This window comes from Serratia sp. CoH_134_PS_4, from assembly GCF_058190535.1.
The window spans coordinates 113078-228420 of sequence record NZ_JBXWKI010000008.1; the positions used below are offsets into that span (position 1 = coordinate 113078).

The following is a 115343-nucleotide window of genomic DNA, read 5'->3' on the forward strand; positions in this document are numbered from 1 at the left end:
TAAGGTCATTATTCTTATCTTATCCGTTTTACTTTATTGGCTGTTTTTTAACTGATTAATTCTTTATTTAACCTAAATCCTTTAGTGTCAAAATCTGTTGCTCAGGGCTGAGGCCATCCTGCTGGTAATATTGATAAATCGAGGTTTGGTAGCCATCCCAGTTATAGAGCGTTTTTGGCGCGGCACAGCCGGCCAGCAGGGTTGCTGCAACCAGCACCCCACCCATTCTTTTAGTTATCATTTTTCTGCTTCTATTCCGTTAGTTAGCAGGGCGCCATGCGCCACTTTCGATACCGGCAACCAGGTTATTGACCGCTTCACGGACTGCCAGATCCAGAACTTTGCCGTTGAGGGTGGAATCGTAGCTGGCGGTGCCACCGAAGCCGATGATTTCACGGTTGGAGAGCTGGTACTCACCGGCACCCTGAGTGGAGTAAACCACTTCTGAGGTCTGTACGTTGACCACGTTCAGGTTGACCTTGGCATAGGCCACCTGTGTTTTACCGCGTCCCAGAATGCCCCACAGCTGGTGATCGCCCACTTCTTTGCGGCCGAACTCGGTAACATCACCGGTGATCACGTAATTGGCGCCTTTCAGCGTCTGGGTTTTGCCCTGAATGCCCGCTTCGGTTTTCAGTTCATCCATATTGGCGCGATCCAGGACGTTGAAACGACCGGTCTGCTGCAGATGAGTGATCAGGATAGTTTTGGACTGGTTACCTAAACGGTCGACACCATCAGAGAAAATGCCGTTCATATAGCTGGAACGGTTATCGAATTTGCCGACGGAGATAGGGCTGCGTTGACCTTGGTAGCTGGTGTTGTAAGACGCCACTTTTGGGACGTCCAGAGAACGCGAGGATTCTGTGGCACACCCGGCCAGCAGGCTGACAGAAAGGGCGACTGAACAGATAACGAGTGATTTATTCATTGAGGTGCAATCTCTCCATGATGATAAAACAGCGCAAGACAAACCGCCTTACGCCCAGGGTTTAAACAGGCGGGGGAATCACTGCGACTATTTAAACGCCGTGATCCTGCCATGGATGTGTAACAAAATACAACTTAATATCGACATATTGGTTGTCATCGTAATTTTAATAACTCATTTAAATACAATGAATTGAGTAAGGTCATTATTCTTATCTTATCCGTTTTACTTTATTGGCTGTTTTTTAACTGATTAATTCTTTATTTAACCTAAATTAATTGGCTTTTTATTTTTTCAATTTAGCTAAATGAAGAAGGTAATTCTGCTGACGCTATCCTCTGGCCCTTGCCGTCGTGCCTGATCGATATTTATCCCCGAACAAATATCCGTTATGGTAGTGAAAATTAGATAACACTATCAACTAAGCGGTGGGTTTCACTGCCCGCCGAGACAGGAAGATTGACTATGGACATCAGAGATTTCAGGGCATTGTCACGCAGTCTGGTCAGAGAGCTGGGCATGTTGAATAAACAAAGTAATGGGACGCGTTTTTCGCCGTTGCAGATCCACATTCTTATTGAGATCAGCACGTTGCCGCTGGGCGTTACCTGCCTGGCAACCCGGCTGTGTATTGATAAGGCCAGTGCCAGCCGCGCAGTGCGCAGTCTGGTTGCTGCCGGCATGATTGAGGCCGTGGATTATCCCCATGATAAACGGCATAACCTGAACCAACTCACCAAACTGGGGCGCAAAACGCTGGCGTCGATTGATGCCAATGCCGACGGTTTTATGCAGGACGCCTTGGCACAGCTGGACGACGATGAGCTGGCAGACACGACCGCGACGATGAAAAAGATGGCTGCGGCATTACGCAGTGCTCGTAAACAGCGTGATGCCGCTTTACGGGTTCGCCCGATAACCGAGGCAGATGATGCAGCGATGGCGGGTATTATTTGCGCCGTATTCCGTGAATACGGCATGGACAAAATGGACGGTGTAAGCCTGCACGATCCCGATCTGGATCGTTTGACGGGCGTTTACCGGGATAACGGTGGCAAGTATTGGGTGCTGGAACAAGAGGGGGAAGTGGTTGGCGGGGTTGGCATCGCACCTTTGGCGGGGGGAGATGTGGGTTACTGTGAGTTGCAAAAGCTGTTTTTCAAACCCAGCGTACGTGGGTTGGGTATGGCGCGCTATATGGTGGTACAGGCGCTGAAAGCCGCGCGAGCAGCAGGGTTCCGTTATTGCTATCTGGAAACCACGGAACAACTGAAGGAAGCACTGGGATTATATCATGCGCTGGGTTTCACCTTGTTGACGGAGAAACGCGGTAACACGGGCCATCACGGCTGCAATATCTATATGCTCAAGAACCTGCAAAGCGACTGATGTTCGCATTATCCGTAACGTGTTTCAGCGCAGTGCATTTTCGCCGCCGACAAAGCAGTCTTCGTCCAGCGTCACGCTGGCGATTTTATGCACCGGCCCGAGCATGGTGACGTCAAAGTCGTCGCTGATCCCAATCTGTAGCTGGCCGCCGGGCATATGTACGCTAACTTTATCGCCAACCTGATTCAGTTTGCGCATCACGCTGGCGGCGGCACAACTGCTGCTGCCAGAGGCCATGGTAAACCCGGCGCCACGTTCCCAAATGCCGATGCGCAGCGTATTGCGATCTATCACTTCCACCAATTGCACGTTGGTTCGCTTGGGAAACAGCGGATGATGTTCGATCTGTGGCCCCAGTCGGTGAACCTGAGCCAGATCAAGCCGGGCGACGGGAACCACGCAGTGCGGGTTGCCCATCGACACCAAAGAAACCTTGACGCTTTCGTCAGCTAATTGCAGCGGGTAGTTGAGAACTTCAGGCAAGTCGATCAGTGCCGGCAAGGCTGCCGGTGCAAAATTGGCTCGGCCCATTTCCACTCGAACCTGGTGTTTATCCTCGCTGACCTGGCAGCGTACGTCGCCGCCTGCAGTGTGTACCAAAAACGGCAGGTGGCTGACGCGACCAATATCGAAAAGATAACGGGCGTAAATACGCAGGCCATTGCCACTTTTTTCCGCTTCGGAACCGTCCGGATTAATAATGCGCAGCGTAGGATTTATGCGGTCTCCGCTGTCTATGAGCAAACCGTCCGAGCCTATACCGTAATGGCGATGGCACAGTATACGTATCTGTTGGTCAGTCAGCCGTGCGGCAACTGAATGATGACATACCAAATAGTCATTACCCAGGCCCTGATATTTGTGGAATAGCAATGGTGTCATGGACGTTGTTGGGAGGTTGTTATGGGGGCGTGTTTACAGACTACAACAGATCTTGAAAGCAGGGGGAAAAAACAAAAGGCGGCCAAGGCCGCCTCTTTGCACAATTGCCGAATCAGCAATTAATTGTAGATGATCGCAGTACCGTGCAGTTTGTTGTCGCCGGTTGTTGAGATGATCTGGAATGATTTAGCGCCGGCTTCATCTGCTTTGGCTGCCAGCTTGTTTTCCAGGCTGGTCAGGTCGGAAGCACCACTGACGGTAACCACCCCGACTTTTTGCAGATCTGTCGGTTGAGCGTTAACCAGGTCGGCGGCGAAGCTGCCGAAAGAGGCAGAAGCAAGTGCGATAGCAGCGATGGTGATTTTCAGGTTTTTCATGGTCTTATTTCCTATCTCAATATTCTGTACGATGTTTTTTCGTTGGGTCGTTAAATTAGTTAACGATCGATAATTTAATGTTAGACGCCTGTTCGGCGATTTGCAACTATTTTTTTAATGTTCGTTAATTAATTTTTTTTTAGGCTTCTTCCGCCAAGAGGTCGGTTACGATCGTCTTGGCAGTGAATTACGTCTAACTTGCTGTTATTGATAGATTACTGCGGTTCCGTGAAGTTGGTTATTACCCCCGGCACCAATGATGCGGAATGATTTAGCGCCAGCTGCATCCGCTTTGGCCGCCAAACTGGCTTCCAGTGAGCTGAGATCGGAAGCGCCGCTGACGGTAATCACACCGGATTTTTGCTGATCCGCCGGCTGGTTATGGACCAGGTCAGCGGCGAAGCTACCGAAAGAAACCGAGGCCAGAGCAAGAGCTGTAAGAGTCATTTTTAAGTTTTTCATGATGTTATTTCCTATTCTAGGTGCGTAAACTGGGTTGATTACTCTGTGTCGTTATGATTACTTAACGATCGATAATTAAATGTTAATCGCTTCTCGACGGGAGCGCAATATTTTTTTATAATGATCGTTAATTTAATTCGTAAGCCCTGCTGCGGGGCAGGATAAGAGAGGGTCTATGAGTATCAATGAAGACGTCTGTGCCAAAAAAACGCGTGGCAGACCGAAACAGTTTGATCGTGACCGTGCGCTCGATAGCGCACTCGATCTATTCTGGCGGCATGGTTATGAATCGACGTCGCTGTCCGATCTGGTTGAAGTGACCGGGGCCAAAGCGCCGACGCTCTATGCGGAGTTCGGCAACAAAGAAGGGCTGTTCCGCGCGGCAGTGGAACGTTATCTGCAAAAATACACCACTTGCACCAATCAGCTGTTGGAGCGGGATCTGCCGGTCGCTGAAATCGTTGAAGCCTATGTGCGTTCTTCGGCTGAAGTATTTACCGACCCGGATACGCCTTCCGGCTGCTTTATGGTGTGTGCGTCTGCGGCACTGTCGTCGTCGTCTGATGACGTCGCCGAGATGCTGCGTAAAAAACATCATTCGAATGAAGCCAGCCTGCGCGCGTGCTTTGACCGCAAGGTGCAGCAGGGGGAGTTGTTGGCGAAAACCGATACCGCGTTGTTGGCCAAATATATCGTTTGTACTGTCGAAGGGATGTCCGTTCAGGCGCGTGAAGGGGCAAGCCGTGAGGATTTATTCCGTTTGCTGGATGCATTGATGCTGGTGTGGCCGCGCCTGAGTCAGGTGGGCAATAAAGTCTAGGGCAGGGCGGGTGTCATTCAACAAGGCGAAAGGCCGCATTACTGCGGCCTTTGTGTGTATTACTGGTTAACGGGGATCACGGCGCCTTGGTATTTTTGGCGGATGAAGTCCTGAATCGCTTTGGAATGCAGCACGTTTACCAGTGCCACAATCTCTGGTTTGTTAACGTCGGCTTTATGTACGGTGATGATGTTGGCATAAGGATTGTTTTCACCGCTTTCGACCGCGATTGGATCTTTGGTCGGATTCAGCCCGGCATCGATGGCGTAGTTGGCGTTAATCACTACCGCATCCCCTTCATCGTTGTTGTACATCTGCGGCAGCAGCGCCCCTTCCACGTTTGCCAGGAACTTCAGATGTTTTGGGTTTTCCACCACGTCGGAGATACGCGCATCCACCTTGCTCACGCCCGGCTTCAGCTTAATCACGCCTTCCTTCTCAAAGATTGACAGAATTCGCCCCTCTTCTGCCACGGCGTCACGCATGATGATTTTGCCGTTGTCTGGCAGATCCTTCAGGCTTTTATACTTCTTGGAGTAGATGCCGATAGGTTCGATATGGATGGCACCGGCGCTGACAAAGTCGTAGCTTTTATCACCGGCATGGTCCTTCAGCACCGAATTCAGATAAGGCACATGCTGGAAATAGTTGGCGTCAATGTCGTGGCTGGCCAGCGCGGTGTTTGGCAGGATGTAATCCTGGAAAGGTTTGATCACCAGATCAATGCCTTCCTTCGCCAAAATCGGCTTCGCTTGCTCGAGGATTTCCGCGTGGGGCACATTGGATGCGCCGACCACCAGCTTGGTTTCCGCCGCTGCACCAAAAGACGCCAGTGCGGTCAGAGAGGCGAAAGCCAGCATCATCATTTGCTTTTTCATCATCATTATTCCCTGGTTATTTATCGTTTATCGAGCGTTGTTGTAATGGTGTCGCCGATGAATTGGATAACGAAAACGATCAGCAGGATCGTCAGCGTTGCCACCAGCGTTACGTCACCGTGATTGCGTTGAAAACCTTCCAGATAGGCCAAATTACCCAGACCGCCTGCACCAATCACCCCTGCCATCGCGGTATAGCTCACCAGCGCTATCAGTGTGACGGTAATGCCGGAAACCAATGCCGGAGAGGATTCCGGCAGCAGCACGCGGAAGATAATGGTGCTGGTTTTAGCGCCCATGGAGCGGGCCGCTTCGACGACCCCTTTATCCACTTCGCGCAGGCCAATCTCAACCAGCCGCGCGTAGAATGGCGCTGCGCCAACAATCAGCGCCGGCAGCGCAGCATCGGCCCCCAAAATGGTACCGATCAGCGTCTTGGTAAATGGGATCAGCAACACGATTAAAATGATGAATGGGATAGAGCGGAACACGTTGACCAGTACTGAGATTAGCGAGTAGACGACGCGGTTTTGCAGCAGTTGCCCACGAGAGGTCAGGAACAAAAGCACGCCCAATACAATCCCAAGCACCAGCGTTGCCAACCCGGCAATGCCCGTCATGTACAGCGTTTCCCAGGTGGCGCTCAGCAGTTGGTCAATACGCAGGTGAGGGAACAGTGATTCAATCATGTTTAATGACCTCAACGGCGATTTCTTGTGTCTTCAGTAAGTTCAACATGCTGTCGATTTGCAGACAGTTGCCTTCGGCGTGGATATACAGCTCGCCAAAGGACCCATTCAGGGTTTGGCTAATTTTGCCGTGCAGGATGTTAATGCTCACCCTGTAGCGCAGGATCACCTCTGAAATCACGGCCTGATGGGTTTGTACGCCGACAAACGTCAATTTGAAGATTGCGCCTGGCAGATGTTTAGCGAGCAGGGGATTGAAGCTTTCCTCGGTCTCCTGATACTGCGAAACCTGCCTGACGAACTGTTGGGTAATCAACTGCTGTGGACGGGTGAAAACATCGATCACTGGGCCTTCTTCGACGATGCGGCCATTTTCCATGACGGCTACGCGGTGGCAGATTTTTCGTACCACGTGCATTTCATGGGTGATCAGCACAATAGTCAGGTTGAGTTTGCGGTTGATATCCAACAGCAACTCAAGAATCGCATCGGTAGTCTGGGGATCGAGCGCCGAGGTGGCCTCATCGCACAATAAGACCCCTGGGTTATTGGCCAATGCGCGGGCAATGCCGACCCGCTGTTTTTGTCCGCCGCTCAGCTGTGACGGGTAGGCATCTTCACGGCCTTGCAGACCCACCAGCGCAATCAGTTCTGCCACACGCGGCTTAATCTGTGCCTTGGGCACGCCGGCAATTTGCATTGAGAACGCGATGTTCTGGCTAACGGTGCGCGACCACAACAGATTGAAGTGCTGAAACACCATACTGATTTTCAGCCGCGCCTCGCGTAACGCGTTGCCTCTGGCACCGGCGATATCGAAACCGTCGACCTGAATACTGCCACTGGTGGGGGATTCCAACCCGTTAAGCAAACGGATGAGGGTGCTTTTACCTGCACCGCTATAGCCAATAATGCCGTAGATTTGCCCGGCTTCTACCGCAAGGCTCACATCATCCACCGCGACAACGCGGCCCTGTGTGCTATCAAAAGTTTTGCAAACGTTCGAAAGAACGATCATAGAGAAGCGAATCCTTATTAATACATCACAGCATTCCGCCTGGAACGCGTAACACCGGACAGGGTTCGGTTTCTGGGGATAAGGGCAGGCGGGACGTCTGTTGCTGGTGAATACAGGGCAATCCTACCGGGGGTTGATAGTGACAGGAAGAATGTAAATTCTATTAGTTATTCTGATTTGATATATAAAATGATGAGCAGAAGTGATGGGAAAATGGCGGCCAGAACGCACGCTGACCGCTTGGAGTTATTTAACGTTTGGTCAGTTTCATGTGCAGTAACGGGAAAGGATTACCCTGACCGTCGAGCGCAGAGCGACCGGTAATTTCAAAACCGTAGTGGCGGTAAAATCCGCTGGCCTGCGGGTTTTGCTCATTGACGTCCAACTGCAATTCGTTATGCAACGATTCCGCGTGTGTCAGCAGCGCTTTACCAACGCCTTTGCCACGCTGCTCGGCATCGATAAACAGCATCTCTACCTTGTTGCCATCAAGCCCAATAAAGCCGCAAGGATGGCCTGGCCTATCTTCCGCCACCCAAACGTTGACCGAGGGCAGATAGTCGTTGAGTACCAACGGGTAAAGTTGAGCGATGTTTTCTTCAGTGAGAAAATGGTGAGTGGCGCGCACCGACCGCTGCCAAATCTCCGCCAGTTGCGCATTATCTTCCGCTGCGCGTGCTCTGATAGTGATCATAGAAATCCCCATGATTGAACCCACTTATTTTAAACGCGCCCCCACAGTTTGGCGACGGTCAGGGCGATAAAAGCTTCCAGTTTGGCTGACTGCCGCCGTTCCGGCAGATAGACCAAATGCATCGATCGCGGGTGTGGCCAATAGTCGGGTAACACCTGTATTAATCGGCCGGCGGCGATATCGTCATCCAGCAACATGTTGGCATGTAACACGACGCCAAAACCGGCTAACGCAGCGCGGCGCACCCCTTCGCCAGAGTCCATCCGCAGACGTGGCCTGACCGGCACGCTGACTTCCCCGTGTGGCCCCTGTAATCGCCAAACGTGGTTGCCCTCCCACTGGCTGAAACCGAAACAGCTGTGCGTACTAAGCTGTTCAGGCCGCGTTGGTACGCCGTGCTGTGCCAAATAGTCTGGCGAAGCTGCCAATGTCATGCGGTAATCGGGCAAGGCTCGTGCGACCAGGCCGTCATCCGCTACTGGCCCAATGCGAAACGCGGCTTCGTAACCTTCCTCAATCAAGTCCACTTTGCGATCTGATAGCACCACTTCGGCTTCTACTTCCGGGTGCTGCTGGAGGAATTCGGTCAGGATTGGCGTTAAAACGCGGTTGCCAAAGGTGACGGGGGCACTGATGCGCAGCAGGCCACTCGGGGAACTCAACAGGGCTCGTGCACTTGCTTCGGCGGCGTCGGCATCGGCCAGCAGGCGACGGCAGCGTTCATAGAACACCCGGCCGGCCTCGGTCAGCCCTTGCCGGCGGGTGGTACGGTTGAGCAGCGGTGCATTCAGCCGTTGTTCCAGGTGGCGGATATGTTTGCCTACCATGGTTGGGGAGATAGCCATCTCCTCGGCGGCGGCGACAAAACTGCCTTTTTCCACGACGCGAACAAACACCGCCATGCTGGTTAACCGGTCCATTATAAACCTCGGGTGTTTTCTGAATGCGCTGTGGGCCACTGTGCTTGATTATAGCGCTTTGCGATAATCATTCTATCGACCGTCAGTGCGTTATTGGCGGAAATTTCCCGGAGCAGCAACATGCATGCATTAGCGTTTGAACAATTTGGCGGGCCAGACGTGCTCGAATACCTTGAACTGCCGACGCCTGCGGTACCGGCGGGTGCTGTCCAGGTGCGAATGGGGGCTGCCGGGTTGAATTTTGCTGACATCTACCGTCGCAAGGGCAATTACGTGCTGCACGGCAATCCGCCACATATTGGCGGTTACGAAGGTGTGGGCACCATTATTGCCGTGGGTGAGGGTGTCGAAGGTTGGCAGATCGGCGAGCGAATCGGTTTTGCCGATGTGCCTTTCTGCCATGCTACGCGCATCAATGTGCCGGTAGAACATGCATTACGGCTGCCGCAGGCGCTAAGCGACGTAGAAGCCGCGTCTATTTTGTTGCAGGGACTCACGGCGCAGTATCTGATAAATGACAGCGTGCAGGTTAAGGCAGGCGATCGCGCGCTGGTGCATGCAGCGGCGGGGGGCGTTGGGCAGATCCTGACTCGCATGCTGGTTGCACGCGGCGCGCAGGTTTACGCCCTGGTGTCTTCAGCACATAAGCAACAGATTGCGATGAATAACGGCGCAGCGGCGGCCTTCACCTATCAGCAAGACTGGGTTGCACAAATTGCCGCATTGAGCGACGGCGGCGTGGAGTACGGTTTTGACTCGGTGGGTATCACGTTGCAACAGAGCATTGACGCACTGCGCCCCGGTGGCCGAGTGGTGACTTTTGGCATGGCGGGCGGCGAGGCACCGGCAATTTCGGCTTACAGCTTGATGATGGACTCCAAAGGCGTGGTCGGTGGCGATCTTTGGACATATCTCAACAGTGGCGAAGCGCGGCGTGAACGTGCCGAGCGCTTGTTCAGCAGTTGGCAGAACGGCGAATTTGCTGTGCCGCATATCGAAACCTTCCCACTGAGCGACGGGGCCGCGGCTCATCGCCGTCTGGAGGACCGTAGCTTTGCCGGCAAAATTGTCTTGCTCAACGATCGCGACCCGCAGAGTTAAAAGCGCCTCCCCACGACGTGCTACACTGACCGCCGAAACGTAAGCGGGGTCAGCGGAATGGAAGTCATACGCGCAGCAATAGAAAAGCAGGTAATCAGTCTGACCGGGCTGGCACTCGGCGGTATCGATTTTGAGAATCCGCCGGGCGATCCGGGCCTGTTTGGGCCACAGTCGGTCATCTGGCGGGTGCACAGTGATTTCACCTCAATGCTGTGCGGCGGCGTCAGCGCCTTATTGTTGCAGATGCTGCACCCCTTGGCGCTGGCCGGGGTGTGGGATCATTCCAACTTCCGTGACGATATGCTTGGACGTTTGCGCCGCACCAGCCAGTTTGTTTCCGTCACCACCTTTGGCCCTACCGCAGAGGCCGAACGGCTGATCGCCAAAGTGAAAGCGATTCATCTGAAGGTCAACGGAATTAGCAGCGATGGCAGGCCCTATGCCGCCAGCGATCCTGACTTGCTCACGTGGGTACACGTGGTGGAAAGCAGCTGCTTTTTGGCCAGCCATTTGCGCTACCGCAACCCTCATCTTCCTCGCGATCAGCAAGACCGTTATTACGGTGAAACGGCGCGCGTAGCCGCTGCCTTGGGTGCACGCGATATTCCAACCACCTGTGTGGCGGTGGAGGACTACCTGCAACGGATGCGGCCTCAGTTGGTGTGCGATGAACGCACGCGGGAAGTGGCGCGCATTCTGCTGGCCGCCCCGGCACCGAGCACGCTGGCACGGCCTTTTGGTGCCCTGGTGATGCAGGCAGGCATCGATCTATTGCCGGATTGGGCGCAACGGCAGTTTGGTTTTGAACCCGGTGTATTGCGCCAGCGGTTGGTGCGCGTCGGTACCGCGGGCGTCGGTAAAGTGCTGCGGTCCTCAATGCGCAACGGGTCCTATCAGCGAGCATTACGCCGAATTGGCCGGTCTGTCTGAGCCATCACACCCTATAATTGTCATCAAGAATCCCAGGTTTAGGACCACTTTTGAGACTTTTACGGGTGATCCGGCCGTTAATGCGCTTTACACTGGGCATAAGCCAATTTCCATTTTATTTAGCGTGCAGCAATTATTCTGCACCTCGACCCTATTTGAGGTTATATGAACGAGTCACACGTACTTGCTGAAGTCAGTAATGAGAACCAGACGCTGGTGGCGGTGGTTCAGCAAGATCATCGGGCTGCCTATTTTTATATTTATCCCTCAGAACAAGAAAGCGAACGTTTTCAGGTGCGTGCGTGCTGGTTACGTAACCTGGCGGCGGCCCCGCAGCAAGAAGACAGCGCAGCGCTGGCGCTGGGTCAGCCACCGATGCTGGCGGCCGAGTTTTGCCGTAATCTGGAAGGCGAAGCGCCATTGAATCCAGAAGGATTGATGGTGGTCTGGACAGAGAGTGATGACGGTGCGGCGCTGTGGTATTACGGTCAATTGTTGGCGGTGATCCCCGGCTGGAGTCTGTATATCGACCATTCGGTGTGTTATTCCGCCAGCTGTATCAAAGAGAGCCCGTTGGCTTATCCACTTGGCTCCGCGTCGACCAATACTCAGTATGCGCTGGCGGAAAATACCCGTCAGTTCTGGCGTAGCTGGCAGCGTGAAGAAGGCAATCCGTGGCCAAAAATGCAGAGCGATTATCAGGCGCGTTACGAGCAGCATTTTGGCCCTTCGGTGAAATACTATGCCATCGATCAGGGCAAATGGCCGCCGATGGCCATTACTCAGCATGAACGTGAGGGTATCTACTATTTTCTCACCATGGGCGTCAGCATCCGGCCGATGCCGTGGGTGGAAATCCTGTTTAATGACGACGCGTCCCGCTATCGCCGTATGGAAATGGGCATCGCCATCGATGGTCAATACATGAACGAAGAGAATGCGGTACAGATGGCCAGCGCATTGGCCGGGTTTGCTCATGCGCCTTGGGCGAAAATTACCTGGTTTGGTGAAGGGCATACTCTGGAGTCTGACGTCGCGCCGCAGGGTTATGAGGGCTACGTGCTGTCTTCGTCGTTTTATCCGTACAGCGAGCATCTGAGTTTGCCTAAGCAGTATGGTGACCCGGTCAATATTTTCTGGGCCAGCCCGGTCTTTGAGGCGGAGCGTTTGTTGGCGCATGCCACGCCGAATGGGGGCCATGAGTTGGTGAATAAGCTGCGTGAGCAGGGGGTTGACCATATCTTCCGCCCGCGCCAACCGGTATGCTAACTTCCGATTCTATTCACGGGGGTTATCATGAAGTCAGCGCTGTTGATTATTGATGTGCAGAAAGGGCTGTTTACGCCGCCGCCGGCAGATGCCGAGGCCACGATCGATCGTATTAACACCTTAAGCGCCAGTGCCCGCCAGGCTGGCGTCCCGGTTATTTTCATTCAGCATCAGACCGCAGGCGATGAATTGGCTCATGGCAGTGAAGCCTGGCAGGTTGACCCGCGCTTGCAGGTGAACGACGCCGACCATCGGGTGGCAAAAACCACGCCGGACTCATTCCTGCGCACCGGGCTTGGCCCACTGTTGGTTGCCAATGGCGTGTCGCATCTGGTTATCTGCGGTTATTCCACCGAGTTTTGCGTAGATACCACCACCCGCCGCGCGGCAGGATTGGGGTATCCCGTTACCCTGGCGGCCGATGCGCATACCAGCCATGACAAAGCGCATGCCACCGGCCAGCAGATTCGCGATCATCACAATGCCACCCTGTCTGGCATCAAAAGTTTCGGCGTACTGATCGACGCACTGCCGACGGCAGAAATTCGTTTCTGACTGCTTTTAAGCTCCCTGGCATGCTTCGGTTATTGACAACATTTATACCGGGGCGTACCGTAAAAACATGAATATACCGATGCACTCTACTTGCAGCCAGTCCTGGTGGCGCCTCTTCTAAAGGCGGCACGGGTATTCACACCTCTTTTAAATGCCGCCGGTTCTGGCGGCATTTTTATTGCGTTGATCCGGTGGTGTCTTTACTTTCAGGAGCAATGCAATGAGCTACACCATTCTGACCGGCGACCGCCCAACCGGATCTCTACATTTAGGCCACTATGTCGGATCGCTGCGCCAACGCGTTGAGCTGCAACATCAGCATCAGCAAACGGTATTGGTAGCCGATTTACAGGGGCTGACCGATAACGGCAGCGATCCGCAAAAAATCAGCACCAACGTGCTTAATCTGGTGGCTGATTACCTGGCTGTCGGTATCGACCCGCACAAAACCACGATTTGCCTGCAATCTGCACTGCCGGCGCTGGCCGAATTAACGATGTATTACCTCAATCTGGTCAGCGTGGCGCGGCTGGAACGCAACCCGACAGTAAAAAGTGAAATTATCGAAAAAGACTTTTCCCGTAGCCTGCCCGCGGGCTTTCTGGTTTATCCGGTCAGTCAGGCGGCAGATATCACGGCTTTTGGCGCCACCCATGTTCCCGTCGGCGAAGATCAACTGCCTATGCTGGAGCAGACCAACGAAATTGTGCGGCGTTTCAATCGTATTGTCGGCCGAGCGGTATTGACGGAATGCCAGCCTTTGCTGAGTAATGTGAGCCGCCTGCCGGGCTTGGACGGGCAGGGCAAGATGTCAAAATCGCGTGGCAATACCATCACCCTGGGTGCCGATGCCGACCAGGTGCATAAGGCGGTAATGAGCATGTTTACCGATCCAGGCCACCTGAACGTCAAGGATCCTGGCCGGGTTGAAGGCAATATGGTGTTCACCTACCTGGATGCTTTCTGTGAAGATACGGCGTTGGTGGCAGAGCTGAAAGCGCATTACCGCCGTGGTGGGTTGGGGGACATGAAAATCAAACGCCTGTTGGAAGATTGTCTGCAAAGCCTGCTGGAGCCGATCCGCACCCGACGCGCAGAATACATGGCCGACAAGGGGGAGTTGCTGCGCATTCTGCAACAGGGCACCCAACGTGCCGACCAGGCCAGCCGACAAACGCTGGGACAGGTGAAGGCCGCGTTGGGGCTGGATTTCTTTACGCTGAATTGAACATTCCCCCCTCGACAATAAGAGGGGGGGTCAGGCTGCCTCCTCAACAATCGGGTGTTTAACCACGAAGATATAAGACAGTGCACCGATGACGGTGAAGCAGGAACACAGCGTGAGCGCCAGACTGAAAGAGTGAGTGGTATCCAGGATCCAGCCGGTGACGACCGGCGCGAACGAGGCAAAGATAAAGCTGGCGAAGTTTTGAATGCTACCCACTGAGGCGGTCATACGTGAAGTGACCGCGACGTGGATCAGGCCCCAGCAGGAGGTACCGGCAAAGTGGATGCAGAACAGCGCCATGCCGATTAATAACACCGCACTGTAGGTCGTGGTGGCTTGAGCAACGACGGCGGTAAAGGAAGCGGAAAGCAGCATGCCTGCGACGATGCATATTTTACGGCTTTTAAGCGGAACCATGCCGCGGCGCACCAGAAAATCGGTGACGAAACCATTCGACAACATACCGGCGGCACCAAACAGAAAAGGGATGGCACTCATCAGCCCGGTGCTTTTTAGATCCAGATGATAGGTGGTTTGCAGATAGCCCGGCAGCCAGGCCAGGTATAGCCAAGCGGTATAGTTGATGCCGCTAAAGCCAATCATCATGCCCCACATGGTGCGGTTCCTGAATAGCGCCCGCCATTCGCGGAAGTTCATCGGCTCAGGCCGTGTTCTGACGCTGCCGGCGTTCAGATAGGCCTGTTCTTGAGCGCTCAGACTGACGTCCTGTCGGTTGCGGTACAACATGTACCAGCCTATCGACAGTGCGATCCCCAGCACGCCGATAGTGATAAACATGCCGCGCCAGCCGAAGGCCAACATCATGGCTGTCAGGATCGGCGGGCTCACAGCCAGCCCAATGGTTGAGGCGGCATTGAAAATCCCCATGGGCATACCGCGATCTTTGATGTTGAACCAGTCATTGATCACTTTCACCCCACAGGGGTTCATCGGCGCTTCACCTATCCCCAACCCGATACGCACCCAGATAAACTGCGTGAAGTTATGGATCATGCCGGACAGCGTTTGGAACACCGACCAGACAAACATGCCAATGCCCAGCATGATACGCGGGCCTTTTCGGTCCAGTAAGAGGCCGCAGGGCAACTGGGCGATACCGTAGGCCAAGGAAAATGCCGATAGCAGTAAACCAATTTCGGTCCCGCTCAGGCCCATTTCTTCCCGGATGGTGGAGTTCGCCACTGAGAGCGAACTGCGGTCAAGAAAGTTTATTATTGCGGCCATAAATAACAGGATCATGGCCGTGGTTTGAATTTTTTTTATTTTTGCTGAGCGAACCAGCATTCCTTCAGGTGGCATCGGAATTATGTGGTCGGAATAGGTTTCGGGCTGTTCCTTTCCGGTAGTTATCGTATTACTTCTTTCCATTCAGTCCTCCAGAATTTCGCATTAATAATATTTATTATTCCGGGTGTTCCCCTGGACAGTATTTTAATGAAGGCATTAGCAGGTGGTCGGCAGTAAGCCTAGAGGGCGAAATATTTTGGTGGGCTGTTTTGTCACGGTTCCGTGCTGCAGTTACTACTTTGCTGTTCTTTATCGGTTCTAAATGGCGTAGTGATGCTTTTTATTAATAAAAAACATCACGGTTTGTCATGGGAACGTTTGATTGATTGAACGGATCATCGACTGCTTGGCCGTATCCAGATGGCGATGCAGGCCGTTGATCGCCTCTTGATCATTGCGGCAGATAAGTGCACTGAGAATGGTCATATGTTCTTCAATCGCCACGATATTGCGTTGTTTAAGATCGGTTTCATCCCATTGATAATGGAAGTGGAAAATCACCGAAATGATCTCCAAAGATTGATTGAAGAACGGATTATTAGCGGCTGAGAGAATCAAGCCGTGAAAATCGCGATCCAATTGGGAGAACAGGCGGTAGTTGTCGCTGATGTTTTCCCGCAGCTGGCGGTGGCGGCTCAGCAGCTCTTTCGCCTGCAACCAGCGAGCATCCTGTGCCGGAAGGTTGATAAAGTGGGACAGAGCGTGCGTTTCCAGCATCTGCCGTAGTTCAAAAAGTTGCTCGGCATAGCGCTGGTCAAACTTCTTCATGCTCCATTGCCCGCGCTTGACGCTATCGATCAGATTATACCGACTAAAATGCAGCAAAAATTCCCGCACCACCACAGGACTCACGTTGACTGCACGCGATAGCTGGAGTTCGGTGAAGGTATCTCCGGCACGGAGTTGTTTCTGATTGATCATCTGATAAAACGCTTTTTCGAACCTTTGGCCTTGTTCGTCCAGAGAGGCTCTTTGGCAGTCGAAACCGTCCTCTGCTGCAGGTTGGCGCAAAATGACGTAGTCATCGCCCACCTTTTCCAGTACGCCGCGCTGGAAAAAATGCGTTAGCGTATGGCGCACCGTGGTGCGGCTGATGTTGTACATTTCGGCCAGGGCTGCCTGAGAAGGAAGCGGAGAGCGCAGGTGACCATTATTGATACCGTCGATCATCTGGTTAACGACATTGTGGCGCAGGTTTTGGGTTCTGCTCATGGTGAGTCTCGGATGTTTTTTATCTATTTAAAACCAATTTAAAGCGGTTTATTTTGTACTGCCTCACAGATTTTCTTTCCGGCTTAATATCGCAGGGGCTTTTTGTTTAATAACGTTCCCAACGATCTAAGGGGACGCCATGAAAACAATGAAGGTATTAGTGTGTGAACAGCCCAAAAAATTAATTTATCAACAACGCCAGACACCCGTACCTGCGGATACGGAGGCGGTGATAAAAATGATTACCGTCGGTATTTGTGGAACGGATATTCATGCCTGGTCTGGTCATCAGCCCTTCTTTAGCTATCCGCGGGTTTTGGGCCACGAAATATGCGGTGAAATTGTTAGCTTGGGGAATAAAACCACAGGTTGGCGACTGGGGCAGCGTGTCGCGGTAATACCGTATCTTTCGTGTCATCATTGCGGTGCTTGCCTGAGCGGCAAAACCAACTGCTGTGAGAATATTTCGGTGATTGGGGTGCATCAGGATGGTGGTTTCAGCGAATACCTCAGCGTGCCGGTAAATAATCTGCTGGCGGTGGATGACGTAGCGCCAGAGGCGGCAGCGCTTATCGAGCCGTTTGCTATCAGTGCGCACGCGGTGCGTCGTGCCACTGTGGCGCCGGGTGATCATCTGCTGGTGGTGGGGGCCGGGCCTATCGGGTTGGGGGTGGCGGCGATTGCCAAAGCCGACGGTGCACGGGTGGTGGTCGCCGATACCCGCGATGAACGGCGCCAGCATGTCGAACAAGCATTGCAACTGCCCACATTGAACCCGCTGGATGAGCGGTTTGAAACGGCATTGCGCGCGCAGTTCGGCGGTATGCTGGCGGCTAAAGTGATTGATGCGACCGGGAGCCAACAGGCAATGAATAATGCCGTTAACCTTATTCGCCACGGTGGCAGCATCATCTTTGTCGGATTGTTCAAAGGGGACCTGCAGTTCCCAGATCCTGAGTTCCATAAAAAGGAAGCCACCCTGATGGGCAGCCGCAATGCGACCGAAGAGGATTTCGTCAAAGTCGGCCGCCTGATGGCGGCAGGGAAGATCACCGCTGAAATGATGTTGTCCCATCACTTTGATTTTGACGGCCTGGCACAGGCTTACGAAGCGCAGGTGATCAACAACCCTCAGCTCATTAAGGGGGTCATTCACTTTTAATCGTCCAATCGGGAAATGGCGTTATGCGTCATTTCCTAGCCATAAAACCATCATCCCGTTGTCACAAAGTTATTCGTTAATAGGTGCCCATAATGATTAGCCACTGAAACCAGAGAAATCATATGGCTCAGGCACTGTTAAAACTTGCACCGACTGACTTTCCAGGGCAACAACCGATCCCCTCTCGCAAGGTGTTATCGGTAAAAGGCTTAGGTAAAGCGTATAAATCTCAGCAACAGGTGCTGGACGATATCAACTTCGACCTGCACGCGGGTGAGTTTGTGGCGGTGATCGGGCGTTCCGGCGCCGGTAAATCCACGTTGCTTCATACCCTGAACGGGACGATCCCTTCGAGCTGTGGTGAGATGCTGCACTTTGAAGACGACGGCATCGCGCAGGATATCGCTCAGCTTTCCGCCCGTCAGATGCGTCAGTGGCGCGCCCGTTGCGGCATGATCTTCCAGGACTTCTGCCTGGTACCGCGGTTGGATGTAATGACCAACGTGTTGTTGGGCCGTCTGAGCCACACCTCTACCCTGAAATCCTTCTTTAAAGTGTTTGATGACGCCGACCGTGCACGCGCTATCGAACTGTTGCAATGGCTCAATATGCTGCCGCATGCATTACAGCGTGCCGAGAACCTGTCAGGTGGCCAGATGCAGCGCGTGGCTATCTGTCGTGCGCTGATGCAAAACCCCAAAATTCTGCTGGCCGATGAGCCGGTGGCGTCACTCGATCCGAAAAACACCCGTCGCATTATGGATGCGCTGCAAAAAGTCAGTGAAAACGACATTGCGGTCATGGTGAACCTGCATTCGGTCGAGCTGGTGAAAGAATATTGCACCCGGGTGATCGGCATTGCCCAGGGCAAGATCGTGTTTGACGGGCACCCTTCGCAATTGAACGAACGGATACTGCACCAGTTGTATGGCGAGGACGCCAATCAGATCCATTGAGTATTTATTCACTTTTACCTTTACCTTTACACACACAAGGCATCGTAATGAAAAAAGTATTGAGTCTGACCACCCTGATGGCCGGCGCGATGATGGTCTTTAATGCGACGGCAGCGGACGCCCCTAAAGTACTGAACCTGGGGATTCTCGGCGGGCAAAACGCCACTCAGCAGATCGGTGATAACCAATGCGTGAAGCAGTTCCTGGATAAGGAACTGAACGTGGATACCAAGCTGCGCAACTCTTCTGACTATTCCGGTGTGATTCAGGGCCTGCTGGGCGGCAAGATTGACCTGGTGCTGAGCATGTCACCGTCGTCATTTGCGTCGGTGTATATCAAAGATCCGAAAGCGGTGGACATTGTCGGCATCGCGGTTGATGACGTTGATCAGTCACGCGGTTACCACTCGGTTGTGATCGTTAAAGCGGGCAGCCCGTATAAAAAACTGGAAGACCTGAAAGGTAAGGCGGTGGGGTTCGCCGACCCGGATTCCACGTCCGGCTTCCTGATCCCAAACCAGGAATTCAAGAAACTGTTCGGCGGCACGGTCGACAACAAATACAACAACACGTTCTCTAGCGTCACCTTCTCTGGCGGCCATGAGCAAGACGTTCTCGGTGTGTTGAATGGTCAGTTCGAAGGCGCAGTGACCTGGGCGTCGATGATCGGCGACTACAACACCGGTTACACCAGCGGTGCATTCACTCGCATGATCCGTATGGATCATCCAGACCTGATGAAACAGATCCGGATTATCTGGCAGTCGCCGTTGATCCCCAATGGCCCGATCCTGGTCAGCAACGCGCTGCCGGCTGAATTCAAAGCCAAAGTTGTTACTGCGATCAAGAAGCTGGATAAAGACGACCACCAGTGCTTTATCAAAGCGATGGGCGGCAAACAGCACATCGGCGACACCACGCTGGCGGAATACCAGAACATCATCGATATGAAGCGTGAGCTGACTAAAGGCGACCGTTAATACTGCCGGGGTTCGGCCTGTCTGAACCCCGTTGAATAACTCACGTCGGAAGCCAATACCCAATAGATTTCACATCGCAGGTAGGCGGCAACTGAGTGAGGCCTCAGGAGCTTGGCCTCACCAAGTGACTGGGGTGAGTGAAGGCAGTCAACACCCCTGCGATTTGAAAGATGAAGGGTATATTTTGAATAAAGATTTTGCGCACTATTACCAGCAAGTCCGCAGTAAACAAAAACGCGAGACGTTGATCTGGTCGCTCGGTCTGGTGGTGCTCTATCTGGGTGCCGGCAATATCGCCGAGTTCAATTTGCACACCGTCTGGGTGTCTATCCCTCATTTCTTTGATTACCTGGCAGAAACTATTCCAACATTGCATTGGTCGTCGCTGTTTGCCGATAGCCATACCGAAGGGTCATTTGCCTACTGGGGCTATCGACTGAACATCCAATTGCCGCTGATTTGGGAAACGTTGCAACTGGCACTGGCGGCGACCATCCTTTCCGTACTGGTGGCCGGCGTATTGGCATTTCTGGCGGCCAATAACACCCATAGCCCAGCAACGTTGCGCATGGCGATCCGTACGCTGGTGGCATTTTTGCGCACCATGCCAGAATTAGCCTGGGCGGTTATGTTTGTCATGGCCTTCGGCATCGGTGCCATTCCGGGCTTTTTGGCTTTGGCGCTGCATACTATCGGTAGCCTGACCAAACTGTTTTATGAGTCGATTGAAACGGCATCCAACAAACCCGTACGCGGTCTGGCAGCCTGCGGCGCGACGCCGCTGCAACGCATGCGTTTCGGCATGTGGCCACAGGTGAAGCCGGTATTCCTGTCTTACAGTTTTATGCGGCTGGAGGTTAACTTCCGTCAGTCGACCATTCTTGGACTCGTGGGGGCGGGCGGCATCGGTCAGGAACTGATGACCAATATCAAACTCGATCGCTATGACCAGGTCAGTATGACGCTGTTGCTGATTATCGTGGTGGTTTCGTTGCTGGATTACGCCTCCGGTGAGCTACGCAAACGGGTCGTGGAGGGGAAAAAATGATGTCAGCACCAAGCATCTCGGCTGAAAAGCTGCAGACACTCAAACAAGAACACCCAGAGATTTTCTCACAGCAACGCCGTTACCTGCGTACTGTTGGTATCATCGCTGCGGCTATCGTTTTGTATTATCTATTTTTCTTCCAGTTTTTTGGGATCTCCTGGCCGCAGTTTATTAACGGTTGCCAACAGCTCGGCCGCTACTTTATGCGTATGTTCGTTTGGCATGATTTTGTTAATTGGCCGTTTATGTACTATTTCCAGCAAATCTTCATCACTATCGGCATTGTGTTCGCCGGGACGATTACCGCGTCATTGATAGCCTTGCCGCTGTCGTTCTTTGCTGCGCGTAACGTGATGTCGACGCCATTGCTGCGGCCGCTCTCCGTGGTGGTACGTCGTCTGCTGGATATTCTGCGCGGTATCGACATGGCAATTTGGGGGCTGATTTTTGTACGCGCCGTCGGCATGGGGCCGTTGGCCGGGGTGCTCGCGATCGTGATGCAGGACGTTGGGTTACTCGGCAAGCTGTATGCTGAAGGCCATGAAGCTGTGGAGAAATCCCCAAGCCGGGGCCTGACGGCAGTCGGTGCCAACGGTCTGCAGAAACACCGTTACGGTATCTTTACCCAGTCGTTTCCCACTTTCCTGGCGCTCAGCCTGTATCAGATTGAATCCAATACCCGCTCCGCAGCGGTACTGGGGTTCGTTGGGGCAGGGGGTATTGGTCTGGTGTATGCGGAGAACATGCGCTTGTGGAACTGGGATGTCGTGATGTTCATCACCTTGATCCTGGTGGTCGTGGTGATGATTATGGATAAAGTGTCCTCGATTCTGCGTAATAAATACATCATTGGCGAAGATATTCCGCTGTATCAGCAAAAAAGCCAAATCGATTGAGAAACCCCGCTCTGATCCCTATACTGCCGCACATATTCAACTGTGCGGCGCTACCCGTCATACTTGAAGCTGCCTCTTTGTGGCTGCATTTGTGCGCCCCAGTCACATAGTTATCTATGCTCCTGGGGACTTACAAACTTGCCGCCGCGATGCAACTCCAATTATTTTGGGTATAGGTGTATTTTCATTTCACACTGCGCGCAGTTCTTCCGGTTTACAAGCTAAAGGCAATTCTATGATCAACAATGACGTGCTGCGCAGCGTGCGCTACATGCTGAGTATTAACGACGCGAAAATGGTTGAGATTATCAAATTGGATAATTTCGACGTTGCTGTCTCGGCGATGGGTGCTTACGTCATCAAGGAAGGTGAGCCCGGTTTTGAAAACTGCCCGGACGACGTCATGGCGCATTTCCTGAACGGTCTGGTGTACTTCAAGCGCGGTAAAGATGACAAATTCCCTGCGCCGGAGGTTGAACTGCCGATTACCAACAATTTGGTGTTGAAAAAGCTGCGCGTGGCGTTTGAGTTGAAAGATACCGACATGCATGAGATCTTTACCGCCGTTGATTTCCGCATCTCCAAGCCGGAACTGAGCGCGCTGTTCCGTAAAGAAGGCACCAAAAACTTCCGCCCGTGCGGCGATCAGATGCTGCGTTACTTCCTTAAAGGCTTAGCGCAACGCCTTCGCAGCGTATAATCCTGCCCTGGCTTGCCGATCCCCAGGCAAGGCAGGGGCGCTGCCTATCGCGCCCGCATTCCAACGCCAACAATCTGTTGGCGTTGTGGTTTTAAACAGACACTTAAATGCGCTTTAGTGCCTTAAAAGCTGCTCCAATTTTCATCATTATCCTCAGCAATCGCTTTTACCTTAGGTGCGACAATCGCCTGTGGCTGAATGCGAGTCACTGAAGGGGTAGGCGTAGAGAGTTTGAAAAGAGACACGGTTTGGTTTAATTGATTGGCTTGATCTTCCAGTGCGCTGGCAGCGGATGCCGATTGTTCAACCAGCGCGGCGTTCTGTTGAGTCACCTTATCCATTTCGTTAACTGCCTGCGCAATTTGCGCGATTCCACGGCTCTGCTCCTCAGACGCATTTGAGATTTCCTGCATGGTTTCTGTCACTTGACCAATGGCAGTAACAATTTCCGTCATGGCGCCACTGACGTTCTCCACCAGATCGTTGCCTTGATCGACGCGTAGCACGGAGGTGTCAATCAGTGTTTTAATCTCTTTGGCAGCCTGGGCACTGCGTTGTGCAAGGTTACGAACTTCGCCGGCAACAACGGCAAAACCGCGGCCTTGTTCACCCGCACGAGCCGCTTCGACTGCCGCATTGAGTGCCAAAATATTGGTTTGGAAGGCGATGCCGTCTATGACGCTGGTGATATCGCCAATTTTGCGTGAGCTGTCGGCAATATCGCTCATGGTGACGACCATTTTACGGGTGATCTCGCCGCCATTGACCGCACTTTGCGAAGCGCGTTTCACTAGCGAGGTGGCAGCGCCGGCACTCTCTGCGTTGTTCTTCACCGTAGCAGAGAGTTGTTCCATGCTGGCTGCCGTTTCTTCCAGTGAACTTGCCTGTTCTTCAGTACGGCTTGAAAGATCGTTGTTACCGGCGGCAATTTCTTGCACACCGGTATAAATGTTTTGCGTTCCTGCACGGACGGCACTGACCGTATTTGCCAGCTCGTTACGCATATTGACAAGACCCTGCATCAGAGTGCCAATTTCGTTATTTCCACTGGCATTGATTTTAATTGCCAAATTACCCCGTGCAATTTCGGCCTGGTAATCGATAATCTGATTAATTTTGTTCAGTACATATTTTCTGATCCAGACCAATACAGCCCCGGTCAGCAGAATAAAAATTAAAATAAACGTAAGCGATAAAGGCACCATTTGGCGGTAGCTGGCCTGTGCCGCCGCAGCTGCCGGCGTAATAATATCGTTGGCCACGTAGGCAGACGTATCGTCAAGTGCGGACATAAAGTGCGTCGCCGAGCTATTGTGCATAACGGACTGGAAACGGGTGAGATCACCGGCTTCCAGACTGATAATTAATTGAAGCAGATCGTCGCGCGCTTTGTCATACAGTGTCTTTACGTTTTTGGTCCGCTCGCGATCGCTCTGGTCAGAAAGGGGGAGCTGATAAAACTGCTCCATCAGTTTATCAACGTCTGTAAGACGTTGACGCAGTTGGCCAAGGGATTTTTTTGCATTGCTGTTTTGCGGTTGCATACTGAGCATCAGTGCGTCTTTAAGCACCTCTTCGCGGATCTCGGTAACGGATGCGTAGACATTATCCATTGCCATAATTTGATTAAAGCCAGAAGATATTTGCGTAAGGCGATTATTTGTACCTGAAGCATCCAGAATGCTCCACACGCCGGAAAATATCTGAATAATACAGAATAGGGTTAAAATTCCCATTAATCCGTGGGAGATTTTTAATCGTTCAAACATAGCACAACCTGAAAATTTCAATTGAATGTCAGTGCAGCAAATAGCGTTCTTTTGCCGCGGAAAGTGCTGTTTGTTTTCGGCAGGCTGAGATAAAACTTTAACGATTAATCATATTCTGATTCTGGCAATGTTTTTAACTTTCCGTTTTTAATTGAAACATAAATATAACACCTCTTGGCGTGAGACCTATTATCCAAAAAAAATATGTGCAAGTGGCAGTGATATCACGCAGAAAACGGCACTGAAATGCGGCGAAAGCGCGTGTCCCTTGATCCTTCACCGTTATTAATCCTGTTTCTATTTCTGTACGGGTCATTCGGGGAAAGCGTCAGACATTTTCCCCTTATAACAGGCTAGTCAGGGGCGGTGGGGGCAGCTGTAGACCCCCCCAGTAACTGCTGCGCCAGCGCTTGTGCATGTTGTGCCACTTGGGGTAACCCCATCAGCTCACCGAAACGGCCACGGGCGGCGGGGCCGACGACGTAAAGACGATCGTTGCTCTGATGCTGGCGGTTAATCGGCCGGGAGCAGGCATCGACCCAAATGCCTAATGCCAGCGGATCGGGCTGGATGACCCCTTCAGTGGTGAGCTGCTTTAGCAAAGCATCACTTTGCAACAGCGCGCCGTGCGCCGGGCCGGTTGTGACAATCAGCTTATCCACCACGCGCGTTTGTGTTGTTACATGGCCACGCGCTTTTAGGGTCAGGGCAAGGGCAGCGTTATCCACGGAGACGTGTTTTAGGTTGGCGGCCAGCACCTCGAGTTGCCCTTTTTGCTGCATGCCTGTCAGCACATCGCTGACCTGTGGCGCGATGCGATAACGATGCACGTCCCACCATGGGCGCAGATGGCGCAGAAAACGCCGTTGCTCTTGCAGTGACCACTGCTGCCAAATCTGCTGACCGTTAAGGCGAATGTCATCCAGCACCAATTGCCAGGGCTGATGGTCTGCATTGGCCAGCATGACTTCCTGCCGGACTCGTCGCAACCACCCACGGGCCGTCGCTGCTTGCAGACGTCGGTAATCAAGTTGGCGAGCGGCATAGTCACCGCTCAGGTTTGGACGGGGGAGCTGACCGCGGCGTGAGAAAGCCAGAATCGGTCCACGATGCCCCTGCCGATGCAGCGAGGCAACCACATCGGACATGGTCAAACCGGTGCCGATGATCGCGACCCGGTCATTGTTTTTCACCTCCGCCAGGGCTTCCGTCAACCACGGATTGGCGATCAATCCTGGATGATCTTTCAGCGCCTGTTGAAGCTGTTTCGGTACGGCAGGTGGTGGGTGGCTGATGGCCAGCACCACGTCATCCGCAGGATAGGTATTCCCGGAAGCCGTCAGCACGACACCATGACGCAATGCCACCGCGTACTCCTGGACGTGGACGATCTCTACCGCAGAGCGGGTTAGCGCGCTGGCCAGTTTTTCGGCGATGTAACGGCCAAACTGCCCCCGCTGCGGATAGACGCTGCCGTCCGGTCTGAGCGCCTTTACATCCTGCGTGAAGGCCTCAGAAGCACGGAACCAGCGATCGAAATCGCCTTCTTCCTCGGCGGAAAGCTGCATGCGCGCGGCGGGGACGTTGATGCGGTGTGCCGGATCGCGGGTGCCGTAAGCAACCCCCTGTGCCAACTGGGCGCGAGGCTCAATAATCACCACCTTTAGCCCGGCCGTCCCCTGGCGCACCAGATGGATCGCCAGCGCGGTACCGCTAAAACCGCCACCGATGATAACGATGTGTCGATCAGCCATGACTGGGCACCGGATGCTGTTGGCGCTCCAACTCACGCACCAGCGGGATCACTTCACGGCCAAAGAACGCCACCTCTTCCTGGAAGTGCAAAAACCCCAGTAGCATCAGATCTACACCCGACTGTTTCAGTTCGATGATCCGTTCTGCAATTTGCTGTGGTGTGCCAATCAGGTTGGTTTTGAATCCATCGTTATACTGCACCAGATCCTCCAGCGTTGATTTAGCCCAGTTACCTTCTCCCTCTGGCGAGGCGCTACCGGCATTTTTAACCTCGGATTGAAAACCTTTCACCGCTTCGGGATTGGCATGATCCAGGATGTCGCGCAGTACGCTGTGTGCTTCCTGCTCAGTTTGGCGGGCAATAACAAACCCATTCACGCCGATCCTCACCTTGTGGTGGTTTTCTGCGGCCTTGAGCTGAATATCCTCAACCTGCAGGCGGATAGCCTCTGGCGTATTGCCATTGGTAAAATACCAGTCAGAGACCCGTGCCGCCATATCGCGCGCGGCTCTTGAGCTACCACCCTGGAAAATTTCCGGTTGTGGGTCAAGCGGTTTCGGTTTCAATGAATAGTCGCGAAAGCGGTAAAAGTCGCCGGCAAAGGTGAAGCTCTCTTCCTGCCAGATGCCCTGCAGGCAACGGATAAACTCCTCAGAACGCAGATAGCGTTCTTCATGATCCAGCCAGGGTTCACCAATGGCTTTGAATTCGCCGCGGAACCATCCACTCACAACATTAATCGCAATACGCGCGTTGGACAGGTGGCTGATGGTCGCGATCTGCTTGGCCGCCAGCGTCGGATTCCACGGCCCTGGCAGCAGCGCGGCAATCACCTTGAGCTTCTCGGTCGCGGCCAGCAAATCTTGGGAAAACGTCACCGACTCATGTTGGTTATCGGCGCCATAACCGGCGGTAAAGCGGATCTGCGTCAGGGCATAGTCAAACCCGGCGTGCTCGGCAATTTGTGCAAGCTTACGGTTATAGGCGGCATCCCAGTGGGTGCGCTGAGGGATCTGGCTGATCACCAGCCCGCCTGACACGTTAGGTACCCAGTAGGCGAACTTAATTGGCTCATTACTCATAGTTTGCTCCTCAGTTTCACTGTTTCACCGGACGACGATCGCCACCGATGGTCTCGCCAAATGGCCCGGTGTTGACCCTGCGCTGACGTTTCGCGCTGTTGCCTGCCAGGGGTAATAGCGGCATCACCAGTTCGGCAAATCGATGCGCTTCTTCCAGGTGCGGGTAGCCCGAGAAAATAAAATGGGTGATGCCCAATGCCTGATATTCACGGATGCGCTCTGCAACCTGTTGTGGATTACCGACCAGTGCTGTACCAGCGCCGCCCCTTACCAGTCCTACACCAGCCCACAAATTGGGCGCGATACGTAAACTCTCTTTCGAACCGCCGTGCAGAGCACTCATTCTGGCCTGCCCGGTAGAATCCATGCGTGAGAAGATTTTCTGCGCGGCTGCGATGGTGTCATCATCCAAATGGGCAATCAGTTTGTCGGCCGCTGCCCAGGCTTCCTCTTCGGTTTCCCGTACAATGACGTGCAGACGAATGCCATACTCCAGCGTACGGCCCCGCGCTTGTGCCCGTTGACGGACCACGGCAATTTTCTCTGCCACTTGCTCAACCGGCTCTCCCCAGGTCAGATAGGTATCAATCTGGTTCGCCGCGACTTCCAGTGCGTCTTCAGAAGAACCGCCAAAAAACAGCGGCGGCCCGTTTTCTTGCACCGGCGGGAACAACACCTCAGCACCTTCTACCCGCAGATGCTCCCCCTGGAAATCGACTTTTTCTCCCTTTAGCAGGCGGGAGTAAACCGACAAAAACTCACGGGTAACCTGATAACGTTCGGCGTGGCTTAGGAAGATGCCATCGCCTTTGTTCTCCACGGGATCGCCACCGGTGACCACATTGATCAACAGACGGCCTTCTGAAAGGCGATCCAGCGTGGCGGCCATGCGTGCGGCCAGGCTCGGGGGTTGCAACCCAGGGCGCACGGCGACCAGATAGCGTAGGCGTTTGGTGAGAGGGGCGAGTGCGGCAGCGACCAGCCAGGCATCCTCGCAGCTTTTGCCGGTGGGGATCAGCACGCCGTAATAGCCCAGACTGTCGGCGGCCAGCGCAACCTGCTGTAAATAAGGTAAATCTACTGCTCTTCCGCCTTCTGTTGTTCCCAGATAGCGGCCGTCACCGTGGGTGGGTAAAAACCAGAATACGTTGATGTTGTTCGCCAGCTCTTCGCGCATTATCCATTTCCTATATAACGATATCTCAATTTATTTCATAGAATGTTTAATCTTGGTTATAAACAGATAAGCAGGAAGCATGCCAAAAACAGATTCCTATTTTTGTGTTATTTATCAGATTGTTAATTTTTTCATTGGGCCGGAATTATGCTGCAAATGCAGCAGTGGTTGGCGCTTTGCTGCTGCATTTGCAGCAAAGCGGGCATTTCACCCCTCGTTATCCCTGGCGTCTGAGGGTATGGTTTCCATTCAACTTCCTTAAAGGTCACCAGCATGCAAGCCTCCGGCCCGCGGTTAATCGATCCTGCTTCTATCGCCTTCCAAAATGTTTTGGATCGATTGGCTCCGACAGATGCCACAGTGCTTATCGTTGGCGAAACCGGCACGGGCAAAGAGGGGGTGGCGCGTTATCTTCATCATCACAGCCCGAGACGTGATGGCCCCTTTCTGGCGGTGAACTGTGGGGCCCTGACCGAGAGCCTTGCCGAGTCGGAACTGTTTGGCCATGAGAAAGGGGCTTTTACAGGGGCCGTTGACCGCCATCAAGGGTGGTTTGAGGCGGCGGAAGGCGGCACGCTGCTGCTGGATGAAATCGGTGAATTGAGTCTGCCGTTGCAGGTAAAACTGCTGCGTGTTTTGCAAGAACGGGAGGTGACCCGTGTCGGCTCTCGCCGGCCGGTAAAGGTCAATGTCCGGGTCGTGGCCGCCACGCATGTGGATCTGACTAACGCCATCCGCGAACGCCGCTTTCGTGAAGATCTCTATTATCGGCTGAATGTGGCTGCGGTTGCTCTGCCGCCATTACGCCAGCGGCGCGGGGATATTCCACTGTTGGCTGAGCATTTCCTGACGCTATACGCACGGCGGCTGGGGCGGCTTCAATTGCGGCTCAGTGAAGAGGCACTGGCAACCTTAATGAACTATTCATGGCCAGGGAATATCCGCGAGCTGGAAAACACCCTGCACAATGCGGTCCTGCTAAGCAAAGAGCCACTGATTACGCCACAGCAGCTAAGGCTGAGTGCTGAAAACGTCGGTTCACAGATTTATGGTGATGATTCACTGGATGTGTTTCTTCGCCAGCAGCTTGAGGGCAATGACAGCTCTCTCTATCAGAAGGTGCTGGATTCGCTGGTGCGCAATGCTTTTGAACTGAGCCAGGGCAATCAGTTGCAAGCGGCGACGCTGTTGGGGATAAGTCGTAATACGTTGCGTACCCATTTAGGGCATCTTGGTCTGATTAAGGCCAGGCGTAGTGCAAAAGGCGGGCGACCAAGCCCCGCCCCGCGTGCCGGTAGCAATGAACGCGAGCTGCGTATTGGCTATCAGAAATTTGGAAACCTGGGGATCCTCAAAGCACGCCAGTCGCTGGAGGCCCAGTTTGCTGACAGTGGAGTGAGTGTGTTGTGGAGTGAGTTTCCTGCCGGCCCTCAGTTGCTGCATGCCCTGGCTAACCGCGACATCGACTTTGGCACCACCGGTGAGGTTCCGCCGTTATTTGCGCAGGCCGGCAACAACCCGTTGTTATATGTTGCCTGGGAACCCGCAGCGCCACAAAGCGTGGCATTGCTGGTGGCTCACGATAGCCCGATCCAGACTCTGGACGATCTGCGCGGGAAGCGGATTGCGGTCAACAAAGGCTCCAACGTCCATTATCTTTTGCTGCAACTGCTTGATGAGGCAGGGTTGACGCTGGAAGACGTGCGGGTGGTCTACGCACCGCCTAAATACCCGCTAACCCCCAGCGATCATCATGCTGTGGATGCCTGGATGATGTGGGATCCCTTGTTGAGTGATGCCGAGCATGGTGGCCAGTTTAGGGTTATCGCCAATGGCGTTGGGCGGGTGAGCAACTATCAGTTTTATCTCGCGCACCGTGACTTTGTCAGGCACTCTGCCGATCTACTGCATGGGCTGATGGCCGCGTTGGAACACACCGGCCACTATATTGACGCCCACCGTGATGAGGCGGCGGCACTGTTATCGGTTGAATTGGGGTTGGCGACGTCTTCGCTCACCCATGCTTTGGCCCGTCGTAGCCATCAAACCCGTCGGATGGATTTGAATATTATTCGCCAGCAGCAGGCCATCGCCGACCGTTTTTATGCTCTGGGGTTGCTGCCACGGGCAATTAACGTTCGCGAGGCCGTCTGGCAATGATGTGGTCATGCTTATCAGAAGAAAAGACGCAAAATGACGTTCAGTTTTACACTGTCTCTCTCTGGTTTTATTGAGGCTAATGTTATTCATTTATACTGAAGCGCAGGGATATATTATCAACAATACGTCTGTTTTTGTTGTGTGGTGGCTCAGCCATGCCTCGCTGTTCGTTCTTACGATAATTCCCGGTTAATTTCTCATGGTCAGTGATATGAAAAACCACTGTGAGGAATTAAAAAATGCCAACTATCGCGCAATCAAAATCACTTTATACGTTGCCAAGACCGGAATGGTTAGATGCAGCGGGAATGAGTAAAGGGATTGGTCACGATCGTCAGCATCTGGGGATTATTCTCCCTGCGGGGCAGGTGTTGCGCGTACGCCAGACTAATACTGCATTTACCGCGAAGCTAAAGCTGCGTTTGTTAAATGATGATAATAAAACGGAGGCCGAATTCAACGTGGGTAGCGAGTGGGTTGAAGCACGTGTCAATGCCGTCTCGGTGCCTTTTATTGATACGCCTTATGTCGCGGGCGCGCCCGCCGTGGAGTTCGACTCCCCAGAGACGGCCAAAGCCTTACCAGTCTACCGCAAAGGTGAAAATGAAGCGGCATTTTTTGCGCGTTGGGATGCGCAGGATGCCGAATTTTCGCTCGTTGATTCCGAATATGCCACGCTCTTGGTCCCTAAAGTCAGTAAAAATGATTTGAAGTCGTTGGGAGAAGCAAAAAATATTGACGGCCTGATCGCCTATGACGAACGTATCTTCACATTTTATAATGCGCTGGCAGGCATTTCTTTTGAGGCTGAAGAAGATTCGAGTCGTAATATAAAAAACAGATATTTTATTAAGGCTGATAAAAATGGAGCAGGCGCAGCGTATTATGGGGGCAGTTGGACCGCAGAAAGTACCCCGTCAGTCAGCAGCTTCTGGTTGACGGCGAAAGATAATAACTGGGGTAGCCTGCATGAAATTGCCCACGGCTACCAGGGGCACTTTAAGGGCGATAAATTTTTTCCCACCGGTGAAGTGTGGAACAATATTTATGCCGCCTGTTTTCAAAGTGTGATGTTGGGTGTACGTAAATACCAAGAAGGCTGGCTGTATAATTACGGCAATATTCTTTCTGTTGAATAGCAAATTACCGACTATATCATTCAGGCTAAACCGCTCAATCAGTGGGATCTGCGTTCTAAACTGTATTTTATCGTATTGATGGTTGAGAGGGCCGGGCACAACGCCTTCGCCGCATAAAATAAATAACACAGTGCTGTTGATTAAGGCGTAATCGCAAGATTGCGCCTTTTTTCTTTCTGTCCCTGCAGCATGTTGTTGTATGGGCCACCAGCCATCAGCATCAGATTGTGATCGCACCGCCTGCCCAGTTACTTTGTCATGGTTCGTTCAATGTTGATTATAACGTAAACCATAAGGAGTCACTCAATGACTAGAATTTCAAGAGAAGAACTATTGGTTAAAGCAAGCACTGCTGCTATTGACGATAATAACGTCAGCCAATCTGATTCAATACAGGGGACAATTGATTCGTATAAACAAACTGAAGCAGCAACCAATAAGAATGAAGAAATGTTAGGAGATAATATGAAATTAGTAAGTGATGACAGTGGATTACCTGATGAAATTTTAGAGTATACGCCTGAACAGTTTGGTGCTGTAGGTGATGGTGCGTCTGATGATAGTATCCCTTTAAAAACGTTGTTAGCTAAAGTTGCTATTGAATCTGCTAAATCTATAAACAAGATCCAGATTAGAATGGCAAATACTTATAGATTGACTTTGGGGGATTTGTGGCAACCATTACAGATTCCAAGTAACTGTCATATTTATGGTGGTGGTGAAATTCATCTAGATGATGATACACCTCAAATAAGTATTTTTAACACGGTTGAACAATCTAATTTTATTGTGGAGGATTTAAGAGTAACGAGAAAGATTACAGAGAAAGATGCTGATCCTATTTGGTGGTATGCTACTCGTGCTTGTACAGGTATGGCTTTCTTGAAATGTGAAAATTTCACTGTGAGAAATTGTGTTATCAGTATGCATACTGATGCCTTAGGTCTTTCTGATTGTACTTCTGTTACCATCGAAAATAACCTTTTTAAAGATTTAGGCGAAGAGCCTATGGCTATTCGTGGAGGTCGCTACATCACGGTGCAGAATAATGAAATGACTAATCACCAAGGTGATGGCATTCTTCTTAAAACTGGTGTTAATAGAGATGCATACGACATTTTTATTATAAATAATCACATTCATGATGGGCATAAGCCATCTAAACCAGCAGGTGCTGGACATACTCAAAGAGGCGGTGGGGTGACTTTAAATAATGAAGTTACTGGAACGCTTTATTCATTTACTAATCTGACAATTGCTAATAATCATATTGTTAATACTAGCTATGGTGTTTCACTATGCGGTATTAGTGATGTTAGTATCTCTAATAATTACATAAAAACTATTGAGAGGTTTGGTATTCAAATTGATTACTCTCTAGTAAATAACCCGACAAAAATTAAAACTCAGAACTCTAGGATTGTTGGGAACCATATTGAAGATACCATTGAAAATGGTATAGACTATCATGGTGACTCTAATATTTCTGTAACTGAATCTGTTATTTCTAATAACTTCTTGAGCTCTTGTGGTACGTCGGGTACTTCATCTTTTAATGGTATTGCAGCAACTGAAGCTACTATTACTGGTAATGTTATTAATAACTGTAAGGTTGCTTTGTTTACAAATAGTTGTGTTATCACCGGAAACAAGATTACAGACTCCGGTCTGACCACGACTCAGATATGGATTAAACTATATGGCGAACGCACAGTATTCTCAGGAAATAAAATTTCTGACTCTGGATTTGGTTATATCAGGTTCTTAAATGGGGCAAATTCCATTATTGAAGGGAATGTTATCCAACTAGCTTCGCCTATAAGAGCACTTGAATTAGGTGGTGCTTTTAACGAAACGACTATCATTGGCAAGAACTCTTGGGATTGTGCTTTTAAATCTATCACTTCTACCATAGCGGGAGTGGTTGGCAATAGACTAATTCAATATACATTTCCGAATGAGGGGGTTACTCAAATTACTCCTCAGATGTTCGGAGCTAAGGGGGATTGGGATGATACAACGGGCGTAGGGACAGATGATACTCAAGCATTTAAAGATGCTATCACATACGCAATTAATCGAGGCTACAAGAAAATCTATGTTCCTGCTGGTAATTATTATATTACAGATACTTTAAATCTGGGTGGTAGTAATTATACTGGAGACAAAGGGGTCGCAGTAGAAGGTGAAAATTGGATTAGTACAAAATTCTTCTTTAAGCCTACGTCCAACGATCACGCTTGTTTTGAGGCTAAAGGCGGCTCAGGTATTCACACAAATAGATATATAAGTGATTTAACTATTACACCGATTAAAGGTTATTTATATACGGGCATTGGTTATAGAATCAATGGTTCTTGCTTTATGAGGCATGAAAGGCTTCTTATTATGAAGTTTTTTGTTAATTTACATCTGTTGAATGGTTATGCTAGAGCATTCACTGAATTTGTAAGCTTCCATTCTTGTAGGTTCCATAGAGGTCTATCTAATATATTAATGGAGAGTAATGGAGGCGATGCATCCTTCCACGGAGTAGGTTTCCATGAAATTCAGTGTCAGATTAAAATTTCTGGTGATCCGGGTGATGGTGGTATAAACACAGATGCTGGTGTTGGTTTGGAGTTGAAAGGAAACACAAACAGAGCTAGATGGTACAATGGTTTCTGTTATATACATATGTTTGGTGGAGTTGGAGCTACAGCAATAAAAGTCACCAAGACTAACACAGATAATCTATTAGGTCAGTTTACTTGTGAAGGCGATACCATTCTTCAGAGTGATGGAAGTACCTTTGAGTTTAGAGGCGGTTACTATAATGTTAACAACACAACTTATAACGTAGCGGCAGAGCCGGAAAACGGTATTGCCGCGGCATTTGTGTTTGATAACATGATGAGCAATACTTTAAAGTTTACAAACTCATCAATCTCTGACATTGCCCCAAGGCAACTTCCTTGGTCTTTAGCCGATAGGGCCAGTAATGGCTCTTTTCCTGCTATTTTTCATGGGATAAAGGCTGACTCAGATAGCTTATTCTATGCGGCAAGGGGAGGTAATACTAACTATCATTACTTTGGGGGGATCTCTCCGGGGAATAACCTTCAAGGATTTGAACCAGGGATCAGGTTGGCTCAGGATGGGGCTTCTTTAATCAGCTTTGCTCCTAAGTTTACCCTCGGTGCTAATAACAATACTACCGCCAGTGGCGTGAATATTTCTCCTGCGGATATATCACCGCAGAAAGATATTGCTACTTCTTTAGGACAGCCTTTATTCAAATGGAATGGCTTATACACAAAGCAACTAACGGTCTCTGATACTGGTGTTTATCCGTCGGGAAATGGAGTTTACCCTATTGGTGGGGTAACTAATCAGTTCTCTTCTGGTCATATAAAGGTATTAAATATTTATGACTCTGCGAATGTTAACGGTAATCCAGTTGGCGTAAGAGTTGCGATTCCTGCGTCTTCGACAGCAAATGGTAAAGTGGGGCAATGGTCTGCCGACTCAGCGTTTTTCTATGTATGTACTGCGGAAAATACCTGGAGGCGAATTGCTTTAACTACTTGGTAAGGATATTTAACTAGATATGAATTAATAGGTGAGTGTTTGTTAAAATAACTCAGGTATAGCAGTTCACGATTGTATTAGTGATGTCTTAAATAAGTGATTAGGTTATGTGTGGATTCTATGCCTTGGACATGTACTCGATGTTGTGAAAATTATCACGAGGAATGCAATATGCCGACTTCCACCAAACCTGAGAAATGTTCTATATTGCCCCGGTCGGTATGGCTGGATACGGCAGGAATGAATAAGAGTATTGTCTACGAACGTCAAACTTGGGTGCAATGTTTACCGTCGACCTGATTAAGAAGAACCTTACCGTGATGTTGGGAGCAGGGATTGCCCACCATTATATCCTCAGACAGCGATTCCTTCACCAGCCTTGCAGATGAAGGAGGTATTGCGCAGGCAAGGCTAAAGCAAATCGCTGATTAAAAAACGGTGCAGTGGCAAAGATCACTGCACCGTTGTTCATATTATTCACCAGCAGCAGGCGATAGCCGATCGTTTTATGCCTTTGGACTATTGCCACCCGCGATGAAAGTCCGCGAGATAGTATGGCAGTAAGATTTTCCCTTTAGGCTCTATACCCTGAGGTCTAACCTAGGATGCATCACGTACCAGAATATTTGTTGGCGGATGCAGACTGATGCAGATCTGCTTTCCTACTGGTGTTTGCCGGTATTCGTTGAGTATGGTGCGGATGTCGTCGTCCAGATAATTAATCCCTTCGCAATCGATAATCACCGTGCTGTTGGACTGCCCAACTGCGGTTTTGACCAACAAATGATTAAGTGATGTCATGGTATGGCTCCTTGGAAGGGGGTTAGCAGCGAAACAGAACGGTACTGACGCGCAGGCCACCGCCGTTACCGCCGCCGCAAGTCAGTAAGTTAATGGCTTGCGTCGTGTTGTTTGGCAAGGGCATCCAGTTGGCTTGTCTCATCGTCGGGAGATACAACGTTGCGTGACAATGAAACAGAACAATTTTGTGGTTAATTCAACGCGCTCAGGTTGCGACACAACAAACACTAAAATAGAAGCGTTGCTGCACCTTTTTTGCTCGCCAGTTGTGCGTCGTTGGTGCAGGTTTTTTAATCTTTAGCCATAAGTTTCAATTATAACTTATTGGAATCAGCCAATTAAAAATTGGCACGCCAGTTGCTCTGGTGAATCCCATCTTGTGTACTAGATGGAATTCAGCCAATGACCCAGTCTGTTAACCTGCGCGGTTTCACCCTTACTGAATGGCAGCATCATTATCACACCCACTCGGCTGGCGAGCGGATGGCTTGTGTGCGAGCCACGTTGGCCGCATTGGTTGCGGGCCTGCCGACAGAGGATAACGCCTGGCTGTATCTTGCCGATGCGGCACAACGCGAGGCGCAATGCCAACGATTGGCGCAGCAGCTTGAAGCCGTTGCCGGCGATATTAGCCGCCTGCCGCTGTTTGGTGTGCCGTTTGCTGTCAAAGACAATATCGACGTTGGCGGCTGGCCGACGACCGCAGCCTGCCCGGAGTTCGCTTATCAGGCGGCAGCTGACGCTACCGTCGTCGCCAATCTGTGCGCAGCGGGTGCCATTGTTATCGGCAAAACCAATCTTGATCAGTTTGCTACAGGCCTGGTAGGCACCCGCTCACCGCATGGCGCGGTGGTTAACAGTTTCGATAGCCGCTATGTCAGCGGTGGCTCCAGTTCCGGGTCGGCCTCGGTGGTGGCTCGCGGTTTGCTGCCGTTCTCACTGGGTACCGACACGGCGGGTTCCGGGCGTGTGCCGGCAGGGTTCAACAATATTGTTGGCCTAAAACCCACCAAGGGATGGTTGTCGAACCGTGGCGTCGTCCCCGCGTGTCGGTTGAATGACACCGTCTCGGTATTTGCCCTGACAGTGGCGGACGCCGCGCTGGTGGCTGAACTGGCGGGGGGTTATGACCCTGCCGATGCTTACTCTCGCACTCATCCCCAGACCGCCCCGGCGGATCTTCCCGCTGCCCCCCGTTTTGCGGTGCCTGCCCAGCTTGAGTTTTTCGGCGATGTACAAGCCGAGCAGGCATTTCAACGGGCGTTGGTGCAGTTGCAACGCTGCGGTGTAACGCTGGAAAGGCTCGATTTTACGCCGTTTCGTGTCCTGGCAGAGCAGCTGTATTACGGCCCCTGGGTGGCGGAACGTACCGTCGCGGTCGAAGCCATGCTGAGCGCTGACCCGCAGGCCATCAACCCGGTGGTTCGCGGTATCGTCAATAACGGCCTGAAGTACAGCGCCTGTGATGCTTACAAAGCGGAGTATCTCCGTGCTGAATTAGCACGGCAGATCGGGCAACGGCTTGCCGCCTTCGACGCGCTAGTGGTGCCGACTTCACCGACCATCCGCACCTTAGCGGAAATGGAACAAGAACCGGTGTTGTTCAATTCGCAATTCGGGACCTACACCAATTTCACCAACCTGGCCGATCTGAGCGCACTGGCACTGCCAGCACCGATGCGTGATGACGGTTTGCCTGCGGGAATCACACTGGTCGCGCCTGCCTGGCACGACCGGGCGCTGGCAGCGTTCGGCCTGCGCTGGCAGCAGGCACAGGATCTGCCGCTTGGTGCGACAGATCGCTTGTTGTCTCCTTCTCAACCTTTGGCGTCATCGAGCCAGCATGTGCGTGTGGCGGTGGTCGGTGCGCACCTTAGCGATATGCCCCTGAATTTCCAGCTCACGCAGCGATCGGCGACCTTCGTAGAGCACACCACCACCGCACCTTGCTACCGCCTCTACGCGCTGGCCAATACTCAGCCGCCCAAACCGGGGTTGGTTAAGGCTGAGCAGGGGGCGGCCATCCGCGTCGAGCTGTGGGATATCCCGTTGGCACGCTTTGGCGAGTTCGTGGCGGAGATCCCCGCACCGCTGGGCATTGGCACGCTACTGCTGGCGGACGGACGTCGGGTGAAAGGCTTTATCTGCGAACCCTGGGCGCTGCAGGGCGCCATGGACATCACTGAATTCGGCGGTTGGCGCAACTATACCCTTCATCTTTCAAACCGTGGCGTTGTTGGCTGCGCAGACACACCCCAGTCACTTCCCTGAGTGAGCGTCTGGGGGATGTCCCTGTTTGCGCCTGGCCACAGCCTGAAAGCTATTGGGTATCGCTCTTTGGTCCTATGAGGAATACATCATGTTTACTACCGTATTAATCGCCAACCGCGGTGAAATTGCCTGCCGCGCGATCCGCACCCTGAAGCGTTTGGGGGTCATCAGCGTAGCGGTATACTCCGACGCCGATCGCAATGCGCCGCACGTAACAGAAGCCGATCTGGCGGTGCCACTCGGCGGCGAAAAGGCGAATGACAGTTACCTGTGCATCGACAAGATCCTGACGGCGGCGAGAGAAACTGGCGCGCAGGCGATCTACCCCGGCTACGGCTTTCTGTCTGAAAGCGCGGAGTTTGCCGAGGCTTGCGAAGCGGCGGGCATCGCGTTCATTGGCCCAACTGCGGCGCAAATTCGCGAGTTTGGCCTGAAACACCGGGCGCGTGAATTGGCGGCGGTGGCACAGGTGCCGATGACGCCAGGTACCGGTTTGTTGGGCAGTATTGAAGAGGCGATTAACGCCGCCAGAGATATTGGCTATCCGGTGATGCTGAAAAGCACCGCGGGAGGGGGCGGTATCGGCTTGACGCGCTGCGATGATGAAACTGCGTTGCGTGAAGCCTACGACAGTGTGAAGCGGCTGGGCGAGCAATTCTTCCGTGACTCTGGGGCGTTTATCGAACGCTTTGTCGATCAGGCACGCCATGTCGAAGTACAGATCTTTGGCGACGGCCAGGGCTGGGTGGTGGCACTCGGCGAGCGCGACTGTTCTTTGCAGCGACGCAACCAGAAGGTGGTGGAGGAAACCCCCGCACCGAACCTGCCGGCGGCGACCCGTCAGGCGTTACATCAGGCGGCGGTGGCACTGGGGGCCTCGGTCAATTACCGCAGCGCAGGCACCGTAGAGTTTATCTACGACGGTGCGCGCGACGAGTTTTATTTCCTTGAGGTGAACACCCGTTTGCAGGTGGAGCATCCCGTCACCGAGATGGTGACCGGGCTGGATCTGATTGAGTGCATGTTGCAGGTGGCAGCGGGTGACGCGCTGGATTGGGCGGCGCTGCAACGACCACCGCAGGGCGCGTCTATTGAGGTCCGTATTTATGCGGAAGATCCGCTGAAGAACTTCCAGCCTAGCCCAGGGGTTTTGACCGACGTGTATTTCCCGGCGTCTGTGCGGGTTGACGGCTGGGTGGCTACCGGCAGTGAGGTGTCAGCCTTTTACGATCCGATGATCGCCAAGTTGATTGTTCATGGGGACGATCGCCAACAGGCGCTGGAGAAAATGCGGGTAGCGCTGGATGCCACCCGGTTGCACGGCATTGCCACCAATTTGGATTACCTGCGGCAGGTGATCGCGACGGCCGAATTCCAAACCGGCAGCGTGTGGACCCGAATGCTGGACAGCTTCCGCTTCCAGCCCAGCAGTATTGAAGTGTTGCAACCGGGCACCTACAGCAGCGTGCAGGATTACCCAGGACGCCTCGGTTATTGGGATATCGGCGTACCGCCATCGGGGCCGATGGACGATTTTGCCTTCCGGTTGGCGAACCGCATCGTTGGCAACCACCCCAGTGCTGCCGGGTTGGAGTTTACCCTGCAGGGCCCAACCCTACGCTTCCATTGTGACGCCACCATTGCCTTGACCGGTGCCGACTGCCCGGCAGATTTGGACGGTGAAGCCTTGCCCTATTGGCAGCCGATAACCGTTAGGGCGGGGCAAGTGTTACGGCTTGGTCGTGCTCAGCACGGATGCCGCAGTTATCTGGCGGTACGCAACGGCTTTGACGTGCCGGTGTATTTAGGGAGCCGTTCGACATTCGCACTGGGGCAGTTTGGTGGGCACGCCGGGCGCACCTTGCGCGTGGCAGATATGCTGACGGTATCTCAGCCGGCGCTGGCGGCCTCTACCACTCCGGCACCGATCGCCGCACCGCAGGCAATGGATGACAGCCTGATCCCGCAGTACGGCAACGTGTGGAACATTGGCGTGCTGTATGGTCCTCACGGCGCACCGGACTTCTTTACCCCAGAATCTATCGACAACTTCTTTGCTGCCGAATGGCAGGTGCATTACAACTCCAACCGACTGGGCGTGCGCCTGTCCGGGCCGAAACCCGACTGGGCACGACAAGACGGCGGCGAAGCCGGGTTACACCCGTCCAACGTACACGACTGCGAATACGCTATTGGCGCGATTAACTTCACCGGCGATTTTCCAGTGATCCTGACCCGTGACGGGCCCAGCCTCGGGGGATTTGTCTGTCCGGTGACTATTGCCAAGGCTGAGTTGTGGAAGGTCGGTCAGGTGAAGCCGGGCGACCGCATCCGTTTTCATCCGATCGGTTTCAAACAGGCGCAATCATTGGAGCAGGCACAGCTCGGCAGTATCGAAGCGTTGGCCGCAGTGAAGGCCATTACTCTGGCACCGCCGGATCTGACACCGGGTATCACCGCGTCCGCCACGATTCTGGCGGCGTTACCGTCCACCGACAGCCGTCCCGCAGTGGTTTATCGTCAAGCCGGGGATGGCTACATTTTGCTGGAGTACGGTGACAACGTGCTCGATCTGGCACTGAGGCTGCGCATTCATCTGCTGATGCAGTCGCTTAAGCAGGACGCGATCCCCGGCGTCGAGGAACTGTCACCCGGCGTACGATCGCTGCAAATTCGTTACGACAGCCGCACCCTTGGCCAAGCCGATTTACTCCAGCGCTTGTTGGCGCGTGAAGAGACTCTGGGTGATATCAGCCAGTTGAAGGTACCGACGCGCACGGTTTATCTGCCGATGGCGTTTGAAGATTCTGCCACGCTGGGGGCGGTGGAGCGCTATCAGCAGACGGTGCGTTCATCCGCGCCCTGGCTACCCAACAACGTCGATTTCATTCAGCGCATTAATGGGCTTGGCACCCGTGAACAGGTGCGCGACATCATCTTTGACGCCAGCTACCTGATCCTCGGGCTGGGTGACGTTTACCTCGGTGCGCCGTGCGCGGTCCCGATCGACCCGCGCCACCGCTTGCTCAGTTCCAAGTACAACCCCGCGCGTACCCATACCGCCGAGGGCACGGTCGGCATCGGCGGCATGTACATGTGCATCTATGGCATGGACTCACCGGGCGGCTATCAACTGGTTGGCCGCACGCTGCCGATCTGGAACAAATTCCTCAAAAACCCTCAGTTCAACCCTGGTGAACCCTGGCTGCTGCACTTCTTCGACCAGGTGCGCTTTTACCCGGTCAGCGAACAGCAACTGGATGAACAACGCGAGGCTTTCCGTGAAGGGCGCGCTCAGATCCGCATCGAAGACAGCGTGTTTGATTTTGCCGAGTATCGCCGTTTCCTGGCGGATAACGCCGCGGATATCAGCGCCTTCCAACAGCGCCAGCAGCAGGCGTTTAACCACGAGGTGACGCGGTGGCAGGCTGAGGAAGGGGAAGCCGAGGCACAGCTGCTGCCGCCACAGGACGATGAAGAAGAGGTCGATGGGTATCTGGTGAGCGCCGATCTGAACGGCAACGTGTGGAAAATTTTGGTGGAGCCGGGCCAAACCGTGGAAGCCGGCCAGCCGCTGATTGTGGTTGAGGCAATGAAGATGGAGCTGGCGGTCACTGCCCCGCGTGCCGGCGTCATTAAGCGCATCAGTTGCCGGCAGGGACGGCCGGTGGGGCCGGGTGATGCACTGCTGTGGTTGGAGCATGCCAGCTAGCCATCTTTATTGATCGCGGGGCGTGGCACGCTGCGCCCGCAGAGAGGAATGTGATGCAAATCATTAATAGCCGCAGTAAGGCGCGACCAGAAGGGTTGGCGGAGCGCATCTATCTCCAGCTCAAGGACGATATTTTCGATTTCCACCTGCTGCCGGGGGACCGCTTTAGCGAAAACGAGGTTGCACAACGGATGGACGTCAGCCGTACGCCGGTGCGGCAGGCCCTGTTTTGGCTGGAGCGTGAGGGGTATGTCGAGGTGCATTTCCGCAGTGGTTGGCAGGTGCGGCCGTTCGATTTTGCTTACTTCGAAGAGCTGTATGACCTGCGCATTGTGCTGGAGTGTGAGGCAGTCAAACGCCTGTGCGCGAGACCTGCGGGGACAATGCCGCTGCAACTGGAGGGGCTCACCCGCTTCTGGATCGACGAGCCGCGGCTGGAAGACGGCAAGACGGTTTCGTTGCACGACGAGCAATTTCATATGGCGCTGGTGGACGCGGCGGGCAATGGCGAAATGGCGCGTATTCATCGCGACCTGACCGAGAAGATCCGCATTATCCGCCGGCTGGACTTCACCCAGACAAGCCGGGTTGAAGCGACCTACAACGAACATGCCGCCATTTTACGGGCGATCCTGCAACACCATACCGGGGAGGCGCAAATGCTGCTCACTAATCATATCGCCGTCAGCAAGGCTGAGGTACGAAAAATAACGCTGCACATGCTGCATCAGGCAAGGCTTCAGCAATAACCCCTCAGTCTTTCGTGCTGCGGCGGGTCATGCTGCAACTCGACATCAAGAGGGGCGTTTTTCTTAAAGAAGGTTGGTTTTCTAACATTCACCGGGAGTTTGAATATGAAACGTCGTCACTTTATAAAAGCGTTTGCGCTGTCTGCCACCATGGTCGGAATGGGAATGGCCTGGAGCGCACAAGCCGCCGACACCATTAAGGTCGGTATCCTCAGTTCGCTGTCCGGCACCATGGCCATTTCTGAAACGCCGCTCAAGGACGTGGCACTGATGACCATTGATGACATCAATGCCAAAGGCGGCGTTTTGGGTAAAAAACTGGAAGCGGTGGTGGTTGATCCGGCCTCCAATTGGCCGTTGTTTGCCGAAAAGGCACGTCAGTTGCTGAGCCAGGATAAGGTGGCGGCGGTGTTTGGCTGTTGGACCTCGGTGTCGCGCAAATCCGTGCTGCCGGTATTCGAAGAGCTCAATGGCCTGCTGTTCTACCCGGTGCAGTACGAAGGGGAAGAGATGTCGCCCAACGTGTTCTACACCGGTGCGGCGCCTAACCAGCAGGCGATTCCTGCGGTGGAATACCTGCTGAGCGAAGATGGCGGCTCAGCCAAACGCTTCTTCTTGTTGGGTACCGACTATGTGTATCCGCGTACCACCAATAAGATCCTGCGTGCCTTCCTGCATTCGAAAGGCATTCAAGATAAAGATATCGAAGAGGTTTATACGCCGTTCGGCTATAGCGACTACCAAACCATTGTCGCCAACATCAAGAAATTCTCTGCCGGTGGCAAAACGGCGGTGATCTCCACCATCAACGGGGACTCCAACGTCCCGTTCTACAAAGAATTGGCTAATCAGGGGATTAAGGCCACCGATGTGCCGGTGATTGCATTCTCGGTCGGGGAGGAAGAGCTGCGCGGTATCGACACCAAACCGCTGGTCGGCAACCTGGCAGCCTGGAACTACTTTGAATCAGTGGATAACCCGACCAACAAGCAATTCGTCAGCGAATGGCGTGCCTATGCCAAGGCACACAATCTGCCGAACTACGCGACCGCGGTGACCAACGATCCGATGGAAGCCACCTATGTCGGCATCCATATGTGGGCACAGGCGGTTGAGAAGGCCGGCACGACTGACGTTGACAAGGTGCGAGCCGCCATGGCCGGACAGACTTTCGCCGCGCCGTCGGGCTTTACCCTGACCATGGATGCCACCAACCACCATCTGCACAAGCCGGTGATGATCGGTGAGATCGAGGGCAACGGTCAGTTCAACGTGGTATGGCAGACCGATGCTCCGGTACGTGCCCAGCCGTGGAGCCCGTACATTCCCGGCAATGACAAAAAACCGGATTACCCCGTAAAAGGCGGTAAGTAATGCCTGGCCCCCCGTGATGGCGGGGGGCTGACTGAGCTATGCCCCATTGCGACGAGACATCTGATGAAACCTTTATCTTCAAACCCACTCAGGCATCTGTGGTTATTGCTGTGCTGCCTGCCCATGTTCGCGCAGGCGGGCCCAGCCGATGATTTTGTTGCGGCCAGCCGCACGCAGCAGGCCAAATTATTGCAGGCCTGGGCGATCGCGCCGGACGCTTCGCGCTTGCCGTTACTGCAGGCGCTGAAGCAGGAAAACGTGGTGGTCGACGAGGCTAAACATGCCTTTGCTCAGCAGGGCGATCGTTATCAGCCGTTGGACGGCTCCGCGGCCCCGACCGGTGTGCCAAAGAAAGTGTGGCTGAATAACCGCCTGCGCATTCTGATCGCCAACGCGCTGTCGGCCCACCGGTTGGTCAGCGAGGATCCTGCGCTGCGTTTGCAGGCGGCCCAGGCCTTGCAGCGTGAAGCGCAAAACGATCAGCTGCCGTTGCTGAGCCAGAGACTGGCACAGGAGAAAGACAGCCGGGTGCACGAGGCGTTAAGCATTGCGTTGGCTAATCTGCAACTTGCCGATAGCGATGCCGGGGTGCGCCTTAATGCGGTTCGGTTGCTCGGCAGTTCGGGCGATCCGGAAACCCAGACGCGGTTACAGGTAATGACTGACGCCACCCATGAGCCGGATGCCGCCGTGCGTGCCGAAGCGCTGAAAAGCCTGAGCAGCGTGAAACATCGGCTGATGTTAGGCGATCTGATCGGCCAGGCGTTTACCGGGCTGTCACTGGGGTCGATCCTGTTGCTGGCGGCGCTCGGATTGGCGATCACCTATGGCTTGCTGGGGGTGATCAATATGGCGCACGGCGAAATGCTGATGCTCGGCGCTTACTCGGCTTATCTGGTACAGGGGGCGTTTCAACAGTTCGCACCGCAGTGGCTGGCGCTGTATCCGCTGGTGGCCTTGCCGGTGGCGTTCGCTATCACCGCCGGTATAGGTATGGTGCTGGAACGCACGGTGATCCGCCATCTTTATGGTCGGCCGTTGGAAACCCTGCTGGCGACCTGGGGGATCAGTCTGGTGTTGATCCAAGGGGTTCGGGTGTTGTTTGGCGCACAGAACGTAGAGGTTGCCAACCCGGCCTGGCTGTCGGGGGGCATTCAGCTGTTGCCGAACCTGGTGCTGCCCTGGAATCGCATTGCCGTGATCCTGTTCGTGGTACTGGTGTTGGTACTCACCTGGCTATTACTGAATAAAACTCGCCTTGGCATGAACGTGCGCGCCGTGACGCAAAATCGCGCGATGGCGGCTTGCTGCGGCGTGCCCACCGGTCGTGTCGATATGCTGGCATTCGGTTTGGGTTCCGGTATCGCCGGATTGGGGGGCGTCGCACTGTCGCAGCTGGGCAATGTCGGGCCCGAGCTGGGGCAGGGTTACATCATCGACTCGTTCCTGGTGGTGGTGCTCGGTGGCGTCGGCCAACTGGCGGGTACCGTGGTGGCGGCCTTTGGTCTCGGTATCGTCAACAAAATTCTTGAACCGGAGATTGGCGCTGTGCTGGGTAAGATCCTGATCCTGGTGCTGATTATTCTGTTTATTCAAAAACGTCCTCAAGGGCTATTCGCCTTCAAAGGCAGGGTGATCGACTGATGAGCCAACCATTGACTGTAACCGGCGTGCAAAAGGCACCCCGGCTGGCGCTGGGCATCGGCGGGCTGGTATTACTGGCGCTGTTAATCATGCCGTTTCTTGCGCTACTGCCGGCGGATAATCCGCTGGCAATGTCCACCTATACCCTGACCCTGGTGGGCAAAATTCTGTGCTATGCCGTGGTGGCCGTGGCGCTTGATCTGGTCTGGGGTTATGCCGGGCTACTGTCGCTAGGGCATGGGCTGTTTTTTGCCCTCGGCGGTTATGCCATGGGCATGTACCTGATGCGTCAGGCTGCGGGCGATGGCCTGCCGGGGTTTATGGCGTTCTTATCATGGAATGAGCTGCCGTGGTTTTGGAGCGGTACGCAGTATTTCGCCTGGGCATTGTGCCTGGTCGTGCTGGTGCCTGGAGTACTCGCCTTCGTTTTTGGTTACTTCGCTTTTCGTTCAAAAATCAAAGGGGTGTATTTCTCCATCATGACCCAGGCGTTGACCTACGCCGGTATGTTGCTGTTTTTCCGTAACGAAACCGGCTTTGGCGGCAACAACGGCTTTACCGGGTTTACTACGTTATTGGGCTTTCCGATCACGGCGACCGGCACGCGGGTGGCGCTGTTTCTGACGACGGTGGTGCTGCTGGTGGCCAGTCTGGCGATCGGCTTTGCCCTGGCGCGCAGTAAGTTTGGCCGGGTATTGACGGCGGTGCGCGATGCGGAAAACCGCCTGACGTTTTGTGGTTACGATCCAAAGGGCTTCAAGCTGTTTGTCTGGACGCTGTCGGCGGTGTTGTGCGGGTTGGCCGGGGCATTGTACGTACCGCAGGTGGGGATTATCAATCCGGGCGAAATGTCGCCGACCAACTCAATCGAAGCCGCCATCTGGGTGGCGCTCGGCGGGCGCGGTACCTTGGTGGGACCCTTGCTGGGGGCCGGTATTGTCAACGGCGCCAAGAGCTGGTTCACCATGGCGATTCCCGAGTATTGGCAGTTCTTCCTTGGCCTGATGTTTATCGTCGTCACCTTGTTCCTGCCCAAAGGGGTTATCGGGTTACTGCGCAGAGGTAAGTCACAATGAATTCACTGCAAATGACTGACGAACTCTTTACCCAAGCGCTACCGGCAGATAAATACCGCCAGCAAACCGACCCGGTGCTGCTGCTCGACAAGATCAACGTCAGCTTTGATGGTTTTCGTGCGCTGAGCGACCTGTCGTTGCAGATTGGCGTGGGGGAATTGCGTTGCGTGATCGGGCCTAACGGTGCGGGGAAAACTACGCTGATGGACGTGATCACCGGCAAGACCCGCCCGGACAGCGGTAAGGTATTTTATGATCAAACCGTCGATCTGACCGCGCTGGATCCGATGCAGATCGCTCAGGCAGGCATCGGTCGCAAGTTCCAAAAACCCACGGTGTTTGAGGCGCTGACGGTGTTTGAAAATCTGGAAATTGCGCAGAAAACCCAAAAGTCGGTATGGGCCTGCCTGCGTGCCAGACTGAGCAGCGAACAGCGCGATCGTATCGACGACATGCTGAAAACCCTGCGGCTAGGCCACGAGCGGCACCGTCTCGCCGGGCTCTTGTCCCACGGGCAAAAGCAGTTTCTCGAGATCGGCATGTTGTTGGTACAGGAGCCGCATCTGCTGCTGCTCGACGAGCCGGCGGCGGGCATGACCGATGCGGAAACCGAGTATACCGCCGAACTGTTCCGCACGTTGGCGGGCAAGCATTCGCTGATGGTGGTGGAACACGACATGGGGTTTGTCGAAACCATTGCCGACCACGTGACGGTGCTGCATCAGGGCAGGGTCTTGGCGGAAGGTTCATTGGCGCAGGTACAGGCCGACGAGCAAGTGATCGACGTCTATTTGGGGCGCTAGGAGCAGCTATGTTGCAAGTAAACGAACTGAATCAATATTACGGCGGCAGCCACATTTTGCGTGGCCTGTCGTTTGACGCTCATGTCGGCGAAGTCACCTGCTTACTCGGGCGTAATGGCGTGGGTAAAACCACGCTGTTGAAGTGCCTGATGGGCTTGATCCCAGCCAAGAACGGCAGCATAAGCTGGCAGGGCGAGAACCTCAACGGCAAGAAGCCGCATCAACGGGTGCAGGCCGGCATCGCCTATGTCCCGCAAGGGCGGGAGATCTTTGGCCGTCTTACGGTGGAGGAAAATCTGTTGATGGGCTTAGCGCGTTTTTCTGGCGCTGAGGCGCGCAAGGTGCCGGATCACATCTATGAACTGTTTCCGGTGTTGTTGCAGATGAAAGATCGGCGCGGTGGCGATCTCTCTGGCGGGCAACAACAGCAGTTGGCGATTGGCCGCGCGTTGGCCTGTCGGCCACAGCTATTGATCCTCGATGAACCGACGGAGGGGATCCAGCCTTCGGTGATCAAAGAGATCGGCGCGGTGATAAAGCAGTTGGCGGCGCGGGGCGATATGGCGATCCTGTTGGTAGAACAGTTTTATGATTTTGCCGCCGAGCTGGCGGACCGCTATTTGGTGATGTCACGCGGCAGCATCGTACAACGTGGCACAGGCAGCGCGATGGAACATGACGGCGTCCGCGGGCTGGTGGCGATCTGAACGTCGGGGTTATTCGGGTTGGGTCACGGGAATGATGCAATATCCTGATGATCCTTACCGGCTGAGCATTATCCCGGAAATAGATAACATGTTTTCCTGTCGGTAGAGCGCAGAGGTCACTCGCTATTGATTCTATGCGCCTGCCAATTTCAGGTTATCGAATACATCGTGAATATGACTTAGGTCGTCTTCGGCGGCGGCTAACCCGTACCGGGTCAAACCATACACATAAATATCTTCCATATCGGCCAATGCTTTTGGCCTGATCGTTATTTTTCTGCACATCCTTTTGCTTTGCTTCGTATTCTTTCCATGAACACATCAGGATCCCATTCCACTGCGTGCCCGCTGTTTTCACCTTCGGCGATTAAACGACGCAGCTCTTCCAGCGTTGAGGCGGCGGTACGTTCACGCAGGGTGCGTACCGATTCACGGATAACTTCGCTGGGGGTACGGTAGTCGCCGCTAGCGACCAGACCTTCAACAAAATTACGCAGCTCTTCGCCCAGGTCCACTGTTAATGTTCTGCCCATGTTTTTCCCTCCGTTATTCTCTCAATCATTGCAAGATTAGTTCTTACAATATGCACGTTAAACCTGGAGAGCCTAAACTGCGGCAATACAAGGAACTCTTGGTTTTATAACCTCAGAAATTAAGGATAATGATGAACGAAATCACTGTGTCACGCCTGTCTTGCATCCTTCTGTCACTGTTCCCGGCTCTGTGGGGCATCTTCAGCCTGCTGAATAATACTGCGGGTTTCACCGATACGGCCCGCCATGCCGTGGGGCCGTTGCTTACCATGCAGGATACCTACCAGGTGCCCGGCCTGATGTGGCGTGCCGTCACTGCTCCCTGGGCCGGAATGCTCGGGTTGGTGTTTATCACGTTGCTCGAATCCCTGGCCGGGATAACGGCAACATTGGGCATTGTGTTGATGGTGAAACATCTGGGCCATTCTTATGCCGCTTTCGCCAAGGGTAAAGCCTGGGCGATGCTGGGCGCGTTGTGTGCCATTGCGGTGTGGGGGATCGGCTTTATGGTGGTCGCCGGCGACTGGTTTATGGCCTGGCAGGCTAAAGACAGCCCGCTGGCGGTGCAACTGGGTGCCTTGCTGTATATGGTGCCCAATACGTTGGCGTTGATGCTGCTGATGCTGCAACGTGATGCGCGTTAACCGGCGGGGGTGATTAAAACTGCGGCGAAATGCGCGAAAGTGTTGCCAAATGCTAACCTGCCGCAGGTTGTCACATTTCGTTCATAATTCTGTCCTAGCATAATAAACCTTAAATAAATTTATAATAAATCAACAAGTTAATTTTTAAGGGGTTACACATGAGCGATAAACCGCATAACGATCTGCCGCCGTCGGCAGAAGAGCAGGAGCAGCAACCGAGCAACCCGGCGCGTCGCCGTTTTCTTGCCGGCGCCACGGCGTTAGGGGTGGGGGCTTCTATTGCGCCGCTCGCCAGAGCGGCGGCTGACGGCAACAAAAACGTGCTGTTAAACACGCTACCCACCAATGCGCAAAACGCGCTGTTGCGACGACATGTGAAAAATGTGGTGGTGATCTACGCCGAAAACCGCAGCTTCAATAATCTGTTCGCCAATTTTCCTGGGGTAGAAAAACCGTTGTCGGCGCTCAAGCCTGAAGACTACCAGCAGCGTGATCGCGATGGTCGCCTGTTGGATTCGCTGCCGCCAATTTGGAAAGGATTGGTGCCAAAAGCGCAGGAGGTTGGGCATGTTAACTACAAAATCGACGAAAATGCGGTATTTACAACGCAATTGCCGAATCAGCCGTTTGTGCTGATCGGGCCGCAGGGCGAAAACCTGCCGCACGGTGTGGTGACGCGCGACCTGTGGCATGTGTTTTATCAGAACCAGATGCAAATCAACGGGGGCAAAAACGACAAGTTTGTCGCTTGGGCCGATTCTGGCGCCTTAACCATGGGCTATTACGGAGACGGTGCATACAACCTGCGGCTGTGGACCTTGGCTCAGGAATTTACCCTGTGTGATAACTTTTTCCAGGGTGCGTTTGGCGGCTCGTTCCTTAATCATCAGTATCTGATCTGCGCTCGCCCGCCGTTTTACCCCGAAGTGCAAAACTCGGTCGCCAAAGGGGGGGTTGCCCAGCTCGAAAGTGATGATGTGACGGACCCGCGTCTGAAACCGCTGAGTGATTCACCGGTCAGCGCCTCGTTTGGTATCCCCCTGTTTGGCAAGAGCCTGCTGACGCCGGACGGTTATGCGGTCAATACCATGGCGCCGCCGTACTGGCCATCCTGGACTCAAGACGAGAAAGACCCGACGCTGGCGGATGCCACGATGCCGAACGTCATGCCACCGCAGAAACACCCCCATATTGGCGACTTGCTGAGCCAAAAAGGGATCGACTGGGCATGGTATGCCGGCGGCTGGCAGTACGCGTTGGATAACCGTAAGGATCAGGGCGATTTCCCCGGTGCACCGGATTTTCAGTATCACCATCAGCCGTTCAACTATTTTGAAAACCTGGGGCCAGCTAACCCTCAGGCTCGCGAAGCGCATCTGCGTGACGGTGGTATTGGCGATTCTGTTGCCAGCAATAAATTTTTAGCCGCGGTGGAAGCGGGTACGTTACCGCCAGTGGCGTTCTACAAGCCCCAGGGCAACCTGAATATGCACGCCGGTTATTCTGACGTGGAAGCGGGCGATCGCCATATTGCCCATATCATCAACAGCTTGCGTAATGGCCCGCAGTGGGACAACAGCGTGGTGGTGATTACCTTTGATGAGAATGGTGGCTGGTGGGATCATGTGGCACCGCCGCAGGGCGATCGCTGGGGGCCTGGATCACGTATTCCGGCATTGGTGGTCTCACCGTTTTCCCGCAAGGGGTATGTCGATCATGAGGTGTACGATACCGGATCTATCCTGCGTTTAATCAGCCGGGTGTTCGATTTGCCGTCGCTCGATGGGCTGACCGAACGCGATAAGGCGATGGCAGCGCGCAGCCAAAAACCCTTGGGGGATCTGACCAGCGCGCTGGCGTTTCCTGGCTAGTCGTTACAGCGCTTTCGACATATACCAGATGCCAATGGAACCTTGGGCGCTGGTGTAACAGGTCTCGCCGCAAATGCTCAGCCCCTGGCGTTGGTAAAAACGCTGGGCGCTGGTATTGCGCTTTAGCACTTCCAGCCAGAACGTTTCTTGCTTACGTTCTCGCGCCCGTTGCTGAACCTGTTCAAAAAAACGCTGGCCATAACCCCGCCCGGCATATTCCGGCAAGAAATAGATCTTCTGTAGCTCTGCGCCAAGGGCTTGGGTAGGGGTCAGCAGGCTGTCGAAATTCAACCGCGCATAGCCCACCAGGTTTTCGCCTTCATACCCCAGCAGCCAGCACACATCCGGATCCTGTAGCGTTTTTTCGAGGGTTTCAACCGCAAAATCTTGCGCCAGAAAAGCGTCTAACTCCTCTTTGTGGTGCCAAAGTTCGCCAAAGTGGGCCTGATAAGTGCGGATACCCACGTCGCGAACCTGTGCTAAATCACCGCTCAACGCCTGGCGGATGCTGAACATGTAGACCTCTTTTGGGGAAATGAGTAACGGTTGCTGCCCTGAAGGGAACGGACTGCTCCTGATGAATATTTTGCCAACGTAAAACACGGGAGATATTTTTATCCCGCAGCGAGTATGACGTGAAAGGTCAAACACAACAAAAATTATTCAAGGTTAAGCGGGCGTTGCGAGCGTCAGACGCCATGTCCAACCGCAGCACGCCCGATGGGAAGACAATCACTCAGCAAGATGTTTCGGTGTTTCCCGCCTGAACCCCAGACCAATAATCCGCCCAAATAACCGCGGCAACCAGCGGCTATTACCGACGCGCATCATCAGGTTTTTCCCACCCTGCGCGCGGCGTTTTTTGGGCCTGCGTTGGCTCATTTTAATTTGCAGGAACTGTGTGGCTTTGGTGGGGAAATTGCGGCGGCGTTGCACACGCAGCAGGTGTTTTAACTGCAAGTTCTGATTGCGTAGCGGAGGAATAATGGCGTTGGCGGTAGCGACCGCATCCTGAATCGCCAAATTCACCCCGACACCGCCAATGGGGGACATGGCATGTGCGGCGTCACCAATACACAGTACGCCCGGTTTGGCCCACCGATCCAGCCGATCAATACGGATGCTCAAGAGTTTCACCTGATCCCAACTGAGGATCTCTTGCAAACGAAGGTCCTGGAAAGGGGCAACTTCGGCGATATGCAGCAAAAACTTGTCCAGTCCGTCCTGCTGGATCGTCTCAAAACTGCCTTTGTCGATTGAATAACCGCACTGCCAGTAGTCGCCTCGGTCGATCATGATGAAGTTTTGTTTTGGCCCGGTATGGCCCATCGACCAGGCGGGGTCACCGGGTTTTTTATCAAGCTTCATCCACAAGACGTCGCGCGGCGAGCCAAAAGAACGGCTGCTGAGAGCCGCCTGTTCGCGCACCACTGAATTGCGCCCGTCGGTACCTACCACTAACTGGCAACGCACACGGATCGGGCCATCCGGCGTCTCTGCCAGTACGCCGCAGACCTGGCCACGGTCGTACAACAGTTGGTGTACCTGAGCCGATGTGATCAGCGTGAACGTCGGAAACGCGGCGGCCTTTTCGGCCAGAAAATTGAGAAACTCCCATTGCGGCATAAAGGCGATAAATTTGCAGCGCGTCGGCAGGCGCGTGAAGTCCGCAAGTCGAATATCGCGCCCGGCGATTTCGGCGTGCAATGTTTCTGCACGTTGGTGAGGCAGTGCCAGCAGTTCTTCCAGCAGGCCGAGCTGGTGCATGATTTCTAACGTTGAGGGGTGAATGGTGTCACCGCGAAAATCACGCAAGAAGTCGGGGTGCTTTTCCAGCACCATCACGTTTATCCCTGCCCGTGCCAACAGATAGCCAAGCATCAGCCCAGCGGGGCCGCCGCCAACGATACAGCAGCGGGTGACATAAGGTGTAATCAGTGATGATGACATAGTGGCTGACCTCAAGGGCGGCATCGGGCAGGCCCTCATTGAAAACTTATCATTGATAATGATTATCAATATCAAATCTGGCTGTCAACCCGTGGCACAGTGTGGTCAAAGGGCATGGCAAGTATCACGATTCTCCTCAAAGCGGTTGACCGGGCGAGTATCCCACGCCATCTTTATCAGTGAAATCGGCATTACTTTGATTCATGGTTCTGAAAAACGGGATGGTCATGATGGGACGAGTCACCTTCGATCTCGACGATCTGCGCAGTTACGTCACGGGCATTGAGCTGGGCAGTTTCGCTAAGGCGGCGGAGCGGCTGGGGCGTTCAACCTCTGCGGTCAGCGCACATCTGAAAAAGCTGGAGCAGCAGATCGGCACGCCGATCCTGACAAAGGCCGGGCGCGGTATGGTAATGACGGAAGCCGGTGAAACATTACTGGGCTACGCCCGCCGATTGCTGGAGCTTAACGATGAAGCCGCCGCGGCGGTACGCGGGCTGGACCTGCAGGGGACGGTACGCCTGGGACTGCAGGAGGACTTCGGCGAAACCTTTTTGCCCCAGGTTTTGGGCAGTTTTGCCCGGGCGCATCCACGAGTGCGTATCGAAGCGCGCATTGCCCGCAATGCCGAGCTGATCGACTGGGTGCTGAAAGGGCAGTTAGATTTGTCGCTGGCCTGGGACGGGGGGATCAGCACGCCGTACCATCAGATGCTGGGGCAGCGGCAGATGCATTGGATAACGTCGCCCCATTTCGAACTGGCATCCTGGCGTCAGGGAGACGAGCCATTGCCGTTGGTGATGTTTGATGCCCCTTGTCTGCTGCGCAGCGCGGCGACGCAGGCCTTGGATCGCGCCGGCATTGCGTGGCGTATTGTCTTTACCAGCCGTAGCCTGAACGGTATCTGGGCGGCAGTCAGCGCAGGATTGGGGGTGACGGTACGCACCGATGCCGGGCTGCCGTCGGGTTTATCCCGTTTGCCAGCCGGTACGTTACCGTCATTAAACGCGCTAGGTGTGGTACTGCACCGTGCGGAAGATCACCCCTCGGGGGCAATCCAGCGCTTAGCGCAGATCGTGGCCGATCGGATCCAGAATTAGTCCTGTTCGATCGGCTGTTTGCCACTCAGTGCGCCCCATTCACTCCAGGCGCCGTCATACAGCTTCACCTGCGGTGCATTGAGCGATAACAAGCCGAAAGCCAGCACCGCCGCAGTGACGCCGGAACCGCAGCTGGTGATGATTGGGCCATTGATATTCACCCCTTTGTCGGTGAAGGTCTTGTTGAGGGCTTCCAGCGATTTGAAACGGCCATTTTCCAGCAGTTCCCCGTAAGGAATGTTGATGCTGCCGGGAATATGACCGCGGTGCAGGCCTGGGCGGGGTTCTGGCGCTTCGGCGTAAAAACGGGGGGCGGCGCGCGCATCAAGGATTTGCACTTCCGTGTTCAGCGCTTGCTCCACCTGCTGCATATTGACGACCGCATCGGCATTAAAACGGGCGTTGAACGTGTGCGGCGAACGCTGTGCAGCGCCGGTTTCCAGTGGCTGGCCTTGCGCTATCCAACCGTTTAAGCCTTCGTCCAGCACATAAACCTGTTGTGCGCCAAAGTTGCGGAAAGTCCACCAACCGCGCGGAGCAGAAAATTGATTGCCCTCGTCATAAAACACAATGGTCTGTTGTTCGTTGATGCCCAACTTGCCGACGGCAGCGCCGAATTCATCGGCTGTCGGCAGCATATGCGGTAAGTCGGTATGTTTGTCCGCGACGTTATCAATATCAAAATACACCGCGCCCGGTATATGGCCGCGTTCAAACTCGGCGAGCATGTCTTTTTTCGGCACCAGACCGACAGGAGACATTCTGACATCAACGACGATCAGATTTTCATCGTTGATGTGCTGCGCAAGCCATTGTGGAGTAACCAGAAACGGAGAGTTCATCGTTATTGTTCGCCTGTGGTGAAAACGGTTTTTCACTATACCCTAAATCATTGGCGTTGCATTGCGGCGCACAAACGCAGCCAACAAGCATGCAGCGGGGATAGACACCAGCCGCTTTGACGATGTGATCTATCAGTAAAAATTATCAGGCTGCCTCAGTGCGTAACGCGGCGACAATGGTGGCCAGCGTTGCATGGGAAGTCTCGCCGAGTGGGCCCTTCGCTTCGGCAACCCCATTCTCAGCCAGCAGCGTCTGGAGGCCGATCAGCCAATCGTAAATATAAAATGCCGTATTTCTTGCCGGCGTGGGCGCCAGCTTGGCTAGCCGCTGTTGGCTACCCCAGTTAACCGCCGGCTGCGGCGGTGGGGAAAAGATCGGCTGGCCGTGATTAATCCGGCTGACAGGGCGTAAAGCGGCCTCGCGCTGCTGGAAACCCAACCAGGTGACGAAATCCCCCAATATTGCTAACGCCTGGCTCACCTGCCGATCTTCGCCTTGTTCGGGTAGGGACCCGGCAGACAGCGCGCGTTCCAGCGATTCAGCAATTCCCAGCCGACAAGCGGCGGTGATCAATGCATCAACCAGTATCTCCAGATGCTGTTTCCCGACGCCCAGCAATATCCGCAATTGAGGATTATCGGGCAGGGTGCGCAGGTGGTTGACCCAATCGGCAAACACCCGTTGGGCAAAGGGGGAACCGCTAAGTTCTGTTGGCGCGGCGGGGGGGATATTCCCGTCGCCAAACAGATCGATCTCCTCATCGAACGGCGAAGCTGAGGTCACGGGTGCAGGTAAGATATGCTGTTGTTGCACGTACAGCTGACGCAGCGTGTTGGACTGCGGCAGCAGCCATTCGAGTAACTCGCCGTGAACCCCGGCTTGTGCCTGTAGCGCACGCAGTAGGTGTTGGGCGCGCTGATGCGTTAACTGCGGGTCTGTCTTGCGCAGCCAGTTGCCCAGCAAACTTTCCGTGAGTTCGCGTTGCAGCTCCTGCCGTTGTTCCAGGGCGCGGTCATGCTTCAATGTCGGACGTGCCTGTGCGGCCAGATAGGCCACCATGCGATGGCAGTCGCTCTCATCCACCGCCAGCAATGTGGCCCAGCTTTCGCCCGGCTCACCGACATAGCGTTGAACGGCATCATCTGGGCGTGGTTTTCCCTCTTGGCGTGAGTCGAAGGCTGTGATCGCCCAGATTAAGCCCGGCTTTCTGCGGGTGCGGACCTCTGTGTTTTCACCCTGGGTTTGTCTGACCCAGTAGGCCAGCGCGTTGCCCGCACGGCTGGCATCTTGCGGCGTGCTGGCGGCATCGGTAACCAGCAGCAGGTTGGCGTGCAGGCTATCGGCAGCGAGAATCAGCAGGCTGGCACGCTTTGCCTGCTGCATGCGTTCAGTCACCCCAGCACCAGGGCATCGGCTGCTGGTCGGCAGGTCAAGCAGTTCTACGTCGTCTGGCAACCCGGCGCCTTTCCTCAGCGGTAATGTTGTTGTCACTTCTGCTGCCAACCAGGCCAGACTCTTGAGTGCAATGCCCACGGTGTCACCCTTCTCCGTCAGTACGGTAAGTTTGTCCTCCGTGGGGGCTGTCATCATACCGGCATGCAGAATGCCGCTGTCTGGATCCAATACCTGACGAGATGCCTGTACTCGCTGACAGTGACCCAGATCGTGCAACGCATGCGCCAACTGCCGATAGTTGGCAGTCAGAACCGGATCCTCACCCCAAAGCGGCGCAAACAGCCTGGCACGTTCATCCACACTCAGATAGGGCGCCAGCAAGATGGCCTGTGGCCAGAAGTGTCTTTCCAGCGCCTGTTGCGCTTTGCCACCCTGGTGACGCAGGCTGTCCCACAGCGCAACCACCGCGTTGCTGTCCAGACCGTCGATAGCCATAGGCTGGCGGTGGCGCTCCAATGCAGCAAGGTGCGCGGCCATTGCACGCGTGTCCCCGTCTGCATGAAAACCGCCCATCACGGCGGTGCCGATCATCATGGCAATCAACTGCGCTTCATCAAGTAAGGAGATGGCAACAGGATAAGCAGGGGGCGTCTGGGTGCCGGAAGCGCTGTAACGCACCGTCAACGTAGCAGCGTCGGTCAAGGGGCTGGCGCCGGGAGCCAACGCCGCCAATAAATGGGCTTTGGCTGCGGCGTTGTGGCCATAAAGGCCGATGGCAACGCGATGATGCATAGCGCTGTCCAGTTGTCTGGCCCGGTTGTAACTGCGGCGTAGACGAACCGTCAGATTATCGGCTTCTCTGCTCAGCCGCGTGGATTGCTGCCGCGTGCTGGCAACCCAGTCAATCGCCTGAATGATGCTGTTACCCAGGCTGTTTATCGGCTCTGCTGCGCCGGAGGTGATAGGTTTCATCGTTGATAAATGCTCCCGCTGTCGATCCAATAATGGGTTGCGCCAGAGGCGCTGGCAGCCAAGGTATTAAGTTTTAATTGCAGATGATGAGCGGGAATAGGCGTTCCATCGGCTAAATGCGCCTGGGCGATGCTGACCCCTTCAGCGCCCTGTTCATCGCTGCCGGTAATTGCCAAGCGTAGGCTGATGACGGCATCGCCCGCCAGTTTACGCGCCAGCTGAGGGTCGGTGATGGTGAGGGTATACAGTGGCGACGCGGGCCAGCGTTCGTTATCCAACTGGCGGAACCCCAGGCGCAGGGGGCCACGAAGCTGGAAATACGTGTCGGGATCCAGCGAAAAGTCCGCGCAATCGAGATCGATATCGCGATAGTAAAGGTTATCGTCCGCCAGCATATTATTGCTATCCAGCATGCCCAGATGGCGAATGGTGGAATAGGGCTGGAAGTCCCCGACGTTAAAATAAAAACTCTCCAGACGCAGATCGATCGCAAGCAGGCACAGCATGGCCCCCACGGCGGCGGTTGATTTTGGGTTATCGATACGCCCACCCTTATTAAAGGGGTACCAACTGCGTGTGTGATATCCCTCGAGCGGCAAGATTCGGCTGGCAGGTAGCGGCTGCAGGTGACGCAATAATGTCTGAACCCCAGGGAAACGTGCCGGCCGGCCGGTCAGCAGCAACACATCGCAGGTGTATAACGCCACAACTTCGGCAAGCAGGCGCAGGCAGTGATTTATGCCGATCCTGTCAGACAGGAAGGCCGCGTGCAGGGCTCCCAGACGAATGACCAGTGGGGTGTGCAGAATATCGAAGTCAGTGGCCGAGGACTCGCGCTGAATCTCACCGTTGATAAAGGCCAGTACCTGTGGCGTCGGCATCTGTGGCAGCAACTCACCCAAACTGGTGGCGATTTCCGCATGGGCATCCAGGGGATCGTAATCCTCGTACGCACTAAGCAATGCACGCCCGGCAGGCATGAAAATTTGTAGCGTGGCCTGCTGACGCAGCGTGGAAAACCCATCTATACGGCCTTCATTGCCAAACAGCTTGTCCATTATTGCCGGTGTGGCGACGACGCCGGCATTTTCGACGGCCTGCTGTACAGCAGGCAAAATAAACAGCTGAATGATATCCAGCAAAATATCGTCACCGGCGATTTTAAATCCTTCGCGGAACAACAAACGCGGATTGATTTTAATGTTGTTGCCAACGCCATCATCCAGCGCGTATTGGGTGATGGCCAAATCGGTCGTGCCGCCACCGATATCAATGGAGGCGATACGCAGCATTTTTCCCGGTTGTGTTCCGGGTTCTGTTGGCCGGTCAGGCCTGGCCATTGCGGCAAAAAAGGCGTCGGTACGGCCGGCAAAATTCACCTGGGTTTCGTTATACAGATAAACCATCTGGCCACAGGTCGCCTCATCCCATTCCATGTGCACCTGAGGCACGGGGACACGGGTGTTGCCACCGTCGAATGGCGCATCCAGCGGGTGCCAACCCATGGCTTTCCATACCAGACCAATGGCTTCCTGCATGCGGCGACGGAAAATTTCACGCTCTGGTTTGGGCATCGCCGAAGGCAATGTCAGGATGATGCTACGCAACCGACGCGGTGCAGAGGTGTTCGGCATTTTAAGCCGCTGAGCGACGCTGTTGATTTGCATCAGCACCTGCGCCAGCAGTTCGGTCAGCATCAGGGTCATGACTGCACTGCGGCTATAATGGGCGGCAAATACCGGCAGCCGTGCCTCTACGGGCAACCCGGACAGCGGCAAACCTTCGTCGTTGATCAGTGACGTCAATGGCGCTGCGGCGGCCATGGGCTCTTGTTTGCCGTTAAAGCGCCAGCCGGGCGCATAGCGTTCTTCGTCCCACAGATAACGGCGCGGGCTGGATATTCCGGTGGTGCCTTCGGTACCTTCCCGTTGCTGCGCCAGTTGCATGGCTTCGTGGCCGACACGGGTAATCGAAGGCCAGATAAAGGCATCATCGCGTCCGCTTTGGAAGGAGAGATGCTGTTTGCCAAATGAGGCTTGGGCAAACTCGACCCGGCTTTCAAACAACGCGCTGTAAACGCAATGCGGCATGGACAATGAGCGCAATTGCAATTCATTGGTCTGCTTCAAACCGTTATTTTCCTGCGGATGATCTTCGACCAGCACCCCGCAGGTGTGGGAGTTCCCGACATCTAAAATCACGTCCACGTTAATCGCGGGCTGCTGTGGGGTTTCCCCGATGATTTTTATCCGTGGAACCGTTAGCTGGTTGCCCAGCATATTCAACACGTTGAGATAATGCGCCTGGTATTCGAAGGTTTTCAGCCCGGCGTATATCTCTGTTTCGGTGCGCGCCTCCAGGCTGGACGCACATTGCGTAAAGACCTCGCGCAGCCAACTGTCTACCCAGGTCAGATCGAGAAACTCGCCTAACTCATGGTTACGGTGGGTCAGTGAGAAGCTGAGCCCCGTATTGAGATCGCTTTCGCTTGGGCCAAGAGCCTCCTGTCCCGCCGGGACCAGTCGGGTATCAAAGGCAAACACGACCCGCAGCAGGTTGCCGTCCTGATCGGGCGCATCCAGTAAGACGATCTGCATCCGCGCCCAATTATCAGGCCCGGATAGAAATGCACCGGATGACGTGCAACGAGAGAAAGGCAGCGGCAGCCAGGTGTTATTCAGCAGTTGCAGCGATTGCTGCAGGGAAAAGCTGAACTCTGGACGTACCACCTCGGGAGCCTGCCCTGGCTGGGCGGGTAACAGGTATTTGCCCGTGTCGACATCCCATTGCAGGCGCAGAAGCGGGCCGCTTGCCGTCTGACGGACGAATTTGCCCGGAAAATCGGCATCCAATACCGGCGTCAGGGCAAAATCCATAAATTGGATGCCACTGTCCTGAATCAGCGTAATGGCTTGTTTGTAATCCACCAGGGGTGCCAACATCATTTACTCTCGCGCTTTAACGTCATGGGATAGACCGTGTCCGCATCGTAGCGGCCGGTGCACTCTGCAGGCCCGGTTTCGTTTTGCTTGCAGACGATTTCCGGTATTTGGTAGCGGCTGCCGTCGCTGCAGCGCGCTTTGGTGCGGCTATTGATTACCAGATTGCCAGACTGCATTAGCCCGGCTTCCACCGGTGTTCGGCAGGTGATGGCATCACCGTAGGTAATTCTCGCTGTCCCTTTGCCACCGTTCAGACGGTATTGCAGGCTAGGGCGTTTGCCTGTTAGGGGATCTTTCAATGCCACGGTGGCGCGCCACTGGCCATTGAGAAAACGCGTCGATCCGGCTTTGACGGCGTCAGCGGGCAGCACTAACGAATTCTTGTCTGCCGGCGGCAGGGCTACCGGGGCAGGCGGTGGCGGCATCAGCGTTGCATGGGCTAATGGGAGTTGCAGTTTGAACGCCGGGACGGCAGCGCGGACCGGCGATGCCGGTTGCTGCGCCACGGGAATGGGGCCGGGTAGGGCGCTCGGTGAGGTCATCCGATGGGCCAGCAGGGCAACCAGCATCAGCACAGGTAAAATCCACCCATAGCGGCGCCACTGGCGGCGTGGCTGTGCGGGTGTGACGGCCACCGATGGCACGACTTCTGGTGCAGGCACCGGCGTAGGTTTGGTTAGAGGTATCACTGTGGGTCGCGGTGTGGGGGCGATTGGCGTCGGTTTTTCTTCTGTCACGTCAACCGGGCGTAAGCATGCCAGAGGATCGTCCTGACACTGCGCGTGCGGCTTGATAAACCCCCAAAAGGTCAGCACCGGTTTACCCTCTACCAGATAGACATGCTGTGAGTCGGGGATTTGCATTGCTTTGGTCAGCAATGCGCCAAACAAACGGTGGCTTGGGTGCTCGGTGGCCTGTGTCTGGGCGATCAAGGTACGGAATGCTTCCAGGCTCTGTTCCAGTAGACGCACGGCCTGCGTACGTTGGGCATCACTCGCGGCCAGCCAAGACGTCACTTTCCCCGGAAAAGGAGAATACCAGTCAATGCGGGTGCCCGTTTCGTTCGGCTGCGGGATTGCCAGGCAATCGGCTGCTTGCTGCTGTTGGCGAATGCGCAATGTTTCTCGCAACTGCAATGCGCAGGCATAAACCGGTTGCCCATTCTCGCCCAATGCAAGCACATCATCTAAACTGCCACTGCGTAAAAAGGGTTTCACCACGGCAAAAAACCTTGTCCTGTTCTGCTAAAACGTGCAAACAGGCATGGTAACCCGCGGCGTGAGCGGTCAAACGGCTGAGGACAGGCGTAAAACTACGTTTCTTTTTCCTCTATCGCGCGAGTTCGCCGGTATTTACAGTGGTGGCCCCTTTTTTCTGCGGATCCGTTACGTCGACGATGATGGCACGGATCGTGGTTTTGCCTTGATTCACCATTGACTCCGGGGGAGACCGCGCTGAGGCTTATCCAGACAGAGGGAGAAATAATGTCACTGACTACCGACAACCACGACTTTGGCGGCGCCAAAATCGCGCTGCTATGCGGTGATAAGTTGCTCACTTACCAACGTGATGACAACGCGAATATTCCCTGGCCTGGCTGTTGGGATTTGCCCGGGGGTGGGCGTGAAGGCGATGAAACGCCATTGCAATGCGTGCAGCGGGAAACTCAGGAGGAATTTGGCCTACAGATTGATGCGCGGCAGGTGAAATGCCAGCAGTATTACGACGGCATTTTGGCTGGCTACCCTCCGACCTGGTTTATGTTGGGCGAAATTACCCCAGAAGACATTGCCGCCATTCGTTTTGGCGATGAAGGGCAACGTTGGCAGATGATGTGTATCGACACCTTCATCCATCACCCGCAGGGCATTTCGCATTTGCAGCAGCGATTAGCGCGGCATCTTCGGCGTTAAACCTGTTCCACCGCCTCAACGCGGGCGATCAATGCGTCGAGCTGATGCTCGGAAAACACCTCGATGCCATGTTGGCGTAGCAACTCGGCGGTGACGCCGCTACCGGGTTTGGTTTGCCCGCTGAAAGAGCCGTCGTAGATAAACTGACTGCCGCAGGATGGGCTGCCGTCCGTGAGTAAGGCAAAACGACAGCCGTGTCGCCGCGCCGTTTCCAACGCCAGATGCGCGCCAAGCAGATAGCTGTCGGTGACGTCCCCGCCGCTGACTTCCATGACCCGTGCTTGCTGAGCCAGCACCGTGGCACCTTCGGCAGCCGCCGTAATTTCTGCCGAGGGGCGCGGGGTCGAAAATCCCGCGGCCAGCTCTGGGCAGCAAACTACCAAGCGCCCTTCGCGCTGCCAGCGTTGCAGCGTGGAGTCGAATAAGGGTTTATTGGAACCGTTGTAGCGAACGTGAAAACCGGCCAGGCAGGCGCTGAATAAAATCTTTGACGGCATGCGATTTGTCTCTGTCACAGGGGCGAAAGCGCGGCACTGGCGGCCCACGCGCGCGGCTTTAACATAGCAGAATCTTCTCTCCGATGGCAGCGCCAACAAGACGTTCTCGGTTGCGCTTTTGACGCTGGCCGATCGTGCCACTGGCGCCCACGATGTACAGGCTCATTGCCTGTTCTCTTTGGCGTCGGCAACCCGTCGAGTGCGCCAGCGGTTGGGCGTTTGCTCTTCCCACTGCATAAAAGCGCGGCTGAACGAATTCAATTCTTCAAACCCCAGCACAAAGGCGATTTCACCCGGCTCCAGATCGGTCTCCGCCAGCAGTTGGCAGGCGGTACGGTGGCGGGTTTTGTCCAGCAGCTGTTGGTAGCTGTAACCCTGCTGTTGCAAGCGGCGCTGTAGCGTGCGCGCGCTGACATAGAGCTCCGCCGCCACACTGTTGACGCTGGGGCGCTGGCCACGCATGCTGCGGCCGAGTATCGCCATCACCTGTGTCGGCAAATCCTGCGCTTGCTGTGCCTGGCTCAGTTCGGCCTCGAGTCCGGGCAGCAATGTCGCCAGCATGTCCTGGTTATAGGTGATGAACGGCTGCTGCATGAGTGCACGATCAAACACCAACACATCCCGCGGCGCGTCGAAGTGAATGGGGCAGCCAAAGTAACGCGGCAGCGGTGAGGCCGCGTTGTGTCGCCGCGTCAGCTCGATGGATCGCGGGCGTATCAGCAGGCCGGTACCGCGGCGGCATAGGGTGATGATGGAGGCAAAGATGGCGTCAATCAACAGCGCCGGTGCGTGACCTTCGGCCATGATCCAGCGGATGTGCATACGCACACCGTCGCCATCTTCCGTCAAGGTCAGTTCCTCCGGGCACAGGAGTCGCTTGTAACGGGCGATTTTTTGTAATGCTTCCCCCAGCGTGGCGGAGTGCAGTGCAGCGGCAGAAGCAATATCATAATGCTCTGGCGCCACGTCGCCGCCGAGGCGCAGGCCGAATGAGTTGTCATCGGCCAACTGAGCGAGGGCGCGCCAAATATCAAAGAACTGTCGGGTGGACAGCTTTACCTTGTCACGTCGTGCGTTGAGCAGCCCAACCGGCAGGCGAGCCAGTTGGCACACCCTTTCGATATCGACGCCAAGAACCGCCAGACGGGCGAATAGCACGCTGGATAGGGGGATCTGATCGCTACTCATCGTTGCGGATGCCTTTTTGTTTTGGATGGTGCCACTTTAGAATAGGGTGGCACCGGGCGATAATCCGATGACGACATGGTTTAATCCGATCGCGCCAATGCAGTTTCAAGCATTGGAGAAGGTGCCAGCATCAGTTTTTGGATGGTGGCCCCTACCCGTTGTACGGCCTGCTCAATTTCTGCCGTCAGCTTGGGCGCATAGTTGAGACGTAGACAGTTACGGTATTTGCCGGAGGCAGAAAAAATACTGCCGACGGCGATCTGCACGCCCTGTTGCTCCAGATAGCGGTTCAGGCGCAGGGTATCAAAGTCTTCATCCAATTCGATCCACAACATAAAGCCACCGCGCGGTTGGCTGACGCGGGTACCGGGGGGGAAATACGCCATAATCCACGCGGTCATTACGTCGCGGTTTTGCTGATAACGCACGCGCATACGCCGCATGTGCTGCAAGTAGTGTCCATGACGGATAAAGTCGGCAATCGCCAACTGGGGCTGAGTGGCAGTGGAGCCGGTGCCGATGTATTTCAAGTGCAGCACGCGTTCCAGGTAGCGTCCGGGGGCAATCCAGCCAATGCGCAAACCCGGAGCCAAGGTTTTTGAGAACGAGCTGCACAGTAGCACCCGCTCGTCTTCATCGAAGGATTTCAGAGACGGCGGGCGCGGGTACTGATAGGCGAGATCGCCGTATACGTCGTCTTCAATAATCGTCACGTCATAACGCTGCGCTAACGTCAGTAAACGTTGCTTGCGTGCCTCAGGCATGATGTAGCCCAACGGGTTATTGCAGTTCGGTGTTAATAGAATGGCTTTCACCGGCCATTGTTCCAGCGCCAGTTCCAACGCCTCCAGACTGATGCCGGTGAGGGGGTCGGTAGGGATTTCCAGCGCCTTCATGCCTAACCCTTTCAGCGTTTGCATGGTGCCATGGAAGCAGGGGGAATCCACCGCCACAATCTCACCTGGCTGACACACGGCGCGTAAACCGGTGGAAAGGGCCTCATGGCAACCGGTGGTGATGACCAATTGGTCGGGGCTGATCTGACAGCCGGAATCCAGTAGCAGGCGGGCAATTTGTTCGCGCAGCTCCAGCACACCCTGAATGCTGTCGTAGAGCAGGCTGCGCAAATCGCCGTGGCGGCCCATGTGCCCCAAGGCTTTCATCAGCGGCTTCAGTGTCGGCTCACTGATATCCGGCATGCCGCGTCCGAGTTGTATCAAATCTTCGCGGGGCTTGTGACGGATCATTTCCAGCACCTGCTCCCATTGCGAAATATCCACGGGGCGTTGCACCGGGCGAGTGACGGCGGGCAATTCAGCTAATGTGCGGCGCCGGCGTACAAAATAGCCCGACTTGGGCCGCGCCTCCACCAGTTGGCTCTCTTCCAACAGGCGGTAGGCCTGTTGCACTGTACTGATGCTGACGCCGTGTTCCTGGCTCAGCGTGCGGACAGAGGGCAAGCGGTCGCCCGCCGGATAAAGACCCTGTTCAATGCGTTGGCTAAGGATCGCAGCCAGTGTGGCGTAGCGTGTCATACAGATGCCTAAAATAAGAATGGATGAGAAAAAACCGGTACAGATGACGTTAAATTAGACCATTCAGACAGACAGAGACAGCTTTTGTATGGAAAAAATACCGCGGACTTGAATCTGTATTGTTTTCTCCATGCCCAGCATCATGACTCCAGAGCAAACACGAAGGAGAATATGATGACGAGCTTGTCTGTTGACAGTATGCCAACCCACTCCCAGCCCCCTTTTTCCCGCTGGCGTCTGTATCTGCAACGCTATCGCACACGTCAGGCGCTATTGCTGTTGGACGACGTGCAGCTGGCGGACATCGGCCTGACACGTGCTGCGGCATGGCGAGAAGGCAGCAAGCCTTTCTGGCGGCGTTAGGTGCTGAAACTGCTCGGTAAGGCCTCATCGATTAACGTTCGCAAGGTGCTGTGGACCTGCCATGAACTGGCGTTACCTTTAACCCGGGAAGAGTGGGGAAGTGGTTTTCGCTCCACTCAGGAACCGGAATTTCTCGCACTGAACCCTAATGGGCTGGTGCCCGTGCTGATCGACGGTGAACAGGTGTTATGGGAGTCCAACACGGTTTGCCGTTATCTGGTGGGGCGAGAAGGGCGTCAGGATTTGCTGCCAGAGGCACCTGGTGCGCGTGCGGCTGTCGAAATGTGGATGGATTGGCAGGCGACGGATCTCAACAATGCATGGCGCTATGTGTTTATGTCACGGGTGCGCCAAGATCCCGGGTATCAGGATGCGGGTAGCCTTGCCGCCGCCGAACGGGAATGGAACCGGCTGATGGGCCTGCTGGATCAGCACCTGTCACGTGGCCGCCTTTATGCCGCCGGAGACGTTTTCACCCTGGCGGACATTGTGCTGGGGCTCTCTTTGAACCGGTGGTTAATGACGCCGTTTTCACGGCCGAGCTACCCGGCGTTGAATCGCTATTTTCAACGTTTGCAGCAGCGGCCTGGTTTTCTGCTGCACGGGGCCAACGGGCTGCCCTGATTCGGAATGAAAAGTTCATTTCAATCGGCCGGGTGAGTTTATGCTCACCCGGCTTTTCGTTGTTTCATCCCAGTCTGCAGCGTTTTATGAACGACATCACGATTATCATTTTTATTTTACCTCTCGCTTGTGATTGAAATTTATATTCCATATAAACGATTATCAGATGGTGCATTTCATTGTGTGCGCCGTCATATTATGGCTATGGATCATGGGAGAGGGCGATGAAACAGGTACGCGTTGGGTTAATTGGCACCGGCTACATTGGCCGCTGTCACGCTATTGCTTATGCGCAGGCTGCGACGGTATTTCCACTGAAAGGCGAATTGGTGCTGGAAATGCTGGCTGAGGTCACGCCGGCGCTGGCGCAGCAGCGCGCTGCGGAGTTTGGTTTCTCGCGTTCGACCGGCGACTGGCGGCAACTGGTGGCGGATCCGTCGATTGATGTGGTGGATATTTGCGCCCCTAACTTCCTGCACAAAGAGATGGCGCTGGAGGCCATCCGCCATGGCAAGCACGTCTATTCTGAAAAGCCGCTGGCACTGGATGCCGATGATGCCGCCGAAATGGTGCAGGCTGCCCGCGCCAAAGGTGTAAAAACGTTGGTGGGCTTTAACTACATGAAGAACCCGACCAGCCAACTGGCCCGGGAAATTATCGCCAGCGGTGAAATCGGTGAAGTGGTGCATTTTTATGGCACCCACAACGAAGATTATCTGGCCGATCCGCGTACGCCGATCGACTGGCATTGCCGCAAGGCCACTGCCGGGTTAGGGGCGCTGGGGGATTTGGCCGCACATATCGTCAATATGGCGCATTATCTGGTGGGCGACATTGTGGCGGTTTCCGGTGATATGCAAACCATTATCAGGCAGCGTCCGGATGCGAAAGACCCTTCGCTGATGCATGCGGTAGAAAATGAGGATCAGGCCAGTGCGTTGGTGCGTTTTGCCAGTGGTGCCATGGGCACGATCGAAACCTCACGTATAGCCTGCGGGCGTAAGATGGGGCTGACCTATGTGGTTACCGGCACCCAGGGGACGCTGAGTTACACTCAGGAACGCATGGCGGAATTAAAGCTGTATCGTCACGATGAACCAGCAGAACGCCAGGGGTTTAAAACATTGCTGGTCGGGCCCAAGCACCCGGATTATGCCGCCTTCTGTATTAGTGCCGGACACGGCATTGGGTTTAACGATCAAAAAACGGTAGAGATCCGCGATTTGGTTAATGGCATTGCTGCGGGTGATCCTATGTGGCCAGACTTTGAAGAGGGCTGGAAAGTCTCCTGCGTTTTAGATGCGATAGCCGCTTCTGCGGAACAGCGCCGTTGGCTGGACATTAACCGCGACTGATTGCCAGGCTCTGACGCTCACAGGTTGAGAGCGTCAGAGTTTATGAGGTTACTCAGTTAATTTGCTATCAACTTAATAAGCTATTAAGTTGATAGCTTATTGGCTTAGAAAGCAAAGCATGAGCAGCCAAGCGCCCCCCAGAAGGCATTCTCGTCTGAAATTGGAATGCTGGAACGGCGAGCCACGTCATGCTGATGTGCGTGCACACCGCATGGGCCACAGCATTGGTGCGCCTGGCTCAACACGCCGACTCGGCTTGCAGCGGACGGTGGCGCAGAACGATAATGCCCTGGCACCTGCGTTACCGGTGACCAGTCCGGCAATACCGGTATTGCCGGTGGCGCTAACGGCGAGAAGCTCCCGGCGGCATAAACCACTTTGCCGTCTACCACGGTCATGACCGATTCAATCCCTTTGATCAGCTCTTCCGGCACGCTGAAATAGTCTTGTGACAGCACGGCCAAGTCCGCCAATTGACCCACCTTAATCTGGCCTTTTTTACCCTGTTCAGTCGAGAACCAGGCGCTGCCTTGAGTCCACAGCATCAGTGCCGTCTCGCGATCCAGTCGTGCGTTGTCGTCGTACATCGCCATACCGCCGACAGTACGGCCAGATACCAACCAGTACAGTGCGGTCCACGGGTTATAGCTGGCTACGCGGGTGGCGTCGGTGCCCAGCCCTACTGGCAGCTCGGCTGCCAGCATTTTCGCTACGGGTGGCGTCTGTTTGGTTGCCTCTTTGCCGTAACGTTCGGCAAAATATTCCCCCTGGAACGCCATGCGATGCTGCACGGCGATGCCGCCACCCAGCGCTTTTACCCGCTCAATGTTGCGTTCGGAGATGGTTTCCGCGTGGTCGAAGAACCAGTGCAGACCGTTGAACGGAATATCGCGGTTCACTTTTTCGAACACATCCAGCATGCGGCTGATGGACTCGTCATAAGTGGCGTGCAGGCGGAACGGCCAGCGGTGTTCCGCCAGGTGCCGCACTACGCGCTCCAGTTCATCTTCGGTGCCTTCCGGCAGATCGGGGCGCGGCTGCAAGAAGTCTTCGAAGTCGGCAGCGGAAAACACCAGCATCTCCCCGGCACCGTTATGGCGGTAAAAGTCAGTGCCCTGGCCCGGTTTCAGCATGTCGGTCCACAGCTCAAAGTCTTCCAGCTCCTGTTTTGGCCGTTGGGTGAACAGGTTGTAAGCAATACGGATGGTTAGCTGCTTCTTCTCATGCAGTTCGGCGATCACCTCATAGTCATCCGGGTAGTTCTGGAAACCGCCGCCGGCGTCAATGGCGCTGGTCAGGCCGAGCCGATTCAGCTCGCGCATAAACTGGCGGGTCGAGTTAACCTGTTGCTCCAGCGGCAGTTTCGGCCCTTTCGCCAAGGTGGCGTACAAAATCATCGCATTGGGTTTGGCAATCAGCATGCCGGTTGGGTTGCCGTTACTGTCGCGCTGAATCTCGCCGCCCGGCGGATTCGGTGTGTCCTTGGTATAACCGACCACTTTCAATGCGGCACGGTTGAGCAGGGCACGGTCATACAGGTGCAAGATAAACACCGGCGTGTCCGGCGCCGCCTGATTGATTTCGTCCAGTGTCGGCATGCGGCGTTCGGCGAATTGGAATTCAGTCCAACCGCCGACTACCCGCACCCACTGTGGGCTTGGAGTACGCAGTGCCTGTTCTTTCAGCATGCGCAATGCATCGGCCAGCGAAGGCACGCCTTCCCAGCGCAGCTCCAGGTTATAGTTCAGGCCGCCACGAATCAGGTGCAAATGCGAGTCGTTGAGGCCGGGCACAGCCGTATGGCCGTGCAGGTCAATCACTTGTGTCTCCGGCCCTGCATGCTGCATGACCTCATTTTCACTGCCGACGGCGAGGAACTTACCGTCGCGGATAGCTACCGCGTGGGCGGTGGGCGCCTCACGATCGACAGTGTGAAATTTACCGTTGGTGATAATCAGGGAAGCACTGTTATTCATAACGTTCTCCGGGCAAGCCGCCTAACGACGGGTGAGCCATTGATGAAATACGCGAGTCACGATCGGCATCCAAAGGAAAACAACCAGGGCGACTACCGTGGCGTCATTGAGAAAATGGCCGGTCAGCGTGCCGTTTAATTGGGGGAGCAGCTTGCCCCAAAACCAAGGCACCAGATTGGTGGACGGGAAGATCACCAGCAGGGTGATTAAAAATTGCTTCCATTTGGCTGGTTGGCGCGTGTTGGCGCTCGGCGGTGTAAACCAAAACTCTGCACCTGGTCGAATTTCGATGTGGTCGTTTTCCAACAGCAGCGGCGACACTTCCTCGATATAGCGTTTGCGCAGCGGTGAGTTAACCCATAGCGATAAATTGTCGAGGTTGTCAAAACGGACTAAAACGGTATAGGCCTGTTCGCTACCGGTGGGGCGGATCACATTGACGCCGAGGTGGCCGGTGAAGGCGGCGGCCTCTGGCATAATGCGTTTCAGCCATGCCTCGTAGGCCTGTTCTTGCCCTGGCGCCAAACGATGAGTGATGACTAACGTGACATGCTGCGGGTGAGCCATAACAACCAACTCCAGAAAACCCCGGCGCAGGGCCGGGGTAGGATTTATTTCGCCACGCGCGCCGGGGCGTGATGCACCATGGTGTAAGCATAATCAACGCCCATACCGTAAGCGCCGCTGTGTTCGCGCACCAGCGCCATGACGGCGTCGTAAGTCTCTTTGCGCGCCCAGTCACGTTGATATTCCAACAGCACTTGCTGCCAGGTTACCGGGATGGCACCGGCCTGCACCATGCGGTCGATAGAACGCTCATGCGCATCGACGGATGTCCCGCCGGACGTGTCGGTGACGACATACACCTCATAACCGGCTTCGAGTGCCATCAGCGCGGGGAAAGTCAGGCACACCTCGGTCCAGAGCGCAGAAATAACCAGCTTTTTACGGCCGGTAGCCTCTACGGCTTTCACGAAAGCGGCATCTTCCCAAGAGTTCATGGAGGTACGCTCGATCGGGGTGATTTCAGGGTGTACCGCTAAAAGCTCGGGCCAGATATAGCCACTGAAGCTTTCGGTTTCGACAGAGGTAAAAAGGGTGGGAACATTAAAAATCTTGCCGGCTTTGGCTAAACCGACCACGTTGTTTTTCAGTTGCTGACGATCAATATTAGCCACGCCAAAAGCCATTTGTGGTTGATGGTCGATGAAAATTAGAGCGGAATTATCTTTATCAAGTAATTGAAACTTAGACATGATTTACCTTCCCAGTGATATTAGGGTTCAACAAAGGATGAATACAACGCCGATGAACCGCATGGTAGGCAGGGGCTGATTTCAAAGATAGCGCAGAATTTTTGCCGTCTTGTTAAGTTTTTTTATACACGGAGGGAAGCGGTGAGATTAAACCTGGAAGCGTTACTGATTTTGGATGCACTTGACCGGCATGGTTCCTTTGCGGCAGCGGCAGCAGTGCTGTTCAAAACGCCGTCAGCGTTGAGCTACATGGTGCAAAAACTGGAGAACGATCTTGAGGTCACCTTGCTTGATCGTTCAGGCCATCGGGCAAAGTTTACCGATACCGGCAAACTGATGCTGGAAAAGGGACGGGTGCTGTTGCGTGCGGCGCAGGATTTGGAGCAACAGGCGCGTTATGTGGAAAACGGCTGGGAAAGCGAGATTACGCTCGGTATTGACGCGTCTTTTCCATTTGAACGTATGTTGCCGCTGATCGAGGAGTTTTATCAGCAGCACCACCATACGCGCCTGCGCTTTAGCCATGAAGTGCTGGCGGGGTCCTGGGAGTCGTTGGTTTATGGGTGCGCAGATATTATTGTTGGCGCGATTTGTGAACCCCCATCGCGCGTAGGCTATGCTTTTAGTCAGCTGGGGAGATTGGATTACGTATTTGCCGTGGCGGCACAGCACCCGCTAGCGTTAATGGCAGAGCCTTTGCCGAAGGCTGAAATTCGTCAACACAGAGCCGTTGTGGTTCGTGATACCTCGCGCGTGAATGCGCCGCAGAATTTGAACATTCTTGAGGAGCAGGATCAGCTGACGGTCTTCGGTTTCGATGCCAAATTGCGGGCACAGCTTAGCGGCCTGGGTTGCGGCTATCTACCGCGATATCTGGCGGAACCCTACCTGAAAAGCGGTGAATTGGTAGCGAAACGCGTCGAATCTGAACACTGTAGCGACGTTTCTTATTTTGGCTGGCGTGAAAGTGCCACCGGCCTGGCGGTAAAATGGTGGCGTGAGCGCTTACAGCGATATGCCGATGCTGGGGGCGCATACCCGGAATACTGATTATTCACCTGTGGGTGACAGGACAAGGATGCAGAGACATGAAAACAGGGATGTGGCTATGGGTGGTGTTGCTGGCGGGCTGTGGTGCCGATCAGGGCACCCGCACTGCCGGTGTCATGCTGGAAACACCGGCTGTTGCAACGTTATCGACATCTTCGCCCCGCAGCAGTTATCCGGAAAGGATGCGCGTTGCTATCACCCAGGAAATGCAGTTACCCGGCAAATATAAATCCCAAACCTGTTCGATCAGCCTCCATCTGTTGCCAGATGGCTCACTGAAAGATTTTAAGGTGCTGAGGGGTGACGACGCGCTTTGCGCAGCGGCCAGTCAGGCGGTGCAACGCGCCAAACTGCCGAAAATGGCCAATGAGACCGAGTATGCACTGTTCAACCTTGTGGTACTGGATTTTATGCCCTGATGCGGTGAGCAAAGTGCGCGCAGAAAAGCCGGGTTATAAAATGCCTTTTTGCGCAAACGTGATACGCGTGGCCTCATTGAGATCGAGCTCAGGTATCTTGTCGGGGCTGACCCAGGCGATTGCCTGAAACTCTTCATTAAAGCTGATCTGCCGGTTGGCACTCACACAGTCGAAAATCAAATACAGCATGTAGATTTCCTCTGTTGTGCCATCTGAGTAGGTCTTGGTACGGACGTCATCCCTGAAGGTCCAGGGAGTAATCTGGGTGATATGCAGTGCTTCTCCCAGTTCTTCTTTTATCTCACGGCGGAGGGCCTGCTCGAGGGTCTCCCCTGGCTCCATACCGCCACCGGACAGTGCCCACTGACCGGGGAATACGCCCCGGTCGTCGGCCATTTTGCACAGTAAATACTCGCCCTTATTTTCTATAATTGGGCAGACGATGATCCGCTGACGCATGTCACCTCCTGATGTCACCATTTTTCATTAACTTATCAGATAGTGGCTTGTATTGAGCCATGATTCTTTCAGCAATGCCTGTGGGATCATGAAATTGCATTGAATGCGTAATAACGTGCTGATTTTTCACTTTGCTTTGCCGCTTTCGTTATTTTGAGCGTCCAGGCAGCTCGCTGATACTGAGCAAAATCTTATACAGCGAGCCCATGCATGTCCTCAGATAAACGTCATAGTCACTATTTGCATCCTGCCCAACGCGATTGGATCCAACAGCTTAATCAGCGCTGGTTTTGGCGTTTGGAGCTGCCAACCTGGGGGATTATGGCGGCGGTTTACGGCGGTTGGTTTGGCGTCGTGCAATACTGGCAGACAATGGGCCCCTGGCTTGGCACGCCGTTGCTGATTTTGCTGACAACCTGGTATATGTCGCTACAGCATGAGCTTATTCACGGTCATCCGACGCGCTGGCCGCGGCTCAATCAGCTTTTCGGCTTGCTGCCACTGGCGGTATGGTATCCCTATGGTCTGTATCGTGATTCGCATATTCAGCATCACCGTAATGAACATCTCACCGATCCACATGAAGATCCTGAAAGCTATTACGTTAGCCAAGCGCAATGGCAACGCTACCCACGGATTTTTCCGCTGTTGGCCAAGGTGCGTAATACGCTGGTCGGGCGCATTGTGCTTGGCCCTGCGCTGGACATTGCGGCTACCGGAATCACGGCGATAAAAACGATCGCTGCCGGTGAAATGCGCACATTGGTGATGTGGTTGGTGCATCTGTTATTGCTGGTGGCGGTATTGGGGTGGTTGCAACAGCATGGCATTGGCACGGTATTTTACCTGGTGGCGATCAGCTACCCGGCGCTGGCGATGACCAAGGTGAGATCATTTTTTGAACATCGCGCCGTGGACGCACCGCAGGCACGTTCTATTATTAATGAGGCGGCTTGGCCGTGGCGGCTGTTGTTTCTCAATCTGAACTATCATTTAGTTCACCATGATCTCCCCGGCTTACCGTGGTACGGTTTAAGGCAGGTGTATTTGGCGGAGCGCAGTGCATACCAGCAGCGTAGCCAAGGGTTTGTGGTTCAGGGCTATGGTCAGTGGGTGAGTGACTACGCGTTCACCCCGATCGACGTTGAAGTGCATCCGTTTTCCGTCGGCGAGCCGCCAAGGGAATCCCAGGGCGAAAACCTTGTTTGGTCGACGGAGACTTTTATTGTGCGATGGACGCGCGTTTCTCAAGATTTTCCAATCGATCTGGCCAAATAGCCGGACACTACACAACAAGAGGAAAAAGTATGGCAATCACTCCATCACGTGGTCGTGTCTTTGCGCTGGCGCTGAGTTTGCTCGCGGCGAGCGTCGGTGTGGCGCAAGCGGCCGATACGGTACGCGTCGGCTCTAAAATTGATACCGAAGGCTCATTGCTCGGGAACATCATCGTACAGGTGCTGGAATCTAACGGCATCAAAACCACCAATAAGTTGCAGCTTGGCACCACCAAAGTGCTGCGCGGGGCGATCACCTCCGGCGAAATTGACGTTTACCCGGAATACACCGGCAACGGTGCGTTTTTCTTTTCTGATGAAAAAGACCCTGCATGGAAAAATGCTCAGGCCGGGTTTGAAAAAGTGAAAAAGCTGGATTATGACAAGAACAAAATTGTCTGGTTGGACGCCGCCCCGGCCAACAACACCTGGACCATTGCTATCCGTCAGGACGTGGCGGATGCCAACCATCTGAAAACGCTTGCCGATCTGGGCAAGTGGATCAACGGAGGGGGCAAGTTCAAACTGGCGGCGTCGGCGGAATTTATCGAACGCCCAGATGCTTTGCCGGCATTCCAAAGTGCCTATGGCTTTACGCTGAATCAGGATCAGTTGCTGTCGCTGGCCGGGGGGGACACGGCGGTGACCATCAAGGCTGCGGCGGAACAGACATCCGGTGTGAACGCGGCCATGGCCTACGGGACCGACGGCCCGGTGGCGGCGCTGGGGCTGCAAACGCTGGATGATCCAAAGGGTGTGCAGCCGATTTACGCGCCAGCACCGATTATTCGTGAAGCCACGCTAAAACAGCATGCCAACATCGCTGAATTACTGAAACCGGTATTTGCTTCACTGGATGGCCCGACGCTGCAAAAGCTCAATGCACAGATCGCGGTGGAAGGTCAGGACGCCAAACAGGTGGCTGCGGCTTACCTGAAAGAGAAAGGGTTGGTGAAGGGGTAACACCACTGGCCCCCAGTTGGGGGCCAACATGGAACCGGAGAGTTTCTTTGATTATTGCCCTAAAAAACCGTGTATTACTGACGCTGCTTATTCTGTTACTGCTGGCTGCATTTGGCCTGCCGTTTCTCAGTTATGCCCCCAATCGCCTGTTATCGGGCAAGAGCATTTCCCTGATTTCCCTGTTGCACGGTCCCGCGTTGTGGCTGCTGGCACCCATGTTGGTATTGGCCATACTCAGCCTGTTGGTCCCACGGAGGCGTCATGCGCTGCTGACTGCGTTGTCTGCTTCGGCATTGCTGGCGCTCACCTTTTGGCTAAGCGGCCATGCAGCTCAGCAATTGGCATTGGATGGCTCACGGCTGGCCCGCACCTCCTGGGGAAGCGGTTGTTGGCTGATACTGGCACTAAGTCTACTGATTGCCGCCGATGCCGTGAGCCGCATAACCGCTTCGCACGTGTGGCGCATGTTCGGCAATCTGATGGTGATGTTACCGACGCTGTTGCTGCTGTTTAATCACCAGTTGGATCAGCTTTCACTGTTGAAAGAGTACTACAACCGGCAGGACGTGTTTGATGCAGCGCTGTTGCAGCACCTGACGATCCTGTTGGCGACGCTGGTGCCGACGCTGTTAATTGGCCTGCCGCTCGGGGTGCTGTGTTTTCGCTCCGCACGTTGGCAGACACCGATATTCTCCACGCTGAATATTATTCAGACCGTACCCTCGATTGCTTTGTTTGGCCTGTTGATCGCGCCCTTGGCCGGTTTGGCGAAGGCATTGCCCTGGTTGGCAGAGCATGGCGTCAGTGGCATTGGTATGGCTCCGGCCATTGTTGCGTTGGTGCTGTATGCCCTGTTGCCGTTGGTACGCAGCGTCGTGGCGGGGTTGCAAAGTGTGCCGGCCAGCGTGATCGAATCTGCCAGTGGCATGGGGATGACGCGTAGTCAGGTGTTTTTCCGCGTACAGCTGCCGCTGGCATTGCCGCTGTTCCTGACCGGTGTGCGTATTCTTGCGGTACAAACCGTTGGCATGGCGGTCGTGGCGGCACTGATTGGCGCCGGAGGCTTTGGTGCCATTGTCTTCCAGGGGCTGCTCAGCAGCGCACTGGATCTGGTGTTGCTGGGGGTCATTCCGGTGATCGTGATGGCGGTTATCGTCGATTCACTGTTTAAGTTCATGGTTTCAATTTTGGAAGTGTCACGCCGATGATTCAGTTTAATCAGGTCAGCAAGATTTTTCAGGGCAAGCCCGCGGTGGACGATCTGACGCTACAGATTGCCAAGGGTGAATTTACCGTATTGATCGGCACCTCTGGCTCAGGCAAGTCCACAACGTTGAAAATGATCAACCGACTGATCGAACACGACCAGGGGAAAATCTACTTTGCCGGTGAAGAAATCCAGAGATTCAAACCGCAGGATCTGCGCCGCCGGATGGGGTATGCGATCCAGTCGATCGGCCTGTTTCCGCACTGGACGGTGGAGGAGAATATCGCCACTGTGCCACAGCTGCTGAAATGGCCACGGGCACGTATTCGCGATCGGGTGACGGAATTACTGGAGCTGTTGCATTTGGAACCGGATGTGTTCCGTCATCGTTACCCGCACCAGCTTTCCGGCGGGCAGCAGCAGCGGGTAGGCGTGGCGCGCGCATTGGCTGCCGATCCCGAGGTGTTGCTGATGGATGAACCCTTTGGCGCACTCGATCCGGTGACGCGTGCGGCGTTGCAAACGGAGATCGCGCGTATTCATCATCTCTCCGGACGTACCATTGTACTGGTGACGCACGACATTGACGAAGCACTGGCACTGGCGGACCGTATTGTGTTGCTCGATCAGGGGCGCATCGTGCAGCAGGGCACGCCGCTGGCGTTATTGACGGCCCCGGCCAACGATTTTGTCCGCGATTTCTTTGGCCGCAGCGATCGCGGTATCAAACTGCTGTCGTTGGGCACCGTGGCTGAGCGGGTACGCCCTGGTCATGCTGAAGGGGACCCTATCGCTGCCGCTATGAGCCTGCGTGAAGCGCTATCAGTATTTGTGGCACGTGGCACGGAATGTTTACCGGTGATGGGTGAACAAGGTGAGGCGCTTGGCGTGCTGCATTTCAGCGATCTGATTACCCAAAAGGCGCTGTCATGAGTGCGCCTCAAGCCCTGCGCTGGCTGCGCGATCCGCTGCCGTGGACTTTTGCCCTGTTGCTGGCATTGGTGTTTGGCATGAATCATTTGCATGGCCTGTTTGCCGCCTGGTTTCCCGATCTGGATCGGCCAGTGTATCAGCAGGACAGTTTTATCTCACTGGTATGGGCGCATCTGCTGCTGGTAGCGGTTTCCAGCCTGATTGCGGTCGTGATTGGCGTGGCGGCCGGGATTGGGGTGACGCGGCGTGCCGGTAAAGAGTTCCGTTCGCTGGTGGAAACCGTCGTGGCGGTGGGACAGACTTTTCCGCCGGTTGCGGTGTTGGCGGTTGCGGTACCGGTGATGGGGTTTAGCGAACAGCCGGCAATTATCGCGCTGGTCCTCTACGGTTTGTTGCCCATCCTACAGGGCACGCTGGCGGGTATTGAATCAGTGCCCAGTGCCACCCGTGAGATTGCGCAAGGGGTGGGGATGAATGCTCGGCAGATCCTGTGGCGCGTCGAACTGCCGCTGGCGGCGCCGGTGATTGTTGCCGGTATCCGCACCTCGGTAATCATTAATATTGGCACGGCGGCGATCGCCTCCACGGTCGGCACAAAAACACTCGGCTCGCCGATTATCATTGGCCTTAGCGGCTTTAATACCGCCTATGTGATCCAGGGAGCCGTGGTCGTCGCCCTATTGGCGATCATCACCGACATGCTGTTTGAGCGCTGGGTGCGCCATCTCACCGCCTGGCGTCAGCAGACGCTAATGGCCTCTTCTGCGGAATAAGGGGAAACATGATGCAGGTATCCTTACCCATGTACGGCGTCACTCATCACATGGCTGAGTCTTTCTGGCACGTGCTGCGCGGAAAGTTGTTGCAACTGGGGTTGCCGCAAGCGCCGGAACAGCTTATTTGGCCACAAGACCTGGCGCAGCACTGGCAGCGGGATGACTTATTGCTTAGCCAAACCTGCGGTTATCCGCTGGTCAGCAGCCTGCCGCAGGTTCAGTTGATTGGGACTTATCACTACCGTGTTGAGGGTTGCGAAGGGCCGGATTACAGCAGTTGGTTAGTGGTGCGTGAGGATGAGCCCGGCGACCAGCTGGCGGACTTTCGTGGCCGGATCGCCGCCTATAACAGCACTGACTCTCAATCAGGTCATAACAGCCTGCGAGCACTGATCGCACCATTGGCACAGGAGGGAAAATTCTTCCGCGCCGCCGTGGCGTCCGGTGCACATTACCAGTCAATAGCGTTGATCAAAGCGGGGCAGGCGGATATTGCCGCCGTTGATTGTGTCAGCCTGGAACTGCTGAAGCGGGCACAGCCGCAGGCGCTGGCAGGGTTGAAAATTATTGGACGAACCGCCACCGTGCCGGGGTTGCCGCTCATTACCTCAGCACGAACGCCAGCGGCACAGCTGGAAATACTGCGTGCCGGTGCGAGGGCGATGGTGGGCGAAGCGGTCAGCGACGGCCTGTTGATCGGTGATTTTAGCGTGGTACCGCGTTCGGCATACCAAAAAATCACGGAACTGGAACAACAGGCCGCAGCGCTTGGGGTGACGGCGCTGTAAGTTTACAGCAGCCCTCCGCCGTCAATATCGATCACGCTGCCGGTGATAAAGCCGTTTTCTATCGCCAGCAAATAGCCGGCGGCCACATCTGCTGCCTGGCCAACACGCCCGACGGGTAACCCTGAACCCGCTTTGGCAAACATCGCCTGGCGCTGCTCGGCATTCAAGCTGTCGTAGGCTTCTGTGGCGGTAACGCCCGGGCTGACCACGTTGACCCGCCGCGGTGCCAACTCTTTCGCCAACTGCTTGCCAATCGCCTCCAATGCCGCGTTGATGCCGGTTTTTATTAACTGACCGCTGAGGTATTTCCGTGAAAGTTGGCCGGACGTTAGGGTGATGGAGCCTCGTGGTGACAGGGTGGGTAACGCGGCTTTAATGGCGCGCAGTGCGCCCCACAGTTTGACATCGAAGTTGGCCTGCGCCTCGCTGAAATCGGTATCTGCCAATAGTCTGGCTTGCACAACCGGTCCGGCGGTGAAGACCAGATGATCGAACTCACCGACTTCAGCGAACAGTGCGCGCAGTGAGTTTTCATCGGTCACATCTGCCTGCATGACGCGCAGGTTGTCGTCTGCCGGCTGGTATTGTTGCATGCTACCGGTACGACGTGATGCCAATACGACACTGGCACCCTGAGCCAGGGCGGCATAGGCTACCGCTGCGCCGATGCCGCTATTACCCCCCAAGATCACCAGTTTTTGTCGGTTCAGGGAAGAAGAAAGGAAAGTCATGATAGTGCCTCAATTTCGGTTAATTTCAGTGTTATCTATCATTAACCATTGAAAATCCGCGAACAATTGGCCTAAATGGCAAATACTTGTAAATTAATTTTAATAATTGGCGTGGTACAGGAATAACCCATGACATCTTTTATCGACCTTGAGGTGTTTGTCCGTACGGTGGAAGGCGGGAGTTTTTCTGCAGCAGCCCGTACGCTGGATATTACGCCAGCGGCGGCCAGCGTCGCGATAAAAAGGCTGGAGCAGCGGTTGGGGGCCCGGCTGCTGGTGCGCTCTACACGTAGTTTGCGCCTGACGGAAGAAGGGCTGCGGTATCTCGACAGTGCCCGCCTGGCGCTAGGAGCACTGGCGGAGGGTGAACAGGCGATACGTGAGAAACATCAGGGACTTTCTGGTGTGTTGCAAATTTCCGCTCCCTCAGATTTTGGTCGCAACTTGTTGCTGGGCTGGCTCGACGAGTTCAAACAACAACATCCGCATATTCAACTGCAATTGCTGATTAACGATCGCCATGCAGATTTATTTCGTGAACCGGTGGATATTGCTTTGCGCTTCGGTCAATTGGCGGACTCTTCGCTGGTGGCGTTGCCGATCCTGCCGCAGCACCGTCGCCTGATTTGCGCCAGCCCCGATTATCTGCAACAGCATGGTGTACCACAAACACCTGCCGAACTCGCTCAGCACAGCATCCTGATCTATCAACCCAGTGGACGTAGGCAGGCCCAATGGCGTTTGTGGCGAGGCGATGAGCTGGTGGAGGTGGCGCTGAGTGGGCGTTATTTTACGGATGACGGTGAGATCGCGCGCCGTTGGGCACTGGCAGGACATGGCATCGTCCGTAAGTCAGCCATCGATGTGGTGGCCGATATTCAGGCCGGACGGTTAATCCCTGTGCTGCCGGAATGGCAAAGCGACGCGGTGCCCATCAGCCTGGTTTGCCCACACCGTTCACAGGTATCGGAGCGCGTCAGGCTGCTACAGCGCTTTTTACAACAGCGTTGCCAGGGCTGGATGTCGCATTACTTGGCTTGAATATTCTCTGTCGTCGTCGTGGCAGTGGCTTCACTGGACGCGGGGGCTTCTTCTTGTGGCGTAGTAGAGCGGGTGTACATATTCAGCCCAGCCAGGAATACGCCGCCGAGTGAGCCAAAGGCGCACAGAAAGATAACGATAATGAACGATTTTTTCAGCATTGGGATGATTTCGCAGGTTGCTCGGAACAGCGGGAATTATAGTCTCTTCAACGGGCGAAACAAGAATCGTTTTAAATGGCGGCCCGCAGACCGCCCTTTTGGTCACTCTTTGATGCTACCGACAGGTTGAATTTTGACCGGGCGCGCAAACAGGAATTTGCCCAAGGTCACCAGCACCACCGCCGCGACAATAATCACCAGCGCGACCCATTCACGCGGTGCCAGTGATTCGCCGGCGAAGCCGATACCAAGCAGCACGGCCACTACCGGATTGACGTAGGCATAACTGGTCGCAACTGCCGGGCGCACGTTTTTCAGCAAAAACATATAGGCGCTGATCGCCAGCATTGAACCAAAGACAATCAGGTAGCCTAGTGCGAAGAAGCCTTTGGCGCTGGGCATCTGCGTAAGGTGTTCGCCACTCAGCTGGCTAACGACCAATAGCACTACGCCTGCGACCAGCATTTCTGCGGCTCCGGCCATTGGTCCAGCCGGTAACGAAATACGCGAACCGAGCACAGAGCCAAAGGCCCAACTGGCGGACGCCAGCAGGATCAACAGTGCACCTGTTGGGTTGCCAACCAGGTTATTGCCGGTATTGAGCAGCACGATCCCAACGAGCCCCAGCCCGATGCCTGCCCACTCCAGTTTGGTATTACGCATGCCCCAAAACAGACTAAAGCACAGCGTGAACAGGGGAACGGTTGCCACCATCACGGCGGCGATACCGGAAGGTACGTGTTGATGCTCTGCCACAGTCACCAGGCCATTACCCACCGCCAGGAGCAAAATACCGATGGTGCCCGCGGCCAACCATTGCTTTGGGGTGGGCAGCGCGTGGCCGCGCAGCGCCAAAAAGCTGAAGAGCACAATGCCGGCGACCAGGAAGCGAATGCCCGCCATCATCAACGGCGGCCAGCTTTCTACACCCAGGCGAATCACGAAGTAGGTCGAACCCCAGACAATATATAACGTGAACAGCGCCCCGATTAACGGCAGGACGTTACGGCTATTTTGGCTCAGCATGGATTTTTATTCTGTAGGGAAAGTTATTATTAGAACGCTCAGTAAACCCGATCGGGCAGAGGATAAGCAACGCTTTTCCGTACTTTTTAATGGAATGAGAGGCTAGTGAATCCGGGATGATTCACCGGACGACACCAGCCAGTACGCGGCTTGATTCCGCGTGCCAGTTACAGCAACGAAATACGATAAGCACAACGGCGTGCGCCGGCCAGAATGTGTTCGGAACGTTCAACCTGTGCCTGCAGCACTTCGGTGAAAATGCTCAGCTCTGCACGACAGAACCCTTGGCAAACCGTGGCGGCAGCGCAAATAGGGCAATGGTTTTCCACCAGCAGAAAGGAACCGTCCTCCTGTGCGCGCCATTCGGCCATATAGCCCTCACGAGAACGGATTGCGGTCAGGCGTTCAATGCGTTCCTGTAAATCGGCCGCGCCGATCATCGCCTGCTTGTAGTTAATGCGCGTTTCTTGTTCCCGCGTGTCGATCAAAAGTTCGATCGCCTGTTCGCCCAATTTGTCGCGTACGGTACGCAGCAGTTGGACGGTCAGTTCGGAATGGGTATCCGGAAAGCGCGCATTGCCTGCGGCAGTCAGGTGCCAAAGTTGCACCGGACGGCCGACGCCACGGGTTTCCGCAACGGCCTCCACCAACCCCTCTTTTGCCAGTTTAACGAACTGCTGGCGTGCTGCCTCGCCGGTTGTGCCAAGGACCTTTCCTGCATCAGACGCTTGCTGTGGGCCGCGGGTTTTTAGAAGTGTCAGCAAACGGTCACTGACCGATTGTGCGGAACCACCGCTATTTTCCAAGTTTATTCTTGACATATTTCTCCGCCTCGCCCTACCATTATTCCAAGTTAACTCTTGTTAAATTTAACGCAATATCACTATTAACTCAATGCCATTCCTCTGAAAACAGGACGACAACCGTGATAACCCATGATGATAGCCGCTGGGCCGATCTCTTTTCCGGCAAAAATGGTGCCAGTGCGATCGCGCTCTCACTCGGCGTAGCGCTGCATGCAATCAATATTCTGGTCGCCACCACCATTCTGCCCTCGGTGGTGCAGGACATCGGTGGTCTGAACCTGTATGCCTGGAACACCACGTTGTTTGTGGTGGCGTCTATTCTGGGGTCGGCATTATCGGCACGATTACTCAGTGGCTATGGTGCGCGCAGTGCCTATCTGGTGGCGTCGCTGTTCTTTATCGCCGGGGCGATGTTATGCGCACTGGCACCCTCGATGCCGATAATGCTCATAGGCCGAACCGTGCAGGGTTTCGGTGGCGGGCTGATTTTCGCGCTTTCGTACGCCATGATCAATCTGGTGTTTGAGCAAAAGCTGTGGCCGCGCGCAATGGCGCTGATTTCCGCGATGTGGGGTATCGCAACCCTGGTCGGACCGGCCGTAGGGGGCATTTTTGCCGAGCTAAACGCCTGGCGATGGGCCTTTGGCATTCTGTTGCCGATCATGGTGTTGTACGCCGGGTTTACCTTCCTGATCCTGCCGAAAGGCAAGCCACAACAGCAGGCGGCGCCGTTGCCGGTAGCCCAGTTATTGTTGCTAGCGACTGCGGTGTTGGTGGTTTCCGCCGGTAGCCTGGCAGATAGCGCGTGGATCAATCTGGGCGGTATTGCGTTGGCCGTGTTGATGATGGCCTGGCTGATACAGCGTGAAGCGCACTCTCAGGCTCGTCTGTTGCCACAGGGCGCTTTACGTCGTGGATCCTCCTTGGCCTCGCTGTATATCACCGTCTCTTTGCTGGTGGTGGGCATGACCAGTGAAATCTTCGTGCCTTATTTCCTGCAAACGCTGCATGGCCAGTCGCCGCTGATTTCTGGCTATATTGCCGCAACCATGGCGGCAGGCTGGACACTTTCAGAGATCCTCAGTTCCGGTTGGCGTAGTGCGGGTATCCGCCGGGCAATCATCAGCGGGCCAGTGTTTGTCCTGGTCGGTTTGCTGGCGTTGGCCGTGCTGATGCCGATGCCTTCTGGCGGCCATTGGGTAGCGCTGACGCCAATTGTGATTGCCCTGACGTTGGTGGGGTTTGGCATCGGGTTTGGTTGGCCGCACCTGCTGACGCGAATTCTGCAGGTCTCGCCTGAGGCGGACAAAGATATTGCCGGGGCGTCGATCACCACGGTGCAACTGTTTGCGACCGCGTTCGGTGCCGCCTTGGCGGGGATGATTGCCAACCTGGCGGGGCTGAATGTGCCGGGTGGCGCGTCGGGGGCAGCTTCCGCAGCGCGTTGGCTGTTCCTGCTGTTCGCCTTGGCACCGTTGCTGGCGGTATTTAGCGCCTGGCGCTGTGCGGCGATTACACCGCCATCCGCTGCAGAAACGCCTGCGGAATCAGACCCGTTATCCGCGGAATGCCCGGCGATACCCCGTAACAGTGCGTAAGTGTTGCTGACAGTCTGCTGATTCTCGCGTTTTTGTTCGGCCAGTATAAAACGTGATTGACTAATCCCGTATTTGAGATTATTTCTCTTATATGGGATTTTTTTGTATCAGAGACGCAATAATGGATAACGGATTGGAAAGTGCCGATCTCCGGCTGGCACAACGGCTGTCTGATTTACGCCAACAGCAGGGCTGGTCACTGGAAGAACTGGCACAACAAACCGGTATTAGCCGGGCGACACTGTCGCGTGTGGAACGTGCAGAAACCAGCCCGACGGCCTCGTTGCTCAATAAGCTGTGTTCGGCGTATGGATTGACCATGTCACGGTTGCTCAGTGAGGTTGAGGACGAGCCGCCGGAGTTACTGCACCGCGAAGCGCAAACGGTGTGGGTTGACCCGGCCAGCGGTTTTCATCGTCGCTCGGTATCCCCGCCCGCCGCGTTGTACAAGGCTGAATTTGTCGAGTGCCGGCTTGAGGCCGGCGCGGTAATTGCCTATGACGGGCCATCGATACATGCACTCGAGCACCATTTGTGGCTGCTGGAAGGCCAACTCGAACTGACGTTAGAAACGCGCACTTTCCTGCTTAAGCCGGGCGATTGTCTGCGTTATCGGCTGTTTGGCGCGTCAAAATTTCATGCACCCGGCCCCGAGCCGGCCCATTACACCCTCGTTATCTGCAGGCCTTAATCATGATTGAGATACAGCAACTGAATGCCGATGCAGCACAAAGCGCAATTCCCGAACTGGCGGCCATGCTGCAAGCCAGTGTGTCTCAGGGGGCGAGCATTGGTTTTATCATGCCGTTCAGCCTTGATCAGGCGCAGGCGTTCTGGTGTCGCCTGTTGCCGGCGATTGAGCGTGGGGAAAGGGTGTTATTGGTGGCCCGTGATGCCGGGCGCGTTGTCGGCACGGTGCAGTTGCTGTTGGATATGCCTGACAATGGCCGTCACCGCGCAGAGGTGGTGAAACTGATGGTGCATCCGGATGCCCGTCGTCAGGGCATTGCCCGTAATCTGATGCTGCAAGTGCAGCAAAAAGCGATTGAGCTTCAGCGGCACTTATTGGTGCTCGATACCCTGACCGGCGATACAGCAGAGGGCATGTATCGCCAGTTGGGGTTTCAACTGGCGGGCAGCATTCCGCAATACGCCCGTGCCAGCAAGGGGAATGCGTTAGAGGCCACCAGTTATATGTATAAATTACTTTGAGTAGACCCGTCGTCTTTTAAGCGTTGTCACCGTAGGGGGGCGAATACATTCGCCCCACTCAATCAGGGTTACTGCTCGTTCCAGGCCTTAATGGCCTGTTGGCGGATCTGCAGCTTTTGCTCTGGTGTCAGTTTGTTATAGTCCTTCGCCATGCCGCTTTCCCAGTCGCCATACAGCGGGTTCGGCAGCACGATAAACTCGGTGCCAAATTTGCTTTGGTTTTCGCTGACAAAGGCCCGACGTTGGGCGTTATCCTTGTGATAGGTCGCCGCGCCGAAATCGTTCAGGTTGTCACCGGCATACACCACGACGTCGTAACCGGCGTTTTTGATGGCGTCGAAACGCGGCTGCTTGTTGGAGGTATCACCGCTAAGCAGCACGGTTTTTTCCGACATGCCGGTAAAGCCAAGCTTCTGCATGTTGGCGACGGTGGCAGCGTATTCAGACTGTTTACGGTTTGAAACGTAGAACATGGTGCCCTGATGGCTATTGACGTACCGGGCAAATTGCACGGCACCCGGCACGGCACCGGCTTGTTCTGCCTGTGACCATTTTTCCCAGGTTGCCCCTGCAAAAGGTTGGCCTTGCCGCGCCTGCCAGCCAGAATAGGGGCTGTTATCCAGCATGGTTTCGTCCAGATCCACAACCACGGCTTTCTTCTTGCCTGGCGCGACCTTGGCGTGATCAAACGCCAGTCGGGCGCTGTTGAACGCCTGGTGCGCCAGTGCCTGATATTCCCCGGACTGCTGGAACCAGTTCAGTGCCAGCACGGATTGATCCGCCAGGCGCTGTTGGGCTTGCAGATCCGTTTTCGGTGGCTGCGCGCAGCCAGCCAGGGTCAGTAGCGCAATACCGATTGCTGCGCCAAGGGTCACTTTTTGTCTATGTATTCCTGCCATAAAGGGATAGCTCTCTGTTTGTTATTGTGATGTTTCTAAGGTCATGGTCATTTCAAACTGGCGTAACGGATCTTGCTGCCAGCCGAGTCGATCAAAGAAGGGGGCTGCCACCTCGGGAACGTAAACGTTAGCCGCCAAGGGTAAGGGTGAAAACCGTGCTTGCAGCGCCGCCAGCATCGTTCGGGCATGGCCCTGGTTGCGGTGCTCCGGCGGCACGTAAATCATGCGCAGAAAGCACTTATCGGCACCCACCTGCACCACGGCATAGGCAAGGTGTTGCCCAAGGCTGAATGCGTGGGGTTTACCGGGCAGTTTAAACAGCGATTCTGGGGCGATCAGCCAGGGCAAACTGGTGGCACCCTCGGCGACCAGGCGGTGAGAAACGAAGAGCGGATCGATCTCCTGCAGTGGTGCAACCTCGGCCTGGCTTTGTTCTGCGGCCAAGTGGCCGGTCAGCGTCCGGACGATGCGCAATCCTGCCTGGTGGTATAGCGCAATGGCGGGATCGTTACCTTCTATCACCTCCAGCGACAGCTGACGATCGCCGCGCTTATGCGCATCGGCGACAATCCGTTGCATCAGCGCTTTCCCCAACCCTTTGCCACGCATTTCCGGTCGGATAGACAGCGCCGACACCCGGCTGTGTAAGCCACGTCGGCTAATCAACGCCAGTGCTACCGGTTGTTGCTGATGGGTGACGATAATGCTGTCGTTCAAGCTGAGATCTTCCGCGCCAAAGCGGCGGGCGAAGGTGTCGCCGTCAATCACAAAACGTACAATGTAGTTTTCAAAACAATGGCAGAGGATCTGCGCCAACGCGTCGCTGCTGTAGCGCAGGGCGCTTTGATACTCAAAGAGTTCCTCGGTGTGCATGATGTGTTCCGGTTTAAAGTGGACGCGATATACCCATCATCTTTCAAATTGCAGACCTGTCACCCCAGTGACTGTAGGGGCGCAGCATGCGGTGCCACTACGATAGCTGGGGATGAGCGAGCCGGTCGCCCGGCTGCAACGTGAAAGCTGTAGGGTATACATCTAGACCTGATTGTTTTACAAGGCAAGTTTCGGCGTGCGGTTACGGGATGCAGAACGGCGATCGGGCGGGAAAGAGGGGAAAAGCACCAATGAAAAAAACCGGGCGTAGCCGCCCGGCGAAGTAACATATCAAGTGAAGCTAAGGTTTGCAGTGGTGGTTATTCATCACATCAGAACTGGTAAGTCAGGGCGACGGCGATGACGTTGTCATCTTTCAGACCCAACTTATTGTTGCTGTCGAGTTGGTTGATTTTATAATCAACATAGGTCGACATGTTCTTGTTGAAATAGTAGTAAGTACCTACGTCGATATATTTAACCAGGTCGGCGTCGCCGATGCCTTCAATATCTTTACCCTTCTGCTGAACATAACCCAGTGATGGGCGCAGGCCGAAGTCGAACTGATATTGTGCAACCAGCTCCAGACCTTCTGCTTTATTGGCAAAGCCGCTGACGGAGGTAGACGTATTATTAATGGTCGCTGTGCCAGAAATAGGCGCAATATTGCGGCTTTGTGAATAAGTTGCTGCCAGGTAAACGGCGTTATTGTCGTATTTCAGACCGCCAGCCCAGATATCGGCTTTGTCGCCTTTGCCGAAGGTGCCCGCTTTTTGGCCGGCAGTACGGTTAGAAGAAGCATAGGCTGCGCCCACGCTCAGGCCGTCGATAATTTCATAGCTGGAAGACAAGCCCCAACCGTCACCGTTCGCTTTGCTGCCGGCGCGGCCGTCATTTTCGTTCTTGCCTTGGTACTGAATGGCAAACTTCAGACCGTCAACCAGACCGAAGAAGTCGTTGTTACGGTAGGTTGCAACGCCGTTGGTACGGCCATTCATAAAGTTGTCGGTTTTGACGTAAGCATCATCACCGAACTCAGGCAGCATATCCGTCCAGGCGCCGACGTCATAAATAATGCCGTAGTTGCGACCGTAGTCGAATGAACCGAGGTTTTTGTATTTCAAACCGGCGAAGCCCAAACGCGTTTTGGTGTCTTTCGCGCTGTCGGATTCAGAATGGTTCGCTGAAATCTGATATTCCCACTGGCCATAACCAGTCAGCATATCGTTAATTTGAGTAGCGCCTTTAAAACCGATACGCACATAGGTTTTGTCGCCATCATTGCCGGTATCGTCAGAGAAATAGTGCAGTGCTTTTACGCGGCCGTAAAAATCAAGTTTGTTGCCGTCTTTATTGTAGATTTCTGCTGCCTGTGCTGTCTGCGCAATTAAAAGTGCCGGAATAATAACGGCCAGAAGATTACGTTTCATGATTTACCCTGCTTTATTCGATTGAAAGACGCTTATCATCAGTTGTACTGCTGTTTCACTGTGCCGCTTGATTGTTTGCAGCGCAGGTTTTTTACCGCAGTTATGTGATCTATTTATGACAAAATATTCATTTTCATATCGAACGATTAAAAAAGTTGCGGAAAGTGTGAATTTCTTCCTCGAGCAAGTGTCAGCGACTGGTCTACAGTTAGCGATACTGTTCCTGATTTTAGGAAAAATCATGCGTGAAACTTATACGTTATTGGGTACCCGCGGTTGCGGCTCCACGATTGTTGCCGCTGCTCTGGAGCTAACGGGGTTTCCCTGGGGCTACGAGGAAGTGGACTATCAGTTGGACAGCCCCGAGCGCGATCGGCTGCTGGAACTGAACCCGTTGGGGCAGGTTCCGACACTGATTCTGCCCAATGGGGAAGTGATGACGGAAAGCGCGGCAATTATTCTTTTGCTGCACGATCGTGCCCCGCACGCTGAGCTGGTGCCGCATGCGGGGTCTGCATTGCTGCCACAATTTTTGCGGTGGTTGCTGTTCATCAACGCTGAAATTTATCCTACTTTTACCTACGCTGACCATCCTGAAAGATGGCTGCCAAAAGCGCCGGAGCCAGAACAATTAGCGGCCGAAATTTTGCGCTATCGCCAGCGGCTGCTGTTGCAATTGGCCAGTGCCTGTGACGGTGGCCCCTGGTTTCTCGGCAGGAGTTTCAGTGCGCTGGACCTTTATGTGGCGGTAATGTGTCATTGGCGGCCGGGGCAGCGTTGGTTCCAACAGCATTGCCCGACGCTGAGTGCCATCGCCAAGAAGGTTGAGCAGCGCGCCGAATTTAACGCCTTGTTCCAAGCGCATTTCGATAATGTGGCCCCGCTCGAATAGGTGTTGCCTTTCAGGCTGAGTTGGGGGGCATTAACCATCCTGTTTTTATGAACCTTCAATACTAAAAATCCCGATTTTCACCCCTGAGGTTAAGGGGTAGCGTAACGCTATCCCTTAAAACAGCAGGAGTATGTGATGCAACCTTCCCAACAGACGGCACAGCAAGCATTCGGTGACATTGCCCCCAAACTGGCACAGCTCAGTGACAGCGTATTATTCGACGACGTTTGGCAGCGACCGGACCTCACTCCGCGTGAACGCAGCCTGATCACGGTCGCGGCACTGGTGGCACTTAACCGTGTGGAGCAATTGCCTTTTCACCTGCGCTTGGCCGAACGCCATGGCGTGAGCATTGAACAGCTTGCCGAGTTGATCACCCATCTGGCTTTCTATGCCGGCTGGCCTGCGGCAGCCTCCGCCGTGGCGCGCCTGCGTGAACTGAAACAGGCGTCGTCCCATGCCATTTAGCCGCATCGCTTTGCATCAGGGCAAATCGGAACACTACCTGAAAACCCTGTCCGATAGCCTTCATCAGGCATTGGTCGAAACCTTCCATGTGCCGCCAGCCGATAAGTTTCAGGCTATCGACCAATACCGCCCTGGCGAGCTGATTTACGATCGTGACTATCTGGGCGGCCCACGGTCGGAAGATTATGTACTGTTTTACATCACCATCGGACGTCCGCGAGATACCGCCACCAAACAGCGCTTTTACCAGCGGTTGGCGCAACTGCTGGCGGAAAACATAGGGTTACGTCCGCAAGATGTGATGGTGGTGATCACCACGACGCAATTGGATGAGTGGTCGTTCAGTGCGGGGCGCGCTTCAATGATCGAAGGCTAGGCTGACGCGGCAGTCGGTCTGTGGGACAATAGCGCCATCATTTCGTAGAGATATAGAGTTGAATGGCGCTCTCCCCCGCAGTTAAAGATCAGATTGGCCAGTGGTACAAAGCCCTGCAGCAACAAATACCGGATTTTATTTCCCGTGCACCGCAACGGCAGATGATCGCTGAAGTCGCGAAAACGTTGGCGGGGGATTATTCGCGCCACCTGGCGATTGAAGCGCCCACCGGTGTAGGCAAAACCTTGTCCTACCTGATCCCGGGGATCGCCGTGGGTCGCGCAGAAAGCAAACCCTTGGTGGTCAGTACGGCTAACGTGGCGTTGCAGGATCAGATCTACAGTAAAGATTTACCGCTGCTTAAGAAGATCATTCCCGATCTGAAGTTTACCGGCGCCTTTGGTCGTGGCCGCTATGTTTGCCCGCGTAATTTAGCGGCGCTGAGCACAGACGTCAGTGAGCAGGGCGATCTGACACTGTTTCTGGATGACGAACTGGCACCTTCGAGCGGTGAAGAGCAAGCGTTATGCCAAAAACTGAGTAAAGCGCTCAGCCGCCATGAGTGGGACGGGTTGCGCGACCATTATCAACTGTCGATTGACGATCCGCTGTGGATCAAGCTGAGTACCGATAAAGCCAACTGCCTGGGGCGCAATTGCCACTATATTCGTGAATGCCCGTTTTATATTGCCCGCAAAGAGATTGAAACTGCCGATGTGGTTGTGGCTAACCATGCGCTGGTGATGGCGGCGCTGGAAACCGAATCGGTACTGCCGAATCCCAAGGAGCTGCTGCTGGTGCTCGATGAAGGCCACCACCTGCCGGACGTTGCGCGTGATGCGTTGGAGATTGACGGTGAAATTACCGCGCTGTCGACCAATCTGCAATTGGACATGATCGTGCGCCATGTTGAACAGTGCATGACGCAATATCGGCCAAAGAACCCGCCGGGCCTGACGAACGACGAACGCTTGAAGAACCACTGTGAAGAGATGCGCGAACTGATCCAGATTTTTGAACATCAGGTCAGCGCCTTTCTGCCGACAGATACGGTGATCGCCGAACACCGCTTTGAAATGGGTGAGCTGCCGGTAGAGATGGTGGAAACCAGTGCACGGTTATTCAAACTGACGGATGCCTTACGCGGGGTGGCAGAGTTCATACTCAACGATCTCAGTGAACAGACCGGCAAGCACGATATTGTGCGTCTGCATCGTTCGATTATTCAGATGAGCCGCACCTTGGGGTATCTGGAGGCCATGAGTAAGCTCTGGCGACTCGCGGCGCTAGACAAGTCCTCTAATGCCCCCATCTCAAAATGGGTGACGCGTGATCTGCGGGATAACGTGACGCATCTGTACCTGCACTGCGTGGGTATTCGCGTCAGCGATCAGCTGGAAAAACTGCTGTGGCGCAAGGTGCCGCACGTGGTGATCACCTCGGCAACGCTGCGTTCATTGAACAGTTTTGCGCGCCTGCAAGAAATGAGCGGGTTGAGCGAAAAAGCCGGCGATCGTTTCGAAGCGCTGTCTTCACCCTTTAATCATGTGGAGCAGGGCAAAATTGTTATCCCGAACATGCGTTTTGAACCGGCGATGGCCAATGAGGCCGAACATCTGGAAGAGATGGCGCGCTTTTTCCGCGCCGAACAGGCCGGTGGCAAGCACAAAGGCATGTTGATTTTGTTCAGTAGCCACCGGGCAATGCAAACTTTTCTCAGCTATGTCACGGATCTGCGCTTGATGTTGCTGGTACAGGGCGATCAGCCGCGTTACCGGCTGGTGGAAGAACACCGCAAACGGGTTGAGAAGGGCACTGCCAGTGTGCTGGTTGGCCTGCAGTCGTTTGCCGAAGGGTTGGATCTGAAGGGCGAACTGCTGACCCAGGTGCATATCCACAAGATTGCTTTCCCGCCGATCGACAGCCCGGTGATCCTGACCGAAGGCGAATGGCTAAAATCGCTGAAGCGCTATCCGTTTGAAGTGCAGAGCCTGCCGAGCGCCTCCTTCAACCTGATCCAACAGGTGGGCCGGCTGATCCGCAGCAATGAGTGCCATGGCGAGATCGTGATTTACGATCGCCGCTTGTTGACCAAAAGCTACGGTTCGCGCTTGTTGGCGTCACTGCCGGTGTTTCCCATTGAACAGCGGGAGGTGCCGGACGCTGACAAGGCGCACAAGGCTGCGCTCAAATCCGCCGCAGCGGCGGAGAAAAAAGACAAAAAACGCAAGAGCCCGTACGCCCGCCGGCGCACGCGCTAATCAAAGCAGGGGCGGCAGACGACGCTTCACCGGCGTGGTTTTGACGATGGCGGTGTTGCTCTGCGCCCGCTCGGCCAGTTGATCGAGGATCTGGTCGAGCTGCTCCATCGAATGTGCCACCAGTCGCACGATAAAGCAGTCCTCGCCCGTCACCTTGTCACACTCAATCACCTCCGGGATATCCTGAATCATCTGCTCGACCTTCTTCAGCATGCCCGGCAGCGGCTTGATGCGTACCAGTGACTGAAAAGCGTAGCCCAACGCCTGCAAATTGACGTTCAGCGTATAGCCCTGGATGACGGCGTTCTCTTCCAACCGTCGCAGACGCTCCGAAGTGCTGGGCGACGAAAGCCCAACGCTGGCGCTGAGGGTTTTGAGTGAGACTCTTGCATCCTCAGCAAGCAGCGTCAGGATCTGGCGATCAATATCATCCATATAGCCTCCATTAGGTTATTTCTGTTTTATGCCTTCAATAAAAAGGAAGTTAAGCATGTTGGCCTTTTTTATGCCATGGAAAGCTGCAGGGTAAAGTCGCAAGCTAAGTCTATTGGCTGATTAGAGGAAACAACGATGAATGCAGAGATAAAACGCGGCTCGCTGGAGATGATTGCCGCAATGCTGATTTCCGGCACCATTGGCTGGTTTGTGCTGATGTCCGGTCAACCGGTGATTAATGTGGTGTTCTGGCGCTGTGCCGTGGGGGCACTGGTACTGCTGGCCATCTGTGCGGCACTCGGCCAGTTGCGGCGTGATGTCCTGACGCGGGCCACGCTGCTGTTGGCGATTGCCGGCGGTGTCGCGTTGGTGGTCAACTGGTTATTGCTGTTTGCCGCTTATTCCTATGCATCCATCTCCATCGCTACCGCGGTGTATAACACCCAGCCTTTCATGTTGGTGGCCCTGGGAGCACTGTTCCTCGGAGAGAAACTGACTGCCCGCAAGCTGTTGTGGTTGGTGTTGGCGTTTGTCGGCATGATGCTGGTGGTGCTGGCGCAGCCTAAGCAGACGGGCGGTCAGAATAACTACCTGCTGGGAATTTTGCTGTCGTTGGGGGCGGCCTTTTTTTATGCGCTGATGGCGCTGGCCGCCAAGCGGCTGAAGGGCACGCCGCCGCACCTGATCGCGCTGATCCAGGTTACGGTCGGCGTGGTGATGTTGTTGCCGTGGGTTGATTTCCACGCGCCAGCCAATGTTGGGCAGTGGGGAATGCTGGCGACACTCGGTGTATTACACACCGGGCTGATGTACGTGCTGCTGTATGGCGCGATCCAAAAGTTGCCAACCAACCTGATCGGTTCGCTGTCATTTATTTATCCGATTGCTGCCATGCTGGTCGATCGGTTGGCGTTTGGTCATCGGTTGGTCGCCCTCCAATTTGCTGGTGCTGCGATCATCTTGCTGGCGGCCGCTGGCATGAACCTGTTAGGCGAACGTCGTATCCGCTCAACGGCGATGCCAGACAGCAAGCAGGCCTCCGAACAATGAGAGCAGCAACAGCAGCAGCATCACGGCCTGGTAGCCGTAGGTCGGATAAATCAATGCTGCCAGGGCTAACCCAACCGCGCCGCCAAGATTGTGCAGCGTCCAGGTAATCCCCAATGCGCTGCCGCTTTGCGCCTCGCTGACGGTACTCAGCGTTGCCAACACCAAGGGGCCGAGGATGCATCCCCATCCCAGGCCCATGAGGGCAAAGGCGCCAAGTAATAAGGGGAACGGGCTGCCGGCGTTAAACTGGCTTTGCAGTGCGGCAGAAGCGGCCAACGCGGCAAAACCAAGGACCAGCGCCGGCTGCGGGCCGGACTTATCCACCCACCTGCCGACCCAGGGCGAAATCAATGCCATTACGGCGGTGGTCGGCAACAGCAGCAGCCCCAGCATCACGCCCTCATAATGGCGGGTGTTTTCCAGATAAATGGGCATCAGGAAGAAGGCGGCACAGTAAAAGAAGGCTAACAGCGCGCTTAACAGACAGACACGCAATAACGCCGGACGCCGCAACAGCGCTAAGGGTACCAAGGGAGAGTGCGCTCTACGCTCGACCGGCACCAGCAGGATCAGTGTGGCCACCGCCACTGACGCCGTGAGCCACGTTTTCAGGCTCAGCCACCCCCACTGGCCACCTTGGCTAATGGCCAACAGCAATCCGGCAACGCCAGTCACCAGCAAGATCAGGCCGGTAATATCCAACGTTGCACCTTGCTGTGCGCGGGATTCCTGCACGGTGCCCAGGCAGAAGGCGAAACTCAGCGCGATCAGCGGTACGTTCAACAAAAATACCCAGCGCCAGCCAAGCGTGCCGACCAGCAAGCCTCCGGCGACCGGACCGATGGCCAACCCCAGACCGTTAACTGCCAATAAAATGCCAATTGCGCGACCGCGCTGCTGGGGGGGCCAGGCATCGGCGACAATGGCGGTGGTGGCGGTATACAACACTGCGCAAGCTGCGCCCTGCACAAAGCGCCAAACATTGAGCAGCTCAATACTGCCCGCCAGCCCCGCCCCCAGTGACGCGCCGGCGAACACCAACATCCCGCAATACAATACCCGGCGGCGGCCGTACAGGTCTGCCAGTCGCCCGGCGCTGACCATAAAGGCGCACAATGCCATGACGAACAGCGTCATGACCCATTGCACCTGACTCAAGGGCGCGGCCAATTCGCGCTGAATGGCGGGAATGGTGGTATTGACGATAGTGAAATCGATGCAGCCCAAAAAGCTGGCGATACTGATGCCAATCAGCAGCCGCCACAGGCGCGGGGTACTGACGTCGGTCAGAATTTCGCTGCGTTCACTCATCGGGTATGTCCTCGGTTAAAAAGCCTGCCTTCAGTGTACTCAGTGCTTGTTATAGCCAGTGGCGGTGTTTCATCGTTTAATAGGCGAATTAATATCGTCAATAAGAGGCCAGCATGATTTCCAGTGAACGGCTACATGCGATCCGCGCTTTTGTGCAGGCGGTGCAGGCGGGGGGATTTAGTCGCGCAGCAGAGCAGTTGGGGCTTTCCCGTTCTACCGTGGGGAAAGCCGTGGCGCGACTGGAACAGCGGTTACAGGTGCGGCTATTTCAACGCACCACCCGCAGTCTGTCTTTGACTGACGAAGGGCAACTGTTTTATGACGATTGCCTGAAAGCATTGGCAGCGCTGGAAGCGGCGGAAAACCAGCTCGCGGCCCGCGCCCATACGCCAGAAGGGCGATTGCGGGTATCGCTACCGGTATTGTTTGGCCAAAAGTGGGTGATGCCGCCGCTATTGTCGCTGGCGGATCGTTACCCTCGGTTGCAGATCGACGCGTTGTTTTCCAACCGTAGGGTTGATCTGGCGGAAGAGGGGATCGATCTGGCGGTGCGTATCGGTTTACCAGGCGATGCGGCGGCAATCACCGCACGCCAATTGGGTGAACAACAGCAAATACTCTGTGCCGCCCCGGCCTATCTGGCGCGGCAAGGCGAGCCAGATAGGGTCGCTGAGTTATCGCGGTATCAGGCGGTGGGCCTGTTACGCGATGGGCGTAGCCCGCCCTGGCAGTTAATGGATGAACAAGGAAAAGTACAACGCGTGACTCTGCCGACCCGTTTGCGGCTGAGCAATATGGAGGCGGCACTCAGCGCAGTTTGCGCAGGACAGGGGATTGCCATGTTGCCGCGTTGGCTGGCGCACGACGCACTCGCTGCGGGGACATTGCAAGAGATTTTGCCAGGCAGTTGTGGCGCGGGACTGGCGATTAACGTGGTGTGGCTGAAAGGCATCACCATGCCGCTACGGGTACGGGTAGCCATTGAGGCGCTGCTGTCGGCCTTCACGCCCAAAGCACCTTGGCAGTGATTTAGCGCTGGCATATGATAACGCCTGCTTCCCACCATGCTGCGTACGGGTGACTTATGATTGACGCTTCCACCATTTTGCTGTTTTCCGGCGCCTGTCTGGCGCTCGCGGTTACGCCAGGGCCAGATATGTTGCTGATTGCTTCACGCAGCGTTAGCCAGGGGCGTCGAGCCGGTTTTGCCTCTCTGGCGGGGATCCAACTGGGCACCTACTGCCATGCTCTGGCGGCGGCCCTGGGTTTATCACAACTGTTTGTCGCAGTACCCTTGGCCTACGATACGGTGCGGCTACTGGGGGCGGCGTATTTACTGTATTTGGCATGGAAAACGTTACGTTCTGGCAGCCATTTGCAGGCATCTGCCGGATTAACGGCAGAGCCAACCGTCCGAATTTTCCGGCAAGGGTTGTTCACCAATATCCTCAATCCCAAAATGGCGCTGTTCGTTTTGGCACTGTTCCCGCAGTTTATCGATCCGCATGCCGGTTCACTGGTGGCGCAAATGCTGCTGCTCGCGACAGTGCTAAATCTGGTGGGTTTGGTGATTAACGGCGGGCTTATCATGGCTGTCAGCAGCATGAAAAGCCGCTTTGTCGGCCGCCAGTTCAGTGCCCGTTGGCCGAACTACCTGCTGAGCAGCGTGTTCGCCGGGTTGGCCTGCAAGTTGATTTTTGACAGCCGTAAATAGCCTTACGCCTGTAATAACGCCTCAAACGCCGCGCTGGTCGGGCATTGCGCCAGCGCGCTGTACATCACCAACCGCAAATGATTTTCCTCATCGACAATGAACGACGCATGTTCAAACGTCACCTGACCGGCACCGGGCACATTGAACGTGCGCTCTCCCTGACAACGGCCGTGAATGTCATGCTGTTGCCACAGCTGGCGAAACTGTGGTGAGACCTGTTCCAGTGCCTGTACTCGTTGCTGCATGGTGGCATCTTCCGGGGCGCGGGCGTAGTCACGACGGAAGCTGGCAAGGATTTGCGGCGCTTGCGCCTGCCATTCCACCAGACGCTGGTTGAGGTGGGGATCGGCGAACAGCATCCACAACATGTTGCGCTGTTCTGCCGGGCGGTCGCCAATGGCGAACAGCCGTTCCGCAGCAGGGTTCCAGGCGATGATGTCCCAACTCAGGTTCATGACGTAAGCCGGACGAAGGTGCAGATCGTCCAGCAGACGACGCACCAGCGGCGAGACCTGGCACCATTGATGGCCAACCGGTACGGGGGGACGTTGATGTGCCAGCAAAAACAGATGGTAACGGGCGGTTGCATCCAGCTTCAGCACACGTGCCAGGTTCTCCAAAAAATCCACCGAGACGTTGATTTCCCGCCCTTGTTCCAGCCAGGTGTACCAGGTGAGGCCGACCCCTGCCAGCGCGGCGACTTCTTCACGCCGCAGTCCCGGCGTACGGCGTCGGGTGCCGCTTGGCAGACCGACAGCCTGCGGTGACAATTTTTCGCGCTTTTGACGCAGAAAATCCGCCAGATCCTGACGGGTTCGGTTGAGGGTACGCGGCGGCATAGTGACTGTCCTGTTGCTCTCAGTAATAGTATAACTGGCTATATAGTAACAGTTTAGGACATGTTCCATACTACTGCCATCTCAATATTTGGAGGCATTTATGGAACAGTCATTCGCGGAGGGTGATCGTCGCCTGGTGGGGTTGCCCGTGTTGCTGTTGGGGGGCTTTGTCACCGTATTCGACCTGTTCGTAGTGAACGTGGCTGCGCCCGTCATTCAGCAGCAGTTCGCCGCTGATTTTGCCGGTGTCGGGCTGATTATTGCCGGCTATGAGCTGGCATTTGGTGTGTTATTGATTGCAGGCGGGCGTTTGGGGGATCGTTTCGGGCGACGCCAGATGTTCAGTCTGGGCATGCTGGGGTTTACGCTGGCGTCGGCACTGTGTGGCTTGGCGACGTCTCTGGCCATGTTGATCGCAGCGCGTTTTTTGCAAGGGGCGATGGCGGCACTGTTGTTTCCGCAGATCTATGCGCTGCTGCGTGTGCTGTACGGCCCACATCAACGGCGGCGCGCTTTTGCCTGGTTAGGAATGACGCTGGGGCTGGCGGCCATTTTGGGGCAGATCTTCGGTGGATTTATTATTGAAGCCAATATTTTCGGTAGCGGCTGGCGCATGATCTTTCTGATTAATTTGCCGATCGGTGCATTGGCGATCTTGGCGGCGCGGAGTCTCCCAGAATCACGTCTCGAACAGGCTCAGCGGTTGGATGGCATGGGATTACTGCTGGCCGCGACAGGGTTGTTATTGCTGTTAGTTCCGCTGTTGGAGGGACCATCGCGTGGTTGGCCCTGGTGGATATTGCCGGTATTGGCACTGGGTTTGGGGGTGCTATGGGCCTTTATACGCTGGGAACGTCGACTGTCGATGCGTTCCGGCGATGCGGTACTGGATCCGGCGCTGCTTCGCCAGGGGAGTTTTACCCCGGGTGTGGTGGTGGTGCTGGCGATTTACTCTACGGCTTCCTCCTTCTTTTTGTGTTTTGCCCTGTTGTTGCAATCGGGAATGGGCCTGACGCCGTTTCAGGCGGGAAGCCTGTTTGCACCCGCCAGCGTGGCATTTATGCTGGCCTCATTCCTCGCACCGACGTTTGTGCAGCGCTGGGGGAATGGGGTTCTGGCGTTTGGCGTGGTGATCTATGCAACCGGAATGGCGCTGTTGGTGGTGCAAGTGGTGTGGGGAGCGGCGTTGGCGCAACCATTGTGGCTCCTGCCGGGGCTGGTGATCCTGGGTTTTGGTCAGGCGATGAGTATGACGCCATTACTTAATCTGGTACTGGGGCTGGCCAAAGAAGAGCAGGCCGGCATGGCTGCGGGGGTGATTTCCACCGTGCAGCAGATTGGTGGTGCAATGGGGATTGCCGCCAGCGGCGCGTTTTTTGTCCCCTTGTTGGTGGGTGACGCTGGTGCAGAACGCTATGGGCAGGCGTTTGCCGGAGCGATGATCTACAACCTGTTGGCCATGCTTGTCGCCTTTGTGCTGTTAAGGTGGATCATTCAACAACAGCGCAAAGTGGCTCTTTAATCAACGGTCGTCGGGTGCTATTGCTATCTCATCATTCCATTGCGCTGAAGGAAGCCTGACACCATGTATCAACCCGCCTCATTCCGTGACGACTGTCTGGAGAGCCACATTGCGCTGGTGCGTGCCAACCCGCTGGGGATGCTCATTAGCCATGGAGACCAGGGCCTGGTGGTGGACCCGTTGCCGTTCTTGATTGATGCGGATGAACAGGGCCACGTGCATCTGCGGGCGCACCTGTCCCGCGCCAACCCACACTGGCCATTGTTGCAGGCCGTGCAGGAATGTCTGGTGGTATTTCAGGGGCTACAGGGCTATATCTCGCCGGGTTGGTATGAAACCAAACGGCAAACCGGTAAAGCCGTGCCGACCTGGAATTACAGCGTGGTGCAACTGCGAGGTGTGCCGCGAGTGACAGAGGACGCAGGCTGGCTGCGGCAACAGTTGGACGGATTAACGGCGCTGCAAGAAGGCCGTCAACCTGAGCCCTGGCATAGGGAAGATGCACCTGCCAATTATATCGCTGCGCAGATGAAGGGCATTGTCGGTATTGAAATCACAGTGACCCACCGGGAAGGTAAATGGAAGATGAGCCAGAACCGCAGCGCCGAAGACGTTGACGGGGTTGTCGCTGCATTGCGTGCCGGTGACGTTGCCCAACAGCAACTGGCGGATGAGGTTGAGCGGCGGCGTGGATAAGGTATGCTAATCCCAGACTGAATTAGGGGATGCAGGCGATGGATTACACCAAAATTATCAAAGAAATAGGCCGTGGCAAGAACCACGCACGCGATCTCGACCGGGACACTGCCTTTCAGCTCTATCAAAAGATGCTGGCCGGTGAAGTGGGCGAACTGGAGCTGGGCGGTATCTTGATCGCCCTGCGCATTAAAGGGGAAGCCGAAGAGGAAATGATCGGTTTTTATCAGGCCATGCAGCAACAGGTGATGCATTTGCAGGCACCGCAAGGGCGACCGATGCCAGTGGTGTTGCCCAGCTATAATGGTGCGCGTAAACAGGCGAACCTGACGCCACTATTGGCGCTGCTACTGACGCGCGTTGGCCTGCCGGTGGTGGTACATGGCGTGTTGGATGACAGCACCCGCGTGACCAGCGCCGACACCTTTACATTGCTGGGCCTGCCCTGGTCGCAAGAGGCTGCCCATGCCCAACACCGCCTCGATAAGGGGGAAACGGTATTTATCCCGGTTTCTGCCTTGTCAGCGCCCCTGGAGCGTCAACTGGGTATGCGCTGGCGCATGGGGGTGCGCAACAGCGCCCATACGCTAGCCAAACTGGCGACGCCGTTTGCCGAGCAGGACGTGTTGCGTATCGCCAGTGTGTCGCACCCTGAGTACGTTGGCCGTGTGGCGTCATTCTTCCGCCAGATTGGGGCGCGTGGGTTACTGATGCACGGCACCGAAGGTGAAGCCTATGCCAACCCGCAGCGTTGCCCGCAGATTCATTACATTGTCGACGGTGAGCAGCAGGTGCTGCTAGAGCGTCCGGTGCAGGATGAAACGCCTGATTTACCGGCAGCGAAAGATGCAGAGACCACGGCACGTTGGACAGAACGTTGCCTGGCGGGTGACATTGCGATCCCGTTGGCGATCCAGCGCCAAATTGCCTGTTGCCTGGTAGCAACCGGTGAAGCAGACACCCTGGAACAGGGATTGGAACGTTTACGCGACGCGTAAATCCATTGGCTATACTGGAACATTTCGCAAATCGGCTCTGAAAGGATGGTTATGCAACAGGCTCTCGATTACTTCAATCAATTGAATCAGGATTACCTTGACGTTCACCGCACCAAAGAAGATCTGTTCTGGCAGAATTATATGGGCATGGGCGGTGATGACGTTTCCGCGCGTTTCTCTGCAGCGGAGAGCGCCTACAAGCGCTTTATCGCCGAGCCGCGTCGGTTGGCTGAAATTCGCCAGTTGCTGGCCGGGCTGGAGATTTTGCCGCAGGATGCGCAGCGTGATGCTCTGCAACATGGGTTGAACGGTTGGCTGCGGTTTTTTGATTGCAACGCGATTGAAGACGCCGACGCCCAGACACTGTTGGACCAAATTATCAGCGCCGAGGCGGATCTTTATACCCGACGCAAGAGCAATCCGGTTAGCCATCTGAATGCGGCTGGGCAGCGGGTGAACGCCTCGCTCGGTGAACTGCTGACCAACCAGGCCACCAATGAAAACGAAGAATACCGCCGAAGTTCACAAAACGCGTTGCGCGAGCTGGAGCAATGGCTACTGCATAATGGTTTGCCGGAGCTGATTAGCCTGCGCAATCGCTTTGCGCGCCAGATGGGTTTTCGTAACTACTTTGACTACAAGGTGAATAAAACCGAGCGTATGACGCCGGAGCAGTTGTTCGCCATTTTGGATCGTTTCGAACAGCAAACCCGCGAAGCGAACTCACGCAGCTTGCAGCAGTTGGCCGCGGAAAAAGGCGAGCAAGCGTTAGAACCCTGGAATGTGCGCTTTGCCAGCGCGGGTGACGTGACCCGCCAACTGGATCCTTACTTTCCGTTTGCGCAGTCGCTTGAGCGTTGGATCAACAGTTTTAAACGTCTGCATATTGGGTTCCGCGGTGCGCAAATGGATCTCGATCTGTTGGTACGCCAGGGCAAATATGAAAATGGTTTTATGCATGGCCCGGTGCCGCCGTTCATTCAAGAGGGGAAATGGCTACCGGCACGCATTAACTTCACCAGCCTGGCGCAGCCGGACCAGGTGGGTAGCGGTGCTCATGGTTTGAATACGTTGTTCCACGAAGGCGGCCACGCGGCGCACTTTGCCAATATTTGCCAGAATGCCCCCTGTTTCTCACAAGAGTTTCCGCCGACCTCGATGGCCTATGCTGAAACCCAGTCGATGTTTTGCGACAGCCTGCTGGACGACGCCGACTGGTTGAAGCGCTATGCGAAAAATGCCGCCGGTGAACCGGTGCCGGATGCATTAATTGAGGCCAGCATCGCCGCACGTCAACCGATGCGCGCGTTCAATGAACGCCATATTCTGCTGGTGCCTTACTTTGAGTGGGCGTTGTATCAGTGGGATGACGAACAGCGCACGCCAGAAGCGATCACCGCGTTGGCACGTGAAGTTGAACGTAAGATTCTGGGCATTAGCGGTAGCCCGCGTCCAACGTTGGCCATCCCACACTTGTTGTCTCTGGAGTCGGCGTGTTCCTATCAAGGCTATCTGCTGGCGCTAATGGCCGTTGAACAGACGCGCCAATTTTTCCTGCAGCGTGACGGCTATCTTACTGACAACCCGGCCATTGGACCGGATCTGGCGCGTCACTATTGGCTACCGGGAAACAGCGTGAGCCATGACGATACGTTGCGTAGCCTGACTGGGGAAGGCTTTAACCCCGATTATCTGGCGCAGTCTTGTAACCAGACGGTGGCTCAGGCATGGCAGGATGCGCGTCAGACGATTGCCGATGCTGCTACGCGGCCTCAACCCGCAGCGGATTTTGATCTGGCGGCGCATATCCGCGTGGTGGATGGTGAGCAAGTACTGGCGGACAACGCGGAAGGCGATGAGAAGATGTGTCGTGATTTCGCCGCGGCGATAAACGCACGCCTGGCCTGACGACCATGAAAAAAGCCCGCCGATAGCGAGTATCGGCGGGCTTTTTTATTTCTAATCGGTCGATCAGTTATAGATGACAGCCGTGGCATGCATCAGGTTGTTGCCGCTGGTGGAGGTAATGGTGAAGGCCTTGGCACCTGCTGCATCGGCTTTGGCGGAAAGCTGGGCTTTCAAGCTGCTCAGATCGGTAGCACCACTGGCGGTGATCACACCGGCTTTTTCAAACTGGACGGCGTCCTGTGCGCTAACGTGTTCTGCAGCAAAAGATGTGAAAGAAACCGCAGTAAGAGCGATAGCAGCAGCAAAAGTTTTGATGTTTTTCATGGTAGTCATTCCTGTCAATTTTATAAGGGTGAAAGGGGTTTGCCTTTCGATGGAATGATTATTGCGCAGTGACAGGCAGGATGAAATCGGAGAGTATTGATAATCTTTTTCAGATTTTTTGATTGTTAATTAACCCTCTCTCCAAACGGAGAAAGGGTGGCTTGCTCAGCGCTTTTGCGCGTCCGGGCGAATCATATCGAAACGGTGTTGTTCCGAGATACCATAGTAAGCCGTGGGGCCTCCCGCACGCAGGATCGGTTCGGCAGCCGCGGTCTGATAGATGCCGTGCTCGTCGAGCAAGCCAGGATCGATATGCACGGCAACCACTTCCCCCAGTACCAACCAGGTGTCTACCTTTTCCCCGGCAGCACTTTGCAATTGAATACATTGTGACAGACGGCATTCAAAGTTGACCGGGCTTTCCGCTACCCGTTCAGCCTTTACCCGGCGGCTGGCTAACGGCGTCACGCCGGCAAAGGCAAATTCGTCTTCACCCCGTGCCAGGCTGGCAGAGCTGTTATTCATGGCATCGGCAAGTGGGCGTGTCGCCAGATTCCAGACAAATTCGCCTGTTTCGACAATATTTGCGACGCTGTCTTTCCAGCCACTGCTGGCAAAGCCAACAATCGGCGGGCGGTAGTTGAAACAGTTAAAAAAGCTATAGGGCGCCAGATTACGTTGGCCGGCAGCGCTGATTGATGAGATCCAGCCGATCGGACGTGGGCCGATGATGGCGTTCAGTGGATCGTGTGGCAGCCCGTGGCCTGCGGCGGGTTCATAATAATAACGAGACTCACTGCTCATAAGTGACCTGTCATGAGATAAGAGAGCTTTTATTCTGACGTGTTTCCCGCCAGCTGCAAGTTTAGCGGCGCTTTATGGTATCTTACGCGCCAGAAATACCTTTAAGAGAGCCCGTCACGGTGGAAAAAAAGAAAACCTTCCCGCAGCAGAAAAGCGGCCTGCACCCGCGTAACCGTCATCGCTCACGCTATGATTTCCCTGCACTGATCGCCAGTTGCCCGGCATTGGAGCCGTTCGTCAAGCCGAACGCCTGGGGGGATGTCTCAGTGGATTTTGCCGATCCGGCAGCGGTTAAAATGCTCAACCGTGCGTTGCTGCAACATTTTTATGGTATCGAGCATTGGGATATTCCAGCCGACTACCTTTGCCCTCCGATCCCTGGTCGCGCAGATTACCTGCACCACTTGGCGGACTTGCTGGCAACCAGTAACGGTGGCGAAATCCCGCGCGGTAAAGGTGTGGCGATCCTTGACGTAGGTATTGGTGCCAACTGTATCTATCCGATCGTTGGCCTGCGCGAGTACGGCTGGCGCTTTACCGGATCTGAGATCGACCCCGTGTCACTTAATTCGGCCAAAATGATCGTCGAGATGAACCCAACGCTGAGAAACAGCGTGCGCCTGCGTTTGCAAAAACAGCCGGAATTCATCTTTAACGGTATTATCGGTGTGGCAGAGAAGTTTGACGCTACGCTGTGTAACCCACCGTTCCACGGTTCTGAACAAGAAGCGCATGCGAGTACCCGCCGCAAACTGCACAAGCTGGGCAAAGGCGAGGTGGCGGGCAAGCCGGTGCAGAACTTTGGCGGTAAAAATAATGAGCTGTGGTGTGAAGGGGGCGAAGAAGCCTTTGTGCGTAAAATGGTCGAGGAAAGCGTCAGCAAGGCGCAGAATTGCCTGTGGTTTACGTCGTTGATTTCTAAAAACACGACGCTGCCGTCGATTTACCATGCGTTAAAATTGGCGGGTGCCGCCGAAGTCCGCACCATTGAGATGGCGCAGGGACAAAAGATCAGCCGTTTTGTGGCCTGGACCTTCCACGACGCAGAACAACAAGCCGCGTGGGCGGCAGAACGCTGGCGTTAATTCCCCGGGTGCCGGTTTTGTCGCCGGCGCCAATAAAACTTCGCGTTTCCCTTTCAATTTCTTCAACTTGCGTTATTCTCAATACAGTTCTTTGTAACAAAAATCCTAATTTAATTATTTATTCAAAAAATAATAATCACATAACTAAATTGATGTTTTTAACTCGGTTAATATCGTCTATCCGGGGAAATTAGGCTCGCCTGTTTCTCAGGGTGTTGCACGTCTGTGTGTGGGCGCAGCGTGCAAGAAAATAAAATGAAAAGCGTTTTCTCGCTAAATCATCTGCCAGAAGGACACCCACATTATGCTGTTACGATTCAGTCAGTTAAATACCCACAGCCGCGCTGAGTTGAGTGCGATAGAAAATGCCGTTGCCATGATTGTATTTAAACCTGATGGCACTGTGCTGCGCGCCAATGATTTATTTTTACAGACCATGGGATTCCAGCGGCAGGAGGTGATTGGCCAGCATCACCGTATTTTTTGTGACCCGCAATATGTCGTAAGTTCTGCCTATCTCAAACATTGGGATATGTTAAATAATGGCAAGCCGATCACGGATAATATAAAACGCATTCGCAAAGACGGTGAAACGGTGTGGTTGCAGGGTACCTATGCACCGGTCTTAAACAAGAAAGGCCAGGTGGTGGAGATCGTCAAGATCGCCAGCGTAGTGACGGAACGCATTACTCAGGCGCAGGAACATCAGAGTTTATTGGCGGCGTTAAATCGTTCCATGGCGATGATCACGTTCAACGCGCAGGGAACGATCCTCGACGCCAACGACAATATGTTGAAGGTCATTGGCTATCGGCTGGAAGAAGCGCGCGGGCAGTCACACGCGGTGCTTTGCACGCCGGAGTTTGCTGCCTCCGATGATTACCGCCAACACTGGCAGCGACTGTCTCGCGGTGAGTTTATCACCGGGCGCTTTGAACGCGTCAACCGCCGTGGGGACAGGGTATGGCTGGAAGCCAGTTATAATCCGATCCTCGACGGAAATGGGCGGTTGGTGAAGGTTGTAAAAATCGCTCAAGACATCACCCGACTCATGATGCAACAGCAGCATGAAGAGGAGATGGTACGCAACGTGCACCATTTGTCGTTGGATACTGACCGGCAGGCATCGCAGGGCGCGCTCATCGTTCAGCAGGCGGTGGAAGGCATGCGGCAGGTTGAGGCGGCAGCGCGTCAAACGTCTGATGTGATCAGTGAATTGGGCCAGTGCTCACAGCAAATTGGTACCATTGTTGAGGCTATCCGTAAAATCGCTTCCCAAACAAACCTGTTGGCGATCAACGCGTCGATTGAGGCCGCACATGCGGGCGAGCACGGGCGGGGTTTCGCCGTGGTGGCCAATGAAGTGCGCACGCTGGCAGAGCAATCGCGTAAGGCGGCGACGGAGATAGAGCGAATGACCAAATCCATTCAGCACGGCGTGGCAGCGGCGATTGCCGGCATGGCAACCTGCGTGGATCAGGCTGGTGGTGGGGTGACTCTGACGCATGACGCCGGGGAAGTGATCAATCAGGTGAACGTTGGCATGCAGGACGTGGTGAAACTGATGCAGGCCTTCACCTCGGTTAAACAAGAGGGTGCACTGCACTGATCGTCTCTACGCTAACCCTGGGCAACGGGGTTAGCGCCTTTCTCGCTTTACCCTTCTGCGGGTTGTTTATCTTTGGTTCAAACTCGTCGGTTTGACATTCTGTATGCTGCCATTAAAAGTGAACGAACGTTCGTTCACTTGCGTAATAAATTGAATGTCGCTAGCCACCTTTCAACCGCGAGACAGGCTCATGGGAAACCGAGAAAAAATTGTTGATGCCGCATTGCACAGCTTTACCCATAAGGGTTTTCACCAGACCAGTATGCGAGATATCGCACAGGCCGCGGGTGTCAGCGTGGGTAACCTTTACAACCATTTTGCCGGTAAGGACGCCTTGATCGGTGAAATAGCGCTTCTGGAGAATGCGTTCTTCACGGAGTTCGCCGCACGGTTGGTTGAGGGTAAACACCGGCCCCGGCAGGCGCTGTCCGACTTTTTCACCGCTTATCATGTTTTTGTCTCATCACCGGACAGCGTTCAGTTGGCGACGGAAATCGTGGCGGAGGTTGCCCGCAATGCCATTTTGGCGGAGAAGTTTGATGCCAACCAGCAGCAACTGACGGAGGCGCTGGTGCAGGTTATCGTCCTGGCGCAGCGAGCTGGCGAGATTGCGGCGGCGTTAAATCCGCACGAGCTTGCCCAACTGATTCTGGACGTGATTGAAAGCCAGGCCCTGCGGCAGGCGATTTTCCCGCGCAAGGCGCCGACGGTGGCGAATCACTTGCTGGAACAGTTGATTTTCACGCAAGCGTAATGGGGCGAAAAATGCTTGATATACAACCTTACCGTGAATCCTGTCGCTTGCAGACGGCTGCGCTGATTTACGCTGCCTTTGACGACAAATTCCAACGCCAGTGCGGGTTGGGCGCACGCCAACAATGGCGGTTGTTTTACTGGCTATGGAGCTGGAATCAAAGCAACAGCCAAGAGCACAGCTTTGTCGTTCGGCGAGCGGGTAAGGTGGTGGCAGCATTTGGGCTCAAGTCTGCGGGGCGGTTGGGCAATTGTGCCTTGAGGGCGCGTCCGTTGCCGATACTGGGGTTGTGCCGTCGTTATGGCATGCTGAACTTTTGGCGTATGTACCTGCAAATCGCGTTCTTACAGCACGCGCCTGCCGCCGGTGAACTCTATCTCTCCTACCTAGCGGTAGATGAAAAGCTGCGGGGCAAAGGCGTGGGAAAAATGTTGATCGAATGGATAACGGACTATGCAGCGGCACAGCAGCCTAACCGTTGGTTGCGTTTGCACGTGAGCCAACAAAATATCGGCGCACGGCGTCTGTATCAACAATGTGGTTTCAACATGGGCCGGCGGGAGAGACACGCTTCACTGTGGTGGCTGTTTCGCCAGGCAAACTGGTTGCTAATGGAAAAGCGCATCGGGGAAATGCGGTGAAAAAAATAGCCGTTTGTTTACTGGTGTTGTTTGTCGTGGCGTCAGGCTGGGTCCTCTACGCCAACGACTATCAATATGTCACCGAGCCGGTTCGGTTGACCGCCGGTGGCAACGCCCTTGCCGGTACGCTGGTGCTGCCGAAAAACGTGCACGGAAAGCCGGGCGTGATTGTCTTTGTTCATGGTGATGGCCCTGCCAATGCCAGCCGTGACGAAGGTTACTACGGCATTTGGGAGACCATGGCCGAACAGGGTTATGCCGTTTTATCTTTTGATAAACCGGGCATCGGCGGCTCTTCCGGCAACTGGTTGCACCAAACCATGGACGACCGGGCAAAAGAAACGGCGGACATTATTGACTGGGCCAGAAAAGACGGGCGCTTTAACCCGCAATGCGTCGGGTTATGGGGGGCAAGCCAGGCGGGGTGGGTGATGCCGGACGTTGCACGGCGGCGACCCGATATCGCTTTTACGCTGGTGATGTCTCCGGCGATCAACTGGCTAACACAGGGGCGATACAACACCCGAGCGGAAATGGAGGCGGCGGGTGATGATGAGCAACGCATTCAGGAGCGCGAAGCTCAAGAGAGGCACGTATTATCCCTGCTGAAACAGCCGGACGGCTACACGCAATACCTCCGTGAATATGGTGAGGCGGCGACGTTAAGTGCGGATCGTTGGCAGTTTATTCGTGCCAACATGGCCAGTGACGTCAGGGTGGGGCTGAGAAATTACAAAACACCGGTACACCTGATAGTGGGCGGACGCGACATCAATGTTGATGCGAACGAGACTGAACGCGTCTACCGGCAAGTCGTCCCCGCCGACCTGCTGACGGTGACGCGAATCGAACAGGCTGACCATGCCATGGTCAAACCGCTGTTTGTCCGTTACCCGTCGTTGATCAACATCATCGGCCTGTTTGCGCCGCGATCGATACAATTTGACGCTTATCAGCAGGATGTGGCGGCCTTCCTGGCCGCCCACCCCTGCACGACGCGGTGATGCTTGTCAGGGCGCTGCCGGTTGTGGTCCCGCGTTCGGCGCATAGGACAGCTGCATCGCCTGCTGTGGCATGGTGATGCCCGCCCGTTCGAAATGCATCTTCACCAACCGATCGAGGGCGTATTGCACGACCCACTGTTTCAGCGCCTGAGTGCGTAGGGTGACCCGGGTAGTGAAAGAGCGATCGCCCAGCGCCACCACGCCGTTGAACACCGGTTCGCCAATCAGAAAGTGCTTCACCTGCTCATCCTGTTTCAGCGCGGCGACGGCCTGATGCAGCACGTCGTGGACACGATCAATATCTTCATCACGGCTCACGGTGTAATTGGCTCGGTAGACGCCAAACTCGCGGGCGTAGTTCGCCAATGTGGTGATCGAAGAGAAGGGGACGATGTGGTAAACACCATAATCGTCCCGCAGGCCAATTGAGCGGATAGTCATGCGCTCCACCGTGCCGGTAATGCCGCTGACGGTGACATATTCACCGGTATTCATGCCGTTCTCAAACTGGATGAAGACACCGGTAATCACGTCTTTCACCAGCGTTTGTGCACCAAAACTGATGGCGAGGCCGAGCGCCCCGGCACCCGCCAGCAGGGGCGCAATGTTAATGCCGACCTGCGACAGCACAATCATGATGGTAATGGTGCTGATCACGATCGCCAGAACGTTACGAAACAGCGTCAACAGGGTGCGCTCGCGTGCGCTTGGGCGAATGCCATTGCTCAACTCCAGCGCCAGCCGGTGCTCGATGACGCTGGCCATCAACGTCCAACTGAAGACGGCAATGACCAGAATCAGCAGAATATGCATCAGCCCGCCAATCACCTTTCCACCGTTGTCGCTGCTCGCCCATTGATACAGGTTGATCAGGTGCCAGGCGTCGAACAGGAACAGCGTCACGGCCAAAACCACCATGACCCGCAAGATTTTCAATCCGTTTGGGATGTAGGCGTTAATGCGTCTTTCCAGCATGGGGTAACGCAGATTAACGTCGGCCGGCAGTGAGATGCGGCGAAAAATCCAGCGAGTTAACATGCCTGAAAGTAAGGCCCCTAAGCCGATCACCAGCAGGCTTTTCACCGTTGCCGTCATCATAAAGCGCAGGCTGTTGCCGATATCAAATTGTGAAAGCACGAACAGCACCAGGAAATAGGCGATCGCCAACAGGTGCCAGACGTGCCCAAGGCCGCGAAGAATTACGCTAAAGAACGCCATCGAACGTTCTGCCAGCAGGTTAATTTGGTGCTGTATCGGTTTGCGGTTGTGCAAGATCAACGCGACGGCATACAGCGTCAAAGCCAGCATCACCGCCAGATTGACCGCGGCCGCGGCCGGGTAGCTGATTTGTACCGCCACGACGGGCACCACAACCATCAGGCCGTAGCCGATCAGACCGCTGAGCCAGGCGAGGCGCGTATTCCAGTAGTGGGCCGAGGTGTCGCTGAACGGGAAAGGGCGCAGGTAATCAAAGTTGGGGGCAAAGATCAGCCGGAGTACCGCTTTGAAGAATTCAATCACCGCAAAGGCACTCAGAAACAGCGTTTGCAGACGCATGATGGTGGCGCTGTCGGCATTAACATGGCGAGCGAACAGGTTGCCCGCTGCAAGCGCCAGCAGTAATACCAGCAGATCGACGGCAAAGGCACCGAGGATGGCGACGGGACGTTTATACCAAGGACCGTGTTGCACCCTGGCGTTGTGGCCCCAGTTGCCCATGTGCTTATACAGGGGGGCGATCAGACGGCGGATCAGATGGAACAGGGCAAAAGTGACCGCCACTGTCAGCAGGAAATAGCCCAGGGCGCGAAAAAAACTGTCGGCATTAAACGTGCGTTTGGGGCCGGAGTCGATCAGCTTTTGTAGCGAATTCAACCTTTGGTTGAGGGTACTGATGCCAGACTGCGCCAAATTGCTCAGGTTATCGCTCAGCGTGTCGGCGGCTTCCGGCGTGTCGGTTTGCGGCTGGGTTGCGGGGGATTCACCGGCCTGCTGTCTCAGGTGACTGATCAGCCCAGCACGGGCTTTGTCATCTTGCAGAATATCCGCCAGCGCGGCGTAAGACGCTTTCTGTTGTTCAGTTTGGTCACCAGGAGCGGCATTTTGTGGGGGTTGCGCTATCGCTCGTGGAGAGGCTACGGCGACTGTCAGCAGCAATAACAACGGGAATAAACGTAAATGTTCTCGCAGATGAGAACCGAATCGGGAGTATGCGGTTGTGGGCATTGATCCTCTCTTGGGGCTCTGTAAATCGGCGGATTAAATACAAATGCTATAAAAAACAAACAACATAGTAGGAAATGAAGAGAGATGAAGAGTGGGAACGCGTGCTAAATAGAAACGGCGGGCGCAGAGTGCGCCCGCCGCTGAGCAGGGTAAATCAGGAAACGTGTTGCAGGAACTCGCGTAGGCGAGGGCTTGGCGGATGGTTAATCAACGCGTGCGGATTGCCGTCTTCTGCAATCCGGCCTTTGTCGATAAAGATCAGGCGCGACGCCACTTTTTCGGCAAAGCCGACTTCGTGGGTGACGATCACCATGGTCATGCCTTCTTCTGCCAAATCCTGCATGACTTTCAGCACTTCATGGCGCAGTTCTGGATCGAGCGCCGAGGTAGGCTCATCAAACAGCATCATTTTCGGCTTCACGGCCAGCGCGCGGGCGATCGCTACGCGCTGTTGCTGGCCACCGGACAGCTCGGAAGGATAATGATGTGCGCGCTCGGCCAGACCAACCTTGGCCAGCAGTTCACGTGCCAGCTTTTCTGCGTCTGATTTTTTCAAACCGCGTACGCGGATTGGGCCAAAGGCAACGTTTTCCAATGCCGTCAGGTGCGGGAACAGGTAAAACTGCTGGAACACCATGCCGGCTTCCTGACGAATCAGGCGATCGTCAACTTTAGGATCGTTGGCTTTCAGGCCGTCGACGAAGAGATCGCCACTGGTGATCTCTTCGAGCTTGTTGATGCAACGCAGCAGGGTCGACTTACCGGAGCCAGAAGGGCCGATAATCACCACGACCTCACCTTTTTCGATCTTCAAATCGATATTATGCAGCACTTGGGTTTGGCCAAAATGCTTGGAGACGTTTTTAAATTCAATCACAGGATTTTCATCCTTCTTTCCAGACGACGCAGAACGAAGCTCAGCACCAGGGTAATAATCAGATAAATAACCGCTACGGCGCTCCAGATTTCTAGCGCACGGAAGTTACCGGCAATAATTTCCTGCCCTTGACGGGTCAGTTCCGCCACGCCGATCACGATGAACAGCGAGGTGTCTTTGATGCTGATGATCCACTGGTTACCCAGCGGCGGCAGCATACGCCGCAGCGCCAGCGGCATGATGACATAGCGGATGGTTTCACGCCGTGACAGGCCGAGCGCCAGGCCTGCTTCACGGAAGCCGTTATGGATCGACAGCACCGCACCGCGGGTAATTTCCGCAATATAGGCGCCGGAGTTGATCATAATGGTGACCACTGCCGCACTGAAGGGATCGATACGTAAATCATTGAACGCCATCGGCAGGGCGAAGTAGATGAACATGACCTGCACCACGATCGGCGTGCCGCGGATAACTTCAATGAATACCAAGGCGACGTGATTGGCAATCCAACCGCCATAGGTACGAGCAAAACCGGCAACAAGGCCGATGATCAGGCCGCCAACAAGACCGAGGACCGAAATCCACAGGGTCATTTTGGCGCCTTCTAACAGGATAGGGATGGCGGGCCAGATGGCGCTCCAGTCGAACTGCATGGTTTTTTCTCCCGGTGATCCCAAACGTGGGAATCAGATACAACAAAGCGCAGGGGCTAAGACACCACCCCTGTGCTTAAGTGAATCAGTGACTGACTTCATCCGTTATTTAGGTTCGGTACCGAACCATTTTTTGTAGATTTCGTTGTAAGTGCCGTTTTCGCGCAGGGTTTTCAGTGCGCCATTGACCTTCACGCGCAGCTCGTCACTGCCTTTAGGGAAGGCGATGCCGTATTGCTGAGCTTCCAGTGAGTCGCCAACGGTTTTGAACTTACCGGCACCGGCAGTCTTAATGAAGTACAGGATGTTTGGTGTGTCGTGCAGTACGGCGTCAGCGCGCTTGGTGCCCAGTTCCATATAGGCGTTATCGATGTTCGGGAACTGACGCAGATCTTTGGTTTTGATGTGCTGTTTGGCGTAATCCACGGAGCCGGTGCCGCTCTTCACCGCTACCACTTTACCGTTCAGATCATCGATGCCTTTGATGCTGTTGTCGTTGGCATTCACCATCACCAGCAGACCGCTTTTGTAGTAGCCGTCAGAGAATTCGATGGCTTTTTTACGCTCGTCGGTAATGGTGATACCGGCCAGCGCCAGGTCGATATTTTTGGTTTGCAGAGCAGGGATGATGCCGCTGAAATCCATAGGTTTCAGGGTGTAGTCCAGTTTCAGCTCTTTGGCGATAGCGGCCCACAGGTCGATATCGAAACCAACGTATTGATCACCTTGCTTGAACTCAAATGGAACGAATGCGGTGTCGGTGGCGACGACCAGTTTGTCTGCTGCGTGGGAGCTTACGGCAAAGGCCAACGAAAGTGCGGCCAGGGAGACTTTAAAAATTGACTTCATGAGAGGAATTTCCTGTACAGGTTGCGGATTACCCATTTTTTATATTGCAGTTGGTGCCATGAAAAAATCGTGCCATGTTTACAACTACTATAAAAACAAAGAGTTGTGGTGTGATGTTGTGTCTGAAGGTCGAATTATTATTTATATGCACCAAATAGAGGCACCAAAATGGTGCTGATGGCTGTCTGTTGGTGCATTGGTCTATCATTAACCAAATAATGGGGGTGAAACAACCGATAGTTAACGGTTTAGCTTCAATATTGATAACTAACTCTAACTTTTATGCCGCAAAATGTTTTCATCTGGTGCAAGAGTGTTCAGTAAGAGCGATCGGTGGACACAATTGGCGTTACCTCAGCTGGCTGTCTTTACTGCCGCGGCGGTTATACAGGCTGCTGGCTGCCTGTTTTTTATCCATCTCGGTTTGGCAGGCAAGACAATAGCGCACGCCTTTTAGCGCTTGCTGGCGTGCCAATGGAATTTCTTCTCCGCATTCCTGACAATAATGCGCACTTTCGCCATGACCCAGTGCCTGCCTTGCACGCTGCACTGCATCATCTAGGGTGGAATCAATTTGATCCTGTACGGCGCCGTCTGACGCCCATCCGCTTGCCATGATGGCCTCACATTGACAGAGCCGCTACGCCCTCAATGTATTTACTATGGGCGATTTTTTGAGCAATTCAAGCGGCATAAATAAAAGAAAAACAGGCTGGGGCAAAGCCCGCAGCCTGTTCAGGCACGCTACGCGGGCCGTAATTGTCGATTTTTAAGTGGCTTATTCTATGTTGGATTCGATAAACCACAGGAACTTGTCCAGATCTCGGGATGCTGCAGTAAACATATCGGCAGTATCTTCGTCTTCGACCTCTGTGATGGCTTTGCGAATGTCATTTGCGACGTCGCCGTAACGATCGGCCAGCGCTTTCAGGTGTTCCTGTACGCTATGAATGTTGGTTGGATAGCTTTTCAGTGGGGTTTTATCGTTTACCACCTGGACTGTACCCAAGGCTACGCCGCCCAATTGCACGATACGTTCGGCAAAAGTGTCCTGGTGATCGATGATCGCAGTGCGGAACCCGTCGAGCATTTCATGCACGGCAATAAAGTTAGCACCACGCATGTTCCAGTGGGCCTGTTTGGTGATCAACGACAGGTCAATAAACTGGATAACCTGACGGTTCAACGCCTTGATGGCCTCCAGCTTGGTTTTTTCGTCCATATCATTACGTGTATAAAGCAG

107 protein-coding genes and 1 pseudogene (1 of these 108 cut by a window edge) are annotated in these 115343 nt (G+C 54.7%); 59 read left to right on the plus strand and 49 right to left on the minus strand.

The features are described from left to right. Positions 1-67: 67 nt before the first annotated feature. Both AC2FCQ_RS14345 and AC2FCQ_RS14350 read right to left on the minus strand, forming a co-directional pair. Positions 68-241, minus strand: coding sequence for a hypothetical protein (locus AC2FCQ_RS14345; RefSeq protein ID WP_490653052.1), 174 nt, complete (start codon positions 239-241; stop codon positions 68-70). Between the two features lie 18 nt (positions 242-259). Continuing rightward, the gene (locus AC2FCQ_RS14350; RefSeq protein ID WP_061806966.1) at positions 260-931 is read right to left on the minus strand and encodes a CsgG/HfaB family protein; all 672 of its coding nucleotides are present in this window, start codon (positions 929-931) and stop codon (positions 260-262) included. A 465-nt stretch (positions 932-1396) separates the two neighbouring features. Between AC2FCQ_RS14350 and AC2FCQ_RS14355 the strand changes: the two genes are divergently transcribed. Beyond that, entirely contained in the window at positions 1397-2320 is a 924-nt protein-coding gene (locus tag AC2FCQ_RS14355) for a bifunctional helix-turn-helix transcriptional regulator/GNAT family N-acetyltransferase (RefSeq protein ID WP_490308555.1), read from the plus strand. A gap of 24 nt (positions 2321-2344) precedes the next feature. On the opposite strand, the gene dapF is transcribed toward AC2FCQ_RS14355, so the two are convergent. The 3 genes from dapF to bhsA (AC2FCQ_RS14370) form a co-directional block, all read right to left on the minus strand. After that, positions 2345-3202 (minus strand): diaminopimelate epimerase, encoded by an 858-nt coding sequence (dapF, locus tag AC2FCQ_RS14360; protein WP_265556282.1) that lies wholly within the window; start codon positions 3200-3202, stop codon positions 2345-2347. A 119-nt stretch (positions 3203-3321) separates the two neighbouring features. Next, on the minus strand, positions 3322-3579 hold the full coding sequence (bhsA, locus tag AC2FCQ_RS14365) for a multiple stress resistance protein BhsA (RefSeq protein ID WP_037425152.1): 258 nt from the start codon (positions 3577-3579) through the stop codon (positions 3322-3324). A 204-nt stretch (positions 3580-3783) separates the two neighbouring features. Further along, the gene (gene bhsA, locus AC2FCQ_RS14370; RefSeq protein WP_490308554.1) at positions 3784-4041 is read right to left on the minus strand and encodes a multiple stress resistance protein BhsA; all 258 of its coding nucleotides are present in this window, start codon (positions 4039-4041) and stop codon (positions 3784-3786) included. Positions 4042-4216: 175 nt separating this feature from the next. Between bhsA (AC2FCQ_RS14370) and AC2FCQ_RS14375 the strand changes: the two genes are divergently transcribed. After that, positions 4217-4861, plus strand: coding sequence for a TetR/AcrR family transcriptional regulator (locus AC2FCQ_RS14375; RefSeq protein ID WP_209632267.1), 645 nt, complete (start codon positions 4217-4219; stop codon positions 4859-4861). Between the two features lie 59 nt (positions 4862-4920). Here AC2FCQ_RS14375 and AC2FCQ_RS14380 read toward each other — a convergent pair whose 3' ends face one another. The 5 genes from AC2FCQ_RS14380 to AC2FCQ_RS14400 all read right to left on the minus strand — a co-directional run bounded on the left by AC2FCQ_RS14380 (position 4921) and on the right by AC2FCQ_RS14400 (position 9060). Beyond that, a complete protein-coding gene (locus AC2FCQ_RS14380; protein WP_404760098.1) occupies positions 4921-5742 on the minus strand; it encodes a MetQ/NlpA family ABC transporter substrate-binding protein in 822 nt (273 codons plus the stop codon). A gap of 17 nt (positions 5743-5759) precedes the next feature. Further along, positions 5760-6428: a methionine ABC transporter permease gene (locus AC2FCQ_RS14385; RefSeq protein WP_209632268.1), complete on the minus strand. Its 669-nt coding sequence runs from the start codon at positions 6426-6428 to the stop codon at positions 5760-5762. Continuing rightward, positions 6421-7446 carry a methionine ABC transporter ATP-binding protein gene (locus AC2FCQ_RS14390; RefSeq protein ID WP_209632269.1) on the minus strand — a complete coding sequence of 342 codons (1026 nt, stop codon included), beginning with the start codon at positions 7444-7446 and terminating at the stop codon, positions 6421-6423. Before AC2FCQ_RS14390 ends, AC2FCQ_RS14385 begins: the two co-directional genes overlap by 8 nt. A gap of 250 nt (positions 7447-7696) precedes the next feature. Further along, positions 7697-8140 carry an acetyltransferase gene (locus tag AC2FCQ_RS14395; RefSeq protein WP_061806970.1) on the minus strand — a complete coding sequence of 148 codons (444 nt, stop codon included), beginning with the start codon at positions 8138-8140 and terminating at the stop codon, positions 7697-7699. 29 nt (positions 8141-8169) lie between these two features. Next, positions 8170-9060 (minus strand): LysR family transcriptional regulator, encoded by an 891-nt coding sequence (locus AC2FCQ_RS14400; RefSeq protein ID WP_209632270.1) that lies wholly within the window; start codon positions 9058-9060, stop codon positions 8170-8172. A 120-nt stretch (positions 9061-9180) separates the two neighbouring features. Here AC2FCQ_RS14400 and AC2FCQ_RS14405 point away from each other — a divergent pair, with 120 nt between their 5' ends. From AC2FCQ_RS14405 to trpS, 5 genes are all read left to right on the plus strand, one after another. Beyond that, positions 9181-10161, plus strand: a complete 981-nt coding sequence (locus AC2FCQ_RS14405) for a quinone oxidoreductase family protein (RefSeq protein WP_490308553.1) — start codon at positions 9181-9183, stop codon at positions 10159-10161. A gap of 57 nt (positions 10162-10218) precedes the next feature. Further along, a complete protein-coding gene (locus AC2FCQ_RS14410) occupies positions 10219-11091 on the plus strand; it encodes an oxygenase MpaB family protein (protein WP_490308552.1) in 873 nt (290 codons plus the stop codon). A 165-nt stretch (positions 11092-11256) separates the two neighbouring features. Then, positions 11257-12360, plus strand: a complete 1104-nt coding sequence (locus AC2FCQ_RS14415) for a suppressor of fused domain protein (RefSeq protein ID WP_404760094.1) — start codon at positions 11257-11259, stop codon at positions 12358-12360. Positions 12361-12387: 27 nt separating this feature from the next. Further along, positions 12388-12915, plus strand: coding sequence for a cysteine hydrolase family protein (locus AC2FCQ_RS14420; RefSeq protein WP_209632274.1), 528 nt, complete (start codon positions 12388-12390; stop codon positions 12913-12915). 220 nt (positions 12916-13135) lie between these two features. Next, entirely contained in the window at positions 13136-14143 is a 1008-nt protein-coding gene (gene trpS, locus AC2FCQ_RS14425) for a tryptophan--tRNA ligase (RefSeq protein ID WP_209632275.1), read from the plus strand. 30 nt (positions 14144-14173) lie between these two features. Here the strand turns inward: trpS and AC2FCQ_RS14430 are convergent, their stop codons facing one another. Continuing rightward, entirely contained in the window at positions 14174-15532 is a 1359-nt protein-coding gene (locus tag AC2FCQ_RS14430) for an MFS transporter (protein WP_490308550.1), read from the minus strand. Positions 15533-15757: 225 nt separating this feature from the next. Continuing rightward, complete coding sequence (locus tag AC2FCQ_RS14435) at positions 15758-16663, minus strand: GntR family transcriptional regulator (RefSeq protein ID WP_490308549.1); 906 nt, start codon at positions 16661-16663, stop codon at positions 15758-15760. Positions 16664-16802: 139 nt separating this feature from the next. Here AC2FCQ_RS14435 and AC2FCQ_RS14440 point away from each other — a divergent pair, with 139 nt between their 5' ends. The 6 genes from AC2FCQ_RS14440 (at position 16803) to AC2FCQ_RS14465 (ending at position 22405) form a co-directional block, all read left to right on the plus strand. Next, positions 16803-17825 (plus strand): zinc-binding alcohol dehydrogenase family protein, encoded by a 1023-nt coding sequence (locus AC2FCQ_RS14440; RefSeq protein WP_265556289.1) that lies wholly within the window; start codon positions 16803-16805, stop codon positions 17823-17825. Between the two features lie 122 nt (positions 17826-17947). Beyond that, positions 17948-18781, plus strand: a complete 834-nt coding sequence (gene phnC, locus AC2FCQ_RS14445; protein ID WP_209632279.1) for a phosphonate ABC transporter ATP-binding protein — start codon at positions 17948-17950, stop codon at positions 18779-18781. Positions 18782-18828: 47 nt separating this feature from the next. Continuing rightward, entirely contained in the window at positions 18829-19761 is a 933-nt protein-coding gene (gene phnD / locus AC2FCQ_RS14450; protein WP_209632280.1) for a phosphonate ABC transporter substrate-binding protein, read from the plus strand. A gap of 184 nt (positions 19762-19945) precedes the next feature. Further along, positions 19946-20809, plus strand: coding sequence for a phosphonate ABC transporter, permease protein PhnE (gene phnE, locus AC2FCQ_RS14455; protein ID WP_209634123.1), 864 nt, complete (start codon positions 19946-19948; stop codon positions 20807-20809). Beyond that, a complete protein-coding gene (phnE, locus tag AC2FCQ_RS14460) occupies positions 20806-21705 on the plus strand; it encodes a phosphonate ABC transporter, permease protein PhnE (RefSeq protein ID WP_209632281.1) in 900 nt (299 codons plus the stop codon). The genes phnE (AC2FCQ_RS14455) and phnE (AC2FCQ_RS14460) overlap by 4 nt, the downstream gene beginning before the upstream one ends. Positions 21706-21940: 235 nt before the next feature. Continuing rightward, positions 21941-22405, plus strand: coding sequence for a YehS family protein (locus tag AC2FCQ_RS14465; RefSeq protein WP_209632282.1), 465 nt, complete (start codon positions 21941-21943; stop codon positions 22403-22405). Positions 22406-22527: 122 nt separating this feature from the next. Here AC2FCQ_RS14465 and AC2FCQ_RS14470 read toward each other — a convergent pair whose 3' ends face one another. The 4 genes from AC2FCQ_RS14470 to ssuD form a co-directional block, all read right to left on the minus strand. Continuing rightward, positions 22528-24174 (minus strand): methyl-accepting chemotaxis protein, encoded by a 1647-nt coding sequence (locus AC2FCQ_RS14470; protein WP_209632283.1) that lies wholly within the window; start codon positions 24172-24174, stop codon positions 22528-22530. A gap of 353 nt (positions 24175-24527) precedes the next feature. After that, complete coding sequence (locus AC2FCQ_RS14475; RefSeq protein ID WP_490308548.1) at positions 24528-25928, minus strand: FAD/NAD(P)-binding protein; 1401 nt, start codon at positions 25926-25928, stop codon at positions 24528-24530. Next, the gene (gene sfnG / locus AC2FCQ_RS14480; protein ID WP_209632285.1) at positions 25921-27012 is read right to left on the minus strand and encodes a dimethylsulfone monooxygenase SfnG; all 1092 of its coding nucleotides are present in this window, start codon (positions 27010-27012) and stop codon (positions 25921-25923) included. Before sfnG ends, AC2FCQ_RS14475 begins: the two co-directional genes overlap by 8 nt. Positions 27013-27028: 16 nt before the next feature. Then, on the minus strand, positions 27029-28189 hold the full coding sequence (gene ssuD, locus AC2FCQ_RS14485) for an FMNH2-dependent alkanesulfonate monooxygenase (protein ID WP_404760086.1): 1161 nt from the start codon (positions 28187-28189) through the stop codon (positions 27029-27031). Between the two features lie 273 nt (positions 28190-28462). Here ssuD and AC2FCQ_RS14490 point away from each other — a divergent pair, with 273 nt between their 5' ends. The 3 genes from AC2FCQ_RS14490 (at position 28463) to AC2FCQ_RS14500 (ending at position 35061) form a co-directional block, all read left to right on the plus strand. Next, positions 28463-30349: a sigma-54-dependent Fis family transcriptional regulator gene (locus tag AC2FCQ_RS14490; RefSeq protein WP_490308547.1), complete on the plus strand. Its 1887-nt coding sequence runs from the start codon at positions 28463-28465 to the stop codon at positions 30347-30349. A gap of 239 nt (positions 30350-30588) precedes the next feature. Next, a complete protein-coding gene (locus AC2FCQ_RS14495) occupies positions 30589-31488 on the plus strand; it encodes a M60 family metallopeptidase (protein WP_490308546.1) in 900 nt (299 codons plus the stop codon). Between the two features lie 306 nt (positions 31489-31794). Further along, entirely contained in the window at positions 31795-35061 is a 3267-nt protein-coding gene (locus AC2FCQ_RS14500; RefSeq protein WP_490308545.1) for a right-handed parallel beta-helix repeat-containing protein, read from the plus strand. Positions 35062-35658: 597 nt separating this feature from the next. Here the strand turns inward: AC2FCQ_RS14500 and AC2FCQ_RS14505 are convergent. Next, positions 35659-35859, minus strand: coding sequence for a hypothetical protein (locus tag AC2FCQ_RS14505; RefSeq protein WP_490308544.1), 201 nt, complete (start codon positions 35857-35859; stop codon positions 35659-35661). Between the two features lie 402 nt (positions 35860-36261). Between AC2FCQ_RS14505 and atzF the strand changes: the two genes are divergently transcribed. From atzF to urtE, 8 genes are all read left to right on the plus strand, one after another. Continuing rightward, positions 36262-38130: an allophanate hydrolase gene (gene atzF, locus AC2FCQ_RS14510; protein ID WP_490308543.1), complete on the plus strand. Its 1869-nt coding sequence runs from the start codon at positions 36262-36264 to the stop codon at positions 38128-38130. Between the two features lie 88 nt (positions 38131-38218). Continuing rightward, on the plus strand, positions 38219-41842 hold the full coding sequence (gene uca / locus AC2FCQ_RS14515) for an urea carboxylase (protein WP_490308542.1): 3624 nt from the start codon (positions 38219-38221) through the stop codon (positions 41840-41842). A gap of 53 nt (positions 41843-41895) precedes the next feature. Then, entirely contained in the window at positions 41896-42591 is a 696-nt protein-coding gene (locus tag AC2FCQ_RS14520) for a GntR family transcriptional regulator (protein ID WP_490308541.1), read from the plus strand. A 105-nt stretch (positions 42592-42696) separates the two neighbouring features. Then, positions 42697-43965 carry an urea ABC transporter substrate-binding protein gene (gene urtA, locus AC2FCQ_RS14525; RefSeq protein WP_209632293.1) on the plus strand — a complete coding sequence of 423 codons (1269 nt, stop codon included), beginning with the start codon at positions 42697-42699 and terminating at the stop codon, positions 43963-43965. Positions 43966-44028: 63 nt separating this feature from the next. After that, a complete protein-coding gene (urtB, locus tag AC2FCQ_RS14530) occupies positions 44029-45609 on the plus strand; it encodes an urea ABC transporter permease subunit UrtB (RefSeq protein WP_209632294.1) in 1581 nt (526 codons plus the stop codon). Then, positions 45609-46685 carry an urea ABC transporter permease subunit UrtC gene (gene urtC / locus AC2FCQ_RS14535; protein ID WP_209632295.1) on the plus strand — a complete coding sequence of 359 codons (1077 nt, stop codon included), beginning with the start codon at positions 45609-45611 and terminating at the stop codon, positions 46683-46685. Before urtB ends, urtC begins: the two co-directional genes overlap by 1 nt. After that, positions 46682-47488, plus strand: coding sequence for an urea ABC transporter ATP-binding protein UrtD (urtD, locus tag AC2FCQ_RS14540; RefSeq protein ID WP_265556300.1), 807 nt, complete (start codon positions 46682-46684; stop codon positions 47486-47488). The genes urtC and urtD overlap by 4 nt, the downstream gene beginning before the upstream one ends. An 8-nt stretch (positions 47489-47496) precedes the next feature. After that, positions 47497-48195, plus strand: coding sequence for an urea ABC transporter ATP-binding subunit UrtE (urtE, locus tag AC2FCQ_RS14545; RefSeq protein ID WP_209632297.1), 699 nt, complete (start codon positions 47497-47499; stop codon positions 48193-48195). 269 nt (positions 48196-48464) lie between these two features. Here the strand turns inward: urtE and AC2FCQ_RS14550 are convergent, their stop codons facing one another. After that, entirely contained in the window at positions 48465-48728 is a 264-nt protein-coding gene (locus AC2FCQ_RS14550) for a type II toxin-antitoxin system ParD family antitoxin (protein WP_490308540.1), read from the minus strand. Between the two features lie 131 nt (positions 48729-48859). Here AC2FCQ_RS14550 and AC2FCQ_RS14555 point away from each other — a divergent pair, with 131 nt between their 5' ends. Then, positions 48860-49372, plus strand: coding sequence for a DUF2165 family protein (locus tag AC2FCQ_RS14555; protein WP_265556303.1), 513 nt, complete (start codon positions 48860-48862; stop codon positions 49370-49372). Positions 49373-49530: 158 nt separating this feature from the next. Continuing rightward, positions 49531-51243, plus strand: a complete 1713-nt coding sequence (acpA, locus tag AC2FCQ_RS14560) for an acid phosphatase (protein ID WP_490308539.1) — start codon at positions 49531-49533, stop codon at positions 51241-51243. Positions 51244-51246: 3 nt separating this feature from the next. On the opposite strand, the gene AC2FCQ_RS14565 is transcribed toward acpA, so the two are convergent. Continuing rightward, positions 51247-51759 (minus strand): GNAT family N-acetyltransferase, encoded by a 513-nt coding sequence (locus AC2FCQ_RS14565; RefSeq protein WP_490308538.1) that lies wholly within the window; start codon positions 51757-51759, stop codon positions 51247-51249. Between the two features lie 216 nt (positions 51760-51975). Then, the gene (locus AC2FCQ_RS14570; RefSeq protein ID WP_404760075.1) at positions 51976-53193 is read right to left on the minus strand and encodes an FAD-dependent oxidoreductase; all 1218 of its coding nucleotides are present in this window, start codon (positions 53191-53193) and stop codon (positions 51976-51978) included. Between the two features lie 230 nt (positions 53194-53423). Here AC2FCQ_RS14570 and AC2FCQ_RS14575 point away from each other — a divergent pair, with 230 nt between their 5' ends. Beyond that, positions 53424-54293: a LysR substrate-binding domain-containing protein gene (locus tag AC2FCQ_RS14575; RefSeq protein WP_490308602.1), complete on the plus strand. Its 870-nt coding sequence runs from the start codon at positions 53424-53426 to the stop codon at positions 54291-54293. On the opposite strand, the gene sseA is transcribed toward AC2FCQ_RS14575, so the two are convergent. The 4 genes from sseA to AC2FCQ_RS14595 form a co-directional block, all read right to left on the minus strand. Then, positions 54290-55135, minus strand: a complete 846-nt coding sequence (gene sseA, locus AC2FCQ_RS14580; protein ID WP_265556307.1) for a 3-mercaptopyruvate sulfurtransferase — start codon at positions 55133-55135, stop codon at positions 54290-54292. The genes AC2FCQ_RS14575 and sseA overlap by 4 nt on opposite strands. Positions 55136-55280: 145 nt before the next feature. Next, a complete protein-coding gene (locus tag AC2FCQ_RS14585; protein WP_209632304.1) occupies positions 55281-57503 on the minus strand; it encodes a virulence factor SrfC family protein in 2223 nt (740 codons plus the stop codon). Next, entirely contained in the window at positions 57500-60445 is a 2946-nt protein-coding gene (locus tag AC2FCQ_RS14590; RefSeq protein WP_490308601.1) for a virulence factor SrfB, read from the minus strand. The genes AC2FCQ_RS14585 and AC2FCQ_RS14590 overlap by 4 nt, the downstream gene beginning before the upstream one ends. Further along, positions 60445-61665, minus strand: coding sequence for an SrfA family protein (locus tag AC2FCQ_RS14595; protein ID WP_404760073.1), 1221 nt, complete (start codon positions 61663-61665; stop codon positions 60445-60447). The genes AC2FCQ_RS14590 and AC2FCQ_RS14595 overlap by 1 nt, the downstream gene beginning before the upstream one ends. A gap of 264 nt (positions 61666-61929) precedes the next feature. Here AC2FCQ_RS14595 and AC2FCQ_RS14600 point away from each other — a divergent pair, with 264 nt between their 5' ends. Beyond that, positions 61930-62358 (plus strand): NUDIX hydrolase, encoded by a 429-nt coding sequence (locus tag AC2FCQ_RS14600; protein WP_209632306.1) that lies wholly within the window; start codon positions 61930-61932, stop codon positions 62356-62358. On the opposite strand, the gene AC2FCQ_RS14605 is transcribed toward AC2FCQ_RS14600, so the two are convergent. From AC2FCQ_RS14605 to AC2FCQ_RS14615, 3 genes are all read right to left on the minus strand, one after another. After that, on the minus strand, positions 62355-62855 hold the full coding sequence (locus tag AC2FCQ_RS14605) for a 2-thiouracil desulfurase family protein (RefSeq protein ID WP_209632307.1): 501 nt from the start codon (positions 62853-62855) through the stop codon (positions 62355-62357). The genes AC2FCQ_RS14600 and AC2FCQ_RS14605 overlap by 4 nt on opposite strands. A 162-nt stretch (positions 62856-63017) precedes the next feature. After that, a complete protein-coding gene (locus AC2FCQ_RS14610; RefSeq protein WP_490308537.1) occupies positions 63018-64043 on the minus strand; it encodes an AraC family transcriptional regulator in 1026 nt (341 codons plus the stop codon). Between the two features lie 80 nt (positions 64044-64123). Then, positions 64124-65578: an aminotransferase-like domain-containing protein gene (locus AC2FCQ_RS14615; RefSeq protein ID WP_209632309.1), complete on the minus strand. Its 1455-nt coding sequence runs from the start codon at positions 65576-65578 to the stop codon at positions 64124-64126. Positions 65579-65776: 198 nt separating this feature from the next. On the opposite strand from AC2FCQ_RS14615, the gene AC2FCQ_RS14620 reads away from it, so the two are divergent. The 3 genes from AC2FCQ_RS14620 to AC2FCQ_RS14630 all read left to right on the plus strand — a co-directional run bounded on the left by AC2FCQ_RS14620 (position 65777) and on the right by AC2FCQ_RS14630 (position 67920). Beyond that, complete coding sequence (locus AC2FCQ_RS14620) at positions 65777-65941, plus strand: DUF1127 domain-containing protein (RefSeq protein ID WP_404760291.1); 165 nt, start codon at positions 65777-65779, stop codon at positions 65939-65941. Further along, positions 65942-66565 (plus strand): glutathione S-transferase family protein, encoded by a 624-nt coding sequence (locus AC2FCQ_RS14625; protein WP_209632311.1) that lies wholly within the window; start codon positions 65942-65944, stop codon positions 66563-66565. It abuts the gene before it with no gap. Between the two features lie 224 nt (positions 66566-66789). After that, a complete protein-coding gene (locus AC2FCQ_RS14630) occupies positions 66790-67920 on the plus strand; it encodes a Gfo/Idh/MocA family protein (RefSeq protein ID WP_404760069.1) in 1131 nt (376 codons plus the stop codon). A 104-nt stretch (positions 67921-68024) separates the two neighbouring features. Here the strand turns inward: AC2FCQ_RS14630 and AC2FCQ_RS14635 are convergent, their stop codons facing one another. From AC2FCQ_RS14635 to AC2FCQ_RS14645, 3 genes are read right to left on the minus strand one after another with little or no spacing between them, the layout of a single operon-like run. Next, positions 68025-69896 (minus strand): amidohydrolase, encoded by a 1872-nt coding sequence (locus tag AC2FCQ_RS14635; RefSeq protein WP_209632313.1) that lies wholly within the window; start codon positions 69894-69896, stop codon positions 68025-68027. A 21-nt stretch (positions 69897-69917) separates the two neighbouring features. Beyond that, positions 69918-70463 (minus strand): antibiotic biosynthesis monooxygenase, encoded by a 546-nt coding sequence (locus tag AC2FCQ_RS14640; RefSeq protein WP_209632314.1) that lies wholly within the window; start codon positions 70461-70463, stop codon positions 69918-69920. Positions 70464-70507: 44 nt separating this feature from the next. Beyond that, positions 70508-71152 (minus strand): hydrolase, encoded by a 645-nt coding sequence (locus AC2FCQ_RS14645; protein WP_037422649.1) that lies wholly within the window; start codon positions 71150-71152, stop codon positions 70508-70510. 141 nt (positions 71153-71293) lie between these two features. Here AC2FCQ_RS14645 and AC2FCQ_RS14650 point away from each other — a divergent pair, with 141 nt between their 5' ends. Further along, positions 71294-72202 carry a LysR family transcriptional regulator gene (locus tag AC2FCQ_RS14650; protein WP_209632315.1) on the plus strand — a complete coding sequence of 303 codons (909 nt, stop codon included), beginning with the start codon at positions 71294-71296 and terminating at the stop codon, positions 72200-72202. A gap of 38 nt (positions 72203-72240) precedes the next feature. Then, entirely contained in the window at positions 72241-72621 is a 381-nt protein-coding gene (locus tag AC2FCQ_RS14655) for a cell envelope integrity TolA C-terminal domain-containing protein (protein ID WP_490308536.1), read from the plus strand. Positions 72622-72654: 33 nt separating this feature from the next. On the opposite strand, the gene nudI is transcribed toward AC2FCQ_RS14655, so the two are convergent. Next, complete coding sequence (nudI, locus tag AC2FCQ_RS14660; protein ID WP_209632317.1) at positions 72655-73080, minus strand: nucleoside triphosphatase NudI; 426 nt, start codon at positions 73078-73080, stop codon at positions 72655-72657. A gap of 210 nt (positions 73081-73290) precedes the next feature. On the opposite strand from nudI, the gene AC2FCQ_RS14665 reads away from it, so the two are divergent. From AC2FCQ_RS14665 to AC2FCQ_RS14690, 6 genes are read left to right on the plus strand one after another with little or no spacing between them, the layout of a single operon-like run. Next, positions 73291-74358, plus strand: a complete 1068-nt coding sequence (locus tag AC2FCQ_RS14665; protein ID WP_265556316.1) for a fatty acid desaturase — start codon at positions 73291-73293, stop codon at positions 74356-74358. 29 nt (positions 74359-74387) lie between these two features. Continuing rightward, positions 74388-75320, plus strand: coding sequence for a glycine betaine ABC transporter substrate-binding protein OsmF (gene osmF / locus AC2FCQ_RS14670; RefSeq protein WP_209632319.1), 933 nt, complete (start codon positions 74388-74390; stop codon positions 75318-75320). A 47-nt stretch (positions 75321-75367) separates the two neighbouring features. Continuing rightward, the gene (locus AC2FCQ_RS14675) at positions 75368-76528 is read left to right on the plus strand and encodes an ABC transporter permease (RefSeq protein ID WP_490308535.1); all 1161 of its coding nucleotides are present in this window, start codon (positions 75368-75370) and stop codon (positions 76526-76528) included. Next, positions 76525-77460 (plus strand): ABC transporter ATP-binding protein, encoded by a 936-nt coding sequence (locus AC2FCQ_RS14680; protein ID WP_209632321.1) that lies wholly within the window; start codon positions 76525-76527, stop codon positions 77458-77460. The genes AC2FCQ_RS14675 and AC2FCQ_RS14680 overlap by 4 nt, the downstream gene beginning before the upstream one ends. Then, complete coding sequence (locus AC2FCQ_RS14685; protein ID WP_245209668.1) at positions 77457-78233, plus strand: ABC transporter permease; 777 nt, start codon at positions 77457-77459, stop codon at positions 78231-78233. Before AC2FCQ_RS14680 ends, AC2FCQ_RS14685 begins: the two co-directional genes overlap by 4 nt. An 11-nt stretch (positions 78234-78244) precedes the next feature. Further along, positions 78245-79024: a phosphate/phosphite/phosphonate ABC transporter substrate-binding protein gene (locus AC2FCQ_RS14690; protein ID WP_490308600.1), complete on the plus strand. Its 780-nt coding sequence runs from the start codon at positions 78245-78247 to the stop codon at positions 79022-79024. 2 nt (positions 79025-79026) lie between these two features. Here AC2FCQ_RS14690 and AC2FCQ_RS14695 read toward each other — a convergent pair whose 3' ends face one another. Next, positions 79027-79755: an SDR family oxidoreductase gene (locus AC2FCQ_RS14695; RefSeq protein ID WP_265556319.1), complete on the minus strand. Its 729-nt coding sequence runs from the start codon at positions 79753-79755 to the stop codon at positions 79027-79029. A gap of 129 nt (positions 79756-79884) precedes the next feature. Here AC2FCQ_RS14695 and AC2FCQ_RS14700 point away from each other — a divergent pair, with 129 nt between their 5' ends. Beyond that, positions 79885-80796 (plus strand): LysR family transcriptional regulator, encoded by a 912-nt coding sequence (locus tag AC2FCQ_RS14700; protein ID WP_404760064.1) that lies wholly within the window; start codon positions 79885-79887, stop codon positions 80794-80796. On the opposite strand, the gene AC2FCQ_RS14705 is transcribed toward AC2FCQ_RS14700, so the two are convergent. The 3 genes from AC2FCQ_RS14705 to AC2FCQ_RS14715 form a co-directional block, all read right to left on the minus strand. Beyond that, on the minus strand, positions 80784-80957 hold the full coding sequence (locus AC2FCQ_RS14705) for a hypothetical protein (protein ID WP_404760063.1): 174 nt from the start codon (positions 80955-80957) through the stop codon (positions 80784-80786). The two genes, AC2FCQ_RS14700 and AC2FCQ_RS14705, sit on opposite strands and share 13 nt — an antisense overlap. Before the next feature lie 102 nt (positions 80958-81059). After that, on the minus strand, positions 81060-81983 hold the full coding sequence (yedA, locus tag AC2FCQ_RS14710) for a drug/metabolite exporter YedA (RefSeq protein WP_209632325.1): 924 nt from the start codon (positions 81981-81983) through the stop codon (positions 81060-81062). A gap of 167 nt (positions 81984-82150) precedes the next feature. Continuing rightward, on the minus strand, positions 82151-82804 hold the full coding sequence (locus tag AC2FCQ_RS14715; protein ID WP_209632326.1) for a helix-turn-helix transcriptional regulator: 654 nt from the start codon (positions 82802-82804) through the stop codon (positions 82151-82153). 104 nt (positions 82805-82908) lie between these two features. Here AC2FCQ_RS14715 and AC2FCQ_RS14720 point away from each other — a divergent pair, with 104 nt between their 5' ends. The 3 genes from AC2FCQ_RS14720 (at position 82909) to AC2FCQ_RS14730 (ending at position 85599) form a co-directional block, all read left to right on the plus strand. Continuing rightward, on the plus strand, positions 82909-84387 hold the full coding sequence (locus AC2FCQ_RS14720; protein WP_490308534.1) for an MFS transporter: 1479 nt from the start codon (positions 82909-82911) through the stop codon (positions 84385-84387). A 121-nt stretch (positions 84388-84508) separates the two neighbouring features. Beyond that, positions 84509-85078 (plus strand): helix-turn-helix domain-containing protein, encoded by a 570-nt coding sequence (locus AC2FCQ_RS14725; protein WP_209632327.1) that lies wholly within the window; start codon positions 84509-84511, stop codon positions 85076-85078. 2 nt (positions 85079-85080) lie between these two features. Beyond that, a complete protein-coding gene (locus AC2FCQ_RS14730) occupies positions 85081-85599 on the plus strand; it encodes a GNAT family N-acetyltransferase (RefSeq protein WP_490308533.1) in 519 nt (172 codons plus the stop codon). Between the two features lie 68 nt (positions 85600-85667). Here AC2FCQ_RS14730 and AC2FCQ_RS14735 read toward each other — a convergent pair whose 3' ends face one another. From AC2FCQ_RS14735 to ompC, 3 genes are all read right to left on the minus strand, one after another. Beyond that, positions 85668-86498: a 5'-nucleotidase, lipoprotein e(P4) family gene (locus AC2FCQ_RS14735; protein WP_265556325.1), complete on the minus strand. Its 831-nt coding sequence runs from the start codon at positions 86496-86498 to the stop codon at positions 85668-85670. Between the two features lie 21 nt (positions 86499-86519). After that, entirely contained in the window at positions 86520-87371 is an 852-nt protein-coding gene (locus AC2FCQ_RS14740) for a GNAT family N-acetyltransferase (RefSeq protein WP_490308532.1), read from the minus strand. A 332-nt stretch (positions 87372-87703) separates the two neighbouring features. Further along, a complete protein-coding gene (gene ompC / locus AC2FCQ_RS14745; protein ID WP_209632331.1) occupies positions 87704-88801 on the minus strand; it encodes a porin OmpC in 1098 nt (365 codons plus the stop codon). Between the two features lie 241 nt (positions 88802-89042). Here ompC and AC2FCQ_RS14750 point away from each other — a divergent pair, with 241 nt between their 5' ends. The 4 genes and pseudogenes from AC2FCQ_RS14750 to dinG form a co-directional block, all read left to right on the plus strand. Then, complete coding sequence (locus tag AC2FCQ_RS14750; RefSeq protein WP_265556327.1) at positions 89043-89693, plus strand: glutathione S-transferase family protein; 651 nt, start codon at positions 89043-89045, stop codon at positions 89691-89693. Between the two features lie 135 nt (positions 89694-89828). Continuing rightward, complete coding sequence (locus AC2FCQ_RS14755) at positions 89829-90161, plus strand: carboxymuconolactone decarboxylase family protein (protein ID WP_490308531.1); 333 nt, start codon at positions 89829-89831, stop codon at positions 90159-90161. Continuing rightward, the gene (locus AC2FCQ_RS14760; RefSeq protein WP_209632334.1) at positions 90151-90537 is read left to right on the plus strand and encodes a tautomerase family protein; all 387 of its coding nucleotides are present in this window, start codon (positions 90151-90153) and stop codon (positions 90535-90537) included. The genes AC2FCQ_RS14755 and AC2FCQ_RS14760 overlap by 11 nt, the downstream gene beginning before the upstream one ends. A gap of 62 nt (positions 90538-90599) precedes the next feature. Then, a pseudogene (gene dinG, locus AC2FCQ_RS14765) lies at positions 90600-92691 on the plus strand (ATP-dependent DNA helicase DinG); the annotation flags it as partial. A gap of 107 nt (positions 92692-92798) precedes the next feature. Here the strand turns inward: dinG and AC2FCQ_RS14770 are convergent. Further along, positions 92799-93233: an Lrp/AsnC family transcriptional regulator gene (locus AC2FCQ_RS14770; protein ID WP_209632336.1), complete on the minus strand. Its 435-nt coding sequence runs from the start codon at positions 93231-93233 to the stop codon at positions 92799-92801. Positions 93234-93368: 135 nt separating this feature from the next. On the opposite strand from AC2FCQ_RS14770, the gene AC2FCQ_RS14775 reads away from it, so the two are divergent. After that, positions 93369-94283, plus strand: coding sequence for a DMT family transporter (locus tag AC2FCQ_RS14775; protein WP_404760056.1), 915 nt, complete (start codon positions 93369-93371; stop codon positions 94281-94283). Here AC2FCQ_RS14775 and AC2FCQ_RS14780 read toward each other — a convergent pair. Further along, positions 94242-95594: a DHA2 family efflux MFS transporter permease subunit gene (locus tag AC2FCQ_RS14780; RefSeq protein WP_490308530.1), complete on the minus strand. Its 1353-nt coding sequence runs from the start codon at positions 95592-95594 to the stop codon at positions 94242-94244. The genes AC2FCQ_RS14775 and AC2FCQ_RS14780 overlap by 42 nt on opposite strands. A gap of 113 nt (positions 95595-95707) precedes the next feature. Here AC2FCQ_RS14780 and AC2FCQ_RS14785 point away from each other — a divergent pair, with 113 nt between their 5' ends. Both AC2FCQ_RS14785 and AC2FCQ_RS14790 read left to right on the plus strand, forming a co-directional pair. After that, entirely contained in the window at positions 95708-96622 is a 915-nt protein-coding gene (locus AC2FCQ_RS14785) for a LysR family transcriptional regulator (RefSeq protein ID WP_490308529.1), read from the plus strand. 56 nt (positions 96623-96678) lie between these two features. Beyond that, positions 96679-97308, plus strand: coding sequence for a LysE family translocator (locus AC2FCQ_RS14790; protein ID WP_490308528.1), 630 nt, complete (start codon positions 96679-96681; stop codon positions 97306-97308). Between the two features lie 2 nt (positions 97309-97310). Here the strand turns inward: AC2FCQ_RS14790 and AC2FCQ_RS14795 are convergent, their stop codons facing one another. Beyond that, positions 97311-98147: a helix-turn-helix transcriptional regulator gene (locus AC2FCQ_RS14795; protein ID WP_265556334.1), complete on the minus strand. Its 837-nt coding sequence runs from the start codon at positions 98145-98147 to the stop codon at positions 97311-97313. A 100-nt stretch (positions 98148-98247) separates the two neighbouring features. On the opposite strand from AC2FCQ_RS14795, the gene AC2FCQ_RS14800 reads away from it, so the two are divergent. The 4 genes from AC2FCQ_RS14800 to AC2FCQ_RS14815 all read left to right on the plus strand — a co-directional run bounded on the left by AC2FCQ_RS14800 (position 98248) and on the right by AC2FCQ_RS14815 (position 103271). Further along, positions 98248-99669: an MFS transporter gene (locus AC2FCQ_RS14800; RefSeq protein WP_490308527.1), complete on the plus strand. Its 1422-nt coding sequence runs from the start codon at positions 98248-98250 to the stop codon at positions 99667-99669. A gap of 63 nt (positions 99670-99732) precedes the next feature. Beyond that, on the plus strand, positions 99733-100365 hold the full coding sequence (locus tag AC2FCQ_RS14805; RefSeq protein WP_209632343.1) for an FMN-binding negative transcriptional regulator: 633 nt from the start codon (positions 99733-99735) through the stop codon (positions 100363-100365). 38 nt (positions 100366-100403) lie between these two features. Then, complete coding sequence (gene ybiB / locus AC2FCQ_RS14810) at positions 100404-101363, plus strand: DNA-binding protein YbiB (protein WP_490308526.1); 960 nt, start codon at positions 100404-100406, stop codon at positions 101361-101363. 51 nt (positions 101364-101414) lie between these two features. Continuing rightward, positions 101415-103271 (plus strand): M3 family metallopeptidase, encoded by a 1857-nt coding sequence (locus tag AC2FCQ_RS14815; RefSeq protein ID WP_209632345.1) that lies wholly within the window; start codon positions 101415-101417, stop codon positions 103269-103271. A 63-nt stretch (positions 103272-103334) separates the two neighbouring features. Here AC2FCQ_RS14815 and bhsA (AC2FCQ_RS14820) read toward each other — a convergent pair whose 3' ends face one another. After that, positions 103335-103595 carry a multiple stress resistance protein BhsA gene (gene bhsA, locus AC2FCQ_RS14820; protein WP_209632346.1) on the minus strand — a complete coding sequence of 87 codons (261 nt, stop codon included), beginning with the start codon at positions 103593-103595 and terminating at the stop codon, positions 103335-103337. A 165-nt stretch (positions 103596-103760) separates the two neighbouring features. Beyond that, on the minus strand, positions 103761-104399 hold the full coding sequence (locus tag AC2FCQ_RS14825; RefSeq protein WP_265556338.1) for a flavin reductase family protein: 639 nt from the start codon (positions 104397-104399) through the stop codon (positions 103761-103763). Positions 104400-104518: 119 nt separating this feature from the next. On the opposite strand from AC2FCQ_RS14825, the gene rlmF reads away from it, so the two are divergent. The 5 genes from rlmF to AC2FCQ_RS14850 all read left to right on the plus strand — a co-directional run bounded on the left by rlmF (position 104519) and on the right by AC2FCQ_RS14850 (position 109492). Then, positions 104519-105484 (plus strand): 23S rRNA (adenine(1618)-N(6))-methyltransferase RlmF, encoded by a 966-nt coding sequence (gene rlmF / locus AC2FCQ_RS14830; protein WP_490308524.1) that lies wholly within the window; start codon positions 104519-104521, stop codon positions 105482-105484. A gap of 304 nt (positions 105485-105788) precedes the next feature. Then, positions 105789-107093 (plus strand): methyl-accepting chemotaxis protein, encoded by a 1305-nt coding sequence (locus AC2FCQ_RS14835; protein WP_209632349.1) that lies wholly within the window; start codon positions 105789-105791, stop codon positions 107091-107093. Positions 107094-107283: 190 nt separating this feature from the next. Beyond that, entirely contained in the window at positions 107284-107847 is a 564-nt protein-coding gene (locus tag AC2FCQ_RS14840; RefSeq protein ID WP_265556339.1) for a TetR/AcrR family transcriptional regulator, read from the plus strand. An 11-nt stretch (positions 107848-107858) separates the two neighbouring features. Then, entirely contained in the window at positions 107859-108488 is a 630-nt protein-coding gene (locus tag AC2FCQ_RS14845; RefSeq protein ID WP_265556340.1) for a GNAT family N-acetyltransferase, read from the plus strand. Next, positions 108485-109492 carry an alpha/beta hydrolase family protein gene (locus AC2FCQ_RS14850; RefSeq protein WP_490308523.1) on the plus strand — a complete coding sequence of 336 codons (1008 nt, stop codon included), beginning with the start codon at positions 108485-108487 and terminating at the stop codon, positions 109490-109492. Before AC2FCQ_RS14845 ends, AC2FCQ_RS14850 begins: the two co-directional genes overlap by 4 nt. Before the next feature lie 6 nt (positions 109493-109498). Here the strand turns inward: AC2FCQ_RS14850 and ybiO are convergent, their stop codons facing one another. From ybiO to dps, 6 genes are all read right to left on the minus strand, one after another. Further along, positions 109499-111718 carry a mechanosensitive channel protein gene (gene ybiO, locus AC2FCQ_RS14855; RefSeq protein ID WP_490308521.1) on the minus strand — a complete coding sequence of 740 codons (2220 nt, stop codon included), beginning with the start codon at positions 111716-111718 and terminating at the stop codon, positions 109499-109501. A 154-nt stretch (positions 111719-111872) separates the two neighbouring features. Continuing rightward, a complete protein-coding gene (gene glnQ, locus AC2FCQ_RS14860; RefSeq protein ID WP_209632354.1) occupies positions 111873-112595 on the minus strand; it encodes a glutamine ABC transporter ATP-binding protein GlnQ in 723 nt (240 codons plus the stop codon). Next, the gene (gene glnP, locus AC2FCQ_RS14865) at positions 112592-113251 is read right to left on the minus strand and encodes a glutamine ABC transporter permease GlnP (protein ID WP_037425367.1); all 660 of its coding nucleotides are present in this window, start codon (positions 113249-113251) and stop codon (positions 112592-112594) included. The genes glnQ and glnP overlap by 4 nt, the downstream gene beginning before the upstream one ends. Before the next feature lie 105 nt (positions 113252-113356). Continuing rightward, complete coding sequence (gene glnH / locus AC2FCQ_RS14870; protein WP_209632355.1) at positions 113357-114100, minus strand: glutamine ABC transporter substrate-binding protein GlnH; 744 nt, start codon at positions 114098-114100, stop codon at positions 113357-113359. Between the two features lie 349 nt (positions 114101-114449). Further along, complete coding sequence (locus AC2FCQ_RS14875) at positions 114450-114716, minus strand: DksA/TraR family C4-type zinc finger protein (protein ID WP_209632356.1); 267 nt, start codon at positions 114714-114716, stop codon at positions 114450-114452. Between the two features lie 162 nt (positions 114717-114878). Beyond that, positions 114879-115343: the 3' portion of a DNA starvation/stationary phase protection protein Dps gene (dps, locus tag AC2FCQ_RS14880; RefSeq protein WP_209632357.1), read on the minus strand. It continues 39 nt past the right edge of the window; only the last 465 of its 504 coding nucleotides appear in the window; its start codon lies beyond the right edge, outside the window — the gene reads right to left on this strand; its stop codon occupies positions 114879-114881.

Coding starts and splice junctions, on each gene's coding strand:
- ssuD (WP_404760086.1), bottom strand. CDS start 28,189: ATGCGCGAAGAGCTGGCGAACAACATCAACGTATTCTGGTTTTTACCC.
- AC2FCQ_RS14835 (WP_209632349.1), top strand. CDS start 105,789: ATGCTGTTACGATTCAGTCAGTTAAATACCCACAGCCGCGCTGAGTTG.
- AC2FCQ_RS14705 (WP_404760063.1), bottom strand. CDS start 80,957: ATGCTGAAAAAATCGTTCATTATCGTTATCTTTCTGTGCGCCTTTGGC.
- AC2FCQ_RS14615 (WP_209632309.1), bottom strand. CDS start 65,578: ATGACACGCTACGCCACACTGGCTGCGATCCTTAGCCAACGCATTGAA.
- glnH (WP_209632355.1), bottom strand. CDS start 114,100: ATGAAGTCAATTTTTAAAGTCTCCCTGGCCGCACTTTCGTTGGCCTTT.
- AC2FCQ_RS14685 (WP_245209668.1), top strand. CDS start 77,457: ATGAGTGCGCCTCAAGCCCTGCGCTGGCTGCGCGATCCGCTGCCGTGG.
- AC2FCQ_RS14550 (WP_490308540.1), bottom strand. CDS start 48,728: ATGGGCAGAACATTAACAGTGGACCTGGGCGAAGAGCTGCGTAATTTT.
- ybiO (WP_490308521.1), bottom strand. CDS start 111,718: ATGCCCACAACCGCATACTCCCGATTCGGTTCTCATCTGCGAGAACAT.
- AC2FCQ_RS14605 (WP_209632307.1), bottom strand. CDS start 62,855: ATGCCGTCAAAGATTTTATTCAGCGCCTGCCTGGCCGGTTTTCACGTT.
- AC2FCQ_RS14680 (WP_209632321.1), top strand. CDS start 76,525: ATGATTCAGTTTAATCAGGTCAGCAAGATTTTTCAGGGCAAGCCCGCG.
- AC2FCQ_RS14715 (WP_209632326.1), bottom strand. CDS start 82,804: ATGTCAAGAATAAACTTGGAAAATAGCGGTGGTTCCGCACAATCGGTC.
- AC2FCQ_RS14640 (WP_209632314.1), bottom strand. CDS start 70,463: ATGGCTCACCCGCAGCATGTCACGTTAGTCATCACTCATCGTTTGGCG.
- AC2FCQ_RS14415 (WP_404760094.1), top strand. CDS start 11,257: ATGAACGAGTCACACGTACTTGCTGAAGTCAGTAATGAGAACCAGACG.
- urtA (WP_209632293.1), top strand. CDS start 42,697: ATGAAACGTCGTCACTTTATAAAAGCGTTTGCGCTGTCTGCCACCATG.
- glnP (WP_037425367.1), bottom strand. CDS start 113,251: ATGCAGTTCGACTGGAGCGCCATCTGGCCCGCCATCCCTATCCTGTTA.
- AC2FCQ_RS14665 (WP_265556316.1), top strand. CDS start 73,291: ATGTCCTCAGATAAACGTCATAGTCACTATTTGCATCCTGCCCAACGC.
- AC2FCQ_RS14725 (WP_209632327.1), top strand. CDS start 84,509: ATGGATAACGGATTGGAAAGTGCCGATCTCCGGCTGGCACAACGGCTG.
- AC2FCQ_RS14430 (WP_490308550.1), bottom strand. CDS start 15,532: ATGGAAAGAAGTAATACGATAACTACCGGAAAGGAACAGCCCGAAACC.
- AC2FCQ_RS14575 (WP_490308602.1), top strand. CDS start 53,424: ATGGGACGAGTCACCTTCGATCTCGACGATCTGCGCAGTTACGTCACG.
- AC2FCQ_RS14695 (WP_265556319.1), bottom strand. CDS start 79,755: ATGACTTTCCTTTCTTCTTCCCTGAACCGACAAAAACTGGTGATCTTG.
- AC2FCQ_RS14755 (WP_490308531.1), top strand. CDS start 89,829: ATGCAACCTTCCCAACAGACGGCACAGCAAGCATTCGGTGACATTGCC.
- AC2FCQ_RS14590 (WP_490308601.1), bottom strand. CDS start 60,445: ATGTTGGCACCCCTGGTGGATTACAAACAAGCCATTACGCTGATTCAG.
- AC2FCQ_RS14795 (WP_265556334.1), bottom strand. CDS start 98,147: ATGCCGCCGCGTACCCTCAACCGAACCCGTCAGGATCTGGCGGATTTT.
- AC2FCQ_RS14730 (WP_490308533.1), top strand. CDS start 85,081: ATGATTGAGATACAGCAACTGAATGCCGATGCAGCACAAAGCGCAATT.
- AC2FCQ_RS14875 (WP_209632356.1), bottom strand. CDS start 114,716: ATGGCAAGCGGATGGGCGTCAGACGGCGCCGTACAGGATCAAATTGAT.
- AC2FCQ_RS14565 (WP_490308538.1), bottom strand. CDS start 51,759: ATGTTCAGCATCCGCCAGGCGTTGAGCGGTGATTTAGCACAGGTTCGC.
- AC2FCQ_RS14775 (WP_404760056.1), top strand. CDS start 93,369: ATGAATGCAGAGATAAAACGCGGCTCGCTGGAGATGATTGCCGCAATG.
- AC2FCQ_RS14500 (WP_490308545.1), top strand. CDS start 31,795: ATGACTAGAATTTCAAGAGAAGAACTATTGGTTAAAGCAAGCACTGCT.
- AC2FCQ_RS14490 (WP_490308547.1), top strand. CDS start 28,463: ATGCAAGCCTCCGGCCCGCGGTTAATCGATCCTGCTTCTATCGCCTTC.
- AC2FCQ_RS14740 (WP_490308532.1), bottom strand. CDS start 87,371: ATGCACACCGAGGAACTCTTTGAGTATCAAAGCGCCCTGCGCTACAGC.
- phnC (WP_209632279.1), top strand. CDS start 17,948: ATGGCTCAGGCACTGTTAAAACTTGCACCGACTGACTTTCCAGGGCAA.
- AC2FCQ_RS14410 (WP_490308552.1), top strand. CDS start 10,219: ATGGAAGTCATACGCGCAGCAATAGAAAAGCAGGTAATCAGTCTGACC.
- AC2FCQ_RS14395 (WP_061806970.1), bottom strand. CDS start 8,140: ATGATCACTATCAGAGCACGCGCAGCGGAAGATAATGCGCAACTGGCG.
- dapF (WP_265556282.1), bottom strand. CDS start 3,202: ATGACACCATTGCTATTCCACAAATATCAGGGCCTGGGTAATGACTAT.
- phnD (WP_209632280.1), top strand. CDS start 18,829: ATGAAAAAAGTATTGAGTCTGACCACCCTGATGGCCGGCGCGATGATG.
- AC2FCQ_RS14435 (WP_490308549.1), bottom strand. CDS start 16,663: ATGAGCAGAACCCAAAACCTGCGCCACAATGTCGTTAACCAGATGATC.
- AC2FCQ_RS14495 (WP_490308546.1), top strand. CDS start 30,589: ATGCCAACTATCGCGCAATCAAAATCACTTTATACGTTGCCAAGACCG.
- AC2FCQ_RS14585 (WP_209632304.1), bottom strand. CDS start 57,503: ATGAAACCTATCACCTCCGGCGCAGCAGAGCCGATAAACAGCCTGGGT.
- AC2FCQ_RS14505 (WP_490308544.1), bottom strand. CDS start 35,859: ATGACATCACTTAATCATTTGTTGGTCAAAACCGCAGTTGGGCAGTCC.
- ybiB (WP_490308526.1), top strand. CDS start 100,404: ATGGATTACACCAAAATTATCAAAGAAATAGGCCGTGGCAAGAACCAC.
- AC2FCQ_RS14520 (WP_490308541.1), top strand. CDS start 41,896: ATGCAAATCATTAATAGCCGCAGTAAGGCGCGACCAGAAGGGTTGGCG.
- AC2FCQ_RS14390 (WP_209632269.1), bottom strand. CDS start 7,446: ATGATCGTTCTTTCGAACGTTTGCAAAACTTTTGATAGCACACAGGGC.
- AC2FCQ_RS14380 (WP_404760098.1), bottom strand. CDS start 5,742: ATGATGAAAAAGCAAATGATGATGCTGGCTTTCGCCTCTCTGACCGCA.
- AC2FCQ_RS14645 (WP_037422649.1), bottom strand. CDS start 71,152: ATGTCTAAGTTTCAATTACTTGATAAAGATAATTCCGCTCTAATTTTC.
- sseA (WP_265556307.1), bottom strand. CDS start 55,135: ATGAACTCTCCGTTTCTGGTTACTCCACAATGGCTTGCGCAGCACATC.
- AC2FCQ_RS14700 (WP_404760064.1), top strand. CDS start 79,885: ATGACATCTTTTATCGACCTTGAGGTGTTTGTCCGTACGGTGGAAGGC.
- AC2FCQ_RS14375 (WP_209632267.1), top strand. CDS start 4,217: ATGAGTATCAATGAAGACGTCTGTGCCAAAAAAACGCGTGGCAGACCG.
- AC2FCQ_RS14735 (WP_265556325.1), bottom strand. CDS start 86,498: ATGGCAGGAATACATAGACAAAAAGTGACCCTTGGCGCAGCAATCGGT.
- AC2FCQ_RS14470 (WP_209632283.1), bottom strand. CDS start 24,174: ATGTTTGAACGATTAAAAATCTCCCACGGATTAATGGGAATTTTAACC.
- osmF (WP_209632319.1), top strand. CDS start 74,388: ATGGCAATCACTCCATCACGTGGTCGTGTCTTTGCGCTGGCGCTGAGT.
- AC2FCQ_RS14790 (WP_490308528.1), top strand. CDS start 96,679: ATGATTGACGCTTCCACCATTTTGCTGTTTTCCGGCGCCTGTCTGGCG.
- uca (WP_490308542.1), top strand. CDS start 38,219: ATGTTTACTACCGTATTAATCGCCAACCGCGGTGAAATTGCCTGCCGC.
- acpA (WP_490308539.1), top strand. CDS start 49,531: ATGAGCGATAAACCGCATAACGATCTGCCGCCGTCGGCAGAAGAGCAG.
- AC2FCQ_RS14785 (WP_490308529.1), top strand. CDS start 95,708: ATGATTTCCAGTGAACGGCTACATGCGATCCGCGCTTTTGTGCAGGCG.
- AC2FCQ_RS14825 (WP_265556338.1), bottom strand. CDS start 104,399: ATGAGCAGTGAGTCTCGTTATTATTATGAACCCGCCGCAGGCCACGGG.
- AC2FCQ_RS14800 (WP_490308527.1), top strand. CDS start 98,248: ATGGAACAGTCATTCGCGGAGGGTGATCGTCGCCTGGTGGGGTTGCCC.
- urtE (WP_209632297.1), top strand. CDS start 47,497: ATGTTGCAAGTAAACGAACTGAATCAATATTACGGCGGCAGCCACATT.
- AC2FCQ_RS14690 (WP_490308600.1), top strand. CDS start 78,245: ATGCAGGTATCCTTACCCATGTACGGCGTCACTCATCACATGGCTGAG.
- AC2FCQ_RS14630 (WP_404760069.1), top strand. CDS start 66,790: ATGAAACAGGTACGCGTTGGGTTAATTGGCACCGGCTACATTGGCCGC.
- atzF (WP_490308543.1), top strand. CDS start 36,262: ATGACCCAGTCTGTTAACCTGCGCGGTTTCACCCTTACTGAATGGCAG.
- AC2FCQ_RS14385 (WP_209632268.1), bottom strand. CDS start 6,428: ATGATTGAATCACTGTTCCCTCACCTGCGTATTGACCAACTGCTGAGC.
- AC2FCQ_RS14355 (WP_490308555.1), top strand. CDS start 1,397: ATGGACATCAGAGATTTCAGGGCATTGTCACGCAGTCTGGTCAGAGAG.
- bhsA (WP_490308554.1), bottom strand. CDS start 4,041: ATGAAAAACTTAAAAATGACTCTTACAGCTCTTGCTCTGGCCTCGGTT.
- ompC (WP_209632331.1), bottom strand. CDS start 88,801: ATGAAACGTAATCTTCTGGCCGTTATTATTCCGGCACTTTTAATTGCG.
- AC2FCQ_RS14805 (WP_209632343.1), top strand. CDS start 99,733: ATGTATCAACCCGCCTCATTCCGTGACGACTGTCTGGAGAGCCACATT.
- AC2FCQ_RS14405 (WP_490308553.1), top strand. CDS start 9,181: ATGCATGCATTAGCGTTTGAACAATTTGGCGGGCCAGACGTGCTCGAA.
- bhsA (WP_209632346.1), bottom strand. CDS start 103,595: ATGAAAAACATCAAAACTTTTGCTGCTGCTATCGCTCTTACTGCGGTT.
- AC2FCQ_RS14845 (WP_265556340.1), top strand. CDS start 107,859: ATGCTTGATATACAACCTTACCGTGAATCCTGTCGCTTGCAGACGGCT.
- nudI (WP_209632317.1), bottom strand. CDS start 73,080: ATGCGTCAGCGGATCATCGTCTGCCCAATTATAGAAAATAAGGGCGAG.
- AC2FCQ_RS14635 (WP_209632313.1), bottom strand. CDS start 69,896: ATGAATAACAGTGCTTCCCTGATTATCACCAACGGTAAATTTCACACT.
- trpS (WP_209632275.1), top strand. CDS start 13,136: ATGAGCTACACCATTCTGACCGGCGACCGCCCAACCGGATCTCTACAT.
- AC2FCQ_RS14780 (WP_490308530.1), bottom strand. CDS start 95,594: ATGAGTGAACGCAGCGAAATTCTGACCGACGTCAGTACCCCGCGCCTG.
- AC2FCQ_RS14555 (WP_265556303.1), top strand. CDS start 48,860: ATGAACGAAATCACTGTGTCACGCCTGTCTTGCATCCTTCTGTCACTG.
- AC2FCQ_RS14570 (WP_404760075.1), bottom strand. CDS start 53,193: ATGTCATCATCACTGATTACACCTTATGTCACCCGCTGCTGTATCGTT.
- urtB (WP_209632294.1), top strand. CDS start 44,029: ATGAAACCTTTATCTTCAAACCCACTCAGGCATCTGTGGTTATTGCTG.
- phnE (WP_209632281.1), top strand. CDS start 20,806: ATGATGTCAGCACCAAGCATCTCGGCTGAAAAGCTGCAGACACTCAAA.
- AC2FCQ_RS14600 (WP_209632306.1), top strand. CDS start 61,930: ATGTCACTGACTACCGACAACCACGACTTTGGCGGCGCCAAAATCGCG.
- AC2FCQ_RS14770 (WP_209632336.1), bottom strand. CDS start 93,233: ATGGATGATATTGATCGCCAGATCCTGACGCTGCTTGCTGAGGATGCA.
- yedA (WP_209632325.1), bottom strand. CDS start 81,983: ATGCTGAGCCAAAATAGCCGTAACGTCCTGCCGTTAATCGGGGCGCTG.
- AC2FCQ_RS14350 (WP_061806966.1), bottom strand. CDS start 931: ATGAATAAATCACTCGTTATCTGTTCAGTCGCCCTTTCTGTCAGCCTG.
- AC2FCQ_RS14440 (WP_265556289.1), top strand. CDS start 16,803: ATGAAAACAATGAAGGTATTAGTGTGTGAACAGCCCAAAAAATTAATT.
- AC2FCQ_RS14750 (WP_265556327.1), top strand. CDS start 89,043: ATGCGTGAAACTTATACGTTATTGGGTACCCGCGGTTGCGGCTCCACG.
- bhsA (WP_037425152.1), bottom strand. CDS start 3,579: ATGAAAAACCTGAAAATCACCATCGCTGCTATCGCACTTGCTTCTGCC.
- AC2FCQ_RS14655 (WP_490308536.1), top strand. CDS start 72,241: ATGAAAACAGGGATGTGGCTATGGGTGGTGTTGCTGGCGGGCTGTGGT.
- AC2FCQ_RS14400 (WP_209632270.1), bottom strand. CDS start 9,060: ATGGACCGGTTAACCAGCATGGCGGTGTTTGTTCGCGTCGTGGAAAAA.
- AC2FCQ_RS14760 (WP_209632334.1), top strand. CDS start 90,151: ATGCCATTTAGCCGCATCGCTTTGCATCAGGGCAAATCGGAACACTAC.
- AC2FCQ_RS14345 (WP_490653052.1), bottom strand. CDS start 241: ATGATAACTAAAAGAATGGGTGGGGTGCTGGTTGCAGCAACCCTGCTG.
- urtD (WP_265556300.1), top strand. CDS start 46,682: ATGAATTCACTGCAAATGACTGACGAACTCTTTACCCAAGCGCTACCG.
- sfnG (WP_209632285.1), bottom strand. CDS start 27,012: ATGAGTAATGAGCCAATTAAGTTCGCCTACTGGGTACCTAACGTGTCA.
- AC2FCQ_RS14620 (WP_404760291.1), top strand. CDS start 65,777: ATGCCAACCCACTCCCAGCCCCCTTTTTCCCGCTGGCGTCTGTATCTG.
- AC2FCQ_RS14465 (WP_209632282.1), top strand. CDS start 21,941: ATGATCAACAATGACGTGCTGCGCAGCGTGCGCTACATGCTGAGTATT.
- AC2FCQ_RS14420 (WP_209632274.1), top strand. CDS start 12,388: ATGAAGTCAGCGCTGTTGATTATTGATGTGCAGAAAGGGCTGTTTACG.
- urtC (WP_209632295.1), top strand. CDS start 45,609: ATGAGCCAACCATTGACTGTAACCGGCGTGCAAAAGGCACCCCGGCTG.
- AC2FCQ_RS14610 (WP_490308537.1), bottom strand. CDS start 64,043: ATGAGTAGCGATCAGATCCCCCTATCCAGCGTGCTATTCGCCCGTCTG.
- AC2FCQ_RS14815 (WP_209632345.1), top strand. CDS start 101,415: ATGCAACAGGCTCTCGATTACTTCAATCAATTGAATCAGGATTACCTT.
- AC2FCQ_RS14475 (WP_490308548.1), bottom strand. CDS start 25,928: ATGGCTGATCGACACATCGTTATCATCGGTGGCGGTTTTAGCGGTACC.
- AC2FCQ_RS14840 (WP_265556339.1), top strand. CDS start 107,284: ATGGGAAACCGAGAAAAAATTGTTGATGCCGCATTGCACAGCTTTACC.